The sequence below is a fragment of the Nocardioides sp. YR527 genome, from assembly GCF_900101045.1.
Classification (GTDB): Bacteria; Actinomycetota; Actinomycetes; order Propionibacteriales; family Nocardioidaceae; genus Nocardioides.
Window position 1 is genome coordinate 513795 of the sequence record NZ_FNFN01000002.1, and the last position, 115343, is coordinate 629137.

103 protein-coding genes and 1 pseudogene (2 of these 104 cut by a window edge) are annotated in these 115343 nt (G+C 69.3%); 47 read left to right on the forward strand and 57 right to left on the reverse strand.

Annotated features, from left to right (window positions below; translation table 11 throughout):
* From BLT25_RS06855 to BLT25_RS29425, 4 genes are all read right to left on the reverse strand, one after another.
* A protein-coding gene (locus BLT25_RS06855; protein WP_091043563.1) for an HAD family hydrolase crosses the window boundary here: on the reverse strand, positions 1-385 show its start. 476 nt of this gene lie to the left of the window's left edge; 385 of the gene's 861 nt are visible here — the first part of the coding sequence; it begins with the start codon at positions 383-385; its stop codon lies off the left edge, out of view.
* On the reverse strand, positions 382-1653 hold the full coding sequence (gene serS, locus BLT25_RS06860) for a serine--tRNA ligase (RefSeq protein ID WP_091043566.1): 1272 nt from the start codon (positions 1651-1653) through the stop codon (positions 382-384). Before serS ends, BLT25_RS06855 begins: the two co-directional genes overlap by 4 nt.
* A gap of 52 nt (positions 1654-1705) precedes the next feature.
* Entirely contained in the window at positions 1706-2398 is a 693-nt protein-coding gene (locus BLT25_RS29420; RefSeq protein ID WP_176883670.1) for a peptidoglycan-binding domain-containing protein, read from the reverse strand.
* A 100-nt stretch (positions 2399-2498) separates the two neighbouring features.
* Complete coding sequence (locus BLT25_RS29425) at positions 2499-4139, reverse strand: calcium-binding protein (RefSeq protein WP_143033657.1); 1641 nt, start codon at positions 4137-4139, stop codon at positions 2499-2501.
* Positions 4140-4297: 158 nt separating this feature from the next.
* On the opposite strand from BLT25_RS29425, the gene BLT25_RS06870 reads away from it, so the two are divergent.
* Entirely contained in the window at positions 4298-5869 is a 1572-nt protein-coding gene (locus BLT25_RS06870; protein ID WP_091043568.1) for a bifunctional phosphatase PAP2/diacylglycerol kinase family protein, read from the forward strand.
* Between the two features lie 406 nt (positions 5870-6275).
* Here the strand turns inward: BLT25_RS06870 and BLT25_RS06875 are convergent, their stop codons facing one another.
* Positions 6276-6686, reverse strand: coding sequence for a DUF4446 family protein (locus tag BLT25_RS06875; RefSeq protein WP_256328482.1), 411 nt, complete (start codon positions 6684-6686; stop codon positions 6276-6278).
* 24 nt (positions 6687-6710) lie between these two features.
* Here BLT25_RS06875 and BLT25_RS06880 point away from each other — a divergent pair, with 24 nt between their 5' ends.
* The 8 genes from BLT25_RS06880 (at position 6711) to BLT25_RS06920 (ending at position 13859) form a co-directional block, all read left to right on the forward strand.
* The gene (locus BLT25_RS06880; protein ID WP_091043570.1) at positions 6711-7550 is read left to right on the forward strand and encodes a prephenate dehydratase; all 840 of its coding nucleotides are present in this window, start codon (positions 6711-6713) and stop codon (positions 7548-7550) included.
* Positions 7551-7553: 3 nt separating this feature from the next.
* Positions 7554-8231 carry a nickel pincer cofactor biosynthesis protein LarB gene (larB, locus tag BLT25_RS06885; RefSeq protein WP_091043572.1) on the forward strand — a complete coding sequence of 226 codons (678 nt, stop codon included), beginning with the start codon at positions 7554-7556 and terminating at the stop codon, positions 8229-8231.
* The gene (larC, locus tag BLT25_RS06890) at positions 8228-9433 is read left to right on the forward strand and encodes a nickel pincer cofactor biosynthesis protein LarC (RefSeq protein WP_091043574.1); all 1206 of its coding nucleotides are present in this window, start codon (positions 8228-8230) and stop codon (positions 9431-9433) included. The genes larB and larC overlap by 4 nt, the downstream gene beginning before the upstream one ends.
* Positions 9434-9593: 160 nt before the next feature.
* Positions 9594-10196: a TMEM165/GDT1 family protein gene (locus BLT25_RS06900; protein ID WP_091043579.1), complete on the forward strand. Its 603-nt coding sequence runs from the start codon at positions 9594-9596 to the stop codon at positions 10194-10196.
* A 25-nt stretch (positions 10197-10221) separates the two neighbouring features.
* The gene (locus BLT25_RS06905) at positions 10222-11424 is read left to right on the forward strand and encodes an arginine deiminase (protein WP_091043580.1); all 1203 of its coding nucleotides are present in this window, start codon (positions 10222-10224) and stop codon (positions 11422-11424) included.
* A 103-nt stretch (positions 11425-11527) separates the two neighbouring features.
* Positions 11528-11899, forward strand: coding sequence for a cyclic nucleotide-binding domain-containing protein (locus BLT25_RS06910; RefSeq protein ID WP_091044321.1), 372 nt, complete (start codon positions 11528-11530; stop codon positions 11897-11899).
* A gap of 131 nt (positions 11900-12030) precedes the next feature.
* A complete protein-coding gene (locus BLT25_RS06915; protein WP_256328484.1) occupies positions 12031-12918 on the forward strand; it encodes an adenylate/guanylate cyclase domain-containing protein in 888 nt (295 codons plus the stop codon).
* Positions 12919-12986: 68 nt separating this feature from the next.
* Complete coding sequence (locus BLT25_RS06920; RefSeq protein ID WP_091043583.1) at positions 12987-13859, forward strand: AraC family transcriptional regulator; 873 nt, start codon at positions 12987-12989, stop codon at positions 13857-13859.
* A 150-nt stretch (positions 13860-14009) separates the two neighbouring features.
* Here the strand turns inward: BLT25_RS06920 and BLT25_RS06925 are convergent, their stop codons facing one another.
* Both BLT25_RS06925 and BLT25_RS06930 read right to left on the reverse strand, forming a co-directional pair.
* Positions 14010-14942, reverse strand: a complete 933-nt coding sequence (locus BLT25_RS06925; protein WP_091043585.1) for a DUF5926 family protein — start codon at positions 14940-14942, stop codon at positions 14010-14012.
* Between the two features lie 110 nt (positions 14943-15052).
* Entirely contained in the window at positions 15053-15823 is a 771-nt protein-coding gene (locus BLT25_RS06930) for a glycerophosphodiester phosphodiesterase family protein (RefSeq protein WP_256328485.1), read from the reverse strand.
* 79 nt (positions 15824-15902) lie between these two features.
* On the opposite strand from BLT25_RS06930, the gene BLT25_RS06935 reads away from it, so the two are divergent.
* Positions 15903-16346 carry an alpha/beta fold hydrolase gene (locus BLT25_RS06935; protein ID WP_091043587.1) on the forward strand — a complete coding sequence of 148 codons (444 nt, stop codon included), beginning with the start codon at positions 15903-15905 and terminating at the stop codon, positions 16344-16346.
* Here BLT25_RS06935 and BLT25_RS06940 read toward each other — a convergent pair.
* From BLT25_RS06940 to BLT25_RS29760, 3 genes are read right to left on the reverse strand one after another with little or no spacing between them, the layout of a single operon-like run.
* Complete coding sequence (locus BLT25_RS06940) at positions 16343-16723, reverse strand: DoxX family protein (RefSeq protein WP_091044328.1); 381 nt, start codon at positions 16721-16723, stop codon at positions 16343-16345. The genes BLT25_RS06935 and BLT25_RS06940 overlap by 4 nt on opposite strands.
* 36 nt (positions 16724-16759) lie before the next feature.
* On the reverse strand, positions 16760-17476 hold the full coding sequence (locus BLT25_RS06945) for an SDR family NAD(P)-dependent oxidoreductase (RefSeq protein ID WP_091043589.1): 717 nt from the start codon (positions 17474-17476) through the stop codon (positions 16760-16762).
* The gene (locus BLT25_RS29760; protein ID WP_176883671.1) at positions 17473-18243 is read right to left on the reverse strand and encodes a hypothetical protein; all 771 of its coding nucleotides are present in this window, start codon (positions 18241-18243) and stop codon (positions 17473-17475) included. The genes BLT25_RS06945 and BLT25_RS29760 overlap by 4 nt, the downstream gene beginning before the upstream one ends.
* 193 nt (positions 18244-18436) lie before the next feature.
* Here BLT25_RS29760 and BLT25_RS30305 point away from each other — a divergent pair, with 193 nt between their 5' ends.
* Positions 18437-19807: a lytic transglycosylase domain-containing protein gene (locus BLT25_RS30305; protein WP_091043594.1), complete on the forward strand. Its 1371-nt coding sequence runs from the start codon at positions 18437-18439 to the stop codon at positions 19805-19807.
* 6 nt (positions 19808-19813) lie between these two features.
* Here BLT25_RS30305 and BLT25_RS06960 read toward each other — a convergent pair whose 3' ends face one another.
* Positions 19814-20830 (reverse strand): NADP-dependent oxidoreductase, encoded by a 1017-nt coding sequence (locus BLT25_RS06960; protein ID WP_091043596.1) that lies wholly within the window; start codon positions 20828-20830, stop codon positions 19814-19816.
* A 64-nt stretch (positions 20831-20894) separates the two neighbouring features.
* Here BLT25_RS06960 and BLT25_RS06965 point away from each other — a divergent pair, with 64 nt between their 5' ends.
* From BLT25_RS06965 to BLT25_RS06990, 6 genes are all read left to right on the forward strand, one after another.
* The gene (locus tag BLT25_RS06965; protein WP_091043599.1) at positions 20895-21818 is read left to right on the forward strand and encodes an amidohydrolase family protein; all 924 of its coding nucleotides are present in this window, start codon (positions 20895-20897) and stop codon (positions 21816-21818) included.
* Positions 21815-22348: a cysteine dioxygenase gene (locus BLT25_RS06970; RefSeq protein ID WP_091043601.1), complete on the forward strand. Its 534-nt coding sequence runs from the start codon at positions 21815-21817 to the stop codon at positions 22346-22348. The genes BLT25_RS06965 and BLT25_RS06970 overlap by 4 nt, the downstream gene beginning before the upstream one ends.
* 225 nt (positions 22349-22573) lie before the next feature.
* A complete protein-coding gene (locus BLT25_RS06975) occupies positions 22574-23635 on the forward strand; it encodes an ABC transporter ATP-binding protein (protein WP_091043604.1) in 1062 nt (353 codons plus the stop codon).
* Positions 23632-24288: an ABC transporter permease gene (locus tag BLT25_RS06980; RefSeq protein WP_091043606.1), complete on the forward strand. Its 657-nt coding sequence runs from the start codon at positions 23632-23634 to the stop codon at positions 24286-24288. Before BLT25_RS06975 ends, BLT25_RS06980 begins: the two co-directional genes overlap by 4 nt.
* Positions 24285-24998 (forward strand): ABC transporter permease, encoded by a 714-nt coding sequence (locus tag BLT25_RS06985; protein WP_091043609.1) that lies wholly within the window; start codon positions 24285-24287, stop codon positions 24996-24998. Before BLT25_RS06980 ends, BLT25_RS06985 begins: the two co-directional genes overlap by 4 nt.
* Positions 24999-25025: 27 nt before the next feature.
* Entirely contained in the window at positions 25026-25952 is a 927-nt protein-coding gene (locus tag BLT25_RS06990) for an ABC transporter substrate-binding protein (RefSeq protein WP_091043610.1), read from the forward strand.
* Here the strand turns inward: BLT25_RS06990 and BLT25_RS06995 are convergent.
* A complete protein-coding gene (locus BLT25_RS06995; protein WP_091043613.1) occupies positions 25945-26520 on the reverse strand; it encodes a TetR/AcrR family transcriptional regulator in 576 nt (191 codons plus the stop codon). The genes BLT25_RS06990 and BLT25_RS06995 overlap by 8 nt on opposite strands.
* Before the next feature lie 140 nt (positions 26521-26660).
* Between BLT25_RS06995 and BLT25_RS07000 the strand changes: the two genes are divergently transcribed.
* On the forward strand, positions 26661-27233 hold the full coding sequence (locus BLT25_RS07000; protein WP_091043614.1) for a hypothetical protein: 573 nt from the start codon (positions 26661-26663) through the stop codon (positions 27231-27233).
* Position 27234: 1 nt separating this feature from the next.
* Complete coding sequence (locus tag BLT25_RS07005) at positions 27235-28689, forward strand: dihydrolipoyl dehydrogenase family protein (protein ID WP_091043617.1); 1455 nt, start codon at positions 27235-27237, stop codon at positions 28687-28689.
* Positions 28690-28699: 10 nt separating this feature from the next.
* Here BLT25_RS07005 and BLT25_RS07010 read toward each other — a convergent pair whose 3' ends face one another.
* Entirely contained in the window at positions 28700-29371 is a 672-nt protein-coding gene (locus BLT25_RS07010) for a TetR/AcrR family transcriptional regulator (protein WP_091043619.1), read from the reverse strand.
* Between the two features lie 131 nt (positions 29372-29502).
* Between BLT25_RS07010 and BLT25_RS07015 the strand changes: the two genes are divergently transcribed.
* From BLT25_RS07015 to BLT25_RS07055, 9 genes are read left to right on the forward strand one after another with little or no spacing between them, the layout of a single operon-like run.
* A complete protein-coding gene (locus BLT25_RS07015) occupies positions 29503-30300 on the forward strand; it encodes an enoyl-CoA hydratase-related protein (RefSeq protein WP_091043621.1) in 798 nt (265 codons plus the stop codon).
* Positions 30301-30328: 28 nt separating this feature from the next.
* Entirely contained in the window at positions 30329-31477 is a 1149-nt protein-coding gene (locus tag BLT25_RS07020; protein WP_091043623.1) for an acyl-CoA dehydrogenase family protein, read from the forward strand.
* A gap of 24 nt (positions 31478-31501) precedes the next feature.
* Entirely contained in the window at positions 31502-32242 is a 741-nt protein-coding gene (locus BLT25_RS07025) for an SDR family NAD(P)-dependent oxidoreductase (protein WP_091043626.1), read from the forward strand.
* Positions 32243-32267: 25 nt separating this feature from the next.
* Positions 32268-33905, forward strand: coding sequence for an AMP-binding protein (locus BLT25_RS07030; protein ID WP_091043628.1), 1638 nt, complete (start codon positions 32268-32270; stop codon positions 33903-33905).
* A gap of 8 nt (positions 33906-33913) precedes the next feature.
* Positions 33914-35116 carry a 3-oxoadipyl-CoA thiolase gene (gene pcaF / locus BLT25_RS07035; protein ID WP_091043631.1) on the forward strand — a complete coding sequence of 401 codons (1203 nt, stop codon included), beginning with the start codon at positions 33914-33916 and terminating at the stop codon, positions 35114-35116.
* Positions 35113-35892 (forward strand): enoyl-CoA hydratase/isomerase family protein, encoded by a 780-nt coding sequence (locus BLT25_RS07040; RefSeq protein ID WP_091043634.1) that lies wholly within the window; start codon positions 35113-35115, stop codon positions 35890-35892. The genes pcaF and BLT25_RS07040 overlap by 4 nt, the downstream gene beginning before the upstream one ends.
* Entirely contained in the window at positions 35889-36788 is a 900-nt protein-coding gene (locus BLT25_RS07045) for a 3-hydroxyacyl-CoA dehydrogenase family protein (protein ID WP_256328486.1), read from the forward strand. The genes BLT25_RS07040 and BLT25_RS07045 overlap by 4 nt, the downstream gene beginning before the upstream one ends.
* Positions 36788-37939 (forward strand): acyl-CoA dehydrogenase family protein, encoded by a 1152-nt coding sequence (locus tag BLT25_RS07050; RefSeq protein WP_091043636.1) that lies wholly within the window; start codon positions 36788-36790, stop codon positions 37937-37939. Before BLT25_RS07045 ends, BLT25_RS07050 begins: the two co-directional genes overlap by 1 nt.
* A 33-nt stretch (positions 37940-37972) precedes the next feature.
* Positions 37973-39157: an acyl-CoA dehydrogenase family protein gene (locus BLT25_RS07055; RefSeq protein WP_091043639.1), complete on the forward strand. Its 1185-nt coding sequence runs from the start codon at positions 37973-37975 to the stop codon at positions 39155-39157.
* Between the two features lie 54 nt (positions 39158-39211).
* On the opposite strand, the gene BLT25_RS07060 is transcribed toward BLT25_RS07055, so the two are convergent.
* The 10 genes from BLT25_RS07060 to BLT25_RS07100 form a co-directional block, all read right to left on the reverse strand.
* Positions 39212-41485, reverse strand: coding sequence for a M6 family metallopeptidase (locus tag BLT25_RS07060; protein WP_256328487.1), 2274 nt, complete (start codon positions 41483-41485; stop codon positions 39212-39214).
* A gap of 198 nt (positions 41486-41683) precedes the next feature.
* Positions 41684-42403 carry a hypothetical protein gene (locus BLT25_RS07065; protein WP_091043642.1) on the reverse strand — a complete coding sequence of 240 codons (720 nt, stop codon included), beginning with the start codon at positions 42401-42403 and terminating at the stop codon, positions 41684-41686.
* Positions 42396-42740: a VOC family protein gene (locus BLT25_RS07070; protein WP_091043645.1), complete on the reverse strand. Its 345-nt coding sequence runs from the start codon at positions 42738-42740 to the stop codon at positions 42396-42398. The genes BLT25_RS07065 and BLT25_RS07070 overlap by 8 nt, the downstream gene beginning before the upstream one ends.
* Before the next feature lie 136 nt (positions 42741-42876).
* Positions 42877-44268, reverse strand: a complete 1392-nt coding sequence (locus BLT25_RS07075; RefSeq protein WP_091043648.1) for an MBL fold metallo-hydrolase RNA specificity domain-containing protein — start codon at positions 44266-44268, stop codon at positions 42877-42879.
* Between the two features lie 145 nt (positions 44269-44413).
* The gene (locus BLT25_RS07080) at positions 44414-45142 is read right to left on the reverse strand and encodes a hypothetical protein (RefSeq protein WP_091043652.1); all 729 of its coding nucleotides are present in this window, start codon (positions 45140-45142) and stop codon (positions 44414-44416) included.
* 14 nt (positions 45143-45156) lie between these two features.
* Positions 45157-45468: a hypothetical protein gene (locus BLT25_RS29440; protein ID WP_143033658.1), complete on the reverse strand. Its 312-nt coding sequence runs from the start codon at positions 45466-45468 to the stop codon at positions 45157-45159.
* Positions 45469-45484: 16 nt separating this feature from the next.
* Positions 45485-46177, reverse strand: coding sequence for a hypothetical protein (locus tag BLT25_RS07085; protein ID WP_091043655.1), 693 nt, complete (start codon positions 46175-46177; stop codon positions 45485-45487).
* 70 nt (positions 46178-46247) lie between these two features.
* On the reverse strand, positions 46248-46661 hold the full coding sequence (locus BLT25_RS07090; protein ID WP_176883672.1) for a hypothetical protein: 414 nt from the start codon (positions 46659-46661) through the stop codon (positions 46248-46250).
* 319 nt (positions 46662-46980) lie between these two features.
* The gene (locus BLT25_RS07095; protein WP_091043662.1) at positions 46981-48177 is read right to left on the reverse strand and encodes an ATP-binding protein; all 1197 of its coding nucleotides are present in this window, start codon (positions 48175-48177) and stop codon (positions 46981-46983) included.
* A gap of 250 nt (positions 48178-48427) precedes the next feature.
* Positions 48428-49684, reverse strand: a complete 1257-nt coding sequence (locus BLT25_RS07100; RefSeq protein ID WP_218131255.1) for an MFS transporter — start codon at positions 49682-49684, stop codon at positions 48428-48430.
* 29 nt (positions 49685-49713) lie between these two features.
* Here BLT25_RS07100 and BLT25_RS07105 point away from each other — a divergent pair, with 29 nt between their 5' ends.
* From BLT25_RS07105 to BLT25_RS07115, 3 genes are all read left to right on the forward strand, one after another.
* Positions 49714-50499 carry a DeoR/GlpR family DNA-binding transcription regulator gene (locus BLT25_RS07105; RefSeq protein ID WP_091043665.1) on the forward strand — a complete coding sequence of 262 codons (786 nt, stop codon included), beginning with the start codon at positions 49714-49716 and terminating at the stop codon, positions 50497-50499.
* 199 nt (positions 50500-50698) lie between these two features.
* Positions 50699-51562 carry an Fpg/Nei family DNA glycosylase gene (locus BLT25_RS07110; RefSeq protein WP_091043667.1) on the forward strand — a complete coding sequence of 288 codons (864 nt, stop codon included), beginning with the start codon at positions 50699-50701 and terminating at the stop codon, positions 51560-51562.
* Between the two features lie 9 nt (positions 51563-51571).
* A complete protein-coding gene (locus BLT25_RS07115; RefSeq protein WP_091043669.1) occupies positions 51572-51898 on the forward strand; it encodes a rhodanese-like domain-containing protein in 327 nt (108 codons plus the stop codon).
* Here the strand turns inward: BLT25_RS07115 and aat are convergent.
* Positions 51895-52626, reverse strand: a complete 732-nt coding sequence (gene aat / locus BLT25_RS07120) for a leucyl/phenylalanyl-tRNA--protein transferase (RefSeq protein WP_091043671.1) — start codon at positions 52624-52626, stop codon at positions 51895-51897. The two genes, BLT25_RS07115 and aat, sit on opposite strands and share 4 nt — an antisense overlap.
* 56 nt (positions 52627-52682) lie before the next feature.
* Here aat and BLT25_RS07125 point away from each other — a divergent pair, with 56 nt between their 5' ends.
* Both BLT25_RS07125 and BLT25_RS07130 read left to right on the forward strand, forming a co-directional pair.
* Complete coding sequence (locus BLT25_RS07125) at positions 52683-53381, forward strand: EcsC family protein (RefSeq protein WP_256328488.1); 699 nt, start codon at positions 52683-52685, stop codon at positions 53379-53381.
* A gap of 90 nt (positions 53382-53471) precedes the next feature.
* Positions 53472-54074: an AAA family ATPase gene (locus BLT25_RS07130; RefSeq protein ID WP_091043675.1), complete on the forward strand. Its 603-nt coding sequence runs from the start codon at positions 53472-53474 to the stop codon at positions 54072-54074.
* A gap of 168 nt (positions 54075-54242) precedes the next feature.
* Here BLT25_RS07130 and BLT25_RS07135 read toward each other — a convergent pair whose 3' ends face one another.
* The 12 genes from BLT25_RS07135 to BLT25_RS07190 form a co-directional block, all read right to left on the reverse strand.
* Positions 54243-55442 (reverse strand): hypothetical protein, encoded by a 1200-nt coding sequence (locus BLT25_RS07135; RefSeq protein ID WP_256328489.1) that lies wholly within the window; start codon positions 55440-55442, stop codon positions 54243-54245.
* A 12-nt stretch (positions 55443-55454) separates the two neighbouring features.
* Positions 55455-56576: a hypothetical protein gene (locus BLT25_RS07140; RefSeq protein ID WP_143033659.1), complete on the reverse strand. Its 1122-nt coding sequence runs from the start codon at positions 56574-56576 to the stop codon at positions 55455-55457.
* Positions 56576-57685: a hypothetical protein gene (locus BLT25_RS07145; protein WP_091043682.1), complete on the reverse strand. Its 1110-nt coding sequence runs from the start codon at positions 57683-57685 to the stop codon at positions 56576-56578. Before BLT25_RS07145 ends, BLT25_RS07140 begins: the two co-directional genes overlap by 1 nt.
* Before the next feature lie 100 nt (positions 57686-57785).
* Positions 57786-58724, reverse strand: a complete 939-nt coding sequence (locus BLT25_RS07150) for a hydroxymethylglutaryl-CoA lyase (RefSeq protein ID WP_091043683.1) — start codon at positions 58722-58724, stop codon at positions 57786-57788.
* 111 nt (positions 58725-58835) lie between these two features.
* Positions 58836-60692 (reverse strand): acetyl/propionyl/methylcrotonyl-CoA carboxylase subunit alpha, encoded by a 1857-nt coding sequence (locus BLT25_RS07155; RefSeq protein WP_091043686.1) that lies wholly within the window; start codon positions 60690-60692, stop codon positions 58836-58838.
* Positions 60693-60712: 20 nt separating this feature from the next.
* On the reverse strand, positions 60713-62239 hold the full coding sequence (locus BLT25_RS07160) for a carboxyl transferase domain-containing protein (RefSeq protein WP_091043688.1): 1527 nt from the start codon (positions 62237-62239) through the stop codon (positions 60713-60715).
* A 20-nt stretch (positions 62240-62259) separates the two neighbouring features.
* Positions 62260-65613, reverse strand: coding sequence for an ATP-binding protein (locus BLT25_RS07165; RefSeq protein WP_218131256.1), 3354 nt, complete (start codon positions 65611-65613; stop codon positions 62260-62262).
* Between the two features lie 79 nt (positions 65614-65692).
* Positions 65693-67570: an FG-GAP repeat domain-containing protein gene (locus BLT25_RS07170; RefSeq protein ID WP_143033660.1), complete on the reverse strand. Its 1878-nt coding sequence runs from the start codon at positions 67568-67570 to the stop codon at positions 65693-65695.
* Positions 67498-69885 (reverse strand): S8 family serine peptidase, encoded by a 2388-nt coding sequence (locus tag BLT25_RS07175; RefSeq protein WP_091043696.1) that lies wholly within the window; start codon positions 69883-69885, stop codon positions 67498-67500. The genes BLT25_RS07170 and BLT25_RS07175 overlap by 73 nt, the downstream gene beginning before the upstream one ends.
* A gap of 93 nt (positions 69886-69978) precedes the next feature.
* Positions 69979-70539 (reverse strand): SACE_7040 family transcriptional regulator, encoded by a 561-nt coding sequence (locus BLT25_RS07180; protein WP_091043698.1) that lies wholly within the window; start codon positions 70537-70539, stop codon positions 69979-69981.
* A gap of 34 nt (positions 70540-70573) precedes the next feature.
* A complete protein-coding gene (locus tag BLT25_RS07185; RefSeq protein WP_091043701.1) occupies positions 70574-71260 on the reverse strand; it encodes an SWIM zinc finger family protein in 687 nt (228 codons plus the stop codon).
* Positions 71261-71267: 7 nt separating this feature from the next.
* On the reverse strand, positions 71268-73967 hold the full coding sequence (locus BLT25_RS07190) for a DEAD/DEAH box helicase (RefSeq protein ID WP_176883673.1): 2700 nt from the start codon (positions 73965-73967) through the stop codon (positions 71268-71270).
* A 108-nt stretch (positions 73968-74075) separates the two neighbouring features.
* On the opposite strand from BLT25_RS07190, the gene BLT25_RS07195 reads away from it, so the two are divergent.
* From BLT25_RS07195 to BLT25_RS29445, 5 genes are all read left to right on the forward strand, one after another.
* The gene (locus tag BLT25_RS07195) at positions 74076-74810 is read left to right on the forward strand and encodes a molybdopterin-dependent oxidoreductase (protein ID WP_091043706.1); all 735 of its coding nucleotides are present in this window, start codon (positions 74076-74078) and stop codon (positions 74808-74810) included.
* A gap of 34 nt (positions 74811-74844) precedes the next feature.
* Positions 74845-76452, forward strand: coding sequence for a DHA2 family efflux MFS transporter permease subunit (locus BLT25_RS07200; RefSeq protein ID WP_091043708.1), 1608 nt, complete (start codon positions 74845-74847; stop codon positions 76450-76452).
* A 56-nt stretch (positions 76453-76508) separates the two neighbouring features.
* Positions 76509-77309, forward strand: coding sequence for an endo alpha-1,4 polygalactosaminidase (locus tag BLT25_RS07205; protein ID WP_256328490.1), 801 nt, complete (start codon positions 76509-76511; stop codon positions 77307-77309).
* Positions 77310-77685: 376 nt separating this feature from the next.
* Positions 77686-78243 carry a DUF4333 domain-containing protein gene (locus BLT25_RS07210; RefSeq protein WP_091043710.1) on the forward strand — a complete coding sequence of 186 codons (558 nt, stop codon included), beginning with the start codon at positions 77686-77688 and terminating at the stop codon, positions 78241-78243.
* Positions 78244-78358: 115 nt separating this feature from the next.
* A complete protein-coding gene (locus BLT25_RS29445; RefSeq protein WP_143033661.1) occupies positions 78359-78847 on the forward strand; it encodes a hypothetical protein in 489 nt (162 codons plus the stop codon).
* A 4-nt stretch (positions 78848-78851) separates the two neighbouring features.
* Here BLT25_RS29445 and BLT25_RS07215 read toward each other — a convergent pair whose 3' ends face one another.
* The 4 genes from BLT25_RS07215 to BLT25_RS07230 all read right to left on the reverse strand — a co-directional run bounded on the left by BLT25_RS07215 (position 78852) and on the right by BLT25_RS07230 (position 83174).
* On the reverse strand, positions 78852-79262 hold the full coding sequence (locus BLT25_RS07215; RefSeq protein WP_143033662.1) for a hypothetical protein: 411 nt from the start codon (positions 79260-79262) through the stop codon (positions 78852-78854).
* Between the two features lie 80 nt (positions 79263-79342).
* A complete protein-coding gene (locus BLT25_RS07220; RefSeq protein WP_091043714.1) occupies positions 79343-81022 on the reverse strand; it encodes a putative T7SS-secreted protein in 1680 nt (559 codons plus the stop codon).
* Entirely contained in the window at positions 81019-81456 is a 438-nt protein-coding gene (locus tag BLT25_RS07225; RefSeq protein ID WP_091043716.1) for a hypothetical protein, read from the reverse strand. The genes BLT25_RS07220 and BLT25_RS07225 overlap by 4 nt, the downstream gene beginning before the upstream one ends.
* Before the next feature lie 239 nt (positions 81457-81695).
* A complete protein-coding gene (locus BLT25_RS07230) occupies positions 81696-83174 on the reverse strand; it encodes a hypothetical protein (RefSeq protein ID WP_143033663.1) in 1479 nt (492 codons plus the stop codon).
* Between BLT25_RS07230 and BLT25_RS07235 the strand changes: the two genes are divergently transcribed.
* A complete protein-coding gene (locus BLT25_RS07235; RefSeq protein ID WP_143033664.1) occupies positions 83173-83787 on the forward strand; it encodes a hypothetical protein in 615 nt (204 codons plus the stop codon). The two genes, BLT25_RS07230 and BLT25_RS07235, sit on opposite strands and share 2 nt — an antisense overlap.
* Before the next feature lie 16 nt (positions 83788-83803).
* Here BLT25_RS07235 and BLT25_RS07240 read toward each other — a convergent pair whose 3' ends face one another.
* The 3 genes from BLT25_RS07240 to BLT25_RS29770 all read right to left on the reverse strand — a co-directional run bounded on the left by BLT25_RS07240 (position 83804) and on the right by BLT25_RS29770 (position 85819).
* Positions 83804-84184, reverse strand: a complete 381-nt coding sequence (locus tag BLT25_RS07240; RefSeq protein ID WP_091043722.1) for a hypothetical protein — start codon at positions 84182-84184, stop codon at positions 83804-83806.
* 68 nt (positions 84185-84252) lie between these two features.
* Positions 84253-85527, reverse strand: a complete 1275-nt coding sequence (locus tag BLT25_RS07245) for a cytochrome P450 (RefSeq protein ID WP_091043724.1) — start codon at positions 85525-85527, stop codon at positions 84253-84255.
* Positions 85514-85819 (reverse strand): hypothetical protein, encoded by a 306-nt coding sequence (locus BLT25_RS29770; RefSeq protein ID WP_176883674.1) that lies wholly within the window; start codon positions 85817-85819, stop codon positions 85514-85516. Before BLT25_RS29770 ends, BLT25_RS07245 begins: the two co-directional genes overlap by 14 nt.
* Positions 85820-85984: 165 nt before the next feature.
* On the opposite strand from BLT25_RS29770, the gene BLT25_RS07250 reads away from it, so the two are divergent.
* The gene (locus tag BLT25_RS07250; protein ID WP_176883675.1) at positions 85985-87187 is read left to right on the forward strand and encodes a sensor histidine kinase; all 1203 of its coding nucleotides are present in this window, start codon (positions 85985-85987) and stop codon (positions 87185-87187) included.
* A complete protein-coding gene (locus tag BLT25_RS07255) occupies positions 87184-87873 on the forward strand; it encodes a response regulator transcription factor (protein WP_091043727.1) in 690 nt (229 codons plus the stop codon). The genes BLT25_RS07250 and BLT25_RS07255 overlap by 4 nt, the downstream gene beginning before the upstream one ends.
* 133 nt (positions 87874-88006) lie before the next feature.
* Here the strand turns inward: BLT25_RS07255 and BLT25_RS07260 are convergent, their stop codons facing one another.
* From BLT25_RS07260 to BLT25_RS07280, 5 genes are all read right to left on the reverse strand, one after another.
* Positions 88007-90091 carry a RecQ family ATP-dependent DNA helicase gene (locus BLT25_RS07260; RefSeq protein WP_091044344.1) on the reverse strand — a complete coding sequence of 695 codons (2085 nt, stop codon included), beginning with the start codon at positions 90089-90091 and terminating at the stop codon, positions 88007-88009.
* A 161-nt stretch (positions 90092-90252) separates the two neighbouring features.
* Positions 90253-91887 (reverse strand): ABC-F family ATP-binding cassette domain-containing protein, encoded by a 1635-nt coding sequence (locus BLT25_RS07265; protein WP_091043730.1) that lies wholly within the window; start codon positions 91885-91887, stop codon positions 90253-90255.
* Between the two features lie 402 nt (positions 91888-92289).
* A complete protein-coding gene (locus BLT25_RS07270) occupies positions 92290-93960 on the reverse strand; it encodes a M4 family metallopeptidase (protein WP_091043731.1) in 1671 nt (556 codons plus the stop codon).
* A 162-nt stretch (positions 93961-94122) separates the two neighbouring features.
* Entirely contained in the window at positions 94123-96075 is a 1953-nt protein-coding gene (locus tag BLT25_RS07275; protein WP_091043734.1) for a M13 family metallopeptidase, read from the reverse strand.
* Between the two features lie 126 nt (positions 96076-96201).
* Complete coding sequence (locus BLT25_RS07280) at positions 96202-97131, reverse strand: DUF559 domain-containing protein (protein ID WP_091043737.1); 930 nt, start codon at positions 97129-97131, stop codon at positions 96202-96204.
* Positions 97132-97280: 149 nt separating this feature from the next.
* Here BLT25_RS07280 and BLT25_RS30660 point away from each other — a divergent pair.
* Positions 97281-97688: pseudogene (locus BLT25_RS30660) on the forward strand (GNAT family N-acetyltransferase); the annotation flags it as partial.
* A gap of 119 nt (positions 97689-97807) precedes the next feature.
* Here the strand turns inward: BLT25_RS30660 and BLT25_RS07290 are convergent.
* Positions 97808-99022: a M15 family metallopeptidase gene (locus tag BLT25_RS07290; RefSeq protein WP_091043738.1), complete on the reverse strand. Its 1215-nt coding sequence runs from the start codon at positions 99020-99022 to the stop codon at positions 97808-97810.
* Between the two features lie 60 nt (positions 99023-99082).
* Complete coding sequence (locus BLT25_RS07295; protein ID WP_091043740.1) at positions 99083-99655, reverse strand: TetR/AcrR family transcriptional regulator; 573 nt, start codon at positions 99653-99655, stop codon at positions 99083-99085.
* Positions 99656-99767: 112 nt separating this feature from the next.
* On the opposite strand from BLT25_RS07295, the gene BLT25_RS07300 reads away from it, so the two are divergent.
* On the forward strand, positions 99768-100331 hold the full coding sequence (locus BLT25_RS07300; RefSeq protein ID WP_218131258.1) for a TetR/AcrR family transcriptional regulator: 564 nt from the start codon (positions 99768-99770) through the stop codon (positions 100329-100331).
* 20 nt (positions 100332-100351) lie between these two features.
* Positions 100352-102694 (forward strand): MMPL family transporter, encoded by a 2343-nt coding sequence (locus BLT25_RS07305; RefSeq protein ID WP_091043742.1) that lies wholly within the window; start codon positions 100352-100354, stop codon positions 102692-102694.
* A 118-nt stretch (positions 102695-102812) separates the two neighbouring features.
* Here the strand turns inward: BLT25_RS07305 and BLT25_RS30585 are convergent, their stop codons facing one another.
* The gene (locus BLT25_RS30585) at positions 102813-104240 is read right to left on the reverse strand and encodes a fatty acid desaturase (RefSeq protein ID WP_091043744.1); all 1428 of its coding nucleotides are present in this window, start codon (positions 104238-104240) and stop codon (positions 102813-102815) included.
* A 77-nt stretch (positions 104241-104317) separates the two neighbouring features.
* Between BLT25_RS30585 and ppgK the strand changes: the two genes are divergently transcribed.
* Positions 104318-105073 (forward strand): polyphosphate--glucose phosphotransferase, encoded by a 756-nt coding sequence (ppgK, locus tag BLT25_RS07315; protein WP_091043746.1) that lies wholly within the window; start codon positions 104318-104320, stop codon positions 105071-105073.
* 2142 nt (positions 105074-107215) lie between these two features.
* On the opposite strand, the gene BLT25_RS07320 is transcribed toward ppgK, so the two are convergent.
* The 4 genes from BLT25_RS07320 to BLT25_RS07335 all read right to left on the reverse strand — a co-directional run bounded on the left by BLT25_RS07320 (position 107216) and on the right by BLT25_RS07335 (position 112103).
* The gene (locus BLT25_RS07320) at positions 107216-107830 is read right to left on the reverse strand and encodes a nitroreductase family protein (protein WP_091043748.1); all 615 of its coding nucleotides are present in this window, start codon (positions 107828-107830) and stop codon (positions 107216-107218) included.
* Positions 107831-107963: 133 nt separating this feature from the next.
* Positions 107964-109364 carry a Re/Si-specific NAD(P)(+) transhydrogenase subunit beta gene (gene pntB, locus BLT25_RS07325; protein WP_176883676.1) on the reverse strand — a complete coding sequence of 467 codons (1401 nt, stop codon included), beginning with the start codon at positions 109362-109364 and terminating at the stop codon, positions 107964-107966.
* A 2-nt stretch (positions 109365-109366) separates the two neighbouring features.
* Complete coding sequence (locus tag BLT25_RS07330) at positions 109367-110896, reverse strand: Re/Si-specific NAD(P)(+) transhydrogenase subunit alpha (protein WP_091043752.1); 1530 nt, start codon at positions 110894-110896, stop codon at positions 109367-109369.
* Positions 110897-111107: 211 nt separating this feature from the next.
* Complete coding sequence (locus BLT25_RS07335; RefSeq protein ID WP_091043753.1) at positions 111108-112103, reverse strand: DUF2332 domain-containing protein; 996 nt, start codon at positions 112101-112103, stop codon at positions 111108-111110.
* Between the two features lie 113 nt (positions 112104-112216).
* Between BLT25_RS07335 and BLT25_RS07340 the strand changes: the two genes are divergently transcribed.
* A complete protein-coding gene (locus BLT25_RS07340; protein ID WP_176883677.1) occupies positions 112217-113296 on the forward strand; it encodes a citrate synthase in 1080 nt (359 codons plus the stop codon).
* A gap of 8 nt (positions 113297-113304) precedes the next feature.
* On the opposite strand, the gene BLT25_RS07345 is transcribed toward BLT25_RS07340, so the two are convergent.
* Entirely contained in the window at positions 113305-114321 is a 1017-nt protein-coding gene (locus BLT25_RS07345; RefSeq protein ID WP_218131259.1) for an aldo/keto reductase, read from the reverse strand.
* 93 nt (positions 114322-114414) lie between these two features.
* Between BLT25_RS07345 and BLT25_RS07350 the strand changes: the two genes are divergently transcribed.
* Complete coding sequence (locus BLT25_RS07350; protein ID WP_256328493.1) at positions 114415-115278, forward strand: helix-turn-helix transcriptional regulator; 864 nt, start codon at positions 114415-114417, stop codon at positions 115276-115278.
* Here BLT25_RS07350 and BLT25_RS07355 read toward each other — a convergent pair.
* On the reverse strand, positions 115250-115343 hold the 3' end of the coding sequence (locus BLT25_RS07355) for a glycosyltransferase (RefSeq protein ID WP_091043757.1). 1106 nt of this gene lie beyond the right edge of the window; 94 of the gene's 1200 nt are visible here — the last part of the coding sequence; its start codon lies beyond the right edge, outside the window; it ends in the stop codon at positions 115250-115252. The genes BLT25_RS07350 and BLT25_RS07355 overlap by 29 nt on opposite strands.

A 115343-nucleotide genomic window follows, 5' to 3' on the forward strand; every position in this document is an offset into this window, starting at 1 on the left:
CGTTCGGCCGCTGCGCCAAGATCTTCTCGACCGCCTCGCGGGCGTCGAAGGTCTCCTCGTGCACCACGTCGACCGGCGGGTAGCGCAGCACCACCGCACCGTTGGACGCCACGATCCACAGCCGGTCCGCCCCCTCGGCCGGGATGCCGATCAGATCGGCGATCCCGGTCATCGAGTGGGCCGAGCGACCGGAGGAGAGCACCACGTTGGCCCCGGCGTCGTACGCCCGGCGGACCGCGTCGCGCACCTTGTCCGAGAGCGCCTCGGACGGCGTGCCCGTTCCGTCGACCCAACGCAGCAGGGTGCCGTCGATGTCGAGCGCGACGACCTTGGGCCGCCAGGCGGCCTCACCGGGCCGAGCGGTAGTGCTCTCGGTCGTGCTCACTTCTGGATCGGCTCCAGGACCTCGCGGCCGAGCCACTTCTGCAGCGCCTTCGGCACCCGCACCGAGCCGTCGGCCTGCTGGTGGGTCTCGAGGACGGCGACGATGGCGCGGGTGATCGCGGTAAGCGTGCCGTTGAGCGTGGCAACCGGGGTGGTGCCACTCTCGGTGCGCTGCCGGATGTCGAGGCGGCGCGCCTGGAAGGTGGTGCAGTTGGAGGCTGAGGTGAGCTCGCGATACTTCCCCTGGGTCGGGATCCACGCCTCGCAGTCGAACTTCCTCAGCGCCGAAGGACCGAGGTCGCCGGCAGCGACGTCGATGACCTGGTAGGCCAGCTCAAGTTTGTCCAGGAACGACTTCTCCCACTCGAGGAGACGCTGGTGCTCGGCGTACGACTCCTCGACGGTGGTGTAGACGAACATCTCCACCTTCTCGAACTGGTGGACCCGGATGATGCCCTTGGTGTCCTTGCCCGCCGAGCCGGCCTCCTTGCGGAAGCACGACGAGAACGCGGCGTAGCGCCGCGGCAGCGTGTCGGGGTCGAGGATCTCGTCGGAGTGGTAGGCCGCCATCGGCACCTCCGAGGTGCCGACGAGATAGAGGTCGTCGTCCTCGATCTTGTAGACGCCGTCGTCGACCTGGTCGAGGAAGCCGGTGCCCTCCATCGCCTCCGGGCGCACCAGCGCCGGGGCGATGACCTGGGTGAACCCGGCCTCGCGGGCCTGCTCCATCGCCAGGTTGATCAGCGCGAACTCGAGCTCCGCGCCGACCCCGGTCAGGAAGTAGAAGCGGCTGCCCGAGACCTTTGCGCCACGCTCGAGGTCGATCGCGCCGAGCATCTTGCCGAGCTCGACGTGGTCACGCGGCTCGAAGCCCTCGGCCGCGAAGTCACGGGGCTTCCCGACCTTCTCGATCAGGACGAAGTCGTCCTCACCGCCGGCCGGAGCGTCGTCGGCGAGGTTGGGGATGGCCTTGAGGGCCTTCTTCCACTCCTCCTCGGCCTCCGCCTGGGCCGCGTCGGCCGTCTTGACGGCGGCCGCGAGGTCCTTCACCTCGGCGAGCAGCTGCTGCTTCTCCTCGCCCTTGGCCTGGGCGACCTTCTTGCCCATCTGCTTCTGCTCGGCCCGCTTGGCCTCGAAGTCCGCGATCGCCGCGCGCCGGGCGCCGTCCGCGGACAGCGCCCGGTCCACCACGTCGGAGGACGCGCCACGGCGCTCCTGCGAGGCACGTACGCGGTCGGGGTCTTCGCGGAGGATGCGCGGGTCGATCATGCGGCAAGGCTAGTCGACCGGGCCACCAGATCTCACTTCAGTAATGAGCCGGTCACCAGTAGACCGGGCTGGTCTTGCCGCAGGGGCGCAGCCACGAGCGGTAGACCTTCACGTCGGTGAAGTTGTAGGCGTAGGAGTCGTTGGTGACGTACGAACCACCCGTGTAGGTGATGTAGGAGGCAGATGTCGCGTACGACTTCGGGAACCCGGACGGGTTGGACGCCGTCGAACGCGTGCCCTTGCTGGGGATCGAGCCGCGGATCAGCGGGTCGGCGAGGGAGCCGCTGGTCTTGATCACGGCCTGCTTCCACCCGGTGCTGCGCTTGTTGGTGACGGTGTAGCGGATCGACTGGCCACCGCGGACGATGACGCAGGCGTACCAGTTCGCGGTGGCGCTCGAGGAGACGATCGTGCCGCTGCCGGACATGCCCGCCCTGATCTTCGACCAGGTACGCGACCCGGCGATGCCGTCGGCCGACAGCCCCTTCGCCCGCTGGTACTCCTTCACCCGGGCGGTGGTCGCCGACCCGAACGAACCGTCCGGCTTGAGCCCACCGAGCACCTTCTGGAGCAGCGTCACGCAGCTGCCGGTGTTGCCGGGACGTACGGTCTTCGGGCTGCTGATCGTGCAGCTGACCGCGGCGTCCGCAGGCGCCGTGCCCGCGTCCACCGCCACCAGTCCACCCGTTGCCACAGCCGCCGCTGCCAGCAGGCCGCCCATGCGCAACCGCACCGATGTCTTCACTGTATGGATCCCTCTCGATTCTTCTGCTCTGAACTCGAAAGGGGCAGTGTCGCGGACCGGTGCTGCCGCCCGAACCCGTACCTTTCCCGTACCTGCGTGGCTACGGGATGCGTACGCGCCGCTCGACGGAGACCGCGCTGTCCCTGCCGGTGCCACCATCGCCATAGTCCCGACCGCTTCCGCCGTAGAGCACATCGGCGCCGGCAGCGCCGTAGAGCTTGTCGGCACCGGAGCCACCGTTGACCTTGTTAGCGGCCCCGTTGCCCTTGAGAACGTCGCCTCGGGAGGTACCGACGACGTTCTCGAAACCGGTGATCTTCTCGTAGCCGGCGTTGGTGCGCTGACGAGACGTCGTGGCCAGCGAGACCCGTACGCCGGTCCCGATGCCGCCGTAGCTGATCGTGTCCGATCCGGAGCCACCGTCGACGACGTCATCTCCGTGTCCCGGCAGCACGGTGTCATTGCCTCCGCTGGCGGTGATCGTGTTCCGACCCGAGTTGCCGACCAGATGGTCCGCCTCGGGGGTTCCGATGATGTTCTCGGTCTGGCTGACCGTCTCGTACCCAGCACCACCGGTGTTCTGCGCGCGGGTCGTCGCCAGGCTGATCCGGACCGCCAGGATGTAGTTCTGGTAGCTGATCGTGTCCGTGCCGGTCCCACCGATGACGGTGTCGTTGTGCCTGCCCGGCCAGAACCTGTCGTTCCCGCTACCGCCCTCGAGACGGTCGTCGCCATTGAGACCCTTGAGGTAGTCGCTTCCCCCACCGCCGAGAATCACGTTGGCCACTGAGTCCCCGGTGAGCAGGTCGCCGTAAGGGCTTCCGGTGATGTTCTCGACCTCGTCGATCGTCTCTCGCCCAGCGGCCGCGCCGTAGTAGTCGGGTTGACCGAGGTAGATCCGTACGCCGCTGGTCATGTTGGCGTAGCTGACCGTGTCCACTCCGGCTCCGCCGGTGATCACATCAGTCCCGGCGCCCGGAGCGAATACGTCGTTACCGGCTCGACCGTCGATCACGCTGTTGCCCGAGTCTCCGTTGAACCGGTCGGCGTGGTCCGTCCCCAGCATCTCTTCGATGCTGGCGAGGACGTCCGTCCCGAGACCACCGGTCACCTTCTTCATTGTCGCGACGATGCCACTACCGGCTTCGGCGTAGGTCGCGATGTCCGTCCCCGATCCGCCGTCGATGGTGTCGTCGTCCGCGCCTCCGGCCAGTCGGTCGGCCCCATCGCCGCCGCGCAGCACGTCACCCCCGAACCCACCGGAGATGACATCGTCCCCGAGCCCCCCGTCGACCTCGTCGGCGCCGTGGCCCGCGAGGATGACGTCGCCCCCCGCCTCGCCATTGAGGTGGTCATTGCCCGAGTTCTCCTCGATCAGGTCGTCGCCATCGCCTGCGTGGACGACATCGTCGCCATCTCCGCCATTGATCAAGTCGCCATCAGGTCCACCGAAGAGCGTGTCGTTGCCGGCACCTCCGTAGATCTCCGCCCCGCCCTGGCCGACGATGCAGACGGTGTCGTTGCCGCCCAGCCCATTGACAACGGCACCTGCCGGGACGGCGATGACGTCGTCACCGTCCGTCGGGGCCTGACCCGCTCCGAGGTCGACGGTGATGGGCTTGCCGCCACACTCACCATCGGCAGCAGCGGCGGAGCCGGCGAGGAGGCCGCCGACGCCGAGGGCGACGGCGGGGACGGACAAGAGCCCGATGAGGGCGTACGAGGACACGCGAGAGCGCATGGGAGAGACCTCACAACGAGAGGGACCGAGGGGTGCCGGCGCCGACCCGAATCATGCGCGGAAAGCGCACGATAGCGCTTTCCGTCATGCCATACCCGCGGTTTTGTCCAGCCCGTTCATTCACTGTGTGGAAGACGTTTCGCGCATACTGACTCACCGTGCTTGACCTTTCGCGCCGTGCCCTACTGCTCTGGGCGGCCTCGCTGTTCGCTCTGTGCGCCCTGATCGGGATCGCGGGGATCAACGGGTGGCCGCCGGTCTCGACGATCGACGAGCTCGGCCGGGACGCGACGGCGGTGACGGCGGAGAACGGCTGGATGCTCGACTTCTGGCACATCGTCGAGGTGGCCACCGAGTGGTACCTCGCTGTCGGCGTCGCCCTCCTGGTCGCTGCAGGCCTGTTCCGGACCTACCTGCGCGCCGCGGTCTACGTGTTCGGCGTCGTGGTGATCACGCTGGTCGTACGCCGCGCTGTGGTGCTGCTCGTCGACCGGGACCGGCCCGTGTGGCAGCTGGCGTCGTGGTTCCACGAGTCACCGTCGTACCCCTCTGGTCATGCGACCGGGATCGCGGTGCTGGCGGGCGTGATCGCGGTGGTCGTGACGATGTTCGTACGCCGCCGCGGCATCCGCCGCCTGGCCTACACCGGCCTCGTCCTGCTGGTCGTGCTGGTCGCCGCCGACCGGGTCTTCCTCGGACGCCACTACCCCTCCGACGTGCTCGGCGGGATCCTCTTCGCCGCCGGCGCCGTCTTCCTCGGCATGGCCATCTACACGCCGCTGCCGACCTCGCACGCACAGGGGCGGCGGCCACTGGTCGACTCGGTGCGTGGCAACCGGAGGATCGCGGTCGTGCTCAACCCGATCAAGGTCGAGTCGGTCGAGCATTTCAAGACGATGGTCACCACGATGGCCAAGGAGTCCGGCTGGAAGACGCCGACCTGGCACCTGACCACGGTCGACGACCCGGGCAAGGGGATGGCGCGAGCGGCCCAGGCGGAGGGCGCCGACCTGGTCCTGGTGTGTGGCGGCGACGGCACCGTACGCGAGGTCTGCTCCGCCCTGGCCGGCACCGGCATCGCGGTCGGGATCGTCCCCGGCGGCACCGGCAACCTGCTGGCCCGCAACCTGTCGATCCCGCTCTACATCCGCGCCGCGATCGACGTCGCGCTCACCGGGCAGGACCGGGCGATCGACCTGGTCGAGGTCTCGGGGGACAACCTCGACGACACCAACTTCCTGGTGATGGCCGGGATGGGCTTCGACGCCGCGATCATGAGCGGCGTCAACGAGGACATCAAGAAGCGGATCGGCTGGATGGCGTACGTCCTCTCCGCCTTCAAGAGCCTGATGTTCCCCGCGATGCGGCTGGAGATCTCCGTCGACGACGGCGAGTTCACCAGGCACCGGGCGCGCACGGTCGTGGTCGGCAACGTCGGCTACCTCCAGGCGAACATGCCGCTGCTGCCGGCGGCCGCGCTCGACGACGGCCTCATCGACGTGGTGCTGCTCTATCCGCAGCGGTTCTGGTCCTGGCTCCCGCTCGCGGTCAGGGTGCTGAGCAAGCGGCCGCGCACCGACAACCTGATCAACCGGATGACCGGTGCGAGCGTCGTGATCCGGACCAACCACGACCAGCCGCGCCAGCTCGACGGCGACACGATCTCCGAGGGCCGAGAGCTGCGTATGCAGTGCCTTCCCGGGCGCCTGCTCGTCCGCGTGCCACGCTGAGGACCAGTCCCGATTCGGTCCCGAATCTGAACGACACGCGATGAGGTAGAACGTCCCGAGAATCAGGGCCTAAAGTCCCGTTTCCTGCGTGCTTTCGGCGCGTTTGGCATCGATTCTCGAGTCGATCCGAGGCGACTCGCCGAGACAGATGTCTTGTTGACAAGTAAATATTCATAAGGTGTCTGACACGACTCGGCGTCAGCCCAGTCGGCGTATCCAGCTGGGCTCAAGCCTGACTCCGGCCGGCGACGTGCAAGACCCACACACTGGTCGGAAATCCCCCGCGACCAGTGGTCGACTCCCGGGCCGTCCCACCCGCAGCCCGGGTTTGAAAACCGGCACGCTCGGAACGGTTCCCCCGCCATGCCCGAGCGTGCCGGTGTCGTTTTCGGCCCTGGCCCCGGGATCAGCTCCTGGGCTTGGCCTGCTGGACGGCCTCGGTCTCCTCCGGCGACATCAGCTGGGACGACTTCCAGCCACTGATGCTCTTCGCGTACGACCTCGCCTCGGTGCGCCCGTGGATCGAGGTGAGCACGACCCCGTCGCCGTTGTCGTCGAGCAGCGCAAGGCACCAGCTCAGGTGGCCACCGGCGTCTCCGAAGGCGTCGAAACGCACGACCGCGAGGTGGCGCAGGTTCATCGCCGACTCGGCGCGCAGGGCCGCGACCTCGGCGCGCAGACCAGCGACGTCGGTCGGCAGCGAATCGATGTCGACAGGGTCGGAGCGGCGTACGTCCTTCGTCCTCTGCCAGGCCGCTCCGGCGAAGACCAGAGCGGCGATTGCTGTCAGCAGACTGAGAATGGCAAGAGCGAGCACATCGGGCGAATCTAGACTGTCGCTGTGTCCGAGCCACATCGCATCGCCTATCAGGGCGAACCAGGGTCCAACTCACACATGGTGTGCCAGCGGCACTACCCCGAGCTGGAGTCGGTGCCGTGCGCCTCGTTCGAGGACGTCTTTGCGACCGTCGAGGCAGGTGAGGCGTCGCTGGCGATGATCCCGATCGACAACTCCCTGGCCGGGCGGGTGGCCGACATCCACCACTTCCTCCCCGAGTCCAACCTGCACATCATCGCCGAGCACTACCTGCGGATCCGGTTCCATCTGCTCGGCCTCCCGGGCGCCCATCTCGACGAAATCCGTACGGTCCACTCCCACGTCCACGCCCTGGGCCAGTGCCGCAACATCATCCGGGAGCACGGCTTCACGCCGGTCGTCTCCGGTGACACCGCCGGTGCCGCCCGCGAGGTGATCGAGGCGGGCGACCCGACCATGGCCGCGATCTCGCCGCCCCTGGCCGCCTCGATCTACGGGCTGGACGTGCTCGCCACCGACATCGAGGACGCCGACCACAACACCACCCGCTTCGTGGTGCTCTCGCCCGACTTCATCCAGGCTCCCGCCGACAACGGGCCGGTGGTGACGTCGTTCATCTTCAACGTACGCAACCTCCCGGCGGCCCTCTACAAGGCGCTCGGCGGCTTCGCGACCAACGGGGTCAACATGACCAAGCTGGAGTCCTACATGGTGGACGGGAAGTTCACCGCCACCCAGTTCCTCGCCGAGGTCGACGGTCACCCGGACCAGCCGGGCCTGAAGCGTGCCCTGGAGGAGCTGGCCTTCTTCACCACAGACGTGAAGCTGCTGGGGGTCTATCCCGCCGACCCGGCGCGGTTCTGAGCCATGCCGGACGACGAGCCGACCGCCGACCTCGGGTTCGCCCGCGTCGACCTCGACCGGGAGCGCCGCACCGGAGACCCCGAGGTCGTGTACGCCGACGGCAAGACCCCCGAGCAGGTCGTCGCGATCCTTCGCCGACTGCACGAGGCGCATCCCACGCGCGCCGTCCTGGCCACCCGGGTCTCCGCCGAGGCCGCCGCCCTGGTCGCGGCAGAGCTGCCGACGGCGGTCCGCGATGCCGAGGCCCGCGCGGTCACGCTCGGGCCGCTGCCGACCCCGCAGGGCCGGGTGTGCGTCGTCGCCGCCGGGACCTCCGACGGACCGGTCGCAGCCGAGGCTGCACTCACCTGCCGGGTCCACGGCGCCGGTGTCGAGCGGATCACCGACGTCGGTGTCGCCGGGATCCACCGGCTGATGGCCGTACGCGACCGCCTCGAGGACGCCGACTGCCTGATCGTGGTCGCGGGGATGGAAGGTGCCCTGCCCTCCGTGGTCGGTGGGCTGGTCGGAGTGCCGATGATCGGGGTGCCGACGTCCGTCGGCTACGGCGCCTCCTTCGGCGGGCTGGCCGCCCTGCTGGCGATGCTCAACTCGTGTGCTCCCGGCGTGACCGTGGTCAACATCGACAACGGCTACGGCGCCGGGGTCGCGGCGGCTCGGATCGCGCGGCGGGCTCGGTGAGCGTCGTCTGGGTCGACGCCTCCGCCGGAGCATCGGGGGACATGCTGCTCGGCGCGCTCCTCAGCGCCGGGGTTCCGCTCCCTGTGATCGCCGCCGCGGTCGATGCGGTCGCGCCCGAGCCCGTGGATCTCGGCGTCGAGCAGGTGCGGCGTGGCGCGCTCGCCGCGACCCGGTGTCATGTCGAGATCGCCGACTCGGTCCATCACCGCACCTGGACCGACGTCCGTGCCCTGCTGACCGGCGCCGCTCTGGACGAGGCGGTCCGTGACCTGGCGCTGCGCGTCTTCGAGCGGCTGGCCGAGGCCGAGGGCGCCGTCCACGGGATCTCTCCCGAGGAGGTCCACTTCCACGAGGTCGGAGCGCTGGACGCGATCGCGGACGTGGTCGGCGTGTGTGCCGGCTTCGTGCACCTGGGCGGAACCGAGGTCGTGGTCTCGCCGGTGGCGGTCGGCTCGGGATCGGTCCGGGCCGCTCACGGCACCCTGTCGGTGCCGCCGCCGGCCGTGGCGCGGCTGCTCACCGGCGTACCGTCCTTCGCGGGGCCGCCCGGACACCCGGCGATGGAGATGTGTACGCCGACCGGCGCCGCGCTGCTCACCACCCTCGCAACGAGCTGGGGGGCTCAGCCGCCGATGACGACCACGGCGATCGGGGTCGGCGCGGGCGGCAAGGATCCGGAGGGCTGGTCGAACACCCTCCGCGTGCTGGTCGGCGAGGCTGCCACGCCATGGCGGGAGAAGGCCTCCACCCCGGAAACCGAGCTCGTCATCGAGGCCAACATCGACGACCTCGAACCTCGGCTGATCCCGGGAGCGATCGAAGCGCTTCTGGCGGCCGGCGCCCATGACGCCTGGGTCACGCCGATCCTGATGAAGAAGGGGCGCCCGGCCTACACCCTCCACGCTCTCACCGGTCCCGACGCCGCCGACGCGGTCCGGCGGGTGTTCTTCCGAGAGACCTCGACGATCGGCGTACGCGAGCACGAGGTCGTCAAACACGCTCTGCCCCGCGAGATGCTGACCGTGAGCGTCGGCGGGCACCCGATCGCGGTCAAGGCAGCCCGCCTCGCCGGCGAGGTCGTCAACCTGCAGCCCGAGTGGGACGACGTAGCCCGCGCGGCCGCCGCCCTCGACCGCCCCGCCATCGACGTACTCGCCGAAGCCAAGGCACTCGCTACGCCGCTGGTCGAGCCGGATTCGTGAGGTACGAACGAATCCGTGTCGAGACCAACACGGTCCCCCGTCGCGCTCGAGGGGACTGTGTTGGTCTCGACACGCCTCCGCCTAGCGGCTCCGGCGGCTCGACCGACGGGCCACGGTGCGAGGATGAGGGCCGGACGTAAAGAACTGGAACGGAACCCTGATGGACATCACCGTCGTCGCGCTGGCCTTCGCCGCGATCTTCGTCGTCGAGCTCCCCGACAAGACGTTCCTGGCGACCCTGGTGCTGTCGACGAAGTACCGGCCGATCTTCGTGTGGCTCGGGGTGGGTGCGGCGTTCGCGATCCAGACGCTCATCGCGGTGGCGATCGGCGGGGTGGCCACGCTCCTCCCGACCGACCTGATCCATGTCGTCGCCGCTCTGCTCTTCCTCGGCGGCGCGGTGTTCCTGTTCATCGAGGGGCGCCGCCACCACGGCACCGCGACCGAGGACGACGGCAGCGAGTTCGCCGAGAAGGCCAAGGACGTACGCGGCTTCCGCCAGGTCCTGGCCAGCTTCATGGTCCTCTTCGCGGCCGAGTGGGGAGACCTCTCCCAGCTGCTGAGCGTCTCGCTGGTGGCCCGCTACCACGACCCGGTCTCGGTCTTCATCGGCTCCTGGGCCGCGTTGCTGACGGTGTCGGGGCTCGCGGTGCTGCTGGGACGTACGCTGCTCCGGTTCATCAAGCTGCACGTCCTGCACTACGTCGGAGCCGTCGTCTGCCTCGTCCTGGGCATCCTGACCTTGGTCGAGGTGTTCGCCTGACGAGACGTCGCCTAGGCTGCGCGGCATGGTAGAACTTGGCGCCGACAGCGAGGTCGGACGACTGCGTACGGTGATGCTCCACCGGCCCGGCCGGGAGCTGACCCGGCTGACGCCGCGCAACAACGACAAGCTGCTCTTCGACGGCATTCCGTGGGTGAAGCGGGCCCAGGACGAGCACGACGCCTTCGCGGCCGCACTGCGGGATCGCGACGTCGAGGTGCTCTATCTGACCGACCTGCTCACCGAGACCCTCGAGGTGCCCGAGGCGCGGAAGCTGGCGCTCGAGAACGTGCTGGGCTCGCTCACCCTCGGCGACACCCTGCGGGACTACCTGAGCGGTGCCCTCGCCGACGCCGGACCGGCCGAGCTGACCGACCACCTGACCGCGGGCATCCGCAACGACGAGGTACGCGGCGGCCACGGTCTGGTCACCAGCCTGCTCGCTCACGACGACTTCCTCATCGACCCGCTCCCCAACCTGCTCTTCACCCGCGACTCGTCGGTGTGGATCCGGGACCGCGCGACCGTCACGAGCCTGGCGATGCCTGCTCGCAAGCGCGAGACCGCGCTGACCGAGCTGATCTACCAGTTCCACCCGCGCTTCCGGGCCAGCCCGCGGCTGCACGGCGCCCACCTGGAGCACGTCGAGGGTGGGGACGTACTCCTCCTGGCTCCCGGTGTCGTCGCGGTCGGGGTCGGGGAGCGCACCACCCCCGCGGGGGCCGAGCGGCTCGCCCGCCAGGTCTTCGCCGAGGGGCTCGCCCACACCGTGCTCGCGGTGCCGATCGCGCAGGAGCGCGCGACGATGCACCTGGACACGATCGCCACGCTGGTGAACACCGACAAGATGGTGATCTACCCGAACGCGGTCGACTCGCTGGTGGCCTACGCGGTGACCCCCGGCGCCGATGGCGGCCGGCTGAACATCGCGGCTCCGGGCCCGTTCCTCGAGGTCGCGGCCGAGGCGATGGGCATCGACAAGCTCCACCACATCGACACCGGTCTCGACCCGGTCGCCGCCGAGCGCGAGCAGTGGGACGACGGCAACAACACCCTGGCCCTGGCGCCGGGCGTGGTCGTCGCCTACGAGCGCAACACGCAGACCAACGGGGCCCTGGAGGCTGCCGGGATCGAGGTCATCGCGATCGCCGGCTCCGAGCTGGGCTCCGGCCGCGGCGGCCCGCGATGCATGAGCTGCCCGATCGCCCGTGACCCGCTGCCCGCATAGGTGCCCAACCCGCGGGTAACCCCTGTAGACGAACATCGTTGATCTCTGTAACTGTCGTCACAGCGCGGCAGCCACCCCACAGCCGACCCCGAAGGAAACCCTCGTGACCGAGTCGTTCTTCTCCATGTTCACGCCCAAGGAGATCGCGCACATCAGTGCCACCGGCACCCGCGTGCACCTGCCCGAGGGCTGGTCGCCGATCTGGGAGGACACCCCGCCGGACAAGGCCTACATCATCCTCGACGGCACCGTCTCGGTCCGCCGGGACAAGGAGGAGATCGCCCAGTGCGGTCCCGGCGACATCATCGGCGAGGCGGCGATCCTGCGTGGGTCGCTGCGTACGGCCTCCATCGTCGCACTCACCCCGCTCGACCTGATCCACCTCAGCGCCGACAAGCTGCAGCAGCTGTCCGTCGAGATGCCGTCGTTCGCACGGGCGCTGGACAAGGTCGCCAAGGAGAGGTTCGACTCCTGACGCTCGACGATCAGGCTGACGAGAGTCTCGGCCAGGGCCGTAGCCGTGAGGCCGACATCGAGCTGGCCGAGGCTCTCTCCGTCGTCGAGTCCTTCGTCCTCGGCCAGACGCCCACGCTGACCCGCGTCGAGGTGGCGGATGCCGCCGGCGTACCGATGGAGGTCACCGAGGACCTCTGGCACCACCTCGGTTTCCCGCATGCGGGCGAGGACGAGATCGCCTTCACCGATGCCGATGTCGAGGCACTGCGGATGACGCAGGAGCTCGTACGCCTCGGGGTGCTCAGCGAGGACCGGCAGGCCGCGCTCGTGCGGACCTGGGGACGGTCCTACGCACGCCTGGCCGAGTGGCAGACATCGCTGCTGGCCGAGGTCGCCCGGGAGCGGGGTGGCGACGAGGTCGAGGACCTGGTCGCCCTGACGGGGCAGGTGCTGCCGCTCGTCGAGGCGCTGCAGGACTACGTCTGGCGCCGCCACCTGGTCAGCGCCGCCCGGCGGATGCTCACCGTCGCGGATGCCTCCGCGGTGCCGCTGGCGGTCGGCTTCCTCGACATCGTCGGCTACACCGCCCGCTCCAAGCGGCTCAGCGACAAGGAGCTGGTCGACTGGGTCGAGGAGTTCGAGGACACCTGCTCCGACATCGTCGTCGAGCACGGCGGACGGGTGATCAAATACCTCGGCGACGGGGTGTTCTTCACCTTCGAGGACGTCGCCTCCGCGGCCCGGACCGCCCTGGACCTGGCTTCCCTCGGGGAAGACCGCGACAGCGCGTTTCCGCACGTCAGGGCCGGGATCTCCTACGGCGACGTGGTGCTCCGGCTCGGCGACGTCTTCGGTCCGACGGTCAACATCGCGGCCCGACTCACCACCCTGGCCCGGCCCTCGTCGGTGGTCATCGACGAGAACGCCGCCGCCGCGCTCGAGGACGTCGACGGCTTCCAGGTCGAGAAGATGCGGCGTACGAGCGTGAAGGGCTACTCCCGCCTGCAGCCGTTCCGGCTGCGTTCGCGGTCCGACTGAACCGGGCCAGGAAAGTCGGGCGCCGGAGGTTGCTCCCGGGCGAGGCTTGATGGCGAAAGGAGGACCACATGATCGGAACGCTCAACACCCTGGTCGACCTGGTCGAGGCTGAGCTCGACAGCGGGCTCGCCGGCGAGGTGGACGTGGCCCGGGTCGCCCGCGACCACGGCACCACCGAGTATCACCTGCGTCGGATGTTCTCGGCCCTGGCCGGGATGCCCCTGTCCGAATACGTACGCCGCCGCCGGATGACCCTGGCAGCGGCCGACCTGGTGGGCGGTGCCCCTGACCTCCTGGAGGTCGCGGTGCGCTACGGCTACGGCTCGACCGAGGCGTTCGGGCGCGCGTTCCGTGCTGTGCACGGTTCGGCGCCCGCCGACGTACGCCGATCCGGTGGTCCGCTACGCACACAACCCACGCTCAGGTTCCGCCTGAGCGTCGAAGGGAGCACCCCGATGGACGTCACCATCTCCGAAATGCCCGAGGTCAGGCTGGTCGGCCACGCCACCAAGGTCCCGCTGATCTACGAGGGCGTGAACCCGCACATCCAGGCACACATCGCCTCTCTCGATCCCTCGGCGCATGTTCGGCTCAAAGAGCTCAACGACACCGACCCGCGCGGCATCCTCGCCGTCACCGAGTCCCCGTCGCCCGATGCGCCGGAAGGATCGATGATCACCTATCTGCACGGGGTCGCGGTCACGCCGTCGGTCACGGTGCCCGACGGACTCGACAGCATCACCGTTCCGGCCGGCTCCTGGGCGGTCTTCGCCTCCAGCGGCCCACACCCGGAGGCGCTGCAGCAGCTCTGGGCCGCCACCGCCACCGACTGGTTCCCGTCGAACCCGTGGCGGCTCCGCCCCGGCCCGTCCGTCCTGCGCTACCTCGAGCTCACCGAGACGTACGCCTCGTGCGAGCTGTGGTTGCCGGTCGAGCAGTAACGACGCTGGTCGAGCCCATCGCTGGTCGAGCCGCCGGAGCCTCTAGGCGAAGGCGTGTCGAGACCAACACGGTCCCATCGAGCGCCGACGGGACCGTGTTGGTCTCGACACGCTCGGCCGCAGGCGGCCTCGCGGCTCGACCAGCAGGGATCAGCGGATGGTGACCTGACGGTTCGCGAGCCCGGCGCGAGCCGAACGCACCTCGGGGGTGATCTCGGAGTCGTCGGCGAGGGCCTCGTCGAGCAGCTTCTTGAACGCCACCGCCGGCTCCTCGAGCGCCTCGGCGCCGACCGGCAGGTCCCAGACGGGGGCGAGCAGGCCGTGGGCACGGAACATGCCGACGAAACGCGCGTCGGGGACGATCACGTCCTCGCCGGTCACGTGCAGCCGCGCGAGCGCGGTCAGCAGGGCGTCCTCGGGCTCGGGCATCACCCAGCGCAGGTGCTCCTTGGAGCCCACCGAGGTCCAGTAGGCGGCCTCGACCGAGGTCAGTCGCTCGGTCGGCAGCACCGACTCGTTGGCGTGCTCGAGGGCGTGCTCGAAGTCGCCCTTGTCCTCGACGTCGGCGAGCCACCAGTCGAAGCCCTCGTGGACGTTGACGTCCAGCGACGAGTCGGTCACCAGGTCCTGCAGCCGCGGTCCGGGACCGGGCGCGCTGGTCAGACCGAAGATGCCGGACTCACCGGCGGCACGCGCCTCCAGCGCCTGGAGAAGCGCCGCGGCGATGTCGCGCGACACGTCGCCGTAGTTGTGCTGCACCTGCAGCCCGGCCCAGACCTCGCCCGAGTCGCGCGACATCGCCGGCGCGGCGCCGGGCAGCAGGGTGCCCAGCGTGACGGGGGTCGACTCGAAGCCCTTCACCGTCAGCGACACCGTCGCAGAGGGCACCAGCTCACGCAGCGCGACCAGGTCGCACTCGCCGGGCAGGCCCTCGAACGGGCGCCCCACGAACGCGCCGCCGGCGGCACCGTGGCACGCCTTGTAGCGCTTGCCGGACCCGCACGGGCACGCCGCACGCGGGTTGGGACCGTCCGTCGGGGCCGCAGCCGCCTGACGGTTCTTGACTCGGGACTTCTTGGCCACGGCCAAACCCTAACCTGCCGGGCCTCCGTCCCCAGTAACACGCCGTTCGTAGGACTACTCGCCCTATCAGAACGACCGGATAGTCGGTGTAACAGCGTGTTACAGCTGGCTCAGCGGCCGAGCAGCTCCAGCATGAACCCCGGCCGGTCGGTGATGACCGCCTTGACCCCGAGGTCGAGGCAGAGCTTGAGCTGCTCCTCGGTGTTGACGGTGTAGACGTGGAGATTGCGGCCCTTCGACGCCAACCGCCGGGCGAGCTTCGGGTGGGCGGTGAGCATCTCGATGCCCGCTCCGAGCCACCAGTCCGGGCCGATCGCGTGCCGCAGAAGAGACCAGTTCGCAGCGCGGTCGATGAGCTGGACCAGAGGTACGCCCGGCGCCAGCCGCTCCACCCGCTGCAGCGCGGTGAAGGAGAAGCTCATCACCCGCACCGGACTGCCCGGGCCCGCCCAGCCGAAGTCGTTGAGCACGTCGACCAGCCGGCCCTCGGTCAGCCCGCCGTAGCGCGTCGGGTGCTTGGTCTCGATCGCCATCTCGACATGTCGGCCGTAATCCCGTACGACCCGCAGCAGCCGGTGCAGCGTGAGCACGCCTCGCATGTCCCGGTCCGGCGGCTCGTCCTCGCCGTCCCAGAACCCGTTCTTCCAGGCCGCGAAGTCGATCGCCTGCAGCTCGGCGAGGGTCATCTCCGAGACCAGCCCGCGCGCGCCGATCCGGCGCAGGTGCCGGTCGTGCACACAGACGAGATGACCGTCCATGGTCAGACGTACGTCGCACTCCAAGGCGTCCGCACCCGCGTCCAGGGCCGCGACGTACGCAGCGAGGGTGTGCTCCGCGATCTCATGACTGGCGCCGCGATGCGCGACCACCTGGGGCCTCATGAGGAGATTGTGGGCCATCGGACCAGCCGCGCGGCGCGACACGAGCGAGAAAAGTCACCAACCACTCCGTCAGCAGGTAATGCGGTACCCGAGGGGTACGTCCTCTGGCATCGTCTCGCGGACACGAACCCGTTCGGAGGAGTTCCGGAAGGCGTACGCGAAGGCGTTCGAGAAGCTGCCACCGGCTCGGGTGCAGGAGGTCGGGACGAGCTACGGCCGCGTGCGCGCCCACTGGTTCGGCGACACCGCTGACGGCGTCCCGCTCGTGCTGCTGCCCGGCAGCGGCGCCGCCACCCCGATGTGGTCGCTCCACCTCGCCGATCTGACGGCGCTCGGCCACCCCGTGCTCGCGCTGATCGGCGGCCGCACCCGCGTCCACGACGCCACCAGGGCGGCAGCGCGCGCCCGGCTGATGCCGGGCGCGACGGTGGAGGTCTGGGCCGAGGCCGGTCACGTGGTCGACGCGACCGACCCGGAGCGGTTCGCCGCCGCCGGCCGCGACCACATCACCGCCCACGCCTAGATCGGCACGACCTCCAGGCGACCGAACGCGACGAAGGCCGCCAGCCCCCAGAAGACGAGATCACCGTAGAAGGCGCCCCACTCCCGGCGGATGATGCGAGTGGTCGCCGCGCCGGTCATGACCAGCACCAGCCCGAGCGCGGCGAGCGGAACCAACCACGTCGCGACCCCGGTCACGGCGGGCAGGATCAGCCCGGCGGCGGCCAGCAGCTTCATCACGCCGATGACCTTGAGGAAGCCGTCGGGGAAGTCGTCGGCGTAGCGCCACCCGTCGAACGTGTTGCGGAACCGCTCCTTCGACAGCAGCAGCATCGCCAGTCCACCGGCCAGGAAACCGGCGGCGAGAAAGATCGTCACGATCCACAAGATGATGTTCATGCCAACCAGGACGAGGTACGCCACCGCCCTGTGACATCACCGCCCGCCGGTCACCCGCAGCGTCGTCGCGGTGACGTACGAGGCCTTGTCGCTCATCAGCCAGGCGACCGCCTCGGCGACCTCGTCGGGCGAGCCGGCACGGCCGATCGGGATCTGCGGCGCCATCCGCGCGATCCGGCCCGGGTCGCCGGTGTTGGCGTGCATGTCGGTCTCGGTGAGCCCGGGGGCGACCGCGACGACCCGGATGCCGAGCGGGGCGACCTCGAGCCCGAGGCCCTTGGTGAGCGCGTCGATCCCGGCCTTCGCGGCGGCGTAGTGGACGTACTCCCCCGGTGATCCGAGCGTGGCCGCACCCGAGGAGATGTTGACGATCACGCCACCCTCGGAAAGCGCCGACACCGCTGCCCGGGCGACCAGCGTGGGACCGACCAGGTTGACGGCGTACGTCCTGCGGATCTCGTCCGCGGGAGTGTCGACGAGGGGTGCGTAGCGGTAGGTCGCGCCGGCGTTGTTGACCACGCCCGTGATCGGGCCGGCGGCCTCGAAGAGCGCGGCGATCCCGGCGTCGGTGGTGATGTCCGCGCTCACGATCTCGCAGGAGGCCCCGTGCGCCCGGACCTCCTCCCGCGTCGCAGCAGCAGCAGCCTCGTCGGAGAGGTAGCCGAGCACGAGGGAGTGGCCCTCAGCAGCCAGCTGACGAGCGACAGCGGCACCGATCCCGCGGGTTCCTCCGGTGATGAGAGTACGTTTCACACCCGAAGGGTGTCACGCAGTCTCCACGCCACCAACGCCAGTGCCAGGACGCCGGCCAGCGCCCAGCCGGCGGGGTAGTGCACCGCAGGTTCGTTCCAGCGTTCGTGGAAGTAGACCAGGTGCGAGGAGAGCAGCCCGGCGTCGACCGAACGGCCCTCCTGGATGAGTACGCCGATGGCGACCAGCACCGTCAGCAGCGTCTGCATCGCCCAGCCCAGGATCCAGGCGGGCACCCAGGCGACGACGTCGACGGCGCGGCGTACGGAGGTCACGAGCACGGTCACCAGGGCAGCCGCCAACAGCGCGTCGATGACCGACGACGGGAGCTCGCCGGGGAGCATCCCGTCGAGCCAGAGAGGTACGCAGACGGCCGGCGCGGCCAGCATCGGCGCCCGCAGCACGCACGGCCCGAGGCTCGCCGCGATCCCGGCGGCGAGGCCGGCGACCGTCGTGATCGCGGCGATGGCGATCAGATGGGTCAGCATCGAGGGGTCGGTCGCCACCGGTCCGGCAGCGAAGGTCAGCCCCAGGACGGCCGCGGCCACGACACCCGTGCCGGCGAGCACGGCACTGAGCAGCCGACGGTCCGGGCGCAGCCCCGCGGCGAGCCCACCGAGCGCGGCCGCCAGCAGCGCGAACGAGACCAGCTCGGCAACCATCGGGGCGAGCAGCAGCGGCTGCGGCTGGACGAGCTGGGGCAGGAAACCGACGCCCCAACCCGCGGCAGCGACCAGCGGAACCATCCACAGACGAGTCCGTTCAGTCATGTCGACCACGGTGACAGGCGCAAGGTGAGACCAGGCGGCGTACCGGGGAACACCAGCCCAACGTCAGGTGGCCCGACCGTGGCCTTTCATCACCAAGGTGAGGGGATTTTTAATTGCACGGCGCAGAAATGGAATACCTGGGTAGGCTCAGGGGACGGACACGTACCCCACGCGTGGAAGAGGTGAGACCGGCATGACCAAAGCATCCCGAAAATTCTGGGCCAAGAGCATCAGCACTGCGGCGCTGACCAGCATCGGGCCTCGGGCCGTTGCCGCCGTCGCACTGACCGCTGCCTTCGCGGTCCTGGCTCCGAACGAGGGAAGCCTCGACACCGGTCATCAGCAGCCTGAGCTCCCCGATCCGGGCGCTCTTCAGGACCCCCTCGGCATCTCCGGCGGTCTGGGTGGCGTGAAGAACCTGACCCCGACCGACGCCGTGAGGCTGGCCGCCAACGCCGAGGAGCTGTCCATCCCGCCGGTCGCCCTGGCTGCGTACCAGCGCTCGGCCACCGTGCTCAACGACGCCGACGCCTCCTGCCGCATCGACTGGGCGCTGGTCGCCGCGATCGGCATGGTCGAGAGCAACCACGGCCGCTTCGGCGGCAGCGAGCTCAACTCCAACGGCCTCGCCCTCCCCGCGATCATCGGCCCGCAGCTCAACGGCGCCGGCAACTACGCCGCGATCCACGACACCGACAACGGCCTCTACGACCACGACACGGTCTACGACCACGCGGTCGGCCCGATGCAGTTCATCCCCTCCACCTGGACCTTCGCGGGTGCCGACGGTGACGGCGACAACCGCCGAGACCCTCAGGACATCGACGACGCCGCCGTCTCCACGGCGGCGTTCCTGTGTGCCGGCACCGAGGACGTCAGCACCGATTCCGGCGCCCAGTCCGCGGTCTACCGCTACAACCAGAGCGATACGTACGTCGAGGCGGTGCTGAAGATCGCGGAGCAGTACCGCAGTGGCGAGTTCCCGGGCTCGCCGAGCGTGGATGGTGAGTCCACCTCCACGATGAGGCCCACCGCCTCCGCCCTGCCGCGCACGTCGAACACCGTCAAGCCGATGACCAAGTCGGAGACCAAGGCCGCGCCGGTCAAGACGCCGGCCAAGGATCCTGTCGAGAGTCCGGCGCCGAGCAAGTCGCCGTCCCCCACCGACAACTCCACGGGCGACTCCGACTCCGACGACAACTCGTCGGGTGGCGAGACCGAGACCCCGACGCCCACCCCGACGCCCACCCCGACTCCGACGCCCACGGATCCCCCGACCACCGAGGAGCCGACGCCGATCGACGCCACGACGCCGGCGACTCTCGAGGCGCCCTGCAAGGCAGCGGTCGCGGTGGTCTACGAGACGCTCGAAGCGAGCGCCCCGGACACCTACGCCCTTGTCGTTGCCGACTGCATCGCGAACTTCGAGCCCGAGACCACGATGCCCACCGACCTTTCGATCAGGGATTACCTCCGCACTCTCGCCGAGTCCGAGAAGTTCCCCACGGTCACGAACCCCGCCCCGGAGGCCACGGCCCCCGAGGAGGAGATCTCCGCAGGGTGATCGAGGTCAGCTGACCTGGATCACCGTCTTGCCGAAGTTCTGACCCCGGAGCATCCGGTTGAACGCGGCGGGCGCGTTCTCGAGTCCTTCGGTGATGTCCTCGCGGTAGCGCAGCTTGCCCTCGGCGACCCAGCCGGTCGCCTCGGTGAGGAATGCCCGCTGGTGATCGCGGACGAACTCGTCCTGGATGAAACCCCTGATCAGCAGGGACTTGTTGAGCACATGCCGCATCAGACCGGGTGCTCGGTCGGGCCCCTCGGGAGCGGCGGTGTCGTTGTAGTGCGCGACGATCCCGCAGACCGGCACCCGGGCGAACTTGTTCAGCCGCGGCAGCACGGCGTTCCACACGTGCCCGCCGACGTTCTCGAAGTAGACGTCGATCCCGTCCGGCACCGCCGCCTTCAGCTGCTCCTTGAAGTCGGGCGCCCGGTGGTCGAGGGCAGCGTCGAAGCCGAGCTCGGTCAGATGCGCGACCTTCTCGGGGCCGCCGGCGATGCCGACGGCGCGGCAGCCGAGGATCTTCGCGATCTGCCCGACGGTGGCGCCGACCGGGCCGGTCGCGGCCGCCACCACGACGGTCTCCCCGGGCTTCGGCTGCCCGATCTGGGTCAGCCCGGCGTACGCCGTGAACCCCGGCATCCCCAGCACGCCCAGCGCGGTGGAGACCGGCGCGACGGACGGATCGAGGCGGCGGGTGTGCTTGGCCGGCGCGACGGAGAAGGCCTGCCAGCCTCCGTACGCCAGCACCACGTCGCCCACCTGTCGCGAAGGATCCCGCGACTCGACCACCTCGGCGACCGTGGCACCGGGCAGCACGTCGCCCAGGGCAGTCGGCGCGGCGTACGACGGCGCATCGCTCATCCGCCCGCGCATGTAGGGGTCGAGCGAGAGGAACTTCGTACGCAGCAGCACCTCGCCGTCCGCAGGCGTCGGCACCTCGGAGGTGGCGATCGAGAAGTCCTCGGCGGTCGGCTCACCGATCGGGCGGGCGCGGAGCAGGATCTGGGTGTTCGTGTCGGTCATCCCGCCATGGTGCCTCACCGGTGGCAGGTTTGCTTAATGACAACTAAACCTATTGACTTAGCCCATGAAGCCCACGGTCGACGTCCACCAGCACCTGTGGCCGCCCGCGCTGGTCGAGGAACTGCGCCGCCGGCGGCAACCTCCATACCTCGACGACTGGGTGCTCCACCTCGAGGGAGAGCCGCCCTACTCCGTCGACCCGACAGACCACGACCTCACCCGTCGCGCGGCCCAGGAGGACGGGCTCGTCCTGCTGTCGCTCTCCAGCCCGCTCGGGATCGAGTCGCTCGCCCCGGTCGAGGCGCACGGACTGCTCGACGCCTGGCACGGCTTCGCCGACGACCTGCCCGCCGACTACGGGCTGTGGGCCGCGCCGTCCCTCGTCGAGCCGGACCTCGACAGCCTCGCGAAGACCCTGGCGCACGACCGCGTCCACGGCCTCCAGGTGCCGGCGACCGCGCTGGCGACCCCATCCGCGCTCGAGGCCCTCGCGCCGGTGCTCGAGACCGCCCAGCAGGCCGACCTGCCCGTCCTCGTGCATCCGGGTCCGGCCGCCGACCCCACCGCAGCGGACCTGCCGTCGTGGTGGCCCGCCCTCACCTCGTACGTCGCCCAGCAGAGCGCTGCGTGGCACGCCTGGCACGCCGCCGGCCGGTCGCTGCTGCCGACCCTGCGGATCGCGTTCGTGGGGCTGGCCGGACTCGCGCCGCTCCACCACGAGCGCCTCGCGCAACGTGGCGGGAACCTCGGCGCGATCGACAGGCACGTCTACTACGAGACCTCGTCCTACGGCACCCAGGCGATCGACGCGATGTCGCGCGTAGTCGGCGTCGACCCGCTCGTCAGTGGGTCGGACCGGCCTTACGCGGAGCCGACCGACCTCGGCCGAAGCCGAGCCCGAGGCGATCGGTGGGGCCTCGGTGAGGCGCTGAGCCGGGCGATCTTCGTCAACAACCCGCACCATCTACTCACCGGAGGAGACCGATGACCATCACCGAACCGACCGTGGACTCGGTCCTTTGCGCCCCGGACCTGCCCGAGCTGCCGGGACGTGTGCTCGTTCCCGGCGAGCTGCGCGCCTGGGTCGACGAGCTCGCCGCGCACCCCGAGCGCTGGGAGCACCTGGCGCGCCACGACACCGGCGGTCGCCACTACGTCTCGCTCTACCGGGACAAGGACATCGACGTGTGGCTGCTGTGCTGGAACACCGTCGACGACACCGGCTGGCACGACCACGACATCTCCTCGGGCGCGGTCGCGGTGACCCATGGATCGGTCTTCGAGCAGCAGCCGCGGTTCGGCGGCGAGCCCGTGCAACGGGAGATCGGCGCGGGCGGGAGCTTCGGCTTCGGGCCCGACCACATCCACCGGATGAGCGGCGCGGTCGACGGCTCGGTCTCGATCCATGCCTACTCGCCGCCGCTGTGGAGGATGGGGCAGTACGCGATCAGCGACGACGGCGTGATGCGCCGCGTCTCGGTCTCCTACGCCGACGAGCTGCGTCCGCTCGAGGACTGAACGAACTGCAGGGCGAACGCCGCGACATCTCGGGCGTTGGGCCCCGGTTGACCGACGGACCACGGGGACTGTGGCACATTTCAAGCATCGAGGAGCGAGGATCGGACACCGGGACCGACTTTCCTTTTCTGTTTAACATCTTCGGTTCCATCCGCTGATCTGGCAGGCTGATGATCTTGTGCAACGGCGTCCGCAGGTGAAGAACGACAGACAGGAGCGGTGGCTGTGATCGAGTTCGAGGGCGTGACCAAGCGCTATCCGGACGGAACCGTTGCGGTGGACGACCTCTCCCTGACGGTCGACACCGGGCAGATCACCGTGCTCGTCGGGCCGTCGGGATGTGGCAAGACGACCGCGCTGCGGATGATCAACCGGATGATCGAGCCGAGCTCCGGCCGGATCCTGATCGACGGTGACGACGTCACCAGCCGCCCGGAGGCACAGCTGCGGCGCGAGATCGGCTACGTGATCCAGGGCGCCGGACTCTTCCCGCACCGCACGGTCCTCGACAACGTCGCGACCGTCCCGATCCTGCAGGGCAGCTCGCGTCGAGAGGCCCGCACGAGCGCCCTCGACCTGCTCGAGCGCGTCGGGCTCGCGGCCGACCTCGGCGAGCGCTACCCGGCCCAGCTCTCGGGGGGACAGCAGCAGCGCGTCGGCGTCGCCCGGGCGCTCGCGGCCGACCCGCCGGTGCTGCTCATGGACGAGCCGTTCTCGGCCGTCGACCCGGTCGTACGCGACGACCTCCAGCAGGAGCTGCTCCGGCTCCAGGGCGAGCTCGGCAAGACGATCGTCCTGGTCACCCACGACATCGACGAGGCGATCCGGCTCGGCGACAAGGTCGCCGTCTTCGCCCAACGCGCGCGCCTGGCCCAGTTCGCCCCGCCCGCCGATCTCCTCGCCGCCCCTGCCGACGACTTCGTCGCCTCGCTCGTCGGTCGCGACCGCGGCTTCCGGGGCCTCGGCTTCGCCGACGGGAGCTCGGTCGCGCTCACCCCCATCGACCACGGCGTCGACGGGCTCACCCTCGAGGTCGACCACGACGGCCGACCGCTGGGCTGGCGCGGTTCCGACGGGCTCCTCCCGACCGAAGGCACCTTCAGTGACGGCGCCAACCTGCGTACGGTCACCGACCTGGTCATCCTCTCGCCCGCCGGCGCCGCGATCCGGGTCGACGCCGAGGGTCGCGCCGACGGACTGGTCCTGCTCGCCGACCTGGCCGGCAGCGTACGTTCCCAGCAGCGGGAGCGGCTGGCAGCCTTGGCCTCCGCGGAGGAGGCTGGGTGAGCGAGATCTGGCGCTATCTCGAGACCAACGGTGATGACGTTCTCACCGCGCTCGTCCAACACATCTGGCTCGCTCTGCTGCCGGTGGCGATCGCCTTCGTCCTGGCCCTGCCGCTGGGCGCCCTGGTCCATCGCTACGTCCCGGCGCGCCACATCGCGCTCACCGCCGGCAGCGTGATCTACACCGTCCCGTCGCTGGCCCTGCTCCTGCTGCTCCCGGGCATCCTCGGCACCAGCGTCCTCGATCCGATCAACGTGGTCATCGCACTGACCCTCTACTCGCTCGCCCTGCTCGTCCGCACGACCGCCGACGGTCTCGACGCGGTCGACACCACCGTCCTGCAGGCCGCGACCGCGATGGGCTATCGGCCCGTACGCCGCTGGTTCACCGTTCAGCTGCCGCTGGCGATGCCGGTGATCCTGACGGGTCTGCGGGTGGCGACCGTGGCCAACGTGAGCATGGTCAGCATCGCGGCCCTGATCGGCATCGGCGGCCTCGGGCAGCTCTTCACCCGAGGATTCCAGCTCGGCTTCTACCTGCCGCCGATCATCATCGGGCTGGTCCTCTCGGTCGCCCTCGCGGTCATCGCCGACGTCCTCATCGTCGCCCTCCAGCGCGGGCTCACCCCCTGGGCGCGAGCGGGTGCCCGATGAGTCTCGACTATCTGCTCGACGCCGCCAACTGGTCGCTGACCAGCCCCGACGGCTTCCCTCAGCGCATCCTCGAACATCTCGGCTACACCGTCCTCGCCCTGGCCATCGCCGCAGTGATCGCGTTCCCGATCGGCCTGCTGATCGGCCACACCGGCCGCGGCGCGCTGGTCGCCATCAACCTCGGCAACGCCGGCCGCGCGCTGCCGACCCTCGGTGTGCTCATGCTCGCGCTCGGCCTGGTCGGGATCGGCCTGGTCCCGGTCACGATCGCTCTGGTCGTGCTCGCCATCCCACCCATCCTCGCCACGACGTACGCCGGCATCCGGTCCGTCGCCGACGAGACCGTCGACGCGGCGCGAGGTGTCGGCATGACCGAGGCTCAGATCGCCTGGCGCGTCGAGGTCCCGATCGCGCTGCCGATCATGATCGGCGGCCTGCGCAACGCGTCGCTCCAGGTGGTCTCGACCGCGACCATCGCTGCGTACGTCGGTCTCGGCGGCCTCGGTCGCTATCTCTTCGACGGCCTGGCGACGCTCCAGTACGACCAGGTGGTCGCCGGCGCGATCGTGATCGCGATGCTCGCGGTGGCGGTCGACCTGGCACTCGCCGGTGCGCAGCGGCTCCTCGTCTCGCCCGGCGTCGACGGCCGCGGCGCCCGAGACCGGCCGACCACCGTCCGCCCCGAACCCCAACCCGAACCCGCCGGCTGATCAATCCAGCAACCGAGAGGTATCTCAATGTCCCGCCGAATCCGCACCACCGCGTACCTGTTCGCGACGCTCGCCGTGGCAGGCACCCTGACCGCCTGCGGCGGTGACCCGCTCGACTCCGGATCGGACTCCGACTCGGACGGCGGCACGATCGTCGTCGGCTCGGCCAACTTCCCCGAGAGCGAGCTGCTCATGGAGATGTACGCCCAGGCTCTCGAGGCCGAGGGCGTCAAGGTCGAGACCAAGCCCAACATCGGGTCCCGCGAGGTCTATATGGAGGCCTTCAAGAGCGGCGACATCGACCTGCTTCCGGAGTACAACGGCGCCCTGCTGGCCTACCTGAAGCCGGACGGGGTCCCGGATGACGTCTCGGCTCCCGAGGACGTCTACGAGGCGCTCCAGGACGTCCTGCCCGAGGGCAGCGAGACCCTGCCGCAGTCGGAGGCCGAGGACAAGGACACTCTCACCGTCTCCAAGGAGACCGCCGAGAAGTACTCCCTGACGAGCATCGAGGACCTGGCTCCGGTCGCGAAGGACCTCTCGCTCGGCGGCGCCCCGGAGTTCAAGGAGCGCTACCAGGGCCTCGTCGGTCTCGACGAGGTCTACGGGGTCACGTTCAAGGAGTTCAAGCCGCTGGACGCCGGCGGCCCGCTGACGACCGGCGCGCTGGCCAAGGGCGACATCGACGTCGCCAACGTCTTCTCCACCGACTCGGCGATCCCCGCCAACGGATGGGTCAGCCTGGAGGACCCGGAGAACCTCTTCCTCTCCCAGAACGTCGTCCCGCTGATCCGCTCCGAGGCGCTCAGCAGCGACGCCGAGACGGCGCTCAACGCGGTCTCCGAGGCGCTGACCACCGCCAATCTCACCGAGGCGCTGGCCAAGGTCCAGGTCGACAAGGCCGACCCGGCCACCGTCGCCAAGGAGTTCCTCGCCGACAACGGCGTCAGCTGAGCGCTGAGCCCAGGCCGCTCCGGTAGGTCAGAAGTCCTTCGAGCCCTCGCAGGAACGTCTCTCCGACCGGGGCGGGATCGGTCAGACAGCCGGCCGCCATCGCACCGTCTCGCAGCATGACGAAGTGGCGGCCGGCGAACTCCGAGTCGGGTTTCCCGGTGGCAGCGAAGAGCTCGGTCATCGTGGCCAGGAACCACTGCCGGTGCTTCAGCACCGCCTGGTGGACCACGTGGGCCGGGTCCGGATACTCGGCCGCGGCGTTGAGGAACGCGCAACCTCGGAACCCCTCGCCCTGGATGTCCGCGGCGATCGACCGGCCGACGGTCCTGATGAGATCGTCGGGGTCCTCGACGTCTGACCGGGCGGCGTCCACGCGCGCCCGGATCGCCTCGTCGGCCTGCGTCAGGTACGCCACGACGAGGTCGTCCTTGCTCCGGAAGTGCCGATAGAGCGTTGCCCGCGTGACCTGCGCCTCGGCGATCACGCGATCCACTCCGACCGAGTGCAGACCCTCGGTGTAGAAGAGCCGACTCGCCGTGCTGAGCAGTCGATCCCGGGCCTCAGACATCCGCCATTCCTCTCGTTCTCGTTGTCTCGACGGTAGCAGACAGAACGATCGGTCTTGCATTTGTCGATCGGCTGGTGCAGACTCTCGACTCAGGTAGAACGATCGTTCTGTCTCCCAGTTTGATCCGAGAAAGGGATCCGATGTCCACCTCCGTCGAGACCGGCCACTCCGGCACACTGAGCGCCCCGACCCACGCGCTGCCGAAGCTCTACTTCTTCCGCTTCGGGTTCGCGATCGGCTGGGCCGTCCTGGTCGCGCTCACCGCGACGACGCTCACCGCCGCGAGCATCGCGCTGCTGGTGATCTACCCGCTGTTCGACGTGGTGGCCGCCGCCGTCGACCACCGCACCTCGGGTGCCAACGGCCCGCGCGTCCTGCTCTACGTCAACATGGCACTCAGCCTGCTCACCGCCGTCGGCGTCGCCGTCGCCGCCACCTCCGGGATCCCGGAAATCCTGCGCGTATGGGGCGCCTGGGCGATCACCGCCGGCCTGGTCCAGCTGTTCGTCGCGGTACGCCGCTACCGACTCGGCGGCCAGTGGGCGATGATCCTCAGCGGCGGGATCTCGACCTTCGCCGGAACCGGCTTCATCCTGATGGCCGCCGGGCCGAAGGCGTCCCTCACCGGCCTCGCGGGCTACGCGACGCTGGGCGGAATCTTCTTCCTGATCTCTGCTCTCCGACTGCGCCAGCGCGCGGGTAAGGTCGACTGACATGACGACCACCAGCATGGAACTGACCGTCGACGTCATCGTCATCGGCGCCGGACCCACCGGGGAGAACGTCGCGGACCGCGCGGTGCAGGGCGGGCTGAGCGTGGCCGTCGTCGAGACCGAGCTGGTCGGCGGCGAGTGCTCCTACTGGGCCTGCATGCCGACGAAGGCGTTGCTCCGCGACGCGGCGGCGCTGCGCGCCGCCCGCGCCCTCCCGGCCGCGGGCCAGGCGGTCACGGGCACGCTCGACCCCGCCGCCGTGTTCGCCCGGCGCAACAGCTTCGCCTCCGACTGGAACGACTCGGGCCAGGTCGAGTGGCTGACGGGTGCCGGGATCACCCTGGTCCGCGGACACGGGCGCATCACCGGCACCCGTGCCGTCACGGTCACCGACTCCGACGGCACGACCACGAACCTCGAGGCACGCCACGCCGTGGTCGTCTCCACCGGCAGCTCCTCCCTCATCCCGCCGATCCCCGGCCTGGACGAAGCCCGCCCCTGGACGAACCGCGAGGCCGCCGGCGCCACGTCGGTCCCCGGCCGGCTGGCGATCATCGGCGGCGGGGTGGTCGGCGCCGAGATGGCGACCGCCTTCAGCGCCCTCGGGTCGCAGGTGACCCTGATCTCCCGCACCCGGCTGCTGCCGAGCGTCGAGAAGTTCGCGGGTGAGCAGGTGGCCGATGCGCTCAGGACGTACGGGGTGACGCTCCACCTGGACGCCGGCGCGACCGACGTCCGGCGTGATGACGGCGGCGAGGTGCGGGTGACCCTCTCCGACGGCACCGAGGTGACCGCGGACGAGGTCCTCGTGGCCACCGGTCGGGTTCCCAACACCAAGGACCTCGGGCTCGAGCACGTCGGTCTCGAGCCCGGCAGCTGGCTGAAGGTCGACGACGCCCTGGCCGTGGTCGACGACAGCGGGCAGCTGGAGGACGGCTGGCTCTATGCCGCTGGTGACGTCAACCATCGGGCGCTGCTGACCCACCACGGGAAGTACCAGGCCCGCGCGCTGGGCGACCTGATCGCGGCACGCGCTCGCGGCGAGGAGCCCGACCTGAGCACCTGGGGGCGTCACGCCGCCACCGCCGACGAGCGCGCCACCACCCAGGTGATCTTCACCGACCCCGAGGTCGTCGCCGTAGGACACTCCGCCGAGTCGGCAGAGGCGGCCGGCATCGAGGTCGGCATCGTCGACTACGACCTCGGCTCGGTCTCGGGCGCATCGCTGCACGCGGACGGCTACCGCGGTCAGGCACGGATGGTCATCGACGAGCAGCGCAAGATCCTGGTCGGCTTCACCGCCGTCGGCCCGGACATCTCCGAGCTCCTGCACGCCGCCACCATCGCGATCGTCGGCGAGGTCCCGCTGGACCGCCTCTGGCACGCGGTCCCCGCCTACCCGACCATCAGCGAGATCTGGCTCCGCCTGCTCGAGACCGCGGGCCGCGACCGCTAGGTCGAGCGCCTCACCGACCGACCGACAGCAGATCGGCGTACGCGTCACCGAGACCGTCCGCCAGGATCGCCCGCAGAGCGAGGGCGAGCTGGTCCCGGATGTAGGAGTCGAGGGTCCTGGTCTGCTCGAAGTACCAGTGCTTGAGCGCCCATGCGTGCGCGAGCAGCAGCAGATTGTAGGCGACCAGGTCCGGGTCGGCGGCGACCAGCTTCCCGGCCTCGACGCCGTCACGCACCGCGGCGCGCAACGGCTCGCTGGTCTCGACCTCGAGGCGCTTGATCCGATCGCGTCCGGCCTCGTCGAGCGACTTGGACTCGCGGTAGGTCAGCACCGCGGCGTGACGATGGGAGTCGATGACCCGGCAGTACGCCGCGAACGCGGCCGCCAGGCGGCGTACGGGATCCTCGCCGGCCTCCTCGACCGCCTCCGGGACCGTGGTCGAGAAGGCACCGAGCACGTCGGTGATGACGGCGAGGAGGACGTCGTCCTTGCTGCCGAAGTAGCGGTAGATCAGGCCGACGCTCACGCCCGCCTCGGCCGCCAACGCCTGCATCGAGACCGCCTCGGAGCCGTCACGCTCCATGAGTCGAGCCGCCGCGTCGAGCAGCTGGCGGGAGCGGTGCTCGACCAGCGCCTGCCGGGCGGCGTCGTGCGGCTTGATCGACGTTTGGGGCTCTGACATGGGTCTCCTCCTGAGATGAATCGAGATTCATCCTAGGGCAAAAACTCCTCGCCAGACGTTGACCACCTCGGAAAATGAATATACGTTCACTCTCGCTGAACCAATATTCATTCTTTGCTGTGGAGGCAGTCGTGAGCCAGTTCGAGGACATCACCTACGAGGTCGACGGCGCGGCCGGGATCATCACCATCAACCGGCCGGCCCGCTACAACGCGTTCCGCGCGAAGACGGTCGACGAGCTCATCGCCGCCTTCAACGCGGCCTGGTCCGACGACGACGTACGAGCCGTCGTGCTGACCGGCTCGGGCGAGAAGGCCTTCTGCACCGGCGGCGACGTCAAGCAGCGCGCCGAGACCGGCGACTACGGTCCCGCCGAGCTGGGCAGGTTCCGCATCGGGGACCTCCACAAGCTGATGCGCGACATCCCCAAGCCGGTCATCGCCGCGGTCAACGGCATCGCGATCGGCGGTGGCCACGTCCTGCAGGTGCTCGCCGACGTCTCCATCGCCAGCGAGACCGCACGCTTCGGTCAGGCCGGTCCCCGCGTCGGCTCCTTCGACGCCGGGTTCGGGTCGGCGTACCTCTCCCGCGTCGTGGGCGAGAAGAAGGCCCGCGAGATCTGGTTCTTCTGCCGGCAGTACTCCGCCCAGGAGGCGCTGGACATGGGCCTGGTCAACAAGGTCGTCCCGGCCGACGAGCTCCTGAAAGAGGCGAAGTCCTGGTGCGAGGAGGTCTCGGCACTCAGCCCGACCGCGATCCGCTTCCTGAAGCAGTCCTTCAACGCCGACACCGACCACCAGGCCGGGCTGTCGAACCTGGCGATGAGCGCGCTCGACATCTTCGGCGTCTCGCCCGAGGGCATGGAGGGCGCGACCGCGTTCGCCGAGAAGCGCACGCCCGACTTCGCCCCGCACGTCAACTGGCACTGAGCCGCCACCGCGAGCGAAGGAAGCGACCATGCACTACGGGTTCGACGAGGACGAAGAGGCCTTCCGCATCGAGGTGCACCGGTGGGCCGAGAAGGTCCTCGCGCCGCACTACCAGTCCGACGACAAGGCGGCGGCCTTCCGCCGGCAGCAGGCCCTGGACATGGCCCAGATGGGTCTGACCGGCCTGCGCATCCCGGAGGAGTACGGCGGCCAGGACGCCACCGCCGTCATCGCGGGCATCGCCGCGGAGGAGGTCGGTCGCGCCGACTTCAACGCCGGCTACCTGATCATCAACACCGCGCTGATCAGCGACATCCTGGTGCGCAACTGCACCGAGGAGCAGAAGCAGGCCTGGCTTCCCGGCATCGCGTCCGGCGAGACCGTGCCCTGCATCATGATCACCGAGCCGGGTGCCGGCACCGACGCGGCCAGCCTCGGGCTCAAGGCCGTCCCGGACGGGGACGACGCCTGGGTGCTCAACGGCGAGAAGACCTCGATCACGCTGGGCATGGCCGCCGACGGCGCCGTGGTGCTGGCGCGCACCGGAGGAGACGGCGCCCGTGGGGTCAGCGCCTTCTGGGTCGACATGTCCGACCCCGGCATCTCCCGGACGGCGTTCGACGACCTGGGCAGCCGCGCCATCGGCCGGGCCTCGATCCACTTCGACGGGGTCCGGGTCACCCGCGCCGACATGATCGGCGAGGAGGGCGGCGGGTTCGTCTCCGTCATGCAGGGCTTCGACTACTCCCGGGCGATCATCGGGCTGCTCTGCCTGGGCGCCGCCCAGCAGAGCCTCGACGAGGCACTGCAGTGGTCACGCGACCGCGTCGCGTTCGGCAAGCCGATCGGCACCTTCCAGGGTGTCTCGTTCCCGCTCGCCGAGCAGGCGACGTACGTCGCAGGTGCCCGTCACGTCTGCTACGAGGCGCTCTGGCGCAAGGACAACGACCTCGACCACAGCGCCGAGGCGGCGATGGCGAAGTTCTGGGCTCCCAAGCTCGCGACCGACGTCATCCACCAGTGCCTGCTGACCCTCGGACACATCGGCTACTCGACCGAGCACAAGGTCGGCCAGCGCCTGCGCGACGTCATCGGCCTGGAGATCGGTGACGGCACCGCCCAGGTCTCCAAGCTCGTCATCTCCCGCAACCTGCTCGGTCGCGCGTACGCGCCCTGAGCCCGAACTCGAAGGGACAGCACCATGGGAAAGCTCGACAGCAAGATCGCGATCGTCACCGGCGCCGGGCAGGGCATCGGCGCCGGGGTCGCCGCCAAGCTCGGCGCGGAGGGGGCGGCGGTCGTCGTCACCGACATCAACGAGGAGACCGCGAAGCAGACCGCGTCGGCCCTCGGGAACGGCGCGATCGGCATCCGCACCGACGTCACCGACCGCGACTCGGTGGACGCGATGGTGGACCAGGTCCTCGCCGAGCTCGGTCGGATCGACGTACTCGTGAACAACGCGGGCTGGGACAAGGGCGAGCCGTTCGTGGACTCCGAGCCGGAGACCTGGGACCGGATCATCCAGATCAACCTCTACGGCGTGCTCAACACCTCCAAGAGGGTGCTGCCGATCATGGCGGAGCAGGGCTACGGCAAGGTGGTCAACCTCGGCTCCGACGCCGGCCGGGTCGGCTCATCGGGCGAGGCCGTCTACTCGGCAGCCAAGGGTGGCGTCATCGCGTTCACCAAGGCGATGGCCCGCGAGATGGCCCGCGCCAAGGTCAACGTGAACTGCGTCTGCCCGGGCCCGACCGACACGGCCCTGTTCGCCTCGATGGGTGGCGACAAGCTGCGCGAGGCACTGCAGAAGGCGATCCCGCTGCGCCGCCTCGGCCAGCCCGAGGACCTCGCCAACGCGATCGCCTTCCTCGCCTCCGACGAGGCCTCCTTCATCACCGGCCAGACCGTCAGCGTCAGCGGCGGCCTCACCATGAGCTGACCTGGCTCAGGAACGGGAACCGGACATGTTCGAGACACTGCTGTCTCCCGAGCGGATCGCTCGGGAGACCCGCGCCGGGCACTGGCGCGACAAGGTCATCACCGACTTCCTCGCCGAGGCGGCCGCCACCACCCCGGAGAAGGTCGCCTTCGTCGACAGCCGTCGTCAGGTCACCTTCGCCGAGCTCGCGGCCGAGGTCGACCGGGTGGCGCTGGGCCTGCACGCCAGGGGCATCGGCCGCGGCGACGTGGTCTCCTTCCAGCTGCCGAACTGGATCGAGTGGATCGTGGTCCACTACGCCGCGACCCGGGTCGGTGCGATCAGCAACCCGCTGATCCCGATCTACCGCGAGCGCGAGGTCGGGTTCATGGTCGGTCTGGCGAAGTCGAAGCTTCTCGTGGTCCCCTCCGAGTTCCGGGGGTTCGACTACCCCGGGATGGTCGAGGGGCTGCGCGGCGGTTGGGACTTCGACCCCGAGGTCGTCGTGGTCGGCGAAGAGTCCTGGACCGACCTGGTGGCCGCGGGCGACGACCAGGATCCGCGAGTCCTCGACGAGCTGCGACCCGACCCCAACGACGTCACGCTGCTGATCTTCACCTCGGGCACCACCGGGGAGCCGAAGGGGGTCATGCACACCCACAACACCATGGTGGCGGCCAACGACCCGCTGCCGGAGCGGCTCGGCATCACCGGCGACAGCGTGCTGCACATGGCCTCGACCTTGGCCCACCTCACCGGCTTCCTGTACGGCGCCAGGCTCAACGTGCAGAACGGCGCGACCTGCGTCCTGCAGGACGTGTGGGACCCGCAGGTCTTCGTCGAGCTGATCGCCAAGCACCGGATCAGCTACACCTCGGCCGCGACTCCGTTCCTGCACGACCTGATCACCGCGGCCAATCTGGCCGATCACGACACCGGCTCGTTGGTGCGGTTCTGCTGCATGGGCGCGCCGATCCCCCGGGCGATGGTCCGCGAGGCCAAGCAGAAGCTGCCCGGCCTGGTCGTGGTCGGTGGCTGGGGCCAGTCCGAGGAGGGCCTGGTCACCATCGGTATCCCGGGTGACCCCGAGGAGAAGATCGTCGAGACCGACGGCTTCCCATGGCCCGGGATGGAGATCCGGGCGGTCGAGGTGACCTCCGGTGAGGAGCTGCCGGCCGGCGAGGAGGGTGCTCTGCAGGTCCGCGGACCCTTCCTCTTCGTTGGGTACGCCGAGCGGCTCGAGCTCACTCGCGAGCAGCTGCGACCGGCGGCCGACGACCGAGGCGACTGGTTCGACACCGGCGACCTGGCGTACGTCGACCCCGACGGCTACCTCCGGATCTCGGGTCGCACCAAGGACGTGATCATCCGGGGCGGGGAGAACATCCCGGTCGCCTATATCGAGAACGTCCTCTACGAGCACCCGGACATCGACGCCGTCGCCGTGGTCGCGATGCCGGATCCGCGCCTCCAGGAGCGGGCCTGCGCGTGCGTGGTCCTCCACGGGCGGACCGACTTCGGGATGGAGAAGATGCAGGCCTTCCTCACCGAGAAGGGGGTCGCGAAGCAGTACTGGCCCGAGAAGGTGGTCGTGCTCGACGACTTCCCCAAGACCCCGAGCGGCAAGATCCAGAAGTTCCAGCTGCGCGAGCGGGTCTCCGGCGACACGGGTGGTGCGGGATGACGCGCGGCATGGGCACCGCCTATCTGGTCGACGGGCTGCGTACTCCCTTCGGGCGGTACGCCGGCGCGCTGGCCGCGGTCCGGCCGGACGACCTCGCCGCCCACGTGATCGGCCACCTGGTCGACCGGTACGCCACGGTCGACTGGGCGCGCCTGGACGACGTGCTCCTCGGCTGCGCCAACCAGGCCGGCGAGGACAACCGCAACGTCGCCCGGATGGCCGGGCTGCTCGCCGGCCTCCCGGTCGAGGTGCCGGGAGGCACGGTCAACCGGCTGTGCGGCTCCGGGCTGGACGCGGTGGCGCAGGGCGCCCGGATGATCCGCGCCGGTGAGGCCGACCTGGTGATCGCCGGTGGGGTGGAGTCGATGACCCGGGCGCCGTGGGTGATGCCGAAGGCGGCGCGGCCGTGGTCGCGTACCAACGAGATGCACGACACCACCATCGGCTGGCGGTTCGTCAACCCCGCCATGGAAGCCGCCTACGGCACCGATGCGATGCCCCAGACCGCGCAGAACCTCGCCACCGAGCGCGAGATCAGCCGCGCCGACCAGGACGCGTTCGCGCTCAGCTCCCAGGTGCGCGCTGCCAAGGCGATCGCGGACGGTCGGCTGGCACGAGAGATCACCTCGGTCCCGGTGCCGATTCGCGGCAGTGGCGACCCGGTCATCGTCGACACGGACGAGCACCCGCGCTCGACGACCCTCGAGAAGCTCGGTGCGCTGAGGCCGATCGTCGAGAACGGTTCGATCACCGCGGGCAACTCCTCCGGCGTCAACGACGGGGCCGCTGTGGTGCTGCTGGCCTCCGAGCGGGCCGTCGACGACTACGGCCTCTCCCCGCTGACCCGGGTGACCGGAGCGGCGGTGGCCGGCGTACCTCCGCACATCATGGGGATCGGCCCGGTTCCGGCCACGCAGAAGCTCCTCGATCGCGCCGGGCTCACGATCGACGACATCGACGTGATCGAGCTCAACGAGGCGTTCGCCGCGCAGGCGCTGGCGGTGACCCGCGAGCTCGGTCTCCCCGACGACGCCGAGCACGTCAACCCGAACGGCGGCGCGATCGCCCTGGGCCACCCGCTCGGCGCCAGCGGTGGCCGTCTCGCCCTGACGGCCGCCATCGAGCTGTCCGTACGCAGCGCCCGCCGCGCCGTCGCCACCATGTGCGTCGGCGTCGGCCAGGGCATCTCACTACTCCTGGAGACCCCATGACGACCTACGAGACACTCCTCGTCGAGGTCAGCGACCGCGTCGCGGTGATCACGCTCAACCGGCCCGAGGTCCGCAACGCGATCAACGCCCAGGTCCAGACCGACCTGCGGGCAGCGCTCGACGCGCTCCGCGGCGACGACTCGGTCGGCGCCGTGGTGCTGACCGGTGCCGGCGAGAAGGCGTTCGCCGCCGGCGCCGACATCGGCCAGCTGCGGAGCTACGACCTGCACACCGGGCTGGCCTCCTCGATGCAGCGGCTCTACGACGAGGTCGAGACCTTCGAGAAGCCGACCATCGCCGCGGTCAACGGGTACGCCCTCGGCGGAGGCTGCGAGCTGGCGATGGCCTGCGACATCCGGATCGCGGCCGGCACTGCGCGGTTCGGTCTCCCCGAGACCAACCTGTCGGTCCTGCCCGGTGCCGGCGGCACCCAGCGGCTCGCCCGGCTCGTCGGAGTCGGCCGCGCGATCGACCTGATCCTGACCGGCGACCTGCTCACCGCGGACGAGGCCCTGGCCACCGGCCTGGTCACTCGAGTCACCGAGCCCGAGACGCTGCTCGCGACGGCACGGGAGGTCGCGCGGTCGATCCTCGCCAAGGGGCCGCTGGCGGTCCGGCTGGCCAGGACGGTGATCCGCACCGGGATGGACACCGACCTGCGTACCGGACTGGTCGTCGAACAGCTCGCCCAGTCGCTGCTCTACACCACCGACGACAAGCGTGAGGGTGCCCAGGCGTTCCTGGCCAAGCGGACACCGAACTGGAGCGGACTGTGATCGACAAGGTTCTCGTCGCGGGCTCCGGAGCCATGGGGTCGCAGATCGCGATGGTCGCCGCGCTCGCCGGCTGCGAGGTCACCCTCTACGACATCGACCGGGGCGCGCTCGAGCGTGCGCTCGTCGATCTGCGCGAGCGGCTCGACCGCCAGGTCGCCAAGGGCCGCCGGCCGGCCGGCAAGGTCGAGGCCGCCCTCGACCGCCTGTCGTTCACCACTGATCTCACCGAGGAGACCGCCGACGTCGACCTGGTGATCGAGGCGATCGTGGAGCGGCTCCCGCTCAAGCGGGCCTTCTTCGCGCGGCTGGACGGGCTCTGCCCCGCGCGGACGTTGCTGGCCAGCAACTCCTCCAGCTTCGTACCCTCCGCGATGGCCTCCGCAACCGCTCGGCCCGACCGGTTCCTCAACCTGCACTTCTTCAACCCCGCTCTGGTGATGGCATGCGTGGAGGTGGTGCGCGGCCCGCTGACGGCGGACGTCGCCGTCGAGGCGGCGCTGGAGTTCGTGGAGCGTCTCGGCAAGACCCCGGTGGTGCTCGACAACGAGATCCCCGGGTTCGTCGCCAACCGTCTCCTCGGTGCCGTACGCGACGAGGCGATCGGACTGCTCGAGGGCGGCTACGCCGGGGTCGAGGCCATCGACACCGCCGCGCGGACCGCGCTGGGCTACCCGATGGGTCCCTTCGAGCTGATGGATCTCACCGGCATCGACATCGGCTACCTCACCAGGACGGCCCGCTTCGAGGAGACCGGCGACCCGGCCGACGCACCGTCGGCGACCGTGACCGCGCTGGTCGAGCAGGGCCACCTCGGCCGCAAGAGCGGCCACGGCTTCTACACCTACGACGGGGCGGGCAACCGCACCGGCACCGCCGATCTGAAGGGACAGGACTGATGGATCTCACGCTCACCGAGGAGCAGCTCGCGTTCAAGAAGTTGGCACGGGACTTCCTCGACAAGGAGGTCGTACCGTTCCGGGCCGAGTGGGACCGTCGCGAGGCCGTCGACCTCGCGATCGTCCCCAAGCTCGGCGAGCTCGGCTTCTTCGGCCTCACCATCCCGGAGGAGTACGGAGGCATCGGCGGCGACTACATCACCTACTGCCTCGGCATGGAGGAGCTCGGCCGCGCCGACTCCTCGATCCGCGGCATCGTGTCGGTCTCGATGGGCCTGTTCGGCAAGGTCCTGCTGGACCACGGCTCAGAGGAGCAGAAGCAGCAGTGGCTGCCGGGCATCGCCACCGGCAACCAGCTCGGCTGCTTCGGCCTCACCGAGCCCGACAACGGCTCCGACCCCTCGGGGCTGAAGACCCGGGCCGTACGCGATGGCAGCGACTGGGTCATCAACGGCTCCAAGGTCTTCATCACCAACGGCACCTGGGCCGACGTCTGCCTGGTCTTCGCCCGCACCGGAGGCGAAGGAGCCCGCGGCATCTCGGCGTTCCTGGTGCCCACCGACGCTCCCGGCTTCGGGCGCACCGAGATCCACGGCAAGCTCGGCCTGCGGGGTCAGGCCACCGCCGAGCTCAGCTTCGACGACGTGCGTGTCCCGGCAGATGCGCTCGTGGGCACCGAGGGCGACGGCTTCAAGTTCGCGATGACCTCGCTCGACAAGGGCCGGGTCTCGGTCGGCGCCGGCTGCACCGGGATCATCCAGGGCTGCCTCGAAGCCGTCGTGGACTACACGACCCAGCGCCGTCAGTTCGGCAAGCCGATCGCCTCCTACCAGCTCGTCCAGGACATGATCGCCGAGATCTCGGTCGACGCCGATGCCGCGCGGCTGCTCACCTGGCGTGCCGCCTCGCTCATCGAGGCCGGCGAGCCGTTCGGCACCGAGGCCTGCAAGGCCAAGCTCTTCGCCTCCGAGGCCGCGGTCAAGGCGGCCAACCTGGCGATCCAGGCCTTCGGCGGCTACGGGTACGTCGATGAGTACCCGGTCCAGAAGTACATGCGGGACGCCCGCGTCATGACCCTCTACGAGGGCACCAGCCAGATCCAGAAGCTCCTCATCGGCCGCGCCGAGACCGGCATCAACGCGTTCGTCTGACCCCGAAAGCCGATCTCCGAAAGGAGGGCCACCATGGCCCAGACCCCGTTCGACCTGTTCTCGATCGACCACCTCCTCACCGAGGAGGACCGGGCGATCCGCGACACCGTCCGCACCTATGTCGACAAATCGGTGAAACCCCATGTCGCCGACTGGTACGAGACCGGCCGGATCCCCGCCAAGGAGCTCGCCAAGGAGCTCGGCAGCCTCGGCGTCCTCGGCATGCACCTGGAGGGCTACGGCTGCGCCGGGACCACCGCGACGGCGTACGGCCTGGCCTGTCTCGAGCTCGAGGCCGGTGACTCCGGGCTGCGCTCGCTGGTCTCGGTCCAGGGCTCCCTGGCGATGTACGCCATCTGGAAATGGGGTAGCGAGGACCAGAAGCAGGAGTGGCTGCCGCGGATGGCCGCCGGGGAGGCGATCGGCTGCTTCGGGCTCACCGAGCCCGACTTCGGCTCCAACCCCGCCGGCATGCGCACCCGCGCCCGCCGCGATGCGTCGGGCGACTGGATCCTGACCGGCAACAAGATGTGGATCACCAACGGCTCCGTCGCCGACGTCGCCGTGGTCTGGGCCCAGACCGACGAAGGCGAGGACGGCAAGGGCGTACGCGGCTTCGTGGTCCCCACCGACACCCCCGGTTTCTCCGCCCCCGCGATCAAGCACAAGCTCTCGCTGCGTGCCTCGGTGACCAGCGAGCTGGTGCTCGACAACGTACGGCTCCCCGACTCCGCCGCCTTCCCGGACGTACGCGGCCTGCGTGGGCCGCTGTCGTGCCTGAACGAGGCTCGCTTCGGCATCGTCTTCGGCGCGCTGGGTGCGGCCCGCGACTGCCTCGAGACCGCGATCGACTACGCCGCCGGCCGCGACATCTTCGACAAGCCCCTCTCGGCCTACCAGATCACCCAGACCAAGCTCGCCGACATGACCCTCGAGCTCGGCAAGGGCATGCTGCTCGCGGTTCAGCTCGGACGGCTCAAGGACGAGGGGCTGCTACGGCCGGAGCAGATCTCGCTCGGCAAGCTCAACAACGTCCGCGAGGCGATCGCCATCGCCCGGGAGTGCCGGACCGTACTCGGCGCCGCCGGGATCACGCTGGAGTTCCCGATCATGCGGCATGCCAACAACCTCGAGTCGGTCCTGACGTACGAGGGGACCAGCGAGGTGCACCAGCTCATCATCGGCCAGGCGCTGACCGGGCAGGCGGCTTACCGCTGACCCGCGCGGACTGCGGCCGTCCATCGACGACCGCAGTCCGCGCCCCGGGTGGGATCAGCCGCCCGGCTGGGTGACCCCGTCGACCGTCAGGGTGTAGCGCGCCGGATCGGACACGCTCTCCGTCGGGTCGTCGAACATCACGACCGCCGCCACGGTCTCGGCGGTGTCACCGATCGCGGCGTCGAGCGCGGCACCACTGAGGGTGCCGTCGAACGACTCGTCCAGCGCGAGGGTGTGCACCCACGCGGGCGAGCCCGCCGGGCCGTACGCCACCAGCTGGACCGTCCAGCCCTCGACCTGGATCGGGTTGACCTGCGACATCGACTGCCAGCCGTCGAGGGTGTCGCTGGGCAGCGCGGCGCCGCCCACGGCGATGTCACGCACCCAGAAGCCGGACTCGTCGACCCCGGAGTCGGTGATGTAGCGGAACGCCACCAGCACGCTCTCTCCTCCGTACGCCGAGAGGTCGGCGCTCTGCGGACGCCAGCCTCCGGAGTCGCCGGAGAAGCCGGGCAGGTTGTCGACCACGGTCGGGACGGCGCCCGGGTCGTGCTCGCTGGTCGTGTCGGCGGTGGCCAGGCTCTGCCAGGTCTCACCTCCGTCGGTGGAGACCTGGACGTAGCCGAAGTCCCAGCCGGCCTCGGCGTCCCACAGGGCGTCGAAGGTCAACGACGCTCCGCCGGCGGGCACGTCGACCGCTCGCACGACCGACCGGTCGAGGTTCGGCCCACAGCCGGCATAGAGGGCTGCGGCCCCGGTGCCGTCGGCGGGCGGCGAACCACAGCTGCTGTCGGCCGTCGTGGCGTCCGGCGGGGTGGTGTCGACCGTCCACTCGACCGGCTTGGGCGCCAACGCCGACGCCCCGTCGAAGCTGAGCGACTCGATCTGGCCCGCGGAGAGGTAGGCCCCGGCGCCGTCACGCAGGCGTACGTAGTCCGAGCCGTTCGGCGGTGCGCCGGGCTCGTTCCACGACTCCGGGTTGTCCCAGTTGACCTTCGCGGACAGCGAGTCGGCCTGGAAGGTCGCCGCGTCGCCGCCGTTCAGGTCGCCGCCGTTGGCGTCCAGTGCCGCGTCGAGAGCCACCGTGGCGGCCCAGTCGTGGATCGTCTGCTGGGCGGAGATCCCGGCATCGAACTGGTCCAGCACGATCTGGAGGCCCTCGAGGCCGCCGGCATCCTCACGGTGCAGCGCGCTGAGCAGGTCCGGGCCGTAATGGCTGGCCAGATACTGCATGAAGGAGTAGACCGCGCCGTAGTCGCACAGGGTTTCCGGTCCGCCCTGGTCGCCCCAGCCGGTCAGCGAGTTCTCCGAGCCGCCGAACGCCGGATCGAGATAACCCATGAAGCACGCCAGATGGGAGTCCGCGCCGGGATCGTCGGGCGGGGTGCTCGGGTCGACGTAGCCGACCAGGGTCTGGGCGTAGTCGGAGAGACCCTCGTTGACCCAGGAGACCTCGTCGGTGTCCTCGTAGTACTCCAGCAGGTGCTGGTACTCGTGCGCGAAGGTGCCCTCGTACAGCAGCGGCCGAGATGCGCCGACCAGCCGTCCGGGAGCGCTGTTCAGCTCCGCGTTGCAGGCGACGTACGCCGGATCGGTGCTGTCGTCGGGCGGGTTGGTGCCGGTGCGGTGCAGCCAGTCGAAGACATCGATGCTCATCACGTTGCGGTCGAAGTACTCGTTGAAGATCGAGTAGAAGAAGCCCGCGATGTAGGTCTGCCCGTCAGGAGTGGCGGGATCGTAGAAGTTGGCGTCACGGACGTTGTCGACCAGGACCACGATGTTGTCGCCGTCGCCCTTGTACTCCGAGGACGGCAGGTTGGGGATCAGCCCCGGCAGGGTCGCCTGCTTACCGGCCCGGTCCGGCGGCACCGAGAACTCCTCCGACTCGATCGGGTAGATGGTGTTGTCGAACTCCGAGATGAAGTTCGAGACCTGGGCATCGGTGACCTCGGTCAGACCGAGGGCGTTGCGGCAGTCACCGGCCGGGAAGGCCCGGTCCTCGGCGACCCACACCTCGATGTTGTCCCCGACCCCGCGCAGCGTGTAGTCCTTGAGATAGATGCTTCCCTGGGCGTCGTCGAGGCCCAGCCAGGTGCGGCTCTGGCCGACCTTCGCGGGTCCCTTCGGTGCCTGCTTACCGGCCAGGTCGCCTCGGTGCCGCTCGACGCCGAGACGCTTGCCGTTGTTGTAGTCGGACCCGGTCTGCTTGAGCTCCTTGGCGGCCCGGCCACGATCGTCGTCCGACGGCGGCGCGCTGCCGGCGGGGGCGCCGGGCAGCGTCAGACCGAGGACAAGCGCTCCTGCGGCTCCGATGGTGAGGAGCCCCATTCTTTTCCCGTACAGCCTCTTCCAACCCCGCATGCGTGGTTCTCCCTCCACTCGTTCATGCTGCGCCCGAGCTCGCTGCGGGAGTACGGCTCGATGTGATGTGCATCACGAGCCACGCTTGAGTCAAGCACCGGCCGTACACGAAGGGAAGACCGACTTTCGGGATGCATGCCTGACGTAGGCCTGGATCGAGCGCCCTCACCTGGACGGTACGGGTGCTCGGGGTCCCGCCCGACTCGCCGAGACCAGCCCACCGATCAGGAGGGCGAGCGCCACCAGCAGGAGTACGCCACCGCTCACGAGCAGCGCGCCGATCGTCGCGCCGAGCGCCGGCAGGGTGGCACCGACGGCCGCCTCAGCGTTCACCGGCGCATGTCCGTCGGCATTCATCACCACGAGGGTCCAGTCGCCCGACTCGACCTCCCAGATCAGCGTCCGAGTCCCGGTTCCGGACGTCGAGGCGGTCCAGAAGCCGACGTCCGAGGGAAGCGTCGCGGGGGATCCGCCGTCGACGACGTCGTACGTCGGTCGGCGGCCTTCGAAGCCGTCGATCGTCGAATGTCCGACGCCGGCGAGGAAGGCGTCGACCTCCGTCGAGGGAGCAAGGCCGACGAAGAGCGGTCCCTCCTCGGTCGAGGTGACGACCAGCTTGGTCTCGCCGACCAGTCGGCCGGGCACGTCCACTCCTGCGTCCGTCTCGACGGTGAACGTCTCCGTGGTGATCGCGTGGCCAGGGGCGGAGATCGTCGTCTCGTCAGTCATCAGGTAGCCGTCATCGCCTCGCTCGGCGGCGGCCACCGCCAAGACCACGCCCCCGGCGATGAGGCCGAACGAGATCAGCAGGAGGACGCTGCCTGCCACGACGGCGATGACCCGCCCGGCGGTCCACCGAGGTCGGCCCTGGAGAACGTCATTCATGGAATAGGCCGATCATGTTGCCGCCGGGATCCCGGACCATGGCGAAGAGCCCGACGCCCGGGATCTCCATGGGCGGGACGACGGTCTCCCCACCCAGCTCCCCGACACGACGGAGGCTGCCCTCGAGGTCGTCGGTCGAGACGTACACCGTGACGTAGGCGGGCATCTCGTCACGGGTCTGCATCACGCCGCCACCGATCCCACCCTCCTCGGCCGTCACGAGCCAGTAGTCGGGTCCGGACGCCTGGATCTCCCAGCCGAAGAGGTCTCGGTAGAACGCGACGAGTCCCTCCCCGTTCGAGCCGGCGATCTCGAAGTGCACCACCGGATGTGCCATGACTGTTCTCCCTCCGTCTCGATCGAGCATCCGCCGAGACGGCGGCGCGCGCCCAGGGACGTAGTGCCGCGATGGCTGGTCCTTGGTCCCCGACCGCCGGGTGCCCCGAAAGGATCGCTGAGGCGACGGCACGGCGTCACGAGCTCAGGAGAACCCGCTCACCCAGCCGGGGCACCACGGCCACGATGCCGAGCTCGTCCTGGATCCGGTCCGCGAGGGCGCGGGACGCTGCTGGCTCGCCGTGCACGACGTAGACGGTCCGCGGGAGCTCGGGCGCCGAGGCGACCCACGCGACCAGCTCGTCGGCGTCGGCATGGACGCTGAAGTCCGTGAGCGCCACCACCTCCGCGCGGACCGGGACGTACCTTCCGTGCATCTTCAGTGTCCGGGCACCTTCGGCCAGCTGTCGCCCCCGGGTGCCCTGGGCCTGGAAGCCGGTGAGCACGATGCTGTTGCGCGGATCGGGGAGCTGGCGAAGCAGGTGATGGACGATCCGACCGCCGGTGGCCATCCCCGAGGCCGAGATGATGATGCACGGCTCCTTGGGGCGGTTGAGCCGCTCAGATCCGGCGGCGTCCCGCACCCGGTGGACATCGAGCTGGTCGAGATCGCTCAGCGGCGCCGACCGCTTGGCCTTGAGCTCGTCGCTGTGGGCCGCCGCGGCCGCTCGGTAGACGTCGAGCGCGTCCAGCGCCATCGGGCTGTCGACGAAGATCGGGACCTTCGGGATCTCGCCAGCGCGACGCAGCCGGAGCAGCTCCAGGAGGACCAGCTCGGTACGGTCCACGGCGAAGGCGGGAACGAGGACGACTCCGCCGCGGTCGATGGTGCGGCGTACGGCGCTCGCGAACAGGTCGGGGTCTGGCGCCGGATGTCTGCGGTCGCCGTAGGTCGACTCGAGCACCAGCGTGGAGGCCGCCGGTGGAGGCACGGGGGCTCGCAGGATCGGATGGTCCGGCCGGCCGAGGTCTCCGCTGAACACGACTCGGGCATCACCGACATCGACCGTGGCCACCGCCGACCCGAGGATGTGGCCCGCCCGACGCAACGTCACGACCATCTCGCCGACCGAACGCGGCTCGCCGAACGCGATCGGGTGCAGCCTCTCGAGCGTCCGCTCGGCGTCGACCCCCGTGTAGAGCGGGAGCGCGGGGTCGTGCTTCGACCAGCCACCTTCGTTCGCGTACCGCGCGTCCTCCTCCTGGAGATGCGCGCTGTCGCGCAGCACGATCGCAGCCAGCGCCGCGGTGCCCGGTGTGCACAGCGCCTCTCCGGCGAAGCCGTCCCGCACCAACCGCGGCAGATAGCCGGTGTGGTCGAGGTGCGCGTGCGTCAGCACGACGGCGTCCAGGTCCGCGGGACGCACCGGGAACGGCGCCCAGTTGAGCCGCCGCAGGTCACGTACGCCCTGGTAGAGACCTGCGTCCACGAGCAGCCGATCGGCTCCGCCCGTCACCAGGAACCGGCTTCCCGTCACCGTGCCGGACGCCCCGAGGAAGACCAGGGCAGGATTCTCGGGCTTGGCCATCAAGCGTCCCTTCGCAGGTGGTGATGTCACCACCCTGCTCCGCCAGTCCCGTCGCGGGGAGGGTCATGCGGCCTTCACCGGATGACTCATGGCCCAGAAACGCGACCCAGCCGCGTTCGCCTGAACCATGACACGTCCGGGCTGGTCAATGCGGGAAGACTGCGTTCGGCCACGCCTGACCGTCGAACCCAGTCCACTCGTTGAGCAGGGAACGCCACGTGCCCTCAACAGCCTGAACGGCGTTACTGAGCTCACTCTCCGCAACCAGAATGGCGCCAGCGAGCGTCGCGAAGCAGACGATCGCGGCAGCGAGACCAATGATGGCGCCCACACCGGTTTCGGACGCTGCGACCCCAGCGATCGCTGACGCGATGCCACCCAGCAAGGCCACAAGGGCGACGCCGTATGCGATCGTCCAGGTTTGAATGGCGCCGGCAAGCTCATCCAGTCCCGACGAGATGTCATCCGGATGGCCAGCGATGGCTTCGATGGCACTCTTCTGCCCCGGAATGATCGCACGATAGGCGTCGGCCGCCAGCCCCTGGAAGGTGGTTGCGTCTTCTGCGGTCAAGGCTCCTTCCTCGATCCGCCCCGCGAGCCCGGAGATACCTGCCTTGACGCGATCAGACCAGCCGTCGGCCGCAGCCCGCAGGCTCACCTCCTCCCCGGACTCATCGACGCTGGTGCGCAAGGAAGAAAGCTCAGTCGTCGCCTTCGCGCTCAACTTGTCCCACTCCGACAAGATCTTGTCGGTGACGCTGTCTGGCACGTAAAAGGGGAGGTGTTGAAGCACAAAGTTCACCGCACCACGCAGGTCCTCGATCAGGCCATCAGCCTCGTCCAGCATCCCGTAGAGATCGCTCTTCGTCGTCATCGTGCCGTCTCCTCTCAGAAGGTGTAATCCCAGAACTGCTCGATCGACGCCTTGGCGTTCTCGTCAGCACTTGTGATCACTCGCTTGACGTCGAGGAGCTCATCCGAGACTTCCTTGGCCTCGTTCCGACCACTGACCAGGAGGCCCGTGACCTTTTCCATCAATGACGGGTAGAGAGTGTCGACCGAGCCTCGACTCGGGAAGTCACCCGACGCGACTGCTAGACCGCCGACGGCGCTCGCCGCCTTGCCTAGCGCTTCCGACACGCCGGTCCATCGTTCTGCATCTGCTGTAAGCGCTTGCGCTGCCGCTGCAACCGTGACCATACCTACTCCTCGGATCTCAATCGTGTCGCTTTGCCATGAGTCCAACAGCTCGTCCCATAGGGGTTTCCCACATCAGGTCGTCGAGCGAGGGCGCTGCTGCACCAAGCTCCTGCGCACCTCGCATCGCGGCCGCGATATTCAGACAGATCGAGCTGTCTGAGACCTCCCGCGCCCAAGACTGATTCACAGTCAGGTGGGTGACCTCGCGCTGGCGATTCGCTCTGGCCACGACTCGCCCGTCGGCTTGTCGTGATTCGAAGGTCTCCTTGCCTGCTTCTGTAAGCGCCTTGATCATGTCCTGGGTGGCGACGCGAATACCGCCGAGATCGCGGATCTGCGACATCGCCTGTTCGGCCGCCGCAGCAGAAGGTAGCGGTGTGGCCGGAATACTGTTTGCAGCCTTCAAACGCTCTTCGACGGGAGGTCGTGCCGAGTTCTCCTCGATCCGCTCGAGCATGTTCTGAAGGCGGCTCGTGCACGCGTCCCGATAGGCAAGCAACACATGATCCGCCAGAGTGCTCGTGCGAGCGTCGTCTCGCCCGGTGCCGTCCACAGCGACGTCGAACACAGTCCCCTGACCATCGATCGTGACGCGTACGCCGGCGTGTGACCCCGTCATCGACGGGGCATTGCCGTCGGAGGACGTCCGCACGGCCGCGATGAGGCGCAACGCCTCATCGCGGAGTTGGTGAATCGGTTCGAGATCCATCAGGTCAGCCTCCAATCGAGCGGGTGACTGTTGATATGAGGCTGGTTCCACACATCCCGCCGCGATCGCTTCATCGACGACTGCCCGCCAAAGCCAGGACTCCGAGTACCCCGAGCGCGAGACTCCAGGTGAGTTGAAGGGCAAAGATCGGGCCAGCAAAGGTGTGGCCGTTCGCCAAACTGACAACGAGCGCGAGGATGCAGATGGATCCACCGACAAGCGCAGCGACCAACGAGACCGCCGACAGCGGTGTTGGCCGACGTTCGCGGAACGACACTGAGTACGAAAACACAAGCAGCGTCAGCCAACCGACGAGAGTGGTTCCCACCACCACCAGGAAGGCGGTCAACAGCGATCGCGAGAGCTCGCGGCCGCTGAGCGAGGCAGTAATTGCGGTGGACGCCGCGAAGGTGACGGTGAACAGCGCGACGAAAGCCAAGACACTCCGCGACTTGCGCGTCGTCTTGCTCGGATTTGCAAGCAATGCAATCCCCTAGGCCGCCCGGTCGGCACGAGGCCTCATGGGCCCCATCAGCGGAACCCGAGGAACCGCCGACAGGTAAACTATCAGCGTGTCGCTGCGGCATCCAGGGCATGCATCTCACGGTCGGCGTATTGGCTGAGAGCGATCCGCCCTGAATGCACCAAGGAGTCTTTGGTGGAGCCGCCGAGAGACCCGTCGCTGCCCTCCATCAGATCACCTGCCACGGCGCTCCACGATGCGACTCAGCAGGTCTCGGTCGTCGCTCGGCACGAACGGGCCCCTTGGCGTTCGACAGCGATTGACTCGCAAGAAGGTGTCACTAGCCCTGCTGGCGCAGGTAGCGGCCGAAGTGGGGGACGGTGAACGCGATCCGGCCGCGTTCACCGGAGTAGATCAGGCCCTTCTTCATCAGCGCGTCACGCGCCGGGGAGAGCGACTGCGGCTTCTTGTTGAGGAAGGCGGCGACGTCCGCGGTGGCGACGGTGCCGATGTCGTCGGCGCCGAGCTCGACGGCGGCGTCGGCCATCGCCCGCAGATAGTCCCGCTCCGCGGGGGTGGCGCGCTCGTAGCGCGAGCCGAAGAAGCCGACCGCCAGCTCGCGCTCGGCCTCGGGGGCCGCGACCTTCACATCCTCCAGGGTGATCGGCGAGCGGGGAGCCTGGTCCCACACGGTCTTGCCGTAGGCCTGGATGAAGTAGGGGTATCCGCCGGTGGCGGCGTACATCTCCGCCAGGGCGGCGGGCTCGAACTCGGCCTCCTCCTCGCCGGCGGGGGCGGCGAGGGCGCGGTCGGCGGCGTCACGCTGCAGACGGTCGATGCGCTGGTAGGAGAAGAGCCGCTCGGAGTAGGACTTGCTCGCCGAGAGCACCGCCGGCAGGTGCGGCAGGCCGGCGCCGACGACGATCACCGGCAGTCCCGACTGGCTGATCTCGTGGCAGGCCGCGCACATCGCCGAGACGTCGTCGGGTCCGAGGTCCTGCATCTCGTCGATGAAGACGCCGACGCCCTTGCCCACGTCGGCAGCGAGCCCGCCGACGTCGGTGAGCAGCTCGACCAGGTCGATCTCTATGTCACCGGAGTCGGCCCGGCCCCGCACCGCCGGTGCCTCGATGCCGGGTGACCACTGCTCGCGCAGCTTGGCGTTGGGACCGGCCTCCCGCTGGGCGAAGGAGCGGATGACGCCGAGCACATGGTCGACGTCGTCGGCGTTCGGATGACCGAGCTCGCGCACCGCCTGATGCAGGGCGCTCGACAGCGGCCGGCGCAGCGACTGGTCGGGGCGCGCCTCCATCTTCCCGGTGCCCCAGCCCTTGCGGACCGCGGCGGACCGCAGCGTGTTGAGCAGGACGGTCTTGCCGACCCCGCGGAGCCCGGTGAGCACCAGCGACCGCTCCGGGCGACCGCGCGCCACCCGCTCCAGCACCACGTCGAACTGCCCGAGCTGCTCGTTGCGACCAGCGAGCTCAGGGGGCCGCTGACCGGCGCCAGGAGCGTACGGATTGCGGATGGGGTCCATGATCAGACGATATCCACATCTCTAGGACGCGTCTTAGATTTCGCTAGCGATCCACATCTTTCACGAACGTAGGTCTCTATTCGCCTTTCTAAGATCAATCCTAGAAAGGCGCAGACTCTCATATCGCTCGCTAGTGTCGAACGTGTGTTCGATGCTAGCGGGATCTCCTCCCCCTGCGCAAGTGTGATGTCTCGGGACATCGGTGACGTTTCGAGGTCCCGGGCAGGCCGTTGTCTGGTCGGGGGTGGGGTCATTCAATGGTGGCCACCGTCGGAGGCACCTCGGCGGAGTCCTGTCGGGGTGTCCGCTTCGGGAGCTGGGTGTGGGCGATGAGGGCGGCGAGGAGCCCGGCGACGACGGGGACGAGCATCGCCGTGCGGAGGGTGGTGAGGTCGGAGAGCCAGCCGATGGCCGGTGAGGTGATGAGGAAGCCGACCCGCATGAGCCATCCGAGGATCGCGATGCCGGTGCCTTCGGGCAACCCGGGGATGCGGCCGGCGGCGGCGAACGCAGCGGGCACGAGGGTGGCACACCCGAACCCTGCGATGGCGAACCCGGCGAACGCGATCGGGTAGACCGGGGAACTCACGATCAGCAGTGCTCCGCCGCCGATGAGCAGGCCACCGATCCGGGCCACGGCCTCACGGCCCCACCTGTCGGTCATCGGGTCACCGAGGAGTCGGCCGACGAACTGGGCACCAAGGGCGACGGTGAGTCCGAGGCCGGCGATGGCGGTCGGGGCGCCGGCGGTGTCGCCGAGGAAGAGCACCGCCCAATTGTTCGCGACGTCCTCGACCAGGGTGCCGCAGATCGCCAGCACGACCAGCGGGAGCAGCAGCCGCCAGGCATCGCGGCGCGTCGACCGGTTGGCGTCACCAGCAGCGACACCGGGACGGTCCTTCTCGACCCGGAGCGTGTCGCGGACTTCGACGGGCACAGCCGCGAGCCGGCACGCGAGCATGGCGACCAGGGCCCACGCGATGCCGTTGACCAGCATCTGCGTGGCCGGGGCGACGTTCGCTGCCGCGGCGGCGGCCCCGATCATGCCGCCGGTCGCAGCGCCGACGGACCACAGCGCGTGCAGGGAGTTCATCACCGAACGACCCCGCCACTGTTCCGCCACGACACCTTGCACGTTCTGCGCCGCGTCCACCACCGAGTCGACGGCACCCGCGACCGCCAGTGCGGCAGCGAACAGCCACACCGTGTCGCTGAACCCGGCCACGCCCAGCGCCGAGGCAAGGACCGCGGAGCCGTACCCGTTGGTGCGCAGCGCACCGACCCTCCGGATGATCCGACCAGCGAACCCGGCCGCGATGAGCGCCCCGACCGGAAAGGCGATGACCAACAGCCCGAACTCGCTGTTGCTCAACCCGAAAGCGGTCTTGATCTCGGGGTATCGAGGGAGGAGCGCGCTGAACAGGACACCGTTGGTGAAGAACATCAGCGAGACGCCGGTGCGGGCACGCCCGGGGGAAGCGGCGGGGAGGGCGAGGAGTCGAGGCACGTCGGCAAGGTAGGTGCTTGAATGATCACGTGCAACGATCACTTCGGCACAAAACGATCATCCGATCCGTGGCCTCTGGAACCACCGTCAGCGTTGAGGCTCTCTGCGACCTGACCGGCGCCTCGGCCATCACGATCCGCCGCGACCTCGCCGAGCTCGCCGACCAGGGCATGGTGCGCCGCGTGCGTGGCGGAGTCACTCGTGCCGACGTGCGCGGCACGCTGATGCCGTTCGCGGTTCGGTTCGAGACCGATCGGGAACGCAAAGGCGCCCTGGCGGCGGTCGCGGCCGGACTGGTTGCTGACGGCGAATCCATCGTCCTCGACAACGGCACCACGTGTTACGCGATGGCTCGCCATCTGGCGGGCCGCCCGGTCATCGCACTGACGCTCTCTCTTCACGCCGCCGCGGCGCTGGCAACGCGTCCCGGCGCGACCGTGATCGTTCCCGGTGGGCCGGTCGAGAACGACACCCTCGCCTTTACCAGTCACTCCGCCGTGCGCGCCATCAGCGAGACCAATGCAGACGTCGCCATCATCGGAGCTTGTTCGGCACAGCCCGGCTTTGGGCTGACCTCCACCAGCTATGAGGACGCGCAGGTCAAACGCGCCTGCCTCGCCGCTGGCGCCCGGCGCGTCTTGATCACCACCGCCGAGAAGCTGACCCGCACTTCCACGTTCCGGTTCGGTGAACTCGGCGACCTCACCCACCTCGTCACCACCGCCGATGCCGATCCCGACAGCCTCACGCCCTTCCGCGCCGAGGGAGTCGATGTCCATCTCGTCGAAACCCAACCGCCGTCGGCCGGGAACTGACGCCCAAGGAACGGCGTACGACTTTCGGCACAAGCCGGTCAACGGCTTCGCGGCCTTGGTCGGCGAATCGGGGCACCCAGAGCAGGTGTTACCACCAAGCACGCCAGAAGCGTTGCCCTTGTCTTGATGCAGAACCGTCACCGATGTCCTGGGAGATGACACTCCCTCTGCGCAAGCCTGACGACCTAGACTCGCGGACATGCCGGAACTCCCCGAGGTGGAAGCGCTCGCCGAGGACCTGCGCGGGCGCCTGGACGGCCGTGCGATCACGAAGGTGCACGTCGCGCAGTTCAGCGCGCTGAAGACGTACGACCCGCCGCTGAGCGCCGTCGAGGGCACGCTCGTGGACAACGTGACCCGCCACGGCAAGTTCATCGACATCGAGGCGAGCGGCGTCCATCTGGTGCTCCACCTCGCCCGCGGCGGCTGGATCAGGTGGCGCGACGAGATCCCGGCGGCACCGCCCCGCCCGGGGTCGAAGTCGGGGCTGGCGATCCGGGTCGTGCTCGACGACGACACCGGACTGGACATCACCGAGGGCGGCACCAAGAAGCGCCTGGCGCTCTACGTCGTCCACGACCCGCAGGACGTCCCCGGCGTCGCCTCGCTGGGCCCCGACCCCCTCGCCGACGACTTCACCCTGGACCGGTTCCGCGAGATCCTCGCAGGTCAGGGCCGCAAGCAGATCAAAGGCGTCCTGCGGATGCAGTCGATCATCGCGGGCATCGGCAACGCCTACTCCGACGAGATCCTGTGGGCGGCGAAGATGTCGCCGTTCAAGCCCTCGGAGATGACCGAGGAGGAGTCCGAGAGCCTCTACGCCGCGCTGCGGACGACACTCGAGGAGGCAGTCCAGCGCGACTCCGGGCTGGCGATGAGCGAGCTCAAGGGCGAGAAGAAGACCAACCTCGCCGTGCACGGCAAGGCGGGCAAGAAGTGCCCGGTCTGCGGAACCACGATCCTCGAGGTCAGTTTCGCCGACTCGAGCCTGCAGTACTGCCCGACGTGTCAGACCGGCGGGAAGCCGCTCGCCGATCGGCGGATGTCCCGGCTTCTCAAGTAGGCTTGACCGGTGACCATCCCCACCGTCGAGATCGCCGGCGTGCCCGATCCCCTGCCCGTGGCCGTCCTGGACGTCCGCGAGGACGACGAGTGGGCCGCGGGCCACATCGAGGGCGCGACGCACATCCCGCTCCAGGAGCTTCCGGCGCGTCTCGGCGACCTGCCCGAGGGCCAGACCCTGGTGGTCTGCAAGGTCGGCGGACGTAGTGCCCAGGCGGTCAACTACCTCGCCCAGCAGGGCTTCGAGGTCGTCAACCTCGCCGGCGGGATGCTCGACTGGGCCGCCGCCGGGCGGCCGATGGTCAGCGAGACCGGTGCCGAGGCGTACGTCCTCTAGGACTCCGCCACCGAAGGGCCGCCGAACGCCTCCGGGAGCGGCAGCCTGAGCGCCTTCTCCAGGCGGTCGAGGTAGTCGTTGCGACCCATCTCGACGACGCCGAGCGAGGCCAGATGGTCCGTGCGCCACTGCACGTCCAGGATCCGCTGGTCGATCGACCCCGCATCGCGCAGCGCCGAGACCAGCCCGACGAGGGCGACCTTGGACGCGTCGCGGACCCGGTGGAACATCGACTCACCGGCAAAGAGCCCGCCGATGGCGACCCCGTAGAGCCCGCCGACCAGGCGGTCGTCCTGCCAGGCCTCGACCGAGTGCGCCCAGCCGAGCTCGTGCAGGTTCCCGTACGCCCGGCGGATCCGCTTGTCGATCCAGCCGTGGGGCCGGCGGGGATCGGCGCAGGAGGCCACCACCTCGTCGAAGCTGGTGTCGATCCTGATCTCGAAGTCCCGCACCGACCGGCGCAAGGACCGCGAGACGACGAGCCCGTCCAGCGGAAGTACGCCGCGACGGACCGGCGAGAACCACATCATCGGATCCCGCTGGGACTCCCCGGGCATCGGGAAGATCCCGTGCCGGTACGCGGCCAGGAGTGTCCCGGGCGCGACGTCCGCACCCATGCCCACCAGATCGTCCAGCTCAGCCCCGCCATGACCCCCGCCTGGGTCCCGGAGGTCGGCAAAGGCCCACGGCGAGGGCTCGGGTTCGATCGGTCCCCCACGATTCGCCACGTCGAAACGTTATCGCCCCGTGCGGCGCCAACCACCACACACTTAGGATTTGGCTCATGATCGGTCCCAAGGCAGTGCTCACCAGTGCGGCCGGCCGGCTCGCGCCCAAGGTCATCCAGTCCGCTCCTGGCGTGACCACGACCGTGGTCCGGCAAGCGCTGCACCACGCGATCGTCGGGGTCGGCCCGCTCCCGGCAGCGGCCGCGGCCGCCGAGAAGCACCTCAAGGAGCACGACAACGACGTCGAGCTCGCAGTGAAGCACGCCATCGACAACCACGTGCGACTGGCCGGTGTCGGCGGCTTCGCGACCAACATCGGTGGTGTGGTCACCCAGGCGATCACGCTCCCGGCCAACATCACCGGGATGGCCATCATCCAGTGCCGCCTGGTGGCCGTGATCGCGCATCTCCGTGGCTACGACTTGACCGATCCCCGCGTGCGCAACGCCATCCTGCTCACCCTCCTGAGCGAGGAGAAGGTCGGCAAGCAGATCAAAGCGAAGAAGGTCCCCGCTCCGCCGATGGCCATCGCGACCGCTCCGACCTACGACCGCGCGATCGATGCCATCGTCGCCTCGGAGGTGGCCCAGGAGCTGCTCAGCCGGGTCACCGGGAGGGGCATGATCTCCATGGCCGCCAAGCGGATCCCGCTGGTCGGCGGTGTCGTCGGCGCGGGCGCTGATGGCTGGGTGACCTACCAGATCGGTCGCTACGCCTCGCGCGAGCTGCTGCCGCGGCACCCCGAGACCCCCTGAGCCCGACTCACAGGAACTTCACAGGTCCGTCCTACGTTCCTCTGAACACGGAACTCCACACTGTTGGTGTCCGCTTGGGAGGAGCAGCAGATGACCGTCGACACGACGTGCGCCCCGATCAGCCCAGCCCGCGCTGCCGGGGTCGAGGTGAGACCTCACCTGCTCCTCCTGGGCGGCGTACCCGGCGCCGGCAAGAGCACACTGATCCGCGACGTGGCCGACCGACGTCCTGACGTACGCACCCTCGACCCGGAGACCCCGGGGCGCTGGCTCGCGGCACGGCTGCCGGAGGTGCCCTACCGCCTCTACCGGCCGCTGGTGCACCTGTGGCACGCGATCGCGACCCTCGTCCTGGTCCTGCTCGGCCCGGCCCTCGGTGGCCACACCCTCCTCGTCCACGACCCGGCCACCCGGCCCGGTCGGCGCGAGCTGCTCGGGCGGATCGCCCGCGCCCGCGGCTGGCGTACGTCGCTGGTCATGATCGACGTACCGCGCGTCGCGGCGCTCGACGGCCAGCACGAGCGCGGCCGGATGGTCCGCGCCGAGTCCTTCGAGCGTCACTGGGACCGCTGGACCGACGACCAGCCCCGGCTCCTGACGGCGGCGACCTTCGGTGACGCCGACGGCTCCTGGGATCGGGTCCACCTCGTCGACCGTGCCCGCGCCGCGGGACGGCTCGAGGCGATCCTCTAGGGCGTGTCTCTTAAAGACACGGCGGCCGCGAGCGGCGTTTCGGGCCGATCTGGCAAGGCGCCCGCCGCGACGGCATCCTCACGGCTGTTGAGCGGCGGCAACGCCGCCAGATCGGATGCGAAACGCCGCGTAGCGGGCGTGGATTTGAGAGACACGCCCTAGGTGCCCCTACCGCCGAACGAGGCGGTAGGCCTTCAGGACCGCGCGGCCCCACCAGCGGCGCTCGAGGCCCTCGCGGGCACGCTGCTTCGGCACCAGCGACCGGGTGTGCTCCAGCTCGGCGCGCAGCTCACCGACCTCATCCTCCAACCGCGCCTCGGACTTGCGCAGCCGGATGGCCTCCTGGAGCAGCGCGTCGATGGTGGCGACGCCGGCGTCGAGCACCTCGCGCGAGGAGATGGTGTCCGGGTCGACGAACGGCTTGCCCGCCAGGTCGGCCGGCACCAGCAGCTCCTCGAGCCCACCGACGACGTCGTAGCCACGTCCCGACAGCGCCTCGACCCAGCCCTCGGAGAGCGACTCGACCCACGGCAGGATCGAGGGGGAGAGCGCCAGGCGTGCGGAGTCGCGGCGCTTGGCCAGCGTGCGGTGGGCCAGGAACTCGCGTACGAAAGGCCGGTAGTCGGCCGGCTCGAGCACCGGCACGACCGTCAGGTTGATCTCGCGGAGCAGGGCCGCCTCGGGTACGCCGAGGGACGGGTTGCCGCGGTCGATCCCCTCGAAGTCGATGGTCAGGTCGTCGAGGCCGAAGGCGGTGGAGAATCGCTCCCACAGCAGCGACGAGGACGACCCCGGCGGCGGGACGGTGATCAGGTGGACGCGCTCGGGCGCGATGCCCTGGGTCCACCTGTCGAGGATGTCGGGCAGCTCCTGGACGCCCCAGAACCACGATCCGATCCGCCCCTCGCGGGCGGGGTCGCGGATCTCCTCGAGGAACTCGGCATAGGTCACGACCGAGCGGTGCTTGACGTTCTCCTGCCACTCGGCGGGGATCTGCCGGGCCAGGTCGCGCGCGGAGAGCATGATGTGGATCTCGGAGTCGCCGCCCAGCGAGTCCAGCGCGTGCTTGGCCTGCTGCCAGGACGCGCTCGCCAGGATCTCGTGGGAGATGATCACGGTGCCGTTCTCGACGGAGCGCACCTTCTCCGCGAGCGCATCCCAGGCGCCGGTCGCCTCCTCCTCGATGCCACCCCACGGCAGGTCCATCAGGTCGAGGGCCGCCAGGAAGTGGGCATCGAAGCGATCGGCGAAGTAGTGGACTCCCTGCCCGGCGAGGGACTCCCGGTTGTGGAAGAGGACGTCTTGAAGATAGGACGTGCCCGTCTTCGGGGTGCCGACATGAAGCAGCACGCGCCGCCCAGTCTCCAACGTTCTACTCCTCTAGGAACGCCCCGCCAGCAATGACAACGCGAGCGCCAGCGCCCGGCGCTCGTCGGGACCCTGCGTCGCCACCCCCGAGGGGAGCAGCCGGTCAGGGTCTCCGTGGAGAGCGTATCCGGCTTCCACCAATGCATCACGTTGGGCCCGCGCCTGTGTTTCGACCCAATCCAAACTTTGCGAAGGGACGCCGACCTCTCGGGCGTCCGGAACGAGCGGTTCGAGCTTCTCCAGGCGTGGTCGCAGCTGGCCCATCAGCAGCGTCCGCTGGGTCTCGAGATCGGTTCGTACGCTGAGAACCTGCCCGATCACGCGAGCGACCTCGTTGCCCTCGGCCGAGATCGGCCAGGGGCCGGGCAGGGTGTCCACACCGAGCAGGCCGGGCAACAGGGCGGGATCGGTGACGATCTCGACGCGGCCCTTCCCGACCCGCGCGGCCCACCAGCGGGCGATCCTGGGCAGGTCGGCACGGGGACCGAGCCAACCGCGCCACTGTGCGTCCCGGATCCAGATGTTCCAGGGGTTGACCCGGTTGGTGAAGGTGCGGAACCTCCACGCACCGGCGGCGACCTCGTCCAACGGGCCACCGAGGACGTAGACCGTGTAACCGTCGCCACCGGGCAGCCTTCCGCGCCGCTCCAGCTCCTCGCGGATGGGCAGCGTGAGCCACGGCGAACCGACCAGTCGATAGGGGAACTTCTGCTGGGCGGGCTCGGACCTCTTCGGTCGGCGCGACCACCGTCGCGGGCGCGGAGCGGGCGCGGTCTCCACGGTGGCGAGCAGGTCCTCGGCGAGCAGCACGCTCGCCGCTCTCAGCAGCTCGCGCGCCGACAGCGTCGACGGATCGACCGGCAGCGGACCGTACGTCCTCGTCTCGGTGTCCCCGAGCAGCGGCAGGTCGCGGCGGCCGCGGCCCGGCGGGCTGGTGCTCAGCAGGGCGTCGACCCGAGAAGGCTCCGAGGGACCGGTCGTGTTGAGCCGCCGCAGCAGCTCGAGCATCTCGGCACCCGGCAGGTGGTCGGTCGTGGAGGGCGTGGCGGGCTCGGACCAGGATGTCCAAGGAGTCGTACCGCCCTCGCGCAGGTGCGCGGCCCAACCCCAACCCCTGGTGGGTGCAGCTGGCATCAGGAGCGTCGCCCCTTGACCCGCCGCATCAGGCCGGCGGCACGGGAGGCGACCGGGCCCTGGGGCGGGTCGGTGCGAGCGGCCTCGACGACGACCGCGACCAGCGCGTCGATCGCCGCGTCGGCGACGTCCTTGGTGCGCGGCGCGTCCGGGTCGATCCACTCGACGTCGGCGTCGGGACGCTGCGGGTGGAGGTCGTCGAGCTCGCCGGCGATGTCGACCTTGGCCAGCTCGGCCCACTCGATCCAGGACTCGGCGACCTGGTCGGCCCAGTCGAAGGCGTACGGCGGCAGGGTGACCCGCTCGCGCCCGTCGCGGTGGGCGAGGGTGCGCTTGGCGATCACGTCGGTGACCATGTGGCGGTAGTCCTCGCGGGGGAGCTCCTGCGACTCGAGCCGCGCGTTGAGCCGCCGCAGCAGCGTCGCCTCGGCACGGCCGAGCGACTGGTTGTGGCGGTCGCTGTCGATCGGGGTCCAGGACTCCTCGATCCCGACGACCTCGCAGAACCGGCGCCAGAGCACCTCGCTCGGCGCCCCGTCGTGCGGCACGGTGACCAGGTGCACGCGCTCCGGCGGCAGGTTGCGGCCCCACCGGCTGAGCACGTCGGGCAGGCCGTGCGTACGCCAGAACCAGGCGGCCGAGCGGGACTGCTTCGCGGTCTGCATCCACTCGAGGTAGCGGGCGAAGGTGACCTTGCGCTCGCGCTGCACCTGGTCCTGCCACTCCGCGGCCAGGACGCGCGCGATGTCGCGGGCGGTGTAGACGATGTGCACCTCGGTGCGGCCGCCCTCGCCGAGGTCGGTCATCGCCTTCTCGACCCGGTCGGGCCGGGCGCCGGCGAAGAGGTGGTGGCTGATCAGGATCGTCTCGGACTCGTGGCGGCGCACCCGCTTGACGAGCGTGTCCCACTCGCCGTGGACGGTCTTCCTCATCCCGCCCCACGGGCGGTCGATCAGGTCGAGCGCCGGCCGGAAGAAGTCCGGCTGGCCGCCGACCGGGTAGAAGACGCCATGCTTCTCCAGGGACACCCGGTTGTGGAACAACCTGTCCTGGAGGTACGTCGTGCCCGTCTTCGGAGCGCCGACGTGGAGGAAGACTTTGCGCGCCATGATCCCGCTATTCTGCACCAAGTTAGTAGAGATTGTCGCGGCGGTCCGTCTTTTGTCACCCGGCCGTCACTCTTGAGTGCAGTCTAGGGCGTGTCTCCACCTAGGAGCGCAAGGCACGTACGACGGCCGAGGGACTCGGCCGGCCGAGGTGGTCGGCGAGCCAACGGCTCGTGTCAGCGACCTTGCCGAGATCGACACCGTGCTCGATCCCCAGGCCGTCGAGCATCCAGAGCAGGTCCTCGGTGGCCAGGTTGCCGGTGGCTGACTTGGCATAGGGGCAGCCGCCCAGGCCGCCCGCGCTGGCGTCGTAGGTGGTCACACCGGACTGGAGGCCGGCAAGGGTGTTCGCCAAGGCCTGGCCGTAGGTGTCGTGGAAGTGCAGCGCGAGCCGCTCGGTCGGGACGCCTTCCTTCTTGAAGGCTCCGATCAGCGCCTTGACGTGGCCGGCGGTCGCGACTCCGATCGTGTCCCCGAGGCTGAGCTCGTCGGCGCCGAGATCCAGGAGCCGCTTGCCCGCCTCGACGACCTTCGCGATCTCGACCTGGCCCTCCCAGGGGTCGCCGAAGCACATGCTGAGGTAGCCGCGGACCGTCATGCTATCTGCCTTTGCGCGGTTCATCGTCGGCTCGAACATCGCCCACTGACCGTCGAAGGTCTGGTTGAGGTTCTTGTTGGCGAACGTCTCCGTCGCGCTGCCGAAGATCGCGATGTGCCGCAGCCCCAGCTCGAGCGCGCGGTCGAGACCCTTCTCGTTGGGGACGAGCACCGGGAGCTCCCGCGCCCTGTCGCCGAGCCGGTCGACCAGCTCTTCCATGAGCTGTTTCGCGTCGGCCAGTTGCGGCACCCACTTCGGGTGCACGAAGCTCGTCGCCTCCACCGGGCTCAGGCCGGCATCGAGCAGCCGGGTGATCAGGTCGGCCTTGACGCCGGTGTCGATCGCCGTCTTCTCGTTCTGCAGGCCGTCCCGCGCACCGACCTCGTAGATCGTGATCCTGCTGGGCAGGTCGTCGTGGCGTACGACTGCGGGGAGATCGTTCATGGCGTCGACTCCTGCTCGGTTCGTTCCACGTGTAACACGCTGTTCGCAGGACTACTCGCCCTATCGGAACGACCGGATAGTCCCACGAACGACGTGTTACACGTGCCGCGGTCAGTCATCGGTCGGCTCCACCACGAACAGCTCCGCCCCGAGCGGCACCTGGGAGCCGGCACCGACACCGACCACGGTCACGGTGCCGGCGAACGGGGCCTTGAGGGAGACCTCCATCTTCATCGCCTCCATCACGCCGAGGACCTGGCCCTCGTCGACGGTGTCGCCGACCTGGACGCGGACGTCGATGACGGTGCCGGGCATCTTGGCCTCGACGGCACCGTCGCTGTGGTGGGCGGCGCCGGCGACGCGGTCGGGCGGGGAGAAGTCGAAGCGGTGTCCTTGGTGGACGATCTCGGCGAGGCCGGGCTGGACGTTGATGGCCGCCCAGTGGCGTACGCCGTCGACGATCGCCACGAGGACGTGGTCGGCCGCGCTGAGCTGGCGGACGAGGTGGGCGTCCACACGGCCGGAGGGGCGGTCGACGGTGACGCTGCGGTCGAGGTCGACGACGGTCGGCGCCGGTGAGCCGGCGAGCCGCCAGCCGTCGGCACGGAACGGCGTCGTGGTGTCCGACGCCGCCGACAGCATCGCGCTGACCCAGGCGACGAGCGCGCGCGGGACCTCGGGGTCGGGTGCGGGCACCTCGTTGCGGTCGAGCCAGGCGGTGTCGATCTCCGCGTCACGGAAGGCGTCCGAGGCGGCCAGCACGCGCAGGAAGCCGGTGTTGGTGGTCAGCCCGAGGACGGCGGTCGCGTCGAGAGCCTTGACCATCGCCGCACGGGCCTCTTCGCGGTCGGCGCCGTGGACGATGACCTTGGCGAGCATCGGGTCGTAGGCGGTGCTGACCACCTGCTCACTCTCCAGCGCGTGCTCCACGCGAGCGCTCTCGGGCCAGCGCACGATCGAGGTCCGGCCGGCCTGCGGCAGGAAGCCCTCGAAGGCGTCCTCCGCGTAGACCCGGACCTCGATGGCGTGGCCGTCGACACGTACGTCGTCCTGGGCGATGCCCAGCGGCTCACCGGCAGCGACCCGGAGCTGGAGCGCGACGAGGTCGACACCGGTGATCTCCTCGGTCACCGGGTGCTCGACCTGGAGACGGGTGTTCATCTCCAGGAAGTAGGCGTCGCCGGTGGCGTCGTCGAGCAGGAACTCGACCGTCCCGGCGCCGGTGTAGTCGACCTGGCGGGCGAGCGCGACGGCGCTGGTCAGGACCAGGTTCCGCTGCTCGTCGGTGAGCGTCGGGGCCGGAGCCTCCTCGATCACCTTCTGGTGGCGACGCTGGGTCGAGCAGTCGCGCTCGAAGAGGTGGATGACGTTGCCATGGGTGTCACCGAAGACCTGCACCTCGATGTGACGGCCCCGCTCGACGTACTTCTCGATCAGGAGGGTCTCGTCGCCGAACGCGCTCAGCGCCTCGCGGGCGGCCGCGGCGCGAGCCTCGTCGAGCTCGTCGGGCGACCGGACGATGCGCATGCCCTTGCCGCCGCCGCCCGCCGCGGCCTTGACCAGCAGCGGGTAGGGGCTGTCCTCGCCCCGCGGAACCACGGGTACGCCGGCGGCGACCGCGATCTCCCGGGCCGCGTCCTTGCGGCCCATCTGCTCGATCACCTCGGGTGTCGGGCCGACCCAGGTCAGCCCGGCCTTCGCCACCGCCCGAGCGAACTCGGCCCGCTCGGAGAGAAAGCCGTAGCCCGGATGGATCGCCGCGACGTCCGCCGAGACAGCGGCCGCGACCACTGCGTCGGCGTCGAGGTAGGAGACGACCTCGACGGCCTCGTCGGCGTCGCGTACGTGGGGCGCATCCGCGTCGAGCGCGGTGTAGATCGCGACCGTCCTGATGCCCAACTCACGGCAGGTGCGGAACACACGTCGCGCGATCTCGCCGCGGTTGGCGACCAGAACACTCTCGAACATCCCTGACTCAAACATTCCAGTCACATCCTGAAGATTCCGTAGCGGGGCTCGGGCGTCGGCGCGTTCGCCGCCACCGCGAGGCCCATCGCCAGCACCCGTCGGGTGTCGGCGGGGTCGATGATCCCGTCATCCCACAGACGCGCGGTGGCGTAGTAGGGCGAGCCCTGGGTCTCGTACTGGTCCCGGATCGGCGCCTTGAACTCCTCGTCGTCCGGCTTGCCGGCGACCGTCGCGAGCACCGATGCGGCCTGCTCGCCGCCCATGACCGAGATCCGCGCGTTGGGCCACATCCACAGGAACCGCGGGTCGTACGCACGCCCGCACATGCCGTAGTTGCCGGCGCCGTAGGACCCGCCGATGACGACGGTGAACTTCGGGACCACCGAGCAGGCGACCGCGGTGACGAGCTTGGCGCCGTCGCGGGCGATGCCCTTGTTCTCGTACTCCTTGCCGACCATGAACCCGGTGATGTTCTGCAGGAACACCAGCGGGATGCCGCGCTGGTTGCACAGCTCGACGAAGTGAGCGCCCTTGAGCGCCGACTCGGAGAAGAGGATGCCGTTGTTGGCGACGATCCCGACCGGCTGCCCCTCGATGTGGGCGAACCCGCAGACCAGCGTCTCGCCGTAGAGCTGCTTGAACTCCTGGAAGCGGGAGCCGTCGACGATGCGGCGGATCACCTCGCGTACGTCATAGGGGGTCTTCGTGTCGGCGGGCACCACGTCGGCGAGCGTCTCGGGGGACTCGACCGGCTCGTCGTACGTCGTCGTCCGCGTCCCCTGCTCCGGCAGGGTCGAGACGATCCCGCGGACGATCTCGAGCGCGTGCTTGTCGTCGTCGGCCAGGTGGTCGACGACGCCCGACTTCGATGCATGGACGAGCCCGCCGCCGAGCTCCTCGGCGGTGACCTCCTCGCCCGTGGCCGCCTTCACCAGCGGCGGCCCACCGAGGAAGATCGTGCCCTGGTCGCGAACGATCACGGTCTCGTCGCTCATCGCCGGCACGTAGGCGCCCCCGGCGGTGCACGAGCCCATCACGGAGGCGATCTGCGGGATCCCGCGCGCGGACATGTTGGCCTGGTTGAAGAAGATCCGCCCGAAGTGCTCGCGGTCGGGGAAGACCTCGTCCTGCTTCGGCAGGAACGCGCCGCCGGAGTCGACCAGGTAGATGCACGGGAGGTTGTTCTCCGCGGCGATCGTCTGCGCTCGCAGGTGCTTCTTGACCGTCAGCGGGTAGTAGGTGCCACCCTTCACGGTCGCGTCGTTGGCCACGATCATGCACTTGCGGCCGGCGACGAGGCCGATCCCGGCGACCACTCCGGCCGACGGCACCGCCCACTCGTCCCCGTCGTCGTACATCCCGTACGCCGCCAGCGGACTCACCTCCAGGAACGGTGACCCGGGGTCGAGGAGCCCGTCCACCCGGTCGCGCGGGAGCAGCTTCCCGCGGTCGGTGTGCCGTTGCCGGGAGCGTTCGCTCCCGCCTTGCCGTACGCGCTCGAGCCGCTCTCGCAGCTCGTCGGTGAGCTCCCGCAGGTTTGCCGCCATGGGGTCGAGGTTAACGGTTATTAACCTGCGGTGACAAGAGCCTGCCTCGCCTCGACGACCCGTCGGAGGCCGGCCGGGTAGGGCAGCTCCTCGGCCAGCCCCTCGGCGGCGGCCACCAGATCCACCGCCTCGGCGGCACGCCCGAGGCGCGACATCGCCAGGGCGAGCACCACCGTGGCGTCGACCTCGTCGAGGTGTTCACCGCCTTCGCGGGCTCGGTCGACCTCGGCCGCTGCCACCCGGTACGCCTCGTCGATACGCCCGGCAGCGAGCTGTGCCCGCGCCACGAGCACGGGACCGTCCGTGGTCTCTGCCATGATCGCCAGCGCGGCGTCGGGTTCTCCCGTGGCGAGGTGATGCTCGGCGAGCGCCGTTCGCACCACCTGGCGAGCCTGAAGGTCACCAGCCGTGGTGACGGCTTCCTCGGCCCGGGCAAGCAGCTCGGCGGCATCGACGTGCCTGCCCGCCTCGGAGCGAACCGCCGCGAGCGCCGCGAGGGCGTACGGCAGACACCAGGTCTCCTCCCACTCGGCGGCGGACACGGCCTTCTCGGCCAGGTCCTGCGCGGCGTCGCCCTCGTCGAGCAGCAGCCGGATCTCGGAGAGGTTGGCGCGTTCGAACGCGGCCGAGGACGGGTCACCGGAGCGCAGGGCGAGCTCGAGCGCGCGGTCGCCGAACTCGACGGCGCGTCGCAACCGCCCGTGCCGCCGGGCGTTCTCACGCAGCGTCGACAGGACAGCGCCGAGGAGGGTCGGCTCGCCGTAGGCCTCCGCCGGGGCCAGCGCCCGGTCCGCCGCCGCGCGAGACTCGGCGAAGCGGCCGGCCAGGCCGAGGTTGCTCGCCTGGCTCGCGTTGGCCCGAGCGACCAGGCCGTACCGGGCGGAGCCGGGCACCTCCTCCGCGGCGCTCAGGGCGCGCTGTGCGGCGTCGTGACCCTCGGCGTAGCGGCCCTGCAGGCGCAGCAGGATGGACCAGGCGAGCGCGTGGTTCGCCGCCGCCTCGGGCGCGGCGTCGGCACCCGGCGGGTGAGCCCGCAGCGCCTCGGCGGCGCCGGTGACCTCGCCCATCCGCAGCAGCGTCTCCGCCAGGAGCGCGGTCCCGAGCACGCACTCGGACTCCTCCCCGCGACGGCCGAGCTCGTCGATCGCCAGGCGCAGCGTCTCCGCCGCGCGGCCGAACTGACCCATCCGGTAGAGCACGTGGCCGTGCGCGAGCCGTGCCCGGGCCGCGTCCACGTCGAGCCGGTTCACCAGGTCGCGGTAGTAGCGGTCGGCCGCGTCATTGGCATAGAGGGCGGCAGCGCGCTCGGCGGCCCGACGCAGGTATTCCCCCGCACGGGGGTCATCGGCGCGGGTGAAGTGGACCGCGAGCGTGTCGACCGCGTCGGGTCTCCGGCGCAGCACGGCCTCGGCGACCGCGGCGTGCAGCTGCCGGCGGCGGACCCCGCTGAGCCGCTCGTAGCAGGTCAGCCGCACCACCGGGTGGCGGAACGCCAGCCCGGCCTCCCCGTGCCCCGACACCACGACCTGACGCTCCTCGATGAGCGATGCCGCGATCGCGCGCTCGACGGCGTCGGCGACGGAGCTGCCGGCGACCGGCGGCTCCAGGCCATGACGGGCGACGTCGACCAGCTCGGTCAGTGCCGCCTCCCCGCCGGCGACGGCGATCGCCTCTACGATCCGCCGGGTGTCCAGATCGAGCCGGTCCAGGCGCAGGCCGACGACCTGCCCGACTCCGCTCGCTCCCCGCGGGTCGGGTCCGCCCGGCGTACCGCTGCCCGCTCCGCGGGCCAGCTCGAGCGCGAACAGCGGGTTGCCGCGGGAGAGCCGCCATGTCCGCCGGAGCGCGTCCTCGTCCCGGTCGCCGGGCGGAACGGCGTCGCGGACCATGGCGACGCACGCCTCCTCGTCCAGCCCGTCGAGCCACTCCGACGTGCACAGGCCCTGCCGCACCAAGGAGGCGATGACCTTCCGGCGCGGGTCGCCGTCGGGAAGCTCCTCGGCCCGGTACGTCGCCAGGAACCCGAGCGCGGTCCCGCGGTCGGCGGCGTGCCGGGCCAGGTGGCCGAGCAGCCGGAACGTACCGGCATCGCCGGCCTGCAGGTCGTCGAGCACCACCAGCACGGGCCGCTCGGCGGCGAGCGCACCGAGCACGAGTGCGCCCGCCCGGAAGAGTCCGTCGCGCTCCTCCTCCGGCGTGCGTTCGCCGTCGGCGGGCACCTGGCCCAAGGAGGGCAGCAGGGCCGCCAGCTCCGGGTACTCCGCGCCGACGTCGGCGCGCTCGGCACCGTCGCATCCGGCGAACCACCGGTCGAGGGCTTCGGCAAGCATCCCGTAGGGAGCTCCGCCGCCCGGCTCCCGCCCGACGCCCCACAGGACCGCGGCTCCCGAGGCCGCTGCCCGGGCCGCGGCCTCGGCCGCGAGCCGGGTCTTGCCCACCCCGGCCTCACCGGTGAGCAGCACGACAGGCGGCCTGCCGGGGCCGGCGAGACGTTCCAGCACCTCCTCGCGACCCCGCAACGGCGCGGCGACGGCCGCCTGGACAGGTGCGGGCAGGCCGGGCGCGGCCGGGACCCGGGCCGGCGCTTCGGTGAGCGCCTCGCGATGCAGCCGTTCGATCTCCGGGCCAGGACGTACGCCGAGCTCAGTGTCCATGGCCCGGCGGCACCGGTGATACTGCGCGACCGCGCGCCGCCGCAGCCCCTGGCGCAGCGCTGCCTCGATCACGATCCGATGGGCGGACTCGTCGGCCGGGCTGCCGGCCAGGACCTGCTCGGCCAGCGCCACCGCGTCGCGGGGCTCACCGGCCTCCAACCGGACCGTCGCCAGCCGCAGCCGGAGCCGGTCGCGCAGCTCGGCGACCCGCGCCCGTCGCGACTCGGCCCACACCTCGTACCGGTCCTCCGGCAGCAGCTCTCCGGTGAAGAGCGCCAGCGCACGGGCGAGCTCGGTGGCTTCGTCGGCTCCAGCCCGATCGAGCGCGGCCGACGCCGCCTCCTCGGCGTGGTCGACGTCGATCCACACGGTCTCCGGGGCGAGCGCGAGCATCGGTCCGTCGGCCACCAGGTACGAGGAGGCCGCCCGCGGCGCGAGCTCCGGCTCGAGTGCGCGGCGGGCGGCGTGCAGAGCGACGCGCAGGCTGCCGAGGGCGGCCTGCGCGTCGATGCCGGGCCAGCAGATCTCCATGACCTGCTCCCGGTGCAGCCGGTGGTCCGGCGTCACCGCGAGGAGCTTGACGAGGGCGCGCGCGCTCGGCCGCGGCCACTTCTCCGGGAGGGCAGGGCCGCCGTCGCGTGTGACCCTGAACCCGTCGAGAAGGTGGAGCCGCAGCAGAGGTGCCAGGGGGTGGTGCCGCTCGTCCATCGGTGCGGCCACTCTAAACCCCGCCGCGGCCCCAGGACGGCCGAGTCCCGCCCCGCAGCGGACTGCGGGGCGGGATGCTCTCAGGCGTAGATCAGGACAGGGAGTACGTCGCCATCCGGTGGATCGCGTTGTCCTGGCCGAAGAACCCGCCGCCGACGAGCGTGGCGGTCCGGTTGACCCCGAAGTCGTCGTAGTTCAGCGACACCATCTCGTCGACGCCGTCGCCGTCCAGGTCGGCGACGAGGTGGTTCCGGCCGCCGGGCTGGGAGCCGCTGCCCACGCCGTACTGGAACGACCAGCCGGAGGTCAGCACCGACGGGTCCCAGGCACCCACACCACCGTCGACACCGCCGAGCAGGAGCTCTCGCCCACCGGGGCCGGTCCCGACCTCGAGGGAGCGCAGCGGGGCGATCACCGAGCTGTACGTCTCGACGCCGTCCGCGGCGAAGCCGTGCAGGGTGCCGAAGCTGAGCTGGTAGAGCACCTCGTCGTGGGTGAAGTAGTTGTCGTGGGACCACGGGCTGCCGCCGATGTACTGGTGCAGCAGCTCGCCGGTGCGCCCGTCCCGGATCTCGATGACCACGTGCGGCGTGACCGCGGTGCCCGGAAGCCCGGGCGTCGTGCTGAGGATGAGCCAGGTGTGGACGACGGCGTGGCCGTCGGCGTACGGGATCTCCGGGGAGGCGAAGACCGCTCGGTCGAGCAGCGCGCCGTGCATCCGGCCGCCGTCGGCGATCTCAGGTACGTCGGGCTTGATCGCCCACACCGCGGTGCCGGTGCCGTCGAGCGCGACCGCCTGCTGCGTCGCGTCGCCGCGCTGCAGCCCGTTGACGCTGCCGTACTGGGTGTGCACCCGGCCGTCCGCGACCACGGTGTCGGAGAAGACGACGTCGCCGTCACCGGCGGGCGCCGCGTACGTCCAGAGCGCGCTGCCGTCGCCACGGTAGACCCGCAGGGCGTCGGTGGGCACGAGGATCTCGGCGGCGTCGTCGCCGTTCACATCGGCCACGGTGACGGAGCGGACGTACTGGCCGCCGCCGTCGATGGTGGCCTCGACCTCGCCGGTGGCGGCGTCGAGCACCGCGGTGGCGGTGTCGGCAGCGACCACGATCTCGGCCTCGCCGTCGCCGTCGACGTCACCGGTCTCGATCCGGTGCACCTGGCCGGGCACCGTGGCCTGCCACAGCTCCCGCGGCTCGCCGCTCTTGAGCGACGTGCCGGACCAGGCCCAGACACCGCGCGAGGTCCCGCCGGCGACGACGTCCTGACGGCCGTCGCCGTCCACGTCGACGTCCTGCGCATACGCCAGGTCGCCGCGCAGCGGCGTCAGGGCCGACTCCTTGCCGTTGCCCAGGGAGTAGGTGTGGACGTTCTGCTGCAGGTCGACCGTACGCACCAGCGTGCTGCGTCCGGAGCGGACGACCTCGTGGTCCAGCGGCGAGGCCGCCAGACCGTCGAGGCGCCAGCGCACCTTGCCGCTGCCGCTGAACGCGGTCAGTGCGCCGTACTGCAGACCGCTGAGGTTCTCCGCACCGTTGCTGCCGGTGTCGTCCTGCGCGGACGCGATCAGGGTGCCGTCCACGATCGACAGCTCCCAGGTGCTGGCGCCGTTGCGCTCGTTGTCGGCGGCCCGCTTGGTCGTGCGCGACCAGAGCGCCACTGCCGGGTCCCTGCCGTCGAGCACCCGGACCGTGGACGCGTTGATCGACGTGTTCGGTGCCAGCGTCGACTCGGCGACGGCGTACTCGACGCCGCCGCCGGCACCCAGGTCGCCGACCGTCATCGCCGTCGGGAACGCGTTGATCCGGGTGTCGTGCGTGGTGCGCTCGCCGTCGGCGAGAGCATAGGACGCGACCTGGTAGCGCACCCCGTCCGTGGGGTCGGACTGCTCGATGGTCACCAGCTGGGCGCGGCCCGCGTCGAGGTGGAGCTGGCGGACGTACAGGTCGCTGTCCGACTGCCACCGCACGGATCCGTCGGCGACGTCGAGCACCAGGGTGCGGTCATGACCGTGGACTTCTTGTCGAGCGCCAGGTCGTCCCAGTACGCGGCAACGATCCCGTTGGGCACTGCGTTCGACGGCAGCGCGTCGTTGGCGTAGTCACCGACGCGCGGGGACAGGAAGTTCAGCAGGCCGTTGGTGGTCACCGCGACGTTGTTGTACGTCACGCCGTAGAAGTCCACGGGGAACGGCAGCGCGACCGTCGTGGCGTCCTCGTCACCGGAGAGCGCGACCCGGTTCTTGCCCGCGACCCACGCGTAGGTGGTCGGCGCGCAGGAGTGTCCCGAACGGTCGGTGCGGGCAGGCAGCCGGACCGTGGTGTTCTCGTCACCGTCGATGGTCAGCTTCGCGGCGTACGCGCCGTTGCACAGGACGGGCTCGGCCGGCGACGCGGTCAGCGTGTAGTCGCCCTCGGCGACCTCGGGAAGTGTGAACCCGCCGCCGGCGTCAGTGGTCACAGCCGCCACGGGCGTACCCGTGACCGCGACCCTGACGCCGGCGAGCGGCTCACCCACGACGTCGAGCACCGTACCGGTCACTGCGTGGACCGGGACGGCCGTGAGGGACACGTCCTGGGTGAGAACCTGGTCGTCCGCAAGCTCGACGTCCGCGAGTGTGCGGGTCGCGTAGCCGTAGCCGCGGAGCGTGAAGGCATAGGTGCCGGGCAGCAGGTGGACCCGGTAGCCGCCGTCGGAACCGGTCTTCACCGTGCGAGGCGAAGTGCCGGCGATGTCGACGGTGACGCCGGACAGCGGTGCGCCGGTCGCCTGGTCGGTGACGGTGCCGGTGACCGTGCCGGCCTGCTTCGGGGCGGCCTCGACCGAGGCGAGCACGTTCAGCTTGCCCTCGCCCCAGACGTTGTTGGCGTCGGCCGTGCCGCCGCAATGCGTGTCGTCGACGTCGGTCGCGCCATCGTTCAGGAGCGCCTGGACGCCCTGGATGTCACCGACGAGCGACGGGGCTGCGGCCATGATCAGCGCAGCGGCGCCGGCGACGTGCGGCGCCGCCATCGACGTACCGGAGATCGTGTTGTACGACGAGCCCGGCCAGGTGGAGCGGACGTCGACACCGGGAGCGGCGATGCTCGGCACCATCGAGCCGTCGACCAGCGACGGGCCGAAGCCGGAGAAGTTCGAGATCTTGCCGTTGATGTCGAACGCACCGACGGCGTAGGACGTCGCCTGGGAGCCCGGCGCCTCAGCGGTCGAGCACGTCACCCCGTTGCCCGAGTTGCCGGCGGAGAAGGTGTGGAAGATCCCTGCGGCGGTCCACGCCTCGACGGTGCTCTGGTAGAAGGTCGTGTGGCCGCCGCCCCAGGAGTTGTTGACGATGTCCGGCGCGAGCTCGGGACGCGGGTTCTGGCCGTTGCTGTCCGTCGGGGCCAGGATCCACTGGCCGGCCTTGAGGAGCGAGGAGTCCGAGCACTCGCGGGCCTCGCAGCCCTTCGCCGCCATCCAGGTGGCGCCGGGAGCGACGCCGATCCCGTCGGCGCCGACCATGGTGCCCATCGTGTGGGTGCCGTGGCCGTTGTTGTCGCACGGGACACCATCGGTGCACGTCCCGGTGGCGTCGTAGAAGTTGTAGTCGTGCGTGAACGCGCCGTTGCCGTCGTTGCCGCGGTAGGAACCCACGAGCGCCGGGTGGTCGTACTGCACACCGGAGTCGACGTTGGCGATCACGACGCCCTCACCGCGGTCCGCGTGCTGCGACCACACCTGATCGGCCTTGACCGCGGTGATGCCCCACTCGAGGGAGGCGGTCGTGGCGTCCTCGGTGATGGCGTTCTCGCCCTCCGGAACGTCCACGGCGTAGTGCTTCTCCTGGACCAGCTCGGCCACGTCGTGGCGCTTCGCCAAGTCCTCGACGAGCGCCTCGTCGCCGGTGACCAGCACGGAGTTGGTGATCCAGAAGTCCTCGTGGCCGACCTTCTTCGCGTCGAGATAGGAGGTCAGCGTCTTCTGGGTCCGGTTGGCCTCGGAGCGCAGCGCGCCGTACGTCGCCTTCGCCTTGGCGTTCTTGTCCTTCTTGGCGCGGCCCTGCGCCAGGTCGGCCTTGGCCTTCAGGACGACGAAGAACGTGGCTTCGCCGCCGTCGGCGACAGCCTTCTCCAGGGCGGGGTCGATCTCGACCGCGGCCGTGTCGGCGGAGGCGATGCCGGCTACGGAGGGCGCGGCCACCGCCGTGGCGGAGAGGGCCGGCCCTGTCAGCAACGCGGCAGCGGCGGTGGTCGCCAGCGCTAGCGGCGCGAACCGCCGTCGACGGGATGATCGGGTCAAGCGCATCAGGGTGCTCCTCGGGGTGGGGTGGGCACCCGCGACGCTACGAACCGGCCGTTACCGAGGTATTACTGCGATTCGGCCGCCGTGATGATGCGATCAGACCAGAGCGGCGCGCGCCATCCTCACGAGCACACCACGGGTGTCCTCCTCGGGGAGAACCCGGTTGTGCGGGGTGGAGTTGATCAGCCCGAAGACGCCGTGGGCCATGGCCCTCGCGGTGTCGGGGGTCAGGCCCGGGTTGCGGTCGCGGAGCTGGTCGGCCCAGAGGTCGACGTACTTCCGCTGCAGGGTGCGCACCTGCTCGCGCGCCTCGTGCGGGAGCGACTGCCAGTCGCGCTCCTGGACGACGATCAGGGCCCGGTCGCGCAGGGCGAAGTCGACGTGCCAGTCGATCAGCGCCTCGATGGCCTCGGCGGTGCTCGACGCGCCCTTCACCCGAGTACGCCCTTCGCGGAGCAGCTCCTGGGAGATCGAGACGAGCATCTCGGCGAGCATCGCGTCCTTGCTGGGGAAGTGCTTGTAGAGCGCCGGGCCGGAGATGCCGCAGGCGGCGCCGAGCTCGGAGACGGAGACGCCGTGGAAGCCGCGGGCCGCGAAGAGCTCGGCTGCGGTGTCCAGGATCTGCTCGCGCCTGGTCTTCGTCGGGGCCGAGGTCATTGCACGAGGTTATCGCGCGGGCTCCGGAGGCATCTCACTCCTCGAGCAGGTGGCGTGCCCGGAGCACGGCGTCGAGCGCGATCTCGACGTCGTCGACCTGGTCTCGCGTCGACTCGCCGGCGACAGCGATCGCGGCGGCGGCCGGCCCTGCCGGGCGATCCTGACGCAGCCCGCTGCGCAGGCGCCCCAGCAGCTCGTCACGTTCCGCGCCACGCAGATGGAGCAGTGCGGACGCGTCGCGATCGACGATCCAGCAGAGCTGGTGCAGCACCGCGAGCGAGTGGCCGCACGCCGCATGCCAGTGCCCGCAGGTGCAGGTCACCGCGAGCTCGTCGCCGTAGGGCACCAGCTCGATCCCGGCCTCCTCGGCGTGCTCGGCCACGTCCAGTGGCAGCTCGCCGACCAGGAGCGCCTCGGCCCGCTCGGGCGAGGCACCGAGAACCTCCGCGAGCGCGGCGACGGAGTCTTCGTCCAGGACCGGCACCGTGCCGGTCACGGTCCACAGTCCGCGCTCGTCGTCGACCGCGGCGGCAAACCGGCCCGGCTCGACGACCAGGCCACCGATCCGCCCCGAGCGGGCGAGCGAACGAGCGCCGGAGAGCTGGTTGTCGTCGTACGCCAGCTCCTCGATCGCCCGCAGGAACGCTCGACCCCACCACGACTCGACCCGCACCATCCCGCGCCGGTGCGGCTCGCGGGGGAAGGTCAGCGCCGCGCTCATCGCGTGCTCATGAGGCGATCCGGCGACGTTTCCGGCGCTTCTGGGGGCCGAGCTTGACCAGCTCGCGGAGCTCGGCGTTGGAGAGCTCGGTCAGGGCGGCCTCGCCGCCTCCGAGGACCGCGTCCGCCAGCACTCGTTTGCGCTGCAGCAGCTCTGCGACGCGCTCCTCGACGGTGCCTTGGGTGATGAGCCGGTGCACCTGGACCGTACGCGTCTGGCCGATGCGATGGGCACGATCGGTGGCCTGGTCCTCGACTGCCGGGTTCCACCAGCGGTCGACGTGGATCACGTGGTCGGCACGGGTCAGGTTGAGCCCGACCCCGCCGGCCTTGAGCGAGAGCATGAAGACCGGCACCTCGCCGCCCTGGAAGCGTTCGACCATCCGTGAGCGCTCCGGGACCGGGGTGCCGCCGTGCAGGAACTGATGGGCGACACCCGCGGAGGCCCAGTGGGCCTCGAGGAGGCGGGCCATCGCGACGTACTGCGTGAAGATCAGGACAGCTCCCTCCTCGGCGAGCACGGTCGAGACCAGCTCGTCGAGGAGGTCGATCTTCTGCGACCGCCCCGCGATCCGCCCACCCTCCTGCTTCAAGAACTGCGCCGGATGGTTGCAGATCTGCTTGAGGCCGGTGAGCAGGCTGAGCACCAGCCCGCGGCGCTGCGGGTCGTCGGCGTCGAGCCGCTCGATCCGGGCCATCGCGTCGCGCACGTAGGCCTCGTAGAGCACCGTCTGCTCCCGCGTCAGCGACAGCAGGTGGTCGGTCTCGGTCTTGGGCGGCAGCTCGGGAGCCACCCCCGGGTCCGACTTGCGGCGTCGCAGCAGGAACGGGCCGACCAGCGCGGCGAACTCCTTCGCCTTCCCGACGTCGGCACCGGCCTCGATCTGGCTCGCCCAGGCGCGCCGGAAGGCCAGCCGGCTCCCCAGCAGACCGGGGACGCACCAGTCGAGCAGCGCCCACAGCTCGGTCAGGTTGTTCTCCACCGGGGTGCCGGTCAGCGCGACCCGGGCGTGCGACGGGATCTCGCGGAGCGCCTTCGCGGTCGCGGAGGCGGCGTTCTTCACGTGCTGCGCCTCGTCGGCGACGACGAGCCCCCAGGGCACCGCCGAGAGCAGCTCGGCGTCGCGCCGCATCGTCCCGTACGTCGTCAGCACCACCCCGCTCGCGCCCTCGACGTCGCGCTCGGCGCCGTGGTGGCGACGCACCTCCACCTCGGGCGCGAACCGGGCGAGCTCGGCCTCCCAGTTGCCCAGCAGACTCGCCGGGCAGACCACCAGGGTCGGCCCAGCATGCTCCTTCTGCCGATGGAGGTGGAGCGCGATCGTCATCAGCGTCTTCCCGAGCCCCATGTCGTCGGCCAGACAGCCACCGAGCCCGAGCGAGGTGATCCCGGCCAGCCAGGTCAGTCCCTCGACCTGATAGCCACGCATAGTGGCCTGCAGCTCGGCCGGCACCTCGACGGCGGGACCCGAGGTCGCCGCGATCACCTCGTCGCGAAGCCGTGCGATCGAGGCCCCGATGATGACCTGCTCGCCAGGCGCCGCCTCGGCGACCTCCTTCGGCACCTGGCCGGTCAGGGCGACGGCCAGCGCCTCTCCGCCGCTGATCCGCTTGAGCAGCCGCTTGCGCGCACGCCGGAGAACCGACGGATGGACGACCGCCCAGGCCCCTCGCAGCCGCAGCACCGGACCCGCGGCCGCAGCCAGGGCATCCATCTCGGCGGCATCGAGCGGCTCTCCGCCGAGCGCGAGCTGCCACTGGAACGCGAAGAGCCCCTTCTCCCCGAGTGGCGACTCGCGCATCAGATCCTCTCGCGCGTCGGTCGACGAGGACCTCACTCGATCCACTGCCACCGACGTCGTCAGGTCGCGCGACAGCGAGCGCGGCCAGAGCACGTCGACGCCGCGCTCCTTGAGCCACTCGACCCCGTCCTCGAGCAGGCCGACGACCTCGTCGCTCGCCAGGGTCAGGGACGAGGGCACCGGCAGGTCGAGCAGCCGGTCGAGCACCGGCCACGCCTCTGCGGCGCCGCGGAGGGCGACCTGCGCATGCGTACGCGCCCGGGGGCCGAACCCGTGGTCGTCGGCCTCGTCCCACAACCGAGCCGCATCGGCCACGTGCAGCGGGTCGGCCTCGTCGTGCACCTGCGGCACCAGCGTCAGCAACCCGGCGAGCAGGTCCTCCTCCGGCGCCTCGACCCGGAAGGAGAGCCGCACCAACGACGGCAACGAGGCCGTCACCGGTCCCTCATCGGTCCGGTAGCGCGCCAACCGGGTCTGCAACGACTCCCGGAACGCGCCCGAACCGGATGCCTTCGGCGCCGAGGTCGGCACCGCGTCCGCGACCGCCGCCACGACCTCGCGCACCAGGAGCTCGGCCGCCTGACCGTCCAGGTCGTCATAGGCGCGCGAGGAGGCAAGCAGCCGCACCCGCTCCTCGTCCTCCGGCGTGTAGCGGACCGCCCACGAACCATCGGCGGGCTCCAGCTGTCCCGCGGCCACGAACCGGAGCCCGAGATGGGCTGCCGACGCGACCAGGGCGACCGAGGGATGCAGGTCGGAGGCTGCGTACGCCTTCTTCAGGACCGGCAGCGCGGCCCGCATCGGCAACGACACCGACCGCCGGGAGTCCACGAACTCCACGGCCGAGTCCCGCGGCGGCTGCGCCGGGCGGAAGACCGCGCGGCCGGTCACGGGTACGAAGGACATGGACACGACCGTAGCCGCCAGCACCGACGGTTTCTCATCCTCGAGGATGAGGGCATCGCGCCCGAAGGTTGAGGCGTGCCATGCCGGGGCCCTGCCACGGTGGCTGACATGACCGAGTCCACCCAGCCCCGCACCGCTCTCCCGCCCGGGCAGCGGCGCATCGACTTCTTCCCGCGCTTCGGACGACGTGTCGACCAACCCCCACCCGAGGTGGGCGCGCAGCCGACAGTCGTCTTCGGTGGCGCGCTCACGACACCGCTGGAGATCGCCGTGGACGAGCTCGTCGGCGCCGATCGTCGCGAGCTCGACGCCGACTTCCACTGCGTCGCCGGCTGGTCGGTGACCGACCTGCACTGGGAGGGCGCCGCCTTCGCCGACGTCTATCGGCGGTACGTCGCACCGGCCCTCACACCGGGCACGACCGTGACTCACGTGCTGGTCCGCGGCCTCGATGGCGAGCACTTCGTGGCCCAGCTGGACGATCTCCTGGCCGACGACGTACTGCTCGCCGACCGGCTCGGCGGCCAGCCGCTCGACGGCGATCACGGCGCCCCGCTGCGACTGGTCAACCCGGCCCAGTACGGGTACGCCAACATTAAGCACGTGTGCCGGATCGACGTGCTCGCCGGCCCGCCGCCGGCAGGCTCACCGGCGCTGGTGGACCGGCTGCTCCAGTCCCACCCGCGGGCGCGGGTCTGGGAGGAGGAGCGCCACGGCATGGTGCCCGGTCGGGTGATCCGCCCGGTCTACCGAGCGATCAAGACCGTCATGCTCGCCGCGGCCGCTCGCCGCGGCAAGACGCCAGGTGAGCCAGGTCACCATTCAAATGCAAATAATGGCTAGGGGACCTATCAACCCACACGTAGGCTGTCAACCCGTGACAGACATTTCTGCCAAGCCTGAGAAGGCGCCGGACGATCACCTCGACAAGAGCGTGCTCATCGTCGCAGGCGTCGTCGTGCTCGGATCGATCATGTCGATCCTCGACATCACCGTCGTCTCCGTCGCGCTGGAGACCTTCCAGCGCGAGTTCGACGCCACCTCTGCCGAGGTCGCCTGGACGATGACGGGCTACACCCTCGCCCTGGCGACGGTGATCCCGCTGACCGGTTGGGCCGCCGACCGGTTCGGCACCAAACGCCTCTACATGACGGCGATCGTGCTGTTCGCGCTCGGCTCGGCGCTGTGCGCCCTGGCCACCACGCTGCCGATGCTGGTCGGCTTCCGCGTCCTCCAGGGCCTCGGCGGCGGCATGCTGATGCCGCTCGGCATGACGATCCTGACCCGCGCCGCCGGCCCCGAGCGGGTCGGTCGCGTGATGGCGATCCTGGGCGTACCCATGCTCCTCGGCCCGATCCTCGGCCCCATCATCGGCGGCGCGCTGATCGACTCGGCCTCGTGGCACTGGATCTTCCTGATCAACATCCCGATCGGCATCATCGCCCTGGTCTACGCCTGGCGGGCGCTGCCCAAGGACCACGTCGAGCCGTCGCAGTCCTTCGACTTCCTCGGCATGGTGCTGCTGTCCCCGGGTCTGGCGCTGTTCCTCTACGGCGTCTCCTCGATCCCCGAGGCCGGCACGTTCCTGGACGCCAAGGTGCTCTCCTTCATGGTGGCGGGCCTGGTGCTGATCGCCGCGTTCATCCCGTGGGCGCTGTCGTCCCGCAACGACCACCCGCTGATCGACGTACGCCTCTTCGGCAACAAGGAACTCACCGTCGCGGTGATCACCCTGTCGATCTTCGCGATGGCGTTCTTCGGTGCCTCGCTGCTCTTCCCGCTCTACTACCAGCAGGTACGCGGCGAGGACGCCCTCCACGCCGGCCTGCTGCTGGCTCCGCAGGGTCTGGGCGCGATGGTCACGATGCCGATCGCCGGCATGCTCGCGGACCGCACCGGTCCGGGCAAGATCGTCCTCAGCGGTCTCACCACGATCGCGGTGGGCATGTTCATGTTCTCGCGGCTCGACGAGGCCACGCCCTACTGGTACCTCCTCCTGTCGCTGTTCATCATGGGCCTCGGCATGGGCGCCACGATGATGCCGACCTTCGCCGCCGCCCAGGCGACGCTGCGCGAGCACACCATCGCCCGAGGTACGACCCTGGTGAACATCGTCCAGCAGGTCGCCGCCTCCGCCGGCACCGCGCTCTTCTCGGTGCTGCTCACCAACGCGCTGTCCAGCAAGGATTCGATCTCCGCCGCGGATGACCTCGCCGACAAGCTCGGGGTCTCGACCGGCGGTCTGGAATCGTTCATGGCCGACCCGGCCAACCAGCAGAAGGTCGGCGAGGCCGCGGCTTCGCTGGGTCTCGACCCCGCGAAGCTGCCCGAGGTCTTCCAGGCCATTCCGGCCGAGATGGCCGAGGCGTTCTCGACCACCTTCGTGATCGCCGCGATCCTGGTGCTGGTCACGCTCATCCCCGCGTGGTTCCTGCCGAAGAGCAAGGCCGAGCACGGAGCCGCCGCTCCCACGGTCCTCCACTGATCCGCCTACGTACGCAGGGCCGGGCTGCCGCTGGCAGCCCGGCCCTCGTTCTGCTTGTGAGCCTGATCTTGTTGGCCGCGTGCGGTTCCCCTGCGTCGCCAGCTGCCGACGACACAGCTCCCGACCTCCCGCCGACCGACGGCGTTTTCGACTACCAACTCGGCGGCACCGCGGACCACCTGTCCGACGGCACCCGGATCGACGTGGTCGCCCGCGACGCCACCGCCGCACCCCTCGATGGCGCCTACAACGTCTGCTACGTCAACGGCTTCCAGACCCAGCCCGACGCCGACTGGTCCGAGCACGCATCGGCGCTGCTGCGCGATGCCTCCGGCAAGCCCGTACGCGACCCCGACTGGCCCGACGAACTCATCCTCGACCCCTCCACCGCGTCCGCCCGCGAGGCGATCCTCGAGGTCGTCGCCCCGATCATCTCGGACTGCGCGGACGCCGGCTTCGACGCGGTGGAGATCGACAACCTCGACACCTGGACCCGCTTCGACGCGATCTCGCAGGAGGGCGCTCTCGCCCTCGCCGAGTCCTACGTCTCGACAGCTCACGACGAGGGCCTCGCGATAGCCCAGAAGAACGCCGCCGAAGCCGCCCGCCCCGCCCACGACGACCTCGGCTTCGACTTCGCCGTCGTCGAGGAGTGCGGCGCCTACTCCGAGTGCGCCGCCTACACCGACGTCTACGGCTCGCACGTGCTCCAGATCGAATACCCCGACTCCCTAGCCGAAGCCGACATAGTCTTCGAAGCCGTCTGCGCCGACCCCGCCCGCGCCCCGCTCACCATCCTCCGCGACCGCGACCTCGTCGGACAGAGCAATCCTGCGTATACCTACGACGCCTGCTAAACGCGGGTTCCTGAAATCTGAACGCGCGGACAGTTTGCAACGACCTTTCTCAGCACACTGCCCGGACGCCATTTCGCAAGGGGCTACCTCCGCAACGGATGACCGCGCCGACGAGCGCGAGCATCGACCCTGCCAAAGTGCCAGAGGTCTTCTGGGCCATCCCCTAGGAGACGGCTCAAGACGTCTCGACACCTTCGTGATCGCCGCGATCCTGATACTCATCCCCGGGTGGCCTGCCCAAGACCAAGGCCGGCCATGGAACGGCTCCTCCGGTCCTCCACTGAACCGCTCAACTCACGTACGCAGGCCGCGGCCGCTGCTGGTAGCCCGGCCCTGCTTGCCAATCCCAACCATTTTGCCGTGGTTTCATAGCGGCATGACGATCACACGCGCCATCTCGGCCGTCCTCTGCGCAATTGTCGTCCCGGTCTCGGCTTGCTCGGCATCGATGAGCGCCGGCGCGTCCCTCAGCGAAGAGAAGACCGAGAAGCAACTAGCCCAACTACTCGAGAAACAGACCGGGGTTCGACCCGACGATGTCGACTGTCCTGGCGACCTGCCTGGCAAGAAGGACGCGGTCCTGAAGTGCAGCGTCTCTGCAACCGGCGAAACCCACACCGTCAAGCTCACGGTAACGGAGGTCGACGGAACTAACATCAAGTTCCGATACAAGGTTGTAGAATCCACCGGCACCAGCCTCCCGGCAAACCCCACAGTCGATAAGGCAACACTCGAAAAGAAGGTCGCGGATATCCTTGAGCAGGAGGTCGGCCAGCGGCCAGACAAGATCGACTGCCCCGGTGATCTCAACGGAACAGTCGGCGAGACAATGAGGTGCACGCTCACGGCTGGCACCGACCAACTTGGACTCACGGTCACCATCCGCGCGGTCGAGGGCAGCAATGTAGACTTTGGGGTCGAGGTCGACGGCTGACGACCAGGAACTTATGTAACGAGTTCACAAACCCGGCCCACCATCGAGGCTCACCACCGCACTGGCGAAGCTTCCGGGTGTACGTCCGAATGTATTTGGGCGTATCGTCTCTGGCATGCCAACACCGCTAGCTGAGATGCTTCCGCAGATCGTCACTCTCAACGTCGCCGACCAGCCATTCAGCTACTACGCCGAAGGAATTCAAATTCTTGGCTGGTGGGACATGGCGAAAGTCTCGGCTCTCTACCCAACACAAGAAGACCAAGCCGACCAGACCTATCGGCTAACCGTTACCCTGAATCAGGCGAACGGAACATTCAACTACAACGAGACGCGTAGGTCGGCCCCTTTCGGAGCGGCCGGATACGACGATTCCGGATTCAAGACAAGCGGGATGACATGGAGTTCAGGAAAGCGAATAACGAAGGACTTCTCGTTCACTCTGGGCGGCAAAGCAGGCGACACAAACCCAGAAGATGAACAGGAAGACAAGGATTCACCTTACGTCTTCCGCGAGGACCGGATCAAGGCGCACCTTTTTGAGTGGCTGCATGCTCACGGATGGAATCACCAGAATGCGGTTGGACGATTCTTTGCTCCCTAATCCGTCAGTTCGATAGAAACGAAACCGAATCCATAAAGTCCGCGAATTCGTCTTGAAGTTGTTGTCGTTTCTTAAATTCACTAATCATAGTGAAAGTCAACAGGTACCGGCGTGCAGGTTGCGCTAGATCTTGGATCATCTGCAGCACCTGAACCTGCTGGAGGTCAAACCGCCGACCGTCCCTCTGCTCCTCGATCTCTATCAACTGAAGAATCGACGACGAGTTATCGGTACTGCTCTCACGACGCTTGACCAAACCAGCGTGGTCACACTGATCTCGGAGGCTCACCACTACCTCGTCAGCGAGTTTCTCGACTTCAAAGTCACCCTCGTGGACTTCTCCATCCACTATCAGAGTTGGCACATACTCGCCTTTTTCCACGGCGCGCACGGCCAAAAACCCGACGGGCGCCATCGACAACACCTCTGGATCGATTCGATGCCAACTCGCGGACGGAAGCTTCAACTGTAACGGCACAGGCAGCCTTGTCGCACTCATTCGAAAAGGCCCTTCACGCCTCGCGCTACTTTCGATCCGGCGCTCTTAAGTTCGTCGGCGTCAAGCGTCGCCGCGTCGCCAATCGCTTCTCTGTGTTCATATGCAACACCGGCCAGAATCGCACCGCTCTCAGCAATCTCGCTCGGCGTGTGAACTTTGCTATCAACCACGTGCCTCGCAATTTCCTCACGGTTGTCCCATGCAGCACCCCCCAAAGCCTTAGCTCCGTCGCCGATCTCCTGTCGATGCGAGTAGAGCCATTTTCCGCCGTCCGCCATCTCGTCCGGGGACACTTGATAGTCCGCCAATTTCCTCGGATCCTTGATCGTCTCGATCGCAGAATTCTTTACCTCGTCTGGGTCGACACTGATATTAGCCCCGAAGGCGCCTCCGTATTCGGCAGCCACACCAGTCTTGGCGTTGAGGACGAACTTCCCGTCCTCGTTAAAGCCAGCATCGAACTCAGCCTCGGCGCCGGCTCCCGCCCACCCTTCGCCTGTTAGCCCGACTCCAATACCTCCTGCCCTAAAGCCACCTTCGAGAGCGGCCTTGCCGCCGGCAAACGCTCCCAGATCAGCATGGACGCCCTCTTTATCGGCATCAACGCGCGCAATACCATCGGCACCGATATAAGCGCTGCCCTTACCATAGGCCTCAACCTCATCGTACTTAACCGAGGCCCCACCTTTGGCTTCGACGAGGCGTAAATGACCTTCCGCCCCTAACGCAAGTCCGTCCTTGTCGATCCTGGCGAACGCTTCACCGCTGGCCCCCAACACAGTGACCGTTCCATCGGCGTGAAACTGTAGTTCGCCGATCTCCTGATCAAACTTCCCTTGAAGGTCATACACCGCACCCTCGAACCCAGCAGATCCTGCCTTGATGCTCCATTCGTCCGGCGATCCGAACGGAAGATTCGCCTGTGACTTCCCGCTCGCGTCCGCCTTCCAGTTCATGAACTCTCCCGGAAAGTCGCCGCCTCCATTGCTGAGATCCCGCCCCTTTTGGAAGGCGCTCTTCAAGTCGCCGAACACTCCAAATCCGGGAAACCCGCCATTTGCCTTTCCATCTGCGGAGTTTGATACCCCGGCGAACGGCGATGTGGGATTGACCGCGGTGTTTCCTGCGCTGTCCAACTCCTCCCGGGCGTCCTCGAGGATCTCCTCAGCCTCCTTACGCAGAGTCTCACCCGCGTCAACGAAAGGACCGGGTGGAGCGAAGGCGATCGCCGGAACCGGGAGCCCCGCCTTCATCCTGGCGTTGTGCGCGTCGACGCGATCATTGTGGGACTTGACGGCGGCGTTGTGGTCAGCGAGGGCCTCTTTCGTAACCCGCTCGCCTTCGTTCCACTTATCGATGGCGTCCTGGGCGCGACTCTGAGCCGATGCGAGCGCGTCTGAGTAGTCGTTGAGGCGCGTGCCAGCCTCCTTGAGCACGTCTCGATACGCCCCCAACTTCGTCGCTTCAGCGATTTTTAGGCTGCCGTACTGCAACTGGCCGAATCCCCCTTGCCAGCTGTCGATGGCAAGGCCGTTAAGACTGTCGAGAAACTTGCCGATACGGCGTTGCTCATCGAGGATCGCGGTGGCTTGCTCAGCCACCGCCGCCTTGTCACCGACAATCAGGGCCTTGGGGTCGTTGGTCGTGCCGAGCTCCGCACCCTGCGGGAGCGTCATGAGTTGCCCTTCGGCCAGGTGTCGGTGAGCGGTTGGACATTCCCTGGGGCCTGCCCTGGCGTCCACTCACCTGGCAAGAGTTGTGCGTTCCTCGGTGACTGACCTTGTCTCCACCTGTTGAGGAGCGTGCCGTTGTCAAGATCGGTCTGACCACGTTTCATCAGACCCTCACTGTCGAGGTCTCCCTGCTCGTAGTCCCGGGCCTTGTCGATGAGGAATTCGGAGATGCGGTCGAGGCCGTCCTTGAGTTCCTTGTGAGCGTCCTTCGACTCGTTGACGACTTCCTTCAGCCAGGAGGCGACCTCATTGTGACCGAGGCGGTCGGCGCTGAGCGCCGAGTCTGGCATCTTCGACGACCCCAAGTCCTCGACGAGCGCGTCGTACTTACGCGACGCGCGCCTCAGATCCTCAACTGTGACCTCGTACCCGTTCACTTGAATCCCCCGTGCGCTGTGGTTGTTACTTGTCTTCTTCCCCAGAAGTCAGCAGTTCAAACACATTCGACACAAGAAAATTCTGTCTACCCGAGGAAACAGGAGCCCTTCAGCCCCAAGTTAAAATTGGCACGATCAAGGCAACACAGTCAACGCCAAACTCGTGAAACGCCTAGCACACGACGCTGGCTCGACGAATCAAGGTCGGCCCAGCGGCCGTGTTCGACGAACGATCCAAACTAGCTGCGGCGGCTCTTGCCGTCGCCAGAGTCATCGCCGTGCTGCGTGTTGGGGGCCCAGCCGCGGGAGGCATTGGGGTCCAGGACGTCGCTGGCGGTCTCGGTCCAGTCGTCGGTGTAGTCGGCTTCCCACTCTTGGTTCTGGCTGCCGTTCTGGTCCTTGTTCTTGCCACCACGGCCGCCAGCTGCACCGGGTCCACCACGGCCGCCAGCGCCGGCACGGCCGGCTCCACGACCTCCAGCCCCGGTTCCACGGCCGCCGGCTCCCGTGCCACGGGCACCCGCACCGCGAGCGCCCGCACCGGCGCCGGAGCCCGCGCGGGCACCGGCAGTGCCGGCCTTGGCGGCTGTCGACCGGGCAGCGCCGGACCTCGACGCAGCGCCGGCAGTTGCTGCCTTCGCAGATGCACCAGCGGAGAGCTTGCTGGCGATCGCCTTGGCCACGCCGGCACCGAGCAGGGCTCCGCCGCCGGCGATCGCGAGGGCGGACATGCCTCCCGTGCCGCCGCTCAGCGGAGCGAGGCCGTCAGCGGTCTCGACCATCGCGTACGAGGTCGCGGGAGCGGGGGTACCGTCGGCGTTGATCCACTGGGTCCCGTTCCACTCGGGCTTGTTCTCGGCCTTGTGCGCCTCGATGTTCGCCTTCTCCTGAGCGATCAGCTCGTGGCCCCAGCCGTCGGAGTAGAGGGTGCCGGAGTTGTACTTCGCAATGCGCGCCTCTGCGGCCGCTACCTGACTAGCCGACCCGGGCGAGCCGGAACTGCCGGCAGGAACCGGATCAGAACTGCTGCCATCGTCATAGAGAGCCCGGACCTTCGGCTCAGCCTCGTCAACCGAAGTATCGACGTCCTGCACGTGTTGCGCCGCGACCCGCTCGGCATCGGCGATCGCGGCCTCCCGCGCGGCGTGGGCGGCACGATCAGCCTGGAGGGCTTTCTGGTTCTCCGTCGCCTTTGCTGCGTCGACACCTGTTCCTGACTGAGCGTACTTCGGGTCGGAGGCGTCTGGCGGAGCGCCGTGGGAAGCGGGCAGGGTTGCCTCGAGACGAGCGTGTTCGCGGATCGCCGTAGACATCTTGCCGCGCACATCCTCCAGCGCGGCCACAGCCTTCTTGAGAGTGTCAGCCTTCTCGGTCGTCTTGTCGCCCGACGCCACCATGCTCTGGCGGGCGGCCTGACCCGACATCGACGCGGCCGAGAATCCCTCCTCCGCCGCCTTGCCGCTCTGTTCAAGGGTGTGGCCAGACGCGCGGAACCTCGTATCGGCGTTGCCCCACTGTTCGATCAACCTGTCGATTGCTGCGATGTCTGCACCCTTGACGTAGTCGCCCAGTCTTTGCATCCAAGGTCCGCGTACCGACATGTCGATCCCTCCCGAGCGACTGAATTTCCGGGCGCTGATGCCCCGCCAGCCCCATTGAACAGTATGACGGTTGCGGGCGCCACGCGCCTGCGGCAGTTGCTCTAGAGTGCGATCCATGAAGACGTCTCGGGCGATTACCGCCACTCTGACACTCACCGTGGCTCTGGCCGTCTCCGGTTGTTCCTCGGACAACACCCCGCCGAAAGATCCATCCACCCCGGGCGCAACGAGCACAGGGACCGGTACTGCGGCGCCTTCAGCGTCAAATGAACCTGAGGTGCCCTCGGACTGGCAAACCGCGTCAGTGGGCGCGGCGCAACTGCACGTCCCCGCAGACTGGACGGTGACCTCAGATGGCGACGACTCGCAAACGATGCGGGCCCCGAAGGACGCGATCGGGATCTCGCCCGGATTCGGCAACATCCAGGCCAATGTGTACCGCAACGACGGCACGGAAGATGAGCTTCAGGAACTCGCAGATCTCCATGAGAAGGACCTGAGCAAGGACTTGACAAACCTCAAGCGCCTGCCCGACGAGACGATCAATGACGCCCTCTTCTTCCACTTCCGCGGTGAGACGGAGAACAAGTGGCAGGACGTCTACGGAACTCTTGCGCCCGAGGCCGGCGATCAGGTCACCGTGACTTGGGACTTCAACAAGGCCGACATAGATCGCAAGGGCTCAGAGACGTTGATCGCCCAGATCATGCCTACGTACAAGGTCCTTTGAATTGATCTGAGACCCGTCAGATAAGCGGGATCTTGCCGCCAAAATCCTTGGTGAAGAGCACGAGCGGGTTGCTCATCAAGGCAAGCGCGTCAGCCATCTTCTTCGCGACGATCGCGGCACCCTCGTCGGTTGCAGCGATGTCGTGCATGGCGTCGTCGACCGCACTGGCGTATTTCTCCAAGCCTTGCACCGTGTCCCGCTTGGCCTCTTTGATGTTCTGATGCCCCTTGACGACGGCGTTCGCGAGCCATTCGCCCTTCGCGGAGCCACCAAACGCCGCGATGGCCGGCGCCCCACCGAGGTCGAGACTCTCAACTTTCGACTTCTGTTCCTCGAGGTCGCCGCGAACTCGGTTCAGCGTGTCGTATTTGACGCTGAGCTCGTCGCCGTTACCCATGGTCCGCCCTCCCGAGGCTTCCGATCGCACCCCCGGCGGGTGCCTCAGTAGGAGTAGTACACCACGCCTCACAGGGTGACGGGCAGGGATGCGTAGCCGCGGAGGATGCGGGTGGGGCGGCGTACGGCTTCGCTTGTGACTCGCAGGTCGGGGAAGCGGTCGAGCAACATGCGGAGGCCGACGCGGGCTTCGAGGCGGGCGAGGCTGGCGCCGAGGCAGAAGTGGGCGCCGGCGGAGAAGGAGAGGTGCTGGTCGGCGTTCGGGCGGGTGATGTCGTACGTGTCGGGGTCGTCGAACACCGACGGGTCGCGGTTGGCGCCGCCGAGGACCACGGCGACAGCAGTGCCTCTGGCGACGTCCACACCACCGACGCGAGTCGCCGCATAGGCCTCGCGGACGGTGGCCATGACGGGCGGGTCCCAGCGCAGGGTCTCCTCGATGACCCCGTCGACGAGGGACGGATCGTGGAGGAGCAGGGCGCGCTGGGACGGGTGGGCGTCCAGGGCCGCGACCGCGTTCCCCAGCAGGTTGACGGTGGTCTCGAAGCCGGCCGCCAGCAACAACAGCCCGAGGGCGTGGAGCTCGACGTCGTCGAGGTCGCCGGCGATCACCAGGGCGCTGAGGAGGTCGTCGCCGGGGTCGGAGCGGAGGCGGCGTACGTGGTCCTCGAACCAGTGGTGCAGGGACCTCATCGCGGTCTCGACCTGGGAGTAGTCCCGCCAGGACAGCCCCGGGTCGAGGATGGCGGCGGCCTGGTCGCCCCAACGGAGGATGTCGGCACGATCCGCGGCGGGCACACCCAGGAGCTCGGCGATGACGGCGATCGGGAGCTTGGCGGCGTACTCCTCGATGATGTCGACCTGCCCCTCGCGCGGGTCGATCTCGTCGAGCAGGTCGCCGGCGACCGCGGTGACCATCTCCGCCATCGAGCTGATCCGGCGGGCGGTGAACGCCTTCGAGACGTGCTTGCGGTAGCGGGTGTGCAGGGGTGGGTCGACGGCGAGCATCGACGGCGGGTCGACCGGGCCCAGGACGTCGGGCGCGCTCACCTTGCCGAGCAGCCACCGCAGCGGCACCGGCAGCTCGCCCTGACCGTCACCGACGCCGAAGTCGCTGCTGCGCAGGATCTCGTTGGCGGCGGCGTACGAGACCGTGCCGGCCATGAACGGGTTCATGTGGATAGGGCCGCGCGCCCGCAGGCGCCGGTAGTCCGGCACCTCCTGCGTCCACATCAGCTCGGCGAGCGGGTCGCCACGCCTCGACGCGAAGCTCAGCACCGCACGGTTGATGCCCTGGGAGAGGGCCCAGCGGGCGTACGACCTCGGCAGCTCACGCCGACGCATCGGCCAGCTCCTCGCTGAACTCGTGGGTGCCGATCCGGCCCATGAGCGGCGCGAGGTCGGCCAGCAGGTCGGCGAAGGTCGCCTCGTAGTCCTCCTGCGAGAGCGTCGGGTCGAGCTGCGCCTGGAAGCGGATCCGCCACCGGTGGCGCAGGGCCTGGGCCAGACTCTCGGGAGTGCCGAACGCCTCGGCGTAGACCGGCGACCAGGGCAGCCGGCGAGCGAAACCGGCGCGCAGCTCCGCCTCCGCCTCGTTCAGCAGCCGGTAGCGTTCATGGGTCTGCGTCCACGTCATCGTCCTCACCGTCTCCGTTGTCGTCGGGATGGGAACGACGCTACGGACCGACCGCGCCTGGACACATCGGACGCTGGCAGGCACCTGCGCTCCTACCCTGGTAGGAGGCCGGCCGCCTGCCACGGTCGGATGCGACCCGGGTCACGTCTTCCTAGACTGAAGAGCATGAGTGTCCAGAGCCTGGCTCGCGGCTTGCGCGACTTCATGGACGGACGCGTACGCGGCAAGGGCCTCGACATCCCCTGGTGGGCGCCGCTGCTCTCGGCCGGCGCCCTGATCGGGGTGGTCACGGTGGCAGCGCTTCAGCGTGAGGCCACCGGGCCCGCGGTCATCGCCAGCCTGATCATCGTGATCCCGTCGCTGAGCCTCTTCTTCGTGCCGACCTCGAGCACCTGGCTCAAGCACAACCTGTGGGTCATCGACGCGGTGCCGACGCTCGCCGGGGCTGCCTGGCTGATGTCCCAGCCCGCGTCGGGGTTCTGGCCGCAGCACGACTTCGCGCCTGCCGTGCTGGTCCCGATCACCCTCGAGATGGTCATTCGCGAGGGCCTCCGCACCGGCACCCTCTACGGCATCGCCTCCGGGGTGGTGATGGGGGTCTTCGCCGCGGACACACCCAGCGGGATCGGGGTCCATTTCCTGCTGCTCTTCGTCGGCTGGGTCTGCGGGCTGATGATGCTCGCCCAGATGCGGGCGCTGCGCGCCGAACGGCTCGCCCGATCGCAGGAGCATGCTCGCGCGACCGAGGCCGAGCGCACCCGGATCGCGCGCGAGATCCACGACCTGGTCGGCCACTCGCTCTCGATCACGCTGCTGCATCTGACCGCGGCGCGACGCTCCGTCGCCGAGGGTGACGACCCCGACGAGGCCGTGTCCGCACTCACCGAGGCGGAGGCCGTCGGGCGCCGGGCGATGGCCGAGATCCGCCGTACGACGGGCCTGCTGACGACCTCCGGCGCCGGGACGGCGCCGCTCCCCGGAGCCGCGGACGTGGTCCGGCTCGTGGAGGAGGGCCGCAGCGCGGGGCAGTCGATCACCTTCTCGTCGTCCGGGGATCTCTCCCGGATCGACGCCGGCGTCGGGCTGGGCATCTACCGGATCCTGCAGGAGTCGCTCGCCAACGCCATCCGGCATGCTCCCGGGGCGCCGGTCTCGGTCTCGTTGGCGGTCGCCGACGGCGTACGTCTCTCCGTGCAGAACCCGCTCGTCGGCAGCCGGCGAGGGGTCGGCGAGGGGTCCGGGCTGGCCGGCATGGCGGCCCGAGCCGAGCAGCTCCGCGGCCGACTGTCGGCGGGAGCCGAGGAGTCGATGTGGAAGGTTGACCTGGTGATCCCACCGCACTGTCTCGTACGCAGGGCCCTGGCATGACCTCGGTCAAGGGCCCCGTCAACGGATCCGAGCCGATCCGGGTGATCGTGGTCGACGACCAGGAGCTCGTACGCAGCGGCCTGCGCCGCATCCTGCGACGGCGCGACGGGCTGGAGATCGTCGCCGAGTGCGCCGACGGCTCGGAGGTGGTCGCGGCCCTCGAGGCCAACCCCGCCGACGTGGTGGTGATGGATCTGCGGATGCGGCAGGTCGACGGGATCACCGCGACCGGCCTCGTGCGTGCCCTGCCGTCGGCGCCGCCGGTGCTGGTGCTGACCACGTTCGACGAGGACGAGCTCGTCTCCGGCGCCCTCCGCGCCGGGGCCGCCGGCTTCATGCTCAAGGACTCGCCCGCCGAGGAGCTGGTCATGGCCGTACGCTCCGTCGCACTCGGCGACGCCTGGCTCGACCCCGCGATCACCGGCCGTGTCCTGGCCACCTACCGCTCCGCCGTCGCGCCGGCGTCGAGCGCCGTCGAGGTCTCCGAGCTCACCGACCGCGAGCTCGAGGTCCTCCGCGGCCTCGCCTCCGGCTGGACCAACTCCGAGATCGCCGAACGGCTCGTCATCTCCGAGCTCACCGTCAAGTCCCACATCGGCCGCATCTTCGCCAAGCTCGACCTCCGCGACCGCGCCGCCGCCATCGTCTTCGCGTACGACCACGGCATCGTCCGGCCCGCCACCTGACCCCGCTGGTCGAGCCCGCGAGCGCAGCGAGCGGTGTCGAGACCAACACAGTCCCCTTGGCGCTCGATGGGACCGTGTTGGCCTCGACACGCCTCCGCCTAGCGGCTCCGGCGGCTCGACCAACAGGAGTGGTTCAGGTGGTGGTGGCGAGGACGAGGGGGTGGACGGTGGCGGCACCTGCGTCGAGGAGGGCTCGGGCGGCGAGGGTGACGGTCCAGCCGGTCGCGAGGCGGTCGTCGATGAGGAGTACGTCGGCACCGGGCGGGACGTCGGCGTGGAGGGAGAAACGGCGGCCGATGGCGGCGACGCGCTGGGCGGAGTTGGAGGCGCCCTGGCCGGGGCCGACATCTGGGTCGACGATGGCCCACGAGCCGAGGACGGGAACGCGGAGATAGCGGGAGAGGCCTTCGGCGAAGTCTCGGGTCAGGGTGGGGCGGGTCATCGACTCGACGTAGACGATGCCACCGACCCGAGGACGCCAGTCGCCCAGGACCTCGACGACCGCCTTCACCAGCGGCACCGGGACCGGGCCGTCCTGTGCGGGTTCGCGGAAGAGGTCGCGCAGCGCCTGGCCGTAGCCGAGGTCGGTCAGCCGCGCGACCGCGCGCCCCTCGAGCGGGCCGTCCTTGATCTTGCCCTTCAGCGAGATGCCGAGCCGGTCGAGGCCGGTGGGCCACATCTTCTTCGGCTCCACGACCACTCCGGGACGCGACAGCCGCGCCGAGGCCTCCTCGACCGCACCCTCGGAGACCGACGACGTCACCGCGAAGCCACCGCAGTTGTCGCACCGACCGCAGTCGACGGCACCGGGATCGTCGAGCTGCTCGCGCAGGAACCGCATCCGGCACTGGTCGGTCGAGATGTAGGCGAGCATCGCGTCCTGCTCGCGGCGCCTGGCCTGAGCGACGCGTTCATACCGCTCCGCGTCGTAGTCCCACGGGACACCGGTCGCCTCCCAGCCGCCGCCGACCCGGCGGGCGGCGCCGTCGACGTCGAGCACCTTGAGCATCTGCTCCAGGCGTGACCGGGACAGGTCGACGTACGTCTCCAACGCCTGCGTCGACAGGGCCCGGCCCGCCTCAGACAGAACCCCCAGGGTCTGCCGCACCTGCTCCTCGCGCGGGAACGCCAACGAGGCGAAGTAGGCCCAGATGTCGCGGTCCTCGATGCCGGGAAGCAGCACGACGGAGGCGTCGGAGGTGCCACGCCCGGCACGGCCGACCTGCTGGTAGTAGGAGACAGGCGAGGACGGCGCCCCCATGTTGACCACGAACCCGAGCGTCGCGTCGAAGCCCATCCCGAGCGCCGAGGTCGCGACCAGCGCCTTGACCTTCCCGGCGGCCAGCGACTCCTCCAGGTCGGCCCGCTCGGCGGCCTCCGTGCGCCCCGAGTAGGCGGCCACGTCATGACCGCGCGAGCGCAGATAGTCGGCGATCTCCTCGGTCGCGGCCACGGTCAGGCAGTAGACGATGCCCGAACCGGGCTGCTCGGAGAGATGGTCGGAGAGCCAGGCCAGGCGCTGCTCGGGAGTCTTCAGCGTGACCACCCCGAGCCGCAGCGACTCCCGGTCCAGCGATCCGCGAAGCACGAGGACCCCCTCGCCCATCTGCTCGGCGACGTCCGAGGTCACCCGAGAGTTGGCGGTCGCGGTCGTCGCGAGCACCGGGATCCCGTCGGGAAGATCGGCCAGCAACGTACGGATCCGGCGGTAGTCGGGCCGGAAGTCGTGCCCCCAGTCGGAGATGCAGTGGGCTTCGTCGACCACCAGCAGGCCGCACTCGGCAGCCAGCCGGGGCAGCACCGCGTCGCGGAACTTCGGGTTGTTGAGGCGCTCGGGGGAGACCAGCAGGACATCCACCTCACCGGCGTGGATGGCCTCCTCGATCGAGATCCAGTCCTCCGGGTTGGTCGAGTTGATCGTCACCGCCCTGATCCCCGCCCGCTGCGCCGCCGCGATCTGGTTGCGCATCAGCGCGAGCAACGGCGAGACGATCACGGTCGGCCCGAGACCGGCCTCGCGGAGCAGCAGCGTCGCCACGAAGTAGACCGCCGACTTCCCCCAACCGGTCTTCTGCACGACCAGTGCCCGGCGACGCTCGACGGCGAGCGCCGAGATCGCCGACCACTGGTCCTCACGCAGAGCCGCATCCGGGCGCCCCACCAGGGCGCGCAGATGCGCCTCAGCGCGGGCACGTACGTCGTCGGCCGGATCAGTCATGACCACAGGTCTATCAGGGACCTCCGACATCCGAGCCTGCTCCACCGCGAGGAACGAGCGGCGGAGCAACGCGAGGAGGTCGAGCGAGCCCTTCGACAAGCTCAGGAGGGTCCGCAGCGGGTGAGCCCGCGAACCCGCGAAGCGGGTCGGGACCCAGTCGCCTATGAGTCGGCATGCCCCAACGCCAACCTCGGCCAGCCGGCGAGATCACTCAGCATCTGACGATCGTGAGTGGCCACCACGACCGCAGCGGAGGTCGCGCGCAGCGCGGCCGTCAGCTCGTCGACCAAGCCGGCCGAGAGATGGTTGGTCGGCTCGTCCAGGATCAGCAGCTGTGGGAGCGAGGCGAGCCGCAACGCCAGCTCGAGCCGCCGCTGCTGCCCTTGGGACAACCGCGAAGCAGGCGTACGCCGCGCCTCCGCGTCCACCAGACCGGTCGACCGGAGCGAGGGGATCGCCCGCTCCGGCACCAACCCGGCGGTGACCAGCTGCCCACAGTGCCCGGCGTAGATCTCCGCCGCAGTCAGACCGGGGGACCACGCCGGCTCCTCCTGACCGACGAGCGCGACCCGCACCCCCGACGAGGTCCGGACCGACCCCGCGACCGGCGCGAGCAGTCCGCCCAGCACCTGCAGCAACGTCGACTTGCCGGCACCGTTCGGCCCGGTGATCAGCAGCCGGTCACCGGCGGCGATCTCCAAGGAGACGGGTCCGCCCAGACGATCCGGCACCGACACCTCGTCACAACGCAGCAGCGTGCCGGCCCCCGGCGAGAGCGTCGGGAAGCCGAGCGACATCGGCGGCTCCGGCACGGAGATGCGGTGCGCTTCGAGTGCCGCGAGGTCACGGTTGAAGGAACGCACCAACCCGGGTGCGCGGGTCTGTCGCTGGTGCTTCCCGGTCCCCTTGGGCGGGCGCCAACCGGTGCTCAGCCGGTCCCGCGCCACCGAGACCGAGTCCTGCAGCCGCCGATGCTCCTCCTGCTGAGCCGCGTAGTCCTGCTCCCAGCGTTCCCGGTCGCGGCGCCGGCCGTCCTGCCAGCCCTGGTAGCCACCGGCGTACGTCCTGGGCCGGCCGTCCTCGCTCGGATCCAGGTCGAGGAACTCCTCGCCGACCTCGCGCAGCAGCGCGCGGTCGTGAGAGACGAGCGCGACGCCGCCGGCATGAGCTCGGACCTTCTCGGTCAGAAACGCGAGTCCGGACGCGTCGAGATGGTTGGTCGGCTCGTCGAGCACGAGGAGATCGTGGTGCGCCCCGAGCAGACAGGCCAGCCGCACCCGGTAGCGCTGCCCGACCGACAGCGTCGCCAGCTCTCGCCCGTGATCGGTGCACGCACCGAGCGCCTCCAGGGCGATCTGGACCCGGCGATCGGCGTCCCAGGCATCCAGCGTGGTCGCACGCTCCAGCGCGGCGGCGTACGTCCCGTCGGCGTCCGTCGGATCCTCCGACAGGGCCTCCGCCGCGGAGTCGAGAGCGCGGAGCGCGTCGTGCGACTCGGCCAGAGCGGCAGAGGTGAGGGTGCCGACGGTGTCCCCGGGACGTACGTCCAGAGCCTGCTGCGCGACACCGAGACTGCCATGCCGCTGAACGCAGCCGGAGTCGGGTTCGAGCAGCCCGGCAAGGACATGGAGCAGCGTGGTCTTGCCGCGGCCGTTCTCGCCGACGATGGCCAGCCGGGACCGCTGGGCGGCGGAGACGGTCAGGGAGACGCCGCGCAGGACGGGGCGACCGCCCCGGGTGACGGAGATGTCCTCGGCGCGCAGGTGGGCAGAGGTGTGGTGGGTCTGTACAGACACGAAAGTGAACTTCCAGCTCGCGTACGGGAGCCGGGAGCGCGAGAGCGGCTACCCGGCATGGCCGGACAGCGGCGTGAGTATGCCTCGCAGCGCCGCCGTCAGGCGACGGGGCGAAGGCGCATGTAGGCGATACCTGGGTGCATGCCTCCAGGGTAGACAGCGACCACCCGTCCACGCGAACCGTTATTCACCCGAGCGCAGAAAGACAACACCGAGCCGGCGCTGTTGGTCCTCCCCCACGGGGACCCGCAGAACCGGCCCGGCGTGTCCAGTATGCGTCCTATCGCCGTACCGGCATAACCACACGCCCGAATTCGTACTTTAGTTACCCAAAGCGGTCGACGGCGCCGCCTCCGGTAGGAAACGACGCCGTCGAGCCACTCTGTTGTCGGTGTGGCGAGATCAGCTCACGGAGACCGCGGTCCACGTCGCCTCGACGGCCGCGACCTCCGGGCTGGAGGCACCGTAGAGGTCCGAGGCCGCCTGCACCGTCGCGTCGCGCGCGCCGGCGTAGTCGGTGGTCGAGGTGAAGTAGGTCGAGTTGGCCCGGAACCAGATCTGCTCAGCCTTGTCGCGACCGATCCCGGCGATCGTCGAGCCGTCACAGGTCGTGCTCGAGTGCTCGACCCCACCGATGGTCTTCGTGCCCGAGCCCTCGGAGAGCAGGTAGAAGAAGTGGTTGCCGACACCGCTGGAGTAGTGGACGTCCAGGTCGCCGGTCGAGGAGGACCAGCAGTTGACCGAGCTGCCGTCGAAGGACGGGTTGTCCATCCGGCGCAGCGGGTCGCCGCCATCGAGGATGAAGGACTCACCGATCAGGTAGTCGCCCTGGTCCTCGGCGTTGTCCGCGTAGAACTCGACCGCCGTCCCGAAGATGTCCGAGGTGGACTCGTTGAGCCCACCGGACTCACCGGAGTACTCGAGGCCAGAGGTGTTCTCGGTGACGCCGTGCGTCATCTCGTGGCCCGCGACGTCCAGCGAGACGAGCGGCCCGTAGCCGACACCGTCGCCGTCGCCGTACGTCATCTTCTCGCCGTCCCAGAAGGCGTTGACGTAGTCGTTGCCGTAGTGGACCCGGTTGTAGGAGCCCGAGCCGTCGCCGAAGATGCCGTCGCGGGCGTGGACGTTCTTGAAGTAGTCCCAGGTGACGTTGGTGCCGTACTGCGCGTCGGCCGCCGCGGTCGCCCGGTCGTCGTTGGAGCCGTTGCCGAAGGTCGTGGTCGGGCTCGTGACCACCGTCCCGGCCGCGCACCCGAACCCGAGGAGCTGGCACAGCAGGCTGTCCTCGGCGTTGTTCATGTCGGTCGTGTAGGTGCCGCCACGGGTCTCGTCACGCAGCTCGTACGTCGAGCCGTTCTGCTTCACCTGCAGCGGGATGGTCCCGGAGTAGAGGGTGTTGCCCTCGCCGTCGATCGTGTGGATGCCCTCGACCCGGCGCAGCACCTTGCCGCTGTCCGCGTCGACGTAGGTCGCGAGGCGCGAGGGGGTGCCGTCGGCCTGCTTGCCCTTGGTGGTCACCCGCCACGCCAGCGTCGGGGTGCCGTCGACCGCGTCGACGACGAGCTCGGGCGCGTACTTCTTGTCCGCCTGGAGCTTGGTGATCGTCTTGGTGACGGCGTCCAGGGTCAGCGCGGCCTTGGTGGCCACGGTCTCGGTGACGGCCGGCTTCACCGAGAGGTCGAGCACCTTGGTCAGCCCCTGGGAGACCGAGGTCACGGTGCCGGCCTTGCTCTGGTGGGCGACCAGGTCGCCGCCGACGACCTCGAGGCCCTCGTACGTCCGGTTCATCCGGACGTGGGTGGCACCGTTGGTGTCCTTCAGGGTCACCACGGGCTCGAGCTCCTGGCCCGCGCCGACCTTCCACGTCGACGGCTTGCTGGTCAGCGCGCGGATCGCCTTGTCGGCGATCGACTCGTCGTCGACGACCTTCTGGGCAGCCAGTGTTTCCGGCGTGATGGCGGAGGCGGAGTCGGCAGGGGTGGCGCCGGCTGGGCTTCCGAAGGACGCGATGAAGGCGGTTCCTGCAACGGCGACAGCGGTGGTGGCACCGGCCGCTCGAACGAATCTACGCATGGGGGTTCTCCTCGAGATCAGGACCAGGATCGGACCGGATCCTTCCACCGGATCGAGGCATGCGACCGAACAATTTCCTGCAATGCAGCTTTATGAACCGGTCGTCCCGCGTAACTCGTTTACGTCGTTATCGAATATTAACCAAACGCACCCCTGGGTATGTCACCAGATGCGTACGCGCTCCTCCGGATCGAGCCAGAGTCCGTCGCCCTCCGAGGTGCCGAAAACCTCGTGGAACTCGTCCAGGTTCCGCGCGATGTTGGCACGGAACTCCGGCGGGCTGTGCGGGTCGATCGTGAGGTACTGCTGCGCCTGCTCCTTGCGTCGCACCGTACGCCACACGTAGGCCCAGTTGAGGAAGAGCCGCTGCCGGTCGCCGACGCCCGCGGAACCGCCGGTCGCGAGCATGTAGGCGGTGTGCGCGATCGTCAGGCCACCCAGGTCACCGATGTTCTCGCCGACGGTCAGCGCGCCGTTGACGAACTCGCCCGGCAGGTCCCGCGGCGACAGCTGGGAGTACTGCTCGATGAGCGCCTTCGTCTTCACCTCGAAGGCCGCCTTGTCCTCCGGCGACCACCAGTCCTGCATGTTGCCGTCGCCGTCGAACTGGGCACCCTGGTCGTCGAAGCCGTGCCCGACCTCGTGGCCGATGACCGCGCCGATGCCGCCGTAGTTCTCCGCCGGGTGGGCGTCCTTGTCGAAGAAGGGCCGCTGCAGGATGCCGGCCGGGAAGCAGATCTCGTTGGTGCCGGGGTTGTAGTAGGCGTTGACCGTCTGCGGCAGCATGAACCACTCGTCGCGGTCCACCGGTCCGCCGAGCTTGCCGAGCTGCCGGTCGGTCTCGAAGACCGAGGCGGCCGAGACGTTGCCGATCAGGTCGTCCTTGGAGATGGTCAGCGCCGAGTAGTCGCGCCACTTCGACGGGTAGCCGATCTTCGGCGTGAACTTGTCGAGCTTCTCGTAGGCCTTCTCCTTGGTCTCCTCGCCCATCCAGTCGAGCTCGGAGATCGACTTGCGGTAGGCCTCCAGGAGGTTGTGGACGAGCTCGTCCATCTGGGCCTTCGCCTCGGGCGGGAAGTGGCGCGCGGCGTACTCCTTGCCGACCGCCTCCCCGATCGCACCCTCGACGATCGCGACCCCGCGCTTCCAGCGTTCGCGCAGCTCAGGGGTGCCGTTGAGGGTGCGGCCGTAGAAGTCGAAGTTGGTCTCGACGAAGTCGTCGGTCAGGTAGGGCGCCGCCCAGCGCAGCACGTGGAAGTAGAGCCACGACTTCCAGTCGTCGATGTCGACCTCGCCGAGCACGGTCGAGAGGTGGGCGAAGAACGACGGCTGCCGCACGACCACCTCACCGAGCACCGCCTCGGTGGTCAGCTTCGAGCCGGAGAGGTTGCGGACGTACGCATCCCAGTTGAAGTTGGGGGCCAGCTCGCGCAGCTCGGCGAGGGTCAGCAGGTTGTAGGTCTTCTGCTTGTCGCGGGTCTCCTCGCGCGCCCAGTGGCCCTCGGCCAGGCGGGTGTCGATCCGGATGATCGTCTCGGCGGCCGCACGCGGGTCGGGGTGCTCGGCGAGCTCGTAGAGGCGGGTCAGGTAGTCGGCGTACTTCCCCAGCACCTCGGCGAACTTCTCGTCGAAGTAGTAGTCCTTGTCGGGGAGGCCGAGACCGCCCTGGAGAAGGTTGAAGATGTAGCGGTCGGAGGCCTTGTCGTCGTTGTCGACGTAGGAGCCGAACAGCCCGTGACCGCCGATCCGCTCGACCTCACCCAGGAACGCTGCCAGGTCGTCCGCGTCGCGGAGCCCGTCCACGGCTGCCCTCAGGCCATCGAGCGGACGTACGCCCCGCGCGGCCACGCCGGCCTCGTCCATGAAGCTCGCGAAGAGGTCACCGATCTTCTGGGCGTCGCTGCCCGGCTCGCCGCCGGATGCCGCGAGCTCCTCGATGATCGCGCGCACGTCCTTCTCGGCCTGGTCGGCCAGCATCACGAACGGCCCCCAGCTGGACCGGTCGGAGGGAATCTCGACCTCCCGAAGCCAGGTGCCGTTGACGAACCCGAACAGGTCGTCCTGCGGCCGAATGCTGTCGTCCATGCCCGGGCGGGCGTCATCAAGGATCGTCACGCCCCCAGCGTAGATGCGTGGCCCCAAGCCGGTCTGCAACAACCCCGCATATGTGGGGTTGTTGCGCTGGGTTGGAGAGGATCTGGCGTGAAAGTCCCGCACGTGCACGGTTCTGGCACGGCCGCGTCAGGACCAGCTGGGGAAGTGGGCACGCCAAGCGTCGGAGAGGATCTCCGGGACGCCGGGCTCGCCGCGGAGACGCAGGACCCGGTGGATCCGTTCGAGTGTGCGGCCGGGCGACCTGTAGATGTCCTTCCCGACGAAGACCATGATGCGCCACTGGTCGTCGTCGATCGCTTCGCGCCGCTCGAGATCGGCCTCCCACTGCTCGACGCGCTCGACGTGCTGGCGGCCGTCGTACTCGAGGATCGTCCTCGAGCGACGGTAGGAGAGGTCGTACTTCCGGCGCTCGACCTCGTCGCCGACCAGCAGGTTGACCTCGGGTTCAGGGAGCCCGGCGAGGACGATCAGCAGCCGGAGCCGGGTCTCCATCGGCGAGTCCACCCCGTCGCGTACGTAGCCGGCGGCCATCCGCGCCAGCGCAGCACCGGAACCGGAGGAGACCGCACAGAACGCCCTCAGCGTCTCCAGGTCGACGAGCCCCTTGCGCACCATATGGTCTCCGACGATCACCAGGTCGACCAGGCTCAGCTGGGTGGCCAGCTCGACGAAGACCTGCTGCGGCGCGGAGATGCGGACGCCCGAGATCTCGTTGACCCAGCCTCTCCTGGTCAGGTGGCAGGCGACCTCCCTGCGACTGCGACGCCGGCGCCGCTCGACAACGGTCACATGCTCGCCCGGAAGTGTCGGGATCGGCAGGCCCAACACCCTCGCGGCTGTCGCATGACTCGCCCACGCCTTCTCACCGAACGGCATCAGCACGGCCTCGGCGATGAGCAGCGGCGTCACCTCGACCGTCGCCGCAACGTAGATGCCGTGCAGCAAACGCTTGTAGGCAGCTGTTCGCAGGTCGCTGATGTTCCCCTGCGCGGCCGCCCACGCGCGCGTGAATGGCCGCTTCGGGTCGAACGCGACGGAATCCTGATCCTCAGTCATTCATCAACCATGTGCGGCTCGCACCGCGGCGTCGCGCCCAAAATTGCAGCCTGTGGATATCCAAGGTTTGAAGCGAGCCTGGGGACGGTGAACGGCCCGTTCTAGCGGAAACTCAGATGGCCTCAACGCGCGATCTGTAGGGTCTGGCAATGCCCGAGTTGCAGCGGCTTCATGCCGACCATGCGCCGGCGGTCCTCGCCTTCGAGCTGGCGAACCGCGCCTACTTCGCTGCCTCAATCTCCGACCGTGGTGACGACTTCTTCGACCAGTTCACCGACCGGTACAGCGCCTCGCTGACCGAGCAGGAGGCAGGCATCTGCGCCTTCTACGTGCTCGTCGGCGAGGGCAGCTCGGTACTCGGCAGGTTCAACCTGTACGACGTGGAGGACGGCACCGCCAGACTCGGCTACCGGGTCGCGGAACGGATCGCCGGCCGTGGGGTAGCTACCGCGACCGTCCAAGATCTGTGCAGGATGGCGACGGCGATGCACGACCTGCGCACACTGCGGGCGGCCACCTCGCACGACAACGCCGCGTCCCAGAAGGTGTTGGTCAAGGCCGGGTTCGTCGAACGTCGATACAGAATCGCGCATTTGCGGAGTTCTTACGCCGCTCAAGCGCCCAACCCCCGCAACTTCCATACACATGCGTGGAAGTTGCCCGGACCAGAACAGGATCAGCCTGGTTTGACGATGCGGTTCATCTCGAAGTGCATGGGGTCGGTCCACTTCCAGTTGCCGCCCCAGGTGAAACCCCAGCGCTCGAAGATGGAGACGACGGTGCGGTCCATCTCGCCGACGGTGCCGCGCTGGTTGCCGGCGGTGTTGAGGTCGACGGCGGTGCCGAAAGCGTGGTTGGAGAGCTGGGTGGTGTTGGCGATGAAGCGGGGGTAGTAGCAGCCGGCGTACTGCTTCGGGTCGATCGTCTTGGCCAGGCCGCGGTCGACGACCTCCTGCAGCGCGGCGCGCAGCTGCGGGATCATCACCTTGTTGCAGGTCACCGAGCCGAGGATCGGCACCTGGGCGGTCACGATGTGGGAGCTCACCCAGCTCGAGGCGGGGGTGATGGTGCCGTCGCCGTTGGCCCGGTAGGTGTAGTTGCCGACGGCTTGGGCGACGGTGCCGACGACGTACGCCTTCTGGGGAGCGTTGGGGTCGAGACCCGCGCGGGCGACGACGTCGAGTCGCTGGACCGAGGCGTCCGAGCCGACGACCTTCTGGATCGGCTTGACGACCCGGTTGGGGGCGATGGCGGCGGTGGAGACGATGAGCGCGTTGCCCTTCTCCATGCCCATCTCCTCGCCCCATTTGTGGTTGACGACGGCTGCGGCCAGACCCGGCGGCTGGGGAGCGTAGGCACCGACGTGGACGGAGGCCGCGTCCTTCTTGGAGCCGAGCCTGACGAACCCGTCCTTGTCGGCCGGGAGCTCGTCCTGGCGCTCGGGGTCGATCGCCACCTCACCGCCGGCGACGCGCTGCCAGACCTCGTCGGAGTCGGCGCTCTGGAACGGGGCGAAGTTGCGGTAGGTCGACGGGTCGACGGCGACCACCTTCACCAGCCGTCCCTCGACACTGACCTGGGCCATCGAGATCTGCTCGACTCCGGAGACACCGTCGAGTCCACGGATCTTCTTGACGTCGCCGGAGGACAGGGTGTCCTCGGAGAGGATCAACAGGTCGGTGGAGTGCAGCGTGCCCTCGCGCTTGCCGGGGATGTCGACGGCGTGCGACGGGTCGGCGACGGGACTCTCGTCCTTCGCGGGCCCGCTGGCGCTGGGGCTGCTGGTCGGCGAGCCCGAGCTGGGCTTCGACGGCTCGCCCGCACAGGCTGCCAGGGTCACCACGAGGACCGCGCCGATCGCCGCGGTCGCTCTCAACGAGACCTTTCGCATCCTTTACCTCCCCGCAGGAAGGTTAGGCGAGGGCTGGTGAGCACCCAACTCACGGGTAACTCAGGCAAGGACGCGCGACAACAGCCAGGCGATGTCGTCGGCGGTCTCGTCAGGCGACTTGGTGGGCTGCATGACGTGGCTGAGCACGACCCGCACGACCGTCTCGATGGCGACATCCGCCTGGTGGTCGCTCAGCCCGTGGTCGAACCTCTCGATGTGCTCGTGGATGATCTCGGTCGCGTAGCCGAGCAGCCCCTCGCTGTGGCTGGTCAGGTAGGGCAGCAGCTCGGTGTCGGCGCCGTGGGTCGCCGAGACCACCGCGTGCAGCAGCTTGTTGTCCTGGGCACGGTCGAGGACGGCGTACGTCGCCTGGCGGATCGCCGGGAGGAAGTCGTCCTCCTGGTCGAAGGCGGCGCTCACGACGGCGAGGAACTGCTCGAGCTCACGCAGGATCAGCGACTTCGCCAGCGCCGGCTTGGCGCCGATGTCGTTGTAGACCGTCTGCCGGCTGACACCGCACCGCTCGGCGATGCGCGACATGGTCACGCTCGCCCATCCCGTCTCGGTGGTCATCTCGACGGCAGCGTCGAGGATCCGCTGACGAGTGGTGGTCTCAGGTCTGCCGCTCCCCATGGGCGCCAAGTCTAGTGGCCGCGCGGGACGGCCACGTGAACCAGCCCACATTGTTTTGCACCCAATACCCCCAGGGTGCAAGAATGCACTCTATGAGTGAAAGTGCAACGTCGTGAAGCGGCTCGAGGGGACCGCCAAGGCGATCCACCGCGCCGCGCTCGAGCTCACTGAGGAGTTCGGGTACGACGGGTGGACCATGGACCATCTCGCCGACCGCGTCGGCGTCTCGCGACGTACGTTGTTCAACCACGTCCCGGGCAAGATGGACGCCGTCCTCGGACCCGACCACGACCCGGACCCAACGCTGGTCGCGACGTTCGTGGAGGGCGGGCCGACGGGCGAATTGCGCGCCGACCTCTGCGCACTGATCCGTACGCTGCTCGAGGCCGACCACATCGACGGCGAGGAGCTCCGGCTCATCCGGCACGTCTTCGTCCGCAACCCGCAGGTGCACGAGGCGGCACACGGCCGTTTCGAGAAGGCCACCCACCACTTCGCCGAGGTGCTCTCCGCGCGCGAGGGCAACAGCATGTCTCCGGAGCTCGCCGGAGTCCTCCTCAAGCTCGTGATCGTCGTCTTCGACGCCGCGCTCGACAGCTATCTCGAGAACCCGTCGGACGGCACCGTCGCCGACCACTTCACCCGGATCTTCGACGACCTCGTCGATCTCTTCTGACCTACTAGGGAGAACCCCTCATGGCCAAGCTGCTCTATCGACTCGGAAAGACCGCCTACCGGCGATGGCCGGTGTTCATCGCCGCCTGGCTGGTCGTGATCATCGGCATCGGCGCAGTGGCGACCACGATGTCCAAGCCCATGTCCACCACCTTCACCATGCCCGGCCTCGAGTCGGTCGAGGCCGCCGAGGAGCTGCCCGAGATCATGGGCACCGAAGGCGGTTCGGTGCTCGACGCCGCCTCGATCGAGGTGGTCGTAGCCGCTCCCGAGGGCGAGACCCTCACGACTCCCGAGAACCAGGCAGCCGTGAACGACCTCGTCACGAAGCTCGCCGCGCTCGACGACGTACCCGACCAGATCTCCTACATCTGGACCCCCGAGATGGCCGAGGCCGCTGCCCCGGCGACCGCGAAGGCGATGTCGGCCCAGAGCGGCCAGAAGGTGACGACGCAGCAGGCGCTGCAGATGCTGCTCGGTCAGCTCCAGGCCCAGCCGACGCTTTCCGAGGACGGCCGGATCGGGCTCATCTCGACCGAGTTCGAGGACCTCGAGGCGACCGACGTGACTCCTGAGATGCAGAAGGAGGTCACCGACGTCATCGAGGACGCCGCCGACGCCTCCGGCCTGCAGATCGAGGTGCGCGGCCAGGGAATGCAGGTCATGGAGATCGGCAGCGCCAGCTCGGAGCTGTTCGGCATCATCATCGCCTTGTTCATCCTGCTGATCACCTTCGGCTCGTTCGTGGCCGCCGGCCTCCCGATCATCACCGCCGGCGTCGGCGTCGGCATCGGCACGATGGGCATCACCGCCCTGACCGCATTCACAGACGTCTCCTCGACCACGCCGATGCTCGCCACGATGATCGGTCTGGCGGTCGGGATCGACTACGCACTGTTCATCCTCTCGCGCTACCGCAGCGAGCTCGACCACACCGACGACCGCGAGGAAGCGATCGGCATCGCGGTCGGCACCGCCGGCTCCGCGGTCGTCTTCGCCGGCCTGACCGTCGTCATCGCTCTCGCCGCGCTCAGCGTCGTCGGCATCCCGTTCCTGACCGCGATGGGCCTCGGCGCCGCCGTCACCGTCGTGGTCGCGGTCCTGGTCGCGCTCACCCTGCTGCCCGCGATCCTCGGCCTGTTCAAGTCGAAGGCCTTCGGCCTGAACGTACGCCGCTACAACCCGAAGCGTGAGGCCGACGGCCACATCCTCAACAACGGCGTACGTTGGGCCCGGTTCATCGGCAAGGCGCCGATCCTGTGGGTGCTGATCGCCGTCATCGGCCTCGGCTCGCTGGCCATCCCGTTCAAGGACCTGCACCTGGGCATGCCGGGCGACGGCACCGCTCCGGAGGACAGCTCGCGCCGCCAGGCGGTCGAGCTGGTGGAGGAGGGCTTCGGCCCGGGCCGCCTCGACCCGATGATGCTCGTGGTCGACGCCCGCGACATGTCCGGCGACACCGCCGCCAAGCAGAAGGCGTACGCCGAGGTCGCCGACTGGGCGGCCTCGCTGGACGGCGTCGCCAAGGTGGTCCCGCCCTCGGGCAACGACAACGGCGCGGTCATCCTGATCGAGCCGGAGACCGCCCCGGAGGACGAGGCGACCGAGGACCTGCTCGCCGAGCTGCGTGACGGCGAGGGCGCGATCGAGGAAGCAACCGGCACCGACCTCGCGGTCACCGGCACCTCGGCGATCATGTCGGACATCTCCGAGAAGCTCAACGACGCGCTGCTGCCCTACCTCGCGATCGTGATCGGCCTGGCGTTCATCCTGCTGATGCTCGTCTTCCGCTCGATCCTGGTGCCGCTGACCGCGACGCTCGGCTTCCTGCTCTCGGTCCTGGCCACCCTCGGAGCCACGGTCGCGATCTTCCAGGAGGGCGCCTTCGGCATCTTCGAGGGCCAGCCGATCGTCAGCTTCATCCCGATCTTCCTGATCGGGCTGGTCTTCGGGCTGGCGATGGACTATCAGGTCTTCCTGGTGACCCGGATCCGCGAGGCCCACGTCCACGGCGCCTCCTACCGCGAGGCCGTGGTCGACGGGTTCCGCAACTCGGCACGCGTCGTCACCGCCGCGGCGCTGATCATGACCGCGGTCTTCTCCGGCTTCATCCTGATGGACGACCCGATCATCAAGTCGATGGGCTTCGCGCTCTCGGCTGCGGTCATCTTCGACGCCTTCGTGGTCCGGATGCTCCTCATCCCGACCCTGATGTACCTGATGAAGGAGAAGGCCTGGTGGCTGCCGAAGTGGCTCGACCGGATCCTCCCCAACGTCGACGTCGAGGGCGAGAGCCTGGAGCGGCACTACCTCGCCGATCGCTACGCCGACGATCAGCGTGAACCGGAGCTCTCCAAGAGCTGACGACCCACCCGCTGGTCGAGGGCCACTTCGTTCAGACCCTCGCGCCAGCGAGCGTGTCGAGACCAACACAGTCCTATCGAGCGCAGAGGGGACCGTGTTGGTCTCGACACGCCTCCGCCTAGCGGCTCCGGCGGCTCGACCAACGGTTGTCGGGCACGAAGTCGACCTTCTCGCGCACGCCACAGTCCGGGCAGCACCAGTCGTCCGGCACGTCCCCCCACGATGTGCCGGCGGCGAACCCTTCGGCCTCGTTGCCCTCCTCCACTCGGTAGGTGTAGCCGCACCCGGGACAGCGGGCCGCCAGCACCTCCTGACCGATGACCTGCGCGACGGTGTCGTCGCCGGCATCGGCACGATCTGCGACCGGCGGCGGATACGCGGCCAGGATCCTGGCCCGCTTGCGCGGCAGGATGTTGGCCCGCGAGATGTCGCCGTCGAAGTGCGCCAGCACCCTGGGGTCCATCACCCGGCGCCAGAGCGGCGGCAGGATCGCGATCAGGATCATCCCGGCATAGCCCGTCGGCAGCACCGGGGACTCCTTGTAGTCGCGCAGGGTCTGGTAGCGGCGTACCGGGTTGGCGTGGTGGTCGCTGTGGCGCTGCAGGTGGTAGAGCAGCACGTTGGTGGCGATGTTGTTGGAGTTCCAGGAGTGGCTGGGGTCGACGCGCTCGTAGCGCCGGCCGACGCGTCGCCGCAGCATCCCGTAGTGCTCCATGTAGTTGATCACCTCGAGCAGCGAGAACCCGACCACGGCCTGGATCAGCAGGAACGGGACCACCACCGGCCCGAGCCAGACGATCAGCGCGCCCCAGAGCACCGCAGACATCAGCCAGGCGTTGAGGACGTCGTTGCCGATCCGGAACGGGTGCTGGTCGCGGCGGGCGTACCTCTTCTTCTCCAGCCGCCAGGCGCTCTTCAGCGAGCCCGAGACCGTGCGGGGCCAGAAGGAGTAGAAGGACTCGCCGACCTTGGCCGAGGCCGGGTCCTCGGGGGTCGCGACGCGGACGTGGTGGCCGCGGTTGTGCTCGATGTAGAAGTGACCGTAAAAGCTCTGCGCGAGCGCGACCTTGGAGAGCCAACGCTCGACGTCCTCGCGCTTGTGGCCGAGCTCGTGGGCGGTGTTGATGCCGATCCCACCGATGCAGCCGACCGAGATCGCCAGCCCGACCCGGTCGATGATGCTCAGCGTGTGGCCGTCCAGCGCGCCGTGGGCGGCGATCGCCATGCCGCCGGCGAAGACGGCGTACTGCAGGGGGAGGTAGGAGTAGACGATCCAGCGGTAGTAGCGGTCGTTCTCCAGCGCCTCGATCATGTCGTCGGGCGGGTTGGACTGGTCGAGCCCCGCGAACAGGTCGATCGCCGGGACGACGATGAGGATGATGATCGGCCCGGTCCACAGGAACGCGCCGATGTCGGTGAGATGCCAGCCTCCGATCGCGATGAAGCCGAGAACCGGGACCACCAACCCCAGCAGCCACAGATAGCGCTTCTTGTCGCGCCACCGGTCGGTCGACCCCTCGGGCACGGTGCTGTTGGCGATCTCCATCGTCGTCCCCCTTGACAAATCTTGATGATCTGTCAAGTGTCGTACGTCACGTCACCGGTTGTAAATAGGATGGGCTCATGACGACGAGCCTGCCCTTCGGCATCGACTTCGGCGGCACGGGCATCAAGGGTGCCCCGATCGATCTCGCGACCGGCGAGTTCGCCGAGGAACGCGTGCGCATCCCGACACCCGAACGCTCCACCCCCGACGCCATCGCCGAGATCTTCGTGGACCTGCTCGCCCAGTTCCCGGACTACGACGGGAAGGTCGGCGTAACCGTTCCCGGCGTCGTACGCCACGGGGTGGTCCACTCAGCCGCGAACATCGACAAGTCCTGGATCGGTGCCGACGCGGACGCGATCTTCACCGCGGCCACCGGCCGGGACGTGCACGTGGTCAACGACGCCGACGCCGCCGGCCTGGCCGAGGTCCGCTACGGCGCCGCGCGGGGTCGCCGCGGGCTGGTCATCATGACCACGCTCGGCACCGGTATCGGCTCGGCGCTCCTCTACGACGGCATGCTCGTGCCCAACACCGAGCTCGGCCACCTCGAGCTCGACGGCCACGACGCCGAGACCCGCGCCTCCAACGTCGCCCGCAAGCGCGAGGAGCTCTCCTGGAAGCACTGGGCCAAGCGGCTGCAGAGGTACTACCAGCACCTGGAGATGCTCTTCTCCCCCGACCTATTCCTGGTCGGCGGAGGGGTCTCGAAGGAGGCGGCGGAATTCCTGCCGCTGCTCGACCTGGACACCGAGATCATTCCGGCGAAGCTGCTCAACACCGCCGGGGCCGTAGGGGCCGCTCTGTACGCCGAAGAGCTCGCCACCGACTGATCCCGGCGGACCGGTCGGCGGCATCGGCGGCATCGGGGGAGCCGGGCGATCCCACGGAGCGCCCGCCTTCTTCGTCTCCTTGACCTGGGCGAGGAAGGCCTTGCGGTTCGCCCGCCGCAGCCGGCGAGCCTCGCGCCGGCCCTTCGCCCACGGGCTGCGGAGCACCCGGAACGCTGCGTACGCCGCACCGGCGAGCAGGAGGAGCGCGACCAGACCGGCGACCAGCGCCCAGTCGGCCCGGGCGCGCACCCCGGCCGCGGTGGCCGAGGCGTCCTCGAGATGGCCGTCGTCCAGGTCGGCGCGGGCGCCGGCCGCGCCCAGGTCGAGGAACAGCACCAGCTCACCGAGCTCGGTCAGCGGGTTCTGCATCCCTTCGACCTCGGCCGTCGCCTCGCCGACCTCGGTGACCACCTCGGCGGCGCGGGGAAGGGTGGTGCCGAGCTCGCGGTACTCAGCCTCGTCATTGGCGCCCTCGTAGGCGTTCTTGACCGCGGCCGGCACCGGCAGCCCGGCCTTCTCGGACGCCGCCTGGACCGTGGCGGCATCGGCGTTCGCCTCACCGATCTGCCCCACGAGACCGTCCACGTCCTCGAAGCTCCATTCGGCCATGACGCTACGGAGCCCCCGCGGCGGCAGCCACTCGCCGTTGACACGGTCGATCTCGGCGTACGCCTTGCGGGCCTCGGCCCGCGGCTCGAGCTGCTTGGCCTCGGCGCGGGTGAGCACCCAGTTCTTCAGCGGCTTCTCCGGGGAGCCGTCGGTGTCGTACTTCTGCACGATGTCGAGGAAGAAGCGCCAGTCGACCGGGCCGCTGGTGATCTGGTCATCGGCGGCGTCGTAACCGCTGCGGCCGTCGTAGACGTCGTCGACGACACGGGTCAGCTCCTCCTCGGAGAGGTCCGCGAGCATGGCCGAGACAGCTGTGTAGGCAGCCGGATAGCCGTACGCATCCTTCTCCTGGCTCCACCCGGCGGCATCCCAGGTCAGCAGAGGGAACGCGGCCTTGCCGCGACGCTTCACCTTGCCGTACTTCTGCCCCTTGGCGCCGACCTTCTTCGTCGCGTGCTGGGCGACGACCTCGGTCAGGCCTTCGCTCAGCCAGCGGCCCTCGACGATGTCGGGGTTGATCCAGGCGTGGGTCATCTCGTGGTAGAGGATCGCCGTGTCCAGGTCCTCGGAGACGACGATCTCGTCGGCGTCGGAGTCGAACCAGGCGTAGCCGACCGCTTCCGACGACCCGTCCTCACGAACCGTCTCCAGCCCGCCCGGCCACTCGTTTCCGGTCAGGTCCTCCAGCAGCGGCATGCCCTCGGTGACCCGCTTCTCGGCGAAGTCGAGCCACTCCTTGTCCTGGGGGAAGCTCTGCAGCGACAGCTTCGTGTCGCCGACCTCGATCTTCTTCTCGTCGAATGCCTTCGGGTCGCGGGCAGAGACGCCGGCGTCGACGAAGTCGCCTTCGGAGTGCCAGGTCGTCGTCTTGCCCTTGGTCCGCTTGTCGAAGTCGCCCGAGGAGGCGGTGAACGTCATCGACTTCGGGAGCACGACGTCGACGGTCACCTCCCCGTCGTCACCGAGGCCGATCACGGGGAAGACGGCGTACCCCTCGCCGATCCGGATGTGGTTCTTCTTCGCCCGGATCGGGGCACCCTTCAGCTCGTACGTCCAGGTGATGGTGCGTGACTTGCCGTAGTAGAGGTTCGGGAAGGACACCGTCACCACCTCGAGACCGGTGCCATCGATCTTCTCGGTGCTCACCGGCAGCTTCGCGCCGTTGCTGGTCGCTCGGACCTTCTTCGCCCCGGCCGGGATCGGGATCGCGTGGCCGGTCAGGAAGTAGTAGGTCGTGGCCGTGCTCGGCTGCTGGTTGGTGACCGTGACCTCGGCCTTGACCTTGACGGTGCGGGCCTTCTCGTCGAGCACGTAGCGGGTGCGCGAGGACTCGCCGACTCCGTCGTCGGGCGCCGCGACGGCTGCCGGCGCGGTCGTCACCAGCCCGGCGCCCAGCACCCCCAGCACGAACAGACCTACCGCTGCGCGCCGGAGCCGACCTGCTCCCTGACCGTTCTTCACCCAGGAACCTTAGACCGATGCCCCGCCGGGTACGTCCTTTTTATGGCCTTCTGGGATGCACTGCCCGGGCATTCACGCCCAGGGCGTGCCCCACTTGTCGGCGAAAGCCGTCTCCTCGAGCGGCCTCCGGACACGTTCGCGCTCCTCCCGCTCGGCATCGTGCGGATCGACCTGAGCAGGGTCTCCATGGAGGCCGACCGCGATCCCGGTCATCACCTTCCACCAGTCCGGTACGCCGAAGGCGGCTGCCACGGCATCGTGGTCGAACCCGGCGAACTGGTGGGAGGAGAGGCCGAGCGAGGCGGCCTGGACGGTCAGGTGCGCCGCCGCCTGGCCGAGGTCGTAGTGGGAGTAGTCCGACCACTTCGGGCCGTTGCCGTCCGGGCCCACGCCGACCTGGGCGATCGCGACGAACACGGCCGAGGCGCGCGGGACCCAACCGGAGTTGCCGCGCGAGAGGTGGGACACGAAGGTCTCGTGGCCTGCCGATCCCCGGGGCAGGACCAGGAACGACCACGGCTGGCTGTTGCCCGCGCTCGGCGCCCACCGGGCCGCCTCGAGGAGCAGCCTGATCTCGGCGTCGGCGAGTTCGTGCGCCGGGTCGAAGACGCTCACCGACCAGCGGTCACGCAGGTGCTCGGTCAGGTCCTCGGCGCCGGGCTGGGGCGCGCGCTTCGCGGCAGTCATACGCCTATTCTGCAATGTCTACCGACTTGGACGACAAACTGTCTCAAAGGTTCCAGAGCACGAGCGAGCGAGCCGGAAATGACGGGGGGCCGGCGACGTACAGGATCCTGTACGCCACCAGCCCGCCGATCGGTCAGGCAGGAACCCGGGCGAGGGCGTTGACGATCTCGTCGACCTTGGTCTTGGCGTCACCGAAGAGCATCTGCGTGTTCTCCCGGAAGAAGAGCGGGTTCTGCACACCGGCGTATCCCGCAGCCATCGACCGCTTGAAGACGACCACGTTCTTGGACTCCCAGACCCGCAGGACGGGCATGCCCGCGATGGGCGAGGTGGGGTCCTCGGCGGCGGCCGGGTTCACGGTGTCGTTGGCGCCGATGACCAGGACGACGTCGGTCTCGGCCAGGTCGTCGTTGATCTCGTCCATCTCCAGGACGATGTCGTAGGGCACCTTGGCCTCGGCCAGCAGCACGTTCATGTGGCCCGGGAGGCGGCCGGCGACGGGGTGGATGCCGAAACGTACGTCCACGCCCTTGTCCCGCAGGATGCGGGTGAGCTCCGCGACCGGGTACTGCGCCTGGGCGACGGCCATGCCGTAGCCCGGGGTGATCACGACGGAGGAGGCGCCGGCGAGGAGCTCGGCGGTGTCCTCGGCGTTGATCTCGCGGTGCTCGCCGTAGTCGACGTCACCGGACGGCCCGGCCTCGATGCCGAACCCGCCGGCGATGACCGAGATGAACGAGCGGTTCATCGCCTTGCACATGATGTAGGAGAGGTACGCACCCGAGGAGCCGACCAGGGCGCCGGTGACGATCAGCAGGTCGTTGCCCAGGAGGAAGCCCGAGGCGGCCGCGGCCCATCCGGAGTAGCTGTTGAGCATCGAGACCACGACCGGCATGTCACCGCCACCGATGGAGGCGACCAGGTGCCAGCCGAGCGCCAGCGCCACGACGGTGACCGCGATCAGCAGCGGGAGCGTCGGGTTGATGACGTAGACGACCGTCAGGATCACGAAGACGACCAGGGCGCCGATGTTGATGACGTTCTTGCCCGGCAGCATCAGCGGCGCCGACTTCATCCGCGCGGAGAGCTTGAGGAAGGCGACGATCGAGCCGGTGAAGGTGACCGCACCGATGAAGACGCCGATGAAGACCTCGGCCGAGTGGATGGCTCCGCCGTGGACGTGGCCGGCCGCGGCCTCGAGGTGGCCGTTCCAGCCGATCAGGACGGCGGCCAGACCGACGAAGGAGTGCAGCAGCGCGATCAGCTCGGGCATGCCGGTCATCTCCACGACCTTGGCACGCCACAGGCCGATGACCGCACCGACGGCGACGGCGACGACCAGGACGATCACCGCGGTGGTGGTGCCGCCGTCGACGACCTGGATGACGGTCGCGACCAGCGCCAGCGTCATGCCCGCGACGCCGTAGAGCCAGCCCTGTGAGGCGGTCTCGTGCTTGGACAGTCCCGCCAGCGACAGGATGAAGAGGAGGGCGGCGACGAGGTAGGCCGCACCGGCGATCGAGAAGATATCCATGATCAGGCCTTCCGGAACATCGAGAGCATGCGGCGGGTCACGGCGAAGCCACCGAAGATGTTGATGCTCGCCAGCAGCGTGGCGATGCCCGCGAGCACGAGCACCACGTTGTCAGCGACGGTGAGCTGCAGCAGGGCGCCCACGACGACGATGCCGGAGATCGCGTTCGTCACCGACATCAGCGGGGTGTGCAGCGCGTGGTGCACATGGCCGATCACGTAGAACCCGATCACCACCGACAGGGTCAGCACCGTGAAGTGCCGGGTGATCTCGGCCGGGGCGACCGCGTTGAGCAGGAAGAGGGCGAGCGCACCGGTGCCGACCAGGGCGAGCTTGGCGCCGGCTGAGAGCGGCTTCTGAGTCTCCTTGACCGCGACCTCGGCGGGCGCGGCGACGGCCGGAGCCGCGGAGACCTGCACCGGCGGGGGCGGCCAGAGCACGCCACCGTCGTGCACGACGGTCAGGCCGCGCTGGACCTGGTCCTCGAGATCGAGGGCGAGTACGCCGTCCTTCTCGGGCGTCACCAGCTTCATCAGGTTCACCAGGTTGGTGCCGTAGAGCTGGCTGGACTGCGCGGGGAGGCGCGCGGGCAGGTCGGTGTAGCCGATGATCGTGACGCCGTTGGGCGTGATGACGACCTCGTCCTTGACGGTGCCCTCCACGTTGCCGCCCATCGCGGCCGCCATGTCGACGATCACCGAGCCGGACTTCATGGAGGCCACGTCCGCGGCGGTGATCAGCTTCGGCGCCGGACGGCCCGGGATCAGCGCGGTCGTCACGATGATGTCGACGTCCTCGGCCTGCTCGGAGTAGATCTCCGCGGCGCGCTGGTCGTAGGCCTCCGAGGTCGCCTTCGCGTAACCGTCGGTCGACTTCTCGACCTCGACCTCCACCTTCAGGTATTCACCGCCGAGCGACTTGACCTGGTCGGCGACCTCCGGACGAGGGTCGGTCGCCCGCACGATCGCGCCCAGCGAGCTCGCCGCGCCGATCGCGGCCAGCCCGGCCACACCGGCACCGGCCACCAGCACCTTCGCCGGCGGCACCTTGCCCGCCGCGGTCACCTGGCCGGTGAAGAAACGGCCGAAGTGGTGGGCCGCCTCGACCACGGCGCGGTAGCCCGCGATGTTGGCCTGGCTGGAGAGGATGTCCATGGACTGGGCGCGCGAGATGCGCGGCACCGCGTCCATCGCGAAGGCGTCGACCTTGCGGGCGGCCAGCGCGTCGAGGAGCTCGGCGCTCTGTGCCGGCGCCAGCGGGGCGACCAGGGTGGCGCCGCTCTTCAGCAGCTCGACCTCGCCGACGGAGGGCGCGTTGACCCGGAAGACCAGGTCGGCACCCCACGCGTCGGCGTCGGTGCCGATACGGCCGCCTGCCTCGGCGTACGCCTCGTCCTTGAAGCTGGACGCCTCGCCGGCTCCACCCTCGATGACGACGTCATAGCCCAGACCGGTCAGTTGTTTGACGGTCGCGGGGGTGGCCGCCACCCGGGTCTCCCCGGGCTTCGTCTCTCGGGTCACTCCGATGAGCATCCTCGACTCCTTGGTCTAGCAGCGCAGTGTCTTCAGTCTCCAGCATGGTGGGATCCCGGTCAGCCGATCAGCGCGTGACCGATTCATGACCGGCACCGGTCCGGAACCCCACCGTGCTGGTTACCGGCCGGTAACGGTAGGGCAGATCAGCAGGTGGACACCAGGGTTGGCCGGTTGTATCGGTCCAATACCTGTGGTCTTCCTCACGGTCTCACGGTGAGACCCACTCGAGCGCCGAGCCGTGGCCCTGGAACCAGGCGACAGCGCGTCCGTCGACGGCCAGGCAGAAGCGATGACCGGGGTGAGGGACGGTGGGCGCGGACGCGGTGGCGGCGAGCGAAGGGATCACGGTCGGGCCCTCGAGGCTGATCCAGTGGCACGTACCGGCCGCCACCAACGTACGCATCCGGGTCTCCAGGCGGCGGCGGTCGCTGTCCTCGAGGTAGGCGACCGCCGCACTGTGGTGGACCACCGGCGTCCCACCGGAGGCGGCGGCGATCTCGAGCGCATCGTCGAGGCGGTCGAGCATGTCGCCGGCAAGGAGCTGCGGCGGCTCGGCCCTGGCCACCTCGATCGCCGCGGAGAGTCGGTCGCGCCGCTCGTCCTGGCCCGGCCAGATCAGGGCGAGGAGCCAGGCCATGTCGTCCTCGTCGGCGACGTCGAGGGGGTTGAGGTCGATCCCGACGCGGGTGGCGATGCGGGGCGGTCCCGCGGGGATCGGGACGGGTCCGACCGAAGGGATCCGGAGCGTCGGTCCTCCCGACCCACGGAGCTCGCCCGCGCCCGTCCAGACGTAGTCGTAGCGATCCGGGTAGAGGCACAGGCCCGCGCTGGCGCCGAGCTCGACGAGCGCGAGGGGCTCCTCGCCGAGCATCGCCAGCGCCGGGGTCAGGGCGGTCATCCGGGCGACCTCGTTGGTCTGGGTACGCCGCTCGAGGATCGTTTCGCGCACCGCCGGCCACTCGGGTCCGAGCAGCAGCGCCCGCAGGTCCGCGTACGGACCCGGCTCCAGACCGTGCCATCGGGCCGCCGCGAAGACGAGGTTGGCCTGCTGCTTCAGGGTGGGCAGCTCGCCCAGCACGCGGAGGGCCTCCGGGTCGTCGGCGACGCCTTCCGCCCAGGCCTGGAAGCACGGCGAGGTCGACATCTCGACGGCGTGGAGCCGATAGCTCTCTCGGATGTCGGTGAGGTCGTTGAGTGGCAGCATGGCGTCTCCTCCGGATCGGGTCGAGAGCCCACCGTGCCCCGCCGGACTCGGGCGACGCGATGTCGATCGAGTCGACATGGCGCCGGAGCCGATGCGTAGGCGAGAGTGTCGTCGTGACCGAATGGATCACCACCAGAGAAGCCGCTCAGCGGCTGGGCGTGAAGCGCACGACGCTCTACACCTACGTCAGCCGGCGCCTGCTCACCCGGCGTCGCGCCGGTGGCGAGAGCCTGTTCGACCGGGCCGAGATCGACGCACTGGCCAGCACGCGGCACCATCCCGGCTCCCCGCTCGGCGTGCTGCCGATGCGTTCGGTCCGCTCGAACGTGAGCGAGGTACGCGAGGGAGAGCTGTTCCTGCGCGGCGTACCGCTGGCCGACCTGGCCGACGAGCCGTGGGACGAAGTGGTCGATCTCGTCCTGGGGCCGACTCCTGAGATCACCGTCGACGTGCCGGAGCACCTGACCGTGCTGCCGCTCAACCGCCGGCTCCCCGCACTCGCCCAGTGGGCGGGGTCCCACGGCGATCGGGTCGAGCCCGCCGCCGCTGCCGGCGTCGCCAAGGGGCTGCTCGGCGCCGTCCCGGTCGCTCTCGGTGGCCGGGCGGAGCCGGGCCGGCCGGTCCCCGAAGCGGTCTTCGCCGCCGTCGCCGGACGCCCGGGGAGCCCACGTGAGGTGGCCACCCTCAACACCACGCTGATCGCACTCCTCGACCACGGCCTGGCGGCCTCGGTGGTCGCGGCCAGGGTCGCGGCCTCGGCCCGGGCCTCGGCGTACGACTGCCTGGTCGCCGGGTACGCCGCGCTCTCCGGGCAGCTGCACGGCGGCATCGGCCCGTCCGCACTCACGGTGCTGCGGGACGGCCCGCCGGCCGACCCGAGGCGCCCGGTGACCGGCTTCGGGCACTGGCGCCACCCCGACGGCGACCCGCGGGCCGATGCGGTCCTCGCCCGGCTCGCGCTCGTCGACGGCTCCGCGCCGTCCCTGGCGCATCTGGACGAGATCGCCTCCCGCACCGGCCGCCTGCCGAGCATCGACGGGGCGCTCGCGGCGTTCGTCGTCACCTGCGAGCTGCCCGACACCGCCGCGGAGGTGTTCTTCCAGGTCGGTCGTACGGTCGGCCTCGCCGCGCACGTCGTCGAGGAGTCCGAGGAGGATCCGCTGCGCTGGCGCGCGACGGATCCCGCCGGCTGACCGGCCCGTCAGCCGGCGGCCGGTCGCTCGCTGTCGAGCTGGTCCATGAACTGGGTCGGGTAGCGGTCTCCGCGGGCGGCGCCGACGGGCACGGCGGCGTCGATGCGGGCGAGGTCGGCCTCGTCGAGGGTGACGGCGTTGGCACCGACCATCGACTCGACCTGGCTGACCCGGCGGGAGCCGATGACGGGGACGATGTGCTCTCCGCGGGCGGCGACCCAGGCGATCGCGAGCTGGGCCAGGGTGATGCCCTTGGCCGTGGCGATCTCCTCCAGGGTGACGAGCAGCGCGCGGTTGTGGTCGAGGTTGTCGCCCTGGAAGCGCGGCATCATCGCGAGCGAGCCGCCGAGCGCACCGCTTCCGCCGATCAGGCCCCGTCCGAGGACGCTGTACGCGGTGATGCCGATCCCCAGCTCGCGGCAGGTCTCGAGGATGCCGTTGGTCTCGATCCCGCGGCTGAGCAGGGAGTACTCGATCTGCAGGTCGCTGATCGGGGCCACCGCGGCGGCCCGCCGGATGGTGTCGGCGCTGACCTCGCTGAGCCCGATGTGGCGTACGTATCCCGCCTCCACCAGCTCCTGGACCGCGCCGACGGTCTCCTCGATCGGGACCTGCGGGTCGACGCGGGCGGGACGGTAGATGTCGATGTGGTCGGTGCCGAGCCGCTGGAGGGAGTAGGTCAGGAAGGACCGGACCGCCTCGGGGCGGCCGTCGAATCCGGCCGGCATCCCGGCAGGCGTGATCAGGGCGCCGAACTTCACCGAGAGCACCGCGTCGTCGCGGTCGCGCTCGCGCAGCGCCCGGGCGATCAGCATCTCGTTGTGGCCGGCGCCGTAGAAGTCACCGGTGTCGATCAGGGTGCCGCCGGCGTCGAGGTAGGCGTGGATGACGCGTACGCCCTCCTCGTCGTCGACCGCGCCGTAGGCGCCGGAGAGGCTCATGCCACCCAGCGCGGGCGAGGTGACGGTGGGGCCGGTCTTGCCGAGCTGTCGGCTGCTGATCTGAGTCTTGTCGGAAGTCGTCATGCGATCCAGCCTGCGGCGTACTCCGGACGCCCGGAAGGCACTGCACATCCAGGGAGAGGTTCTCCCTGGATAACCGGTCACGACCGACGGATCATGGAGCGTGTGATCGACCGCCATGAGCTCGCCGACTTCCTGCGTCGTCGCCGGGAGCTGCTCCGGCCCTCCGATGTCGGCCTCCCGGACGGGTTGCGGCGGCGTACGCCCGGACTCCGTCGGGAGGAGGTCGCCTCGCTCGCCGGCGTCTCGACCGACCACTACACCCGGCTGGAGCAGGCGCGTGGGTCCGCGCCCTCGGAGTCGGTGCTCTCCGCGATCGCGCGGGCGCTGCAGTGCGATCTCGACGAGCGCGACCACCTCTTCTACCTCGCCGGGATGACACCGGCTCCCCGTCGCGCCGGTGGCTACGTACGTCCGGGGCTGATCGCGCTCGCCCGGCGGCTGACCGACATCCCCGTGATGATCTGCACCGACATCGGCGAGATCGCCTGGAGCAACGAGCTCGCCACCGCACTGATCCCGCCCCTGCCCCAGCAGCCCGGACGCGACCGCAACATCTACTGGCGCTGGTTCACCAAGCCCGAGCTGCGGCCGGCGCCGCCGGATGACTGGGACCGGCTCTCCGCCAACCACGTGATGGATCTGCGCGCGACGTACGCCCGTAGGGCCGGCGAACCGGACATCACCTCGCTCGTGCACGACCTCCTCGGGGCGAGCGAGGAGTTCCGTGGGCTCTGGGAGCGGCACCAGGTGGCGGTGCGGCGTGCCGACGTGAAGACGTTTGTCCATCCCGAGGTCGGCCCGGTCTCGGTGCGCTGCGAGGTCCTGCTCACCGAGGAGGCCGACGTGAAGCTGCTCGCCTACTTCCCGCTCGAGGGCACCGATGCCGCCGAGAAGCTCGAGCTGCTCCGCGTCATCGGCACCCAGCGACTCACCCGCGCGGACTCATCACCCACCTGAGCGCGATGAAGCGGATCAGCGTGGCCGCGGCGTTGGCGGCCACCAGGGCCACGATCTCGACCGCC

What these genes read in the sequence shown, in the direction of transcription:
- BLT25_RS29445 (WP_143033661.1), top strand. Translation starts at nt 78,359, where the DNA reads ATGCCAACACCGCTAGCTGAGATGCTTCCGCAGATCGTCACTCTCAAC.
- BLT25_RS07085 (WP_091043655.1), bottom strand. Translation starts at nt 46,177, where the DNA reads ATGGATCTCGAACCGATTCACCAACTCCGCGATGAGGCGTTGCGCCTC.
- BLT25_RS06985 (WP_091043609.1), top strand. Translation starts at nt 24,285, where the DNA reads ATGAGTCTCGACTATCTGCTCGACGCCGCCAACTGGTCGCTGACCAGC.
- BLT25_RS07065 (WP_091043642.1), bottom strand. Translation starts at nt 42,403, where the DNA reads ATGAATGACGTTCTCCAGGGCCGACCTCGGTGGACCGCCGGGCGGGTC.
- BLT25_RS29425 (WP_143033657.1), bottom strand. Translation starts at nt 4,139, where the DNA reads ATGCGCTCTCGCGTGTCCTCGTACGCCCTCATCGGGCTCTTGTCCGTC.
- BLT25_RS07330 (WP_091043752.1), bottom strand. Translation starts at nt 110,896, where the DNA reads ATGCTCATCGGAGTGACCCGAGAGACGAAGCCCGGGGAGACCCGGGTG.
- BLT25_RS07215 (WP_143033662.1), bottom strand. Translation starts at nt 79,262, where the DNA reads ATGGCGCCCGTCGGGTTTTTGGCCGTGCGCGCCGTGGAAAAAGGCGAG.
- BLT25_RS06990 (WP_091043610.1), top strand. Translation starts at nt 25,026, where the DNA reads ATGTCCCGCCGAATCCGCACCACCGCGTACCTGTTCGCGACGCTCGCC.
- BLT25_RS06930 (WP_256328485.1), bottom strand. Translation starts at nt 15,823, where the DNA reads ATGAGGCCCCAGGTGGTCGCGCATCGCGGCGCCAGTCATGAGATCGCG.
- BLT25_RS07000 (WP_091043614.1), top strand. Translation starts at nt 26,661, where the DNA reads ATGTCCACCTCCGTCGAGACCGGCCACTCCGGCACACTGAGCGCCCCG.
- BLT25_RS07095 (WP_091043662.1), bottom strand. Translation starts at nt 48,177, where the DNA reads ATGGACCCCATCCGCAATCCGTACGCTCCTGGCGCCGGTCAGCGGCCC.
- BLT25_RS07190 (WP_176883673.1), bottom strand. Translation starts at nt 73,967, where the DNA reads ATGTCCTTCGTACCCGTGACCGGCCGCGCGGTCTTCCGCCCGGCGCAG.
- BLT25_RS07010 (WP_091043619.1), bottom strand. Translation starts at nt 29,371, where the DNA reads ATGTCAGAGCCCCAAACGTCGATCAAGCCGCACGACGCCGCCCGGCAG.
- BLT25_RS07250 (WP_176883675.1), top strand. Translation starts at nt 85,985, where the DNA reads ATGAGTGTCCAGAGCCTGGCTCGCGGCTTGCGCGACTTCATGGACGGA.
- BLT25_RS29770 (WP_176883674.1), bottom strand. Translation starts at nt 85,819, where the DNA reads ATGACGTGGACGCAGACCCATGAACGCTACCGGCTGCTGAACGAGGCG.
- BLT25_RS07255 (WP_091043727.1), top strand. Translation starts at nt 87,184, where the DNA reads ATGACCTCGGTCAAGGGCCCCGTCAACGGATCCGAGCCGATCCGGGTG.
- BLT25_RS07060 (WP_256328487.1), bottom strand. Translation starts at nt 41,485, where the DNA reads ATGGGGCTCCTCACCATCGGAGCCGCAGGAGCGCTTGTCCTCGGTCTG.
- BLT25_RS07130 (WP_091043675.1), top strand. Translation starts at nt 53,472, where the DNA reads ATGACCGTCGACACGACGTGCGCCCCGATCAGCCCAGCCCGCGCTGCC.
- ppgK (WP_091043746.1), top strand. Translation starts at nt 104,318, where the DNA reads ATGACGACGAGCCTGCCCTTCGGCATCGACTTCGGCGGCACGGGCATC.
- BLT25_RS29440 (WP_143033658.1), bottom strand. Translation starts at nt 45,468, where the DNA reads ATGGTCACGGTTGCAGCGGCAGCGCAAGCGCTTACAGCAGATGCAGAA.
- BLT25_RS07220 (WP_091043714.1), bottom strand. Translation starts at nt 81,022, where the DNA reads ATGACGCTCCCGCAGGGTGCGGAGCTCGGCACGACCAACGACCCCAAG.
- BLT25_RS06940 (WP_091044328.1), bottom strand. Translation starts at nt 16,723, where the DNA reads ATGAACATCATCTTGTGGATCGTGACGATCTTTCTCGCCGCCGGTTTC.
- BLT25_RS06970 (WP_091043601.1), top strand. Translation starts at nt 21,815, where the DNA reads ATGACCATCACCGAACCGACCGTGGACTCGGTCCTTTGCGCCCCGGAC.
- BLT25_RS07235 (WP_143033664.1), top strand. Translation starts at nt 83,173, where the DNA reads ATGAAGACGTCTCGGGCGATTACCGCCACTCTGACACTCACCGTGGCT.
- BLT25_RS30305 (WP_091043594.1), top strand. Translation starts at nt 18,437, where the DNA reads ATGACCAAAGCATCCCGAAAATTCTGGGCCAAGAGCATCAGCACTGCG.
- BLT25_RS07230 (WP_143033663.1), bottom strand. Translation starts at nt 83,174, where the DNA reads ATGGATCGCACTCTAGAGCAACTGCCGCAGGCGCGTGGCGCCCGCAAC.
- BLT25_RS07350 (WP_256328493.1), top strand. Translation starts at nt 114,415, where the DNA reads ATGGAGCGTGTGATCGACCGCCATGAGCTCGCCGACTTCCTGCGTCGT.
- BLT25_RS07110 (WP_091043667.1), top strand. Translation starts at nt 50,699, where the DNA reads ATGCCGGAACTCCCCGAGGTGGAAGCGCTCGCCGAGGACCTGCGCGGG.
- BLT25_RS07185 (WP_091043701.1), bottom strand. Translation starts at nt 71,260, where the DNA reads ATGAGCGCGGCGCTGACCTTCCCCCGCGAGCCGCACCGGCGCGGGATG.
- BLT25_RS07210 (WP_091043710.1), top strand. Translation starts at nt 77,686, where the DNA reads ATGACGATCACACGCGCCATCTCGGCCGTCCTCTGCGCAATTGTCGTC.
- BLT25_RS07195 (WP_091043706.1), top strand. Translation starts at nt 74,076, where the DNA reads ATGACCGAGTCCACCCAGCCCCGCACCGCTCTCCCGCCCGGGCAGCGG.
- BLT25_RS07320 (WP_091043748.1), bottom strand. Translation starts at nt 107,830, where the DNA reads ATGACTGCCGCGAAGCGCGCGCCCCAGCCCGGCGCCGAGGACCTGACC.
- BLT25_RS07050 (WP_091043636.1), top strand. Translation starts at nt 36,788, where the DNA reads ATGGATCTCACGCTCACCGAGGAGCAGCTCGCGTTCAAGAAGTTGGCA.
- BLT25_RS06920 (WP_091043583.1), top strand. Translation starts at nt 12,987, where the DNA reads ATGATCGGAACGCTCAACACCCTGGTCGACCTGGTCGAGGCTGAGCTC.
- BLT25_RS07245 (WP_091043724.1), bottom strand. Translation starts at nt 85,527, where the DNA reads ATGCGTCGGCGTGAGCTGCCGAGGTCGTACGCCCGCTGGGCCCTCTCC.
- BLT25_RS06900 (WP_091043579.1), top strand. Translation starts at nt 9,594, where the DNA reads ATGGACATCACCGTCGTCGCGCTGGCCTTCGCCGCGATCTTCGTCGTC.
- serS (WP_091043566.1), bottom strand. Translation starts at nt 1,653, where the DNA reads ATGATCGACCCGCGCATCCTCCGCGAAGACCCCGACCGCGTACGTGCC.
- BLT25_RS07005 (WP_091043617.1), top strand. Translation starts at nt 27,235, where the DNA reads ATGACGACCACCAGCATGGAACTGACCGTCGACGTCATCGTCATCGGC.
- BLT25_RS29760 (WP_176883671.1), bottom strand. Translation starts at nt 18,243, where the DNA reads ATGACTGAACGGACTCGTCTGTGGATGGTTCCGCTGGTCGCTGCCGCG.
- BLT25_RS07030 (WP_091043628.1), top strand. Translation starts at nt 32,268, where the DNA reads ATGTTCGAGACACTGCTGTCTCCCGAGCGGATCGCTCGGGAGACCCGC.
- BLT25_RS06960 (WP_091043596.1), bottom strand. Translation starts at nt 20,830, where the DNA reads ATGACCGACACGAACACCCAGATCCTGCTCCGCGCCCGCCCGATCGGT.
- BLT25_RS07240 (WP_091043722.1), bottom strand. Translation starts at nt 84,184, where the DNA reads ATGGGTAACGGCGACGAGCTCAGCGTCAAATACGACACGCTGAACCGA.
- BLT25_RS06965 (WP_091043599.1), top strand. Translation starts at nt 20,895, where the DNA reads ATGAAGCCCACGGTCGACGTCCACCAGCACCTGTGGCCGCCCGCGCTG.
- BLT25_RS07180 (WP_091043698.1), bottom strand. Translation starts at nt 70,539, where the DNA reads ATGACCTCGGCCCCGACGAAGACCAGGCGCGAGCAGATCCTGGACACC.
- BLT25_RS07345 (WP_218131259.1), bottom strand. Translation starts at nt 114,321, where the DNA reads ATGACGACTTCCGACAAGACTCAGATCAGCAGCCGACAGCTCGGCAAG.
- BLT25_RS07260 (WP_091044344.1), bottom strand. Translation starts at nt 90,091, where the DNA reads ATGACTGATCCGGCCGACGACGTACGTGCCCGCGCTGAGGCGCATCTG.
- BLT25_RS07155 (WP_091043686.1), bottom strand. Translation starts at nt 60,692, where the DNA reads ATGTTCGAGAGTGTTCTGGTCGCCAACCGCGGCGAGATCGCGCGACGT.
- BLT25_RS06905 (WP_091043580.1), top strand. Translation starts at nt 10,222, where the DNA reads ATGGTAGAACTTGGCGCCGACAGCGAGGTCGGACGACTGCGTACGGTG.
- BLT25_RS07290 (WP_091043738.1), bottom strand. Translation starts at nt 99,022, where the DNA reads ATGCGAAAGGTCTCGTTGAGAGCGACCGCGGCGATCGGCGCGGTCCTC.
- BLT25_RS07295 (WP_091043740.1), bottom strand. Translation starts at nt 99,655, where the DNA reads ATGGGGAGCGGCAGACCTGAGACCACCACTCGTCAGCGGATCCTCGAC.
- pcaF (WP_091043631.1), top strand. Translation starts at nt 33,914, where the DNA reads ATGGGCACCGCCTATCTGGTCGACGGGCTGCGTACTCCCTTCGGGCGG.
- BLT25_RS07055 (WP_091043639.1), top strand. Translation starts at nt 37,973, where the DNA reads ATGGCCCAGACCCCGTTCGACCTGTTCTCGATCGACCACCTCCTCACC.
- BLT25_RS07280 (WP_091043737.1), bottom strand. Translation starts at nt 97,131, where the DNA reads ATGACTGAGGATCAGGATTCCGTCGCGTTCGACCCGAAGCGGCCATTC.
- BLT25_RS07040 (WP_091043634.1), top strand. Translation starts at nt 35,113, where the DNA reads ATGACGACCTACGAGACACTCCTCGTCGAGGTCAGCGACCGCGTCGCG.
- BLT25_RS07080 (WP_091043652.1), bottom strand. Translation starts at nt 45,142, where the DNA reads ATGACGACGAAGAGCGATCTCTACGGGATGCTGGACGAGGCTGATGGC.
- BLT25_RS06995 (WP_091043613.1), bottom strand. Translation starts at nt 26,520, where the DNA reads ATGTCTGAGGCCCGGGATCGACTGCTCAGCACGGCGAGTCGGCTCTTC.
- BLT25_RS07125 (WP_256328488.1), top strand. Translation starts at nt 52,683, where the DNA reads ATGATCGGTCCCAAGGCAGTGCTCACCAGTGCGGCCGGCCGGCTCGCG.
- BLT25_RS07070 (WP_091043645.1), bottom strand. Translation starts at nt 42,740, where the DNA reads ATGGCACATCCGGTGGTGCACTTCGAGATCGCCGGCTCGAACGGGGAG.
- BLT25_RS07150 (WP_091043683.1), bottom strand. Translation starts at nt 58,724, where the DNA reads ATGAACGATCTCCCCGCAGTCGTACGCCACGACGACCTGCCCAGCAGG.
- BLT25_RS06935 (WP_091043587.1), top strand. Translation starts at nt 15,903, where the DNA reads ATGCGGTACCCGAGGGGTACGTCCTCTGGCATCGTCTCGCGGACACGA.
- BLT25_RS07335 (WP_091043753.1), bottom strand. Translation starts at nt 112,103, where the DNA reads ATGCTGCCACTCAACGACCTCACCGACATCCGAGAGAGCTATCGGCTC.
- BLT25_RS07025 (WP_091043626.1), top strand. Translation starts at nt 31,502, where the DNA reads ATGGGAAAGCTCGACAGCAAGATCGCGATCGTCACCGGCGCCGGGCAG.
- BLT25_RS07160 (WP_091043688.1), bottom strand. Translation starts at nt 62,239, where the DNA reads ATGGCGGCAAACCTGCGGGAGCTCACCGACGAGCTGCGAGAGCGGCTC.
- BLT25_RS07145 (WP_091043682.1), bottom strand. Translation starts at nt 57,685, where the DNA reads ATGGCGCGCAAAGTCTTCCTCCACGTCGGCGCTCCGAAGACGGGCACG.
- BLT25_RS07020 (WP_091043623.1), top strand. Translation starts at nt 30,329, where the DNA reads ATGCACTACGGGTTCGACGAGGACGAAGAGGCCTTCCGCATCGAGGTG.
- larB (WP_091043572.1), top strand. Translation starts at nt 7,554, where the DNA reads ATGCCGGACGACGAGCCGACCGCCGACCTCGGGTTCGCCCGCGTCGAC.
- BLT25_RS07140 (WP_143033659.1), bottom strand. Translation starts at nt 56,576, where the DNA reads ATGCCAGCTGCACCCACCAGGGGTTGGGGTTGGGCCGCGCACCTGCGC.
- BLT25_RS07075 (WP_091043648.1), bottom strand. Translation starts at nt 44,268, where the DNA reads ATGGCCAAGCCCGAGAATCCTGCCCTGGTCTTCCTCGGGGCGTCCGGC.
- pntB (WP_176883676.1), bottom strand. Translation starts at nt 109,364, where the DNA reads ATGGATATCTTCTCGATCGCCGGTGCGGCCTACCTCGTCGCCGCCCTC.
- BLT25_RS07270 (WP_091043731.1), bottom strand. Translation starts at nt 93,960, where the DNA reads ATGCGTAGATTCGTTCGAGCGGCCGGTGCCACCACCGCTGTCGCCGTT.
- BLT25_RS30585 (WP_091043744.1), bottom strand. Translation starts at nt 104,240, where the DNA reads ATGGAGATCGCCAACAGCACCGTGCCCGAGGGGTCGACCGACCGGTGG.
- BLT25_RS07305 (WP_091043742.1), top strand. Translation starts at nt 100,352, where the DNA reads ATGGCCAAGCTGCTCTATCGACTCGGAAAGACCGCCTACCGGCGATGG.
- BLT25_RS07175 (WP_091043696.1), bottom strand. Translation starts at nt 69,885, where the DNA reads ATGCGCTTGACCCGATCATCCCGTCGACGGCGGTTCGCGCCGCTAGCG.